At 64.7% G+C, this 111,153-nt stretch carries 112 protein-coding genes, 1 other RNA gene and 2 pseudogenes (1 of these 115 only partly in view); 71 read left to right on the forward strand and 44 right to left on the reverse strand.

Features of this window, described 5'->3' with window-relative positions; genetic code table 11:
* Positions 1–110: 110 nt before the first annotated feature.
* Positions 111–998 (reverse strand): sulfurtransferase, encoded by an 888-nt coding sequence (locus RTQ83_RS03440; RefSeq protein ID WP_312511568.1) that lies wholly within the window; start codon positions 996–998, stop codon positions 111–113.
* A 474-nt stretch (positions 999–1,472) separates the two neighbouring features.
* Here RTQ83_RS03440 and RTQ83_RS24270 point away from each other — a divergent pair.
* Positions 1,473–1,595: pseudogene (locus tag RTQ83_RS24270) on the forward strand (hypothetical protein); the annotation flags it as partial.
* Here the strand turns inward: RTQ83_RS24270 and RTQ83_RS24275 are convergent.
* Together RTQ83_RS24275 and RTQ83_RS03450 are read right to left on the reverse strand one after the other, a co-directional pair.
* Positions 1,547–2,131, reverse strand: a pseudogene (locus RTQ83_RS24275) (EamA family transporter); the annotation flags it as partial. The pseudogenes RTQ83_RS24270 and RTQ83_RS24275 sit on opposite strands and share 49 nt — an antisense overlap.
* Complete coding sequence (locus RTQ83_RS03450; RefSeq protein ID WP_312511255.1) at positions 2,013–3,113, reverse strand: aromatic ring-hydroxylating dioxygenase subunit alpha; 1,101 nt, start codon at positions 3,111–3,113, stop codon at positions 2,013–2,015. The gene RTQ83_RS03450 and the pseudogene RTQ83_RS24275, both read right to left, overlap by 119 nt.
* Positions 3,114–3,447: 334 nt before the next feature.
* On the opposite strand from RTQ83_RS03450, the gene RTQ83_RS03455 reads away from it, so the two are divergent.
* From RTQ83_RS03455 to RTQ83_RS03475, 5 genes are all read left to right on the forward strand, one after another.
* Positions 3,448–3,711, forward strand: a complete 264-nt coding sequence (locus RTQ83_RS03455) for an exodeoxyribonuclease VII small subunit (RefSeq protein WP_312511256.1) — start codon at positions 3,448–3,450, stop codon at positions 3,709–3,711.
* Positions 3,712–3,719: 8 nt separating this feature from the next.
* Positions 3,720–4,610 (forward strand): farnesyl diphosphate synthase, encoded by an 891-nt coding sequence (locus RTQ83_RS03460; RefSeq protein WP_312511569.1) that lies wholly within the window; start codon positions 3,720–3,722, stop codon positions 4,608–4,610.
* Entirely contained in the window at positions 4,611–6,485 is a 1,875-nt protein-coding gene (gene dxs, locus RTQ83_RS03465; RefSeq protein WP_312511257.1) for a 1-deoxy-D-xylulose-5-phosphate synthase, read from the forward strand.
* 162 nt (positions 6,486–6,647) lie between these two features.
* Complete coding sequence (locus tag RTQ83_RS03470; RefSeq protein ID WP_312511258.1) at positions 6,648–7,004, forward strand: type II toxin-antitoxin system RelE/ParE family toxin; 357 nt, start codon at positions 6,648–6,650, stop codon at positions 7,002–7,004.
* Between the two features lie 2 nt (positions 7,005–7,006).
* Positions 7,007–7,366, forward strand: a complete 360-nt coding sequence (locus RTQ83_RS03475) for an addiction module antidote protein (protein WP_312511259.1) — start codon at positions 7,007–7,009, stop codon at positions 7,364–7,366.
* A 4-nt stretch (positions 7,367–7,370) separates the two neighbouring features.
* On the opposite strand, the gene RTQ83_RS03480 is transcribed toward RTQ83_RS03475, so the two are convergent.
* Positions 7,371–8,282: an EamA family transporter gene (locus RTQ83_RS03480; protein WP_312511261.1), complete on the reverse strand. Its 912-nt coding sequence runs from the start codon at positions 8,280–8,282 to the stop codon at positions 7,371–7,373.
* 95 nt (positions 8,283–8,377) lie between these two features.
* Between RTQ83_RS03480 and RTQ83_RS03485 the strand changes: the two genes are divergently transcribed.
* On the forward strand, positions 8,378–9,361 hold the full coding sequence (locus tag RTQ83_RS03485; protein WP_312511262.1) for a LysR family transcriptional regulator: 984 nt from the start codon (positions 8,378–8,380) through the stop codon (positions 9,359–9,361).
* A gap of 16 nt (positions 9,362–9,377) precedes the next feature.
* On the opposite strand, the gene RTQ83_RS03490 is transcribed toward RTQ83_RS03485, so the two are convergent.
* Positions 9,378–10,277 carry a LysR family transcriptional regulator gene (locus RTQ83_RS03490; RefSeq protein ID WP_312511264.1) on the reverse strand — a complete coding sequence of 300 codons (900 nt, stop codon included), beginning with the start codon at positions 10,275–10,277 and terminating at the stop codon, positions 9,378–9,380.
* A 174-nt stretch (positions 10,278–10,451) separates the two neighbouring features.
* On the opposite strand from RTQ83_RS03490, the gene RTQ83_RS03495 reads away from it, so the two are divergent.
* The gene (locus RTQ83_RS03495) at positions 10,452–10,877 is read left to right on the forward strand and encodes a PACE efflux transporter (RefSeq protein ID WP_312511265.1); all 426 of its coding nucleotides are present in this window, start codon (positions 10,452–10,454) and stop codon (positions 10,875–10,877) included.
* Positions 10,878–10,896: 19 nt separating this feature from the next.
* On the opposite strand, the gene RTQ83_RS03500 is transcribed toward RTQ83_RS03495, so the two are convergent.
* Together RTQ83_RS03500 and RTQ83_RS03505 are read right to left on the reverse strand one after the other, a co-directional pair.
* On the reverse strand, positions 10,897–11,604 hold the full coding sequence (locus RTQ83_RS03500; protein ID WP_312511266.1) for a 2OG-Fe(II) oxygenase: 708 nt from the start codon (positions 11,602–11,604) through the stop codon (positions 10,897–10,899).
* Positions 11,605–11,606: 2 nt separating this feature from the next.
* Entirely contained in the window at positions 11,607–12,164 is a 558-nt protein-coding gene (locus RTQ83_RS03505) for a cob(I)yrinic acid a,c-diamide adenosyltransferase (RefSeq protein WP_312511267.1), read from the reverse strand.
* 248 nt (positions 12,165–12,412) lie between these two features.
* On the opposite strand from RTQ83_RS03505, the gene RTQ83_RS03510 reads away from it, so the two are divergent.
* The 6 genes from RTQ83_RS03510 to RTQ83_RS03535 all read left to right on the forward strand — a co-directional run bounded on the left by RTQ83_RS03510 (position 12,413) and on the right by RTQ83_RS03535 (position 18,116).
* The gene (locus RTQ83_RS03510; RefSeq protein WP_312511269.1) at positions 12,413–13,897 is read left to right on the forward strand and encodes an FAD-linked oxidase C-terminal domain-containing protein; all 1,485 of its coding nucleotides are present in this window, start codon (positions 12,413–12,415) and stop codon (positions 13,895–13,897) included.
* A 5-nt stretch (positions 13,898–13,902) separates the two neighbouring features.
* The gene (glcE, locus tag RTQ83_RS03515; RefSeq protein ID WP_312511270.1) at positions 13,903–14,967 is read left to right on the forward strand and encodes a glycolate oxidase subunit GlcE; all 1,065 of its coding nucleotides are present in this window, start codon (positions 13,903–13,905) and stop codon (positions 14,965–14,967) included.
* A gap of 3 nt (positions 14,968–14,970) precedes the next feature.
* Complete coding sequence (gene glcF / locus RTQ83_RS03520; protein ID WP_312511271.1) at positions 14,971–16,206, forward strand: glycolate oxidase subunit GlcF; 1,236 nt, start codon at positions 14,971–14,973, stop codon at positions 16,204–16,206.
* Between the two features lie 93 nt (positions 16,207–16,299).
* Entirely contained in the window at positions 16,300–16,614 is a 315-nt protein-coding gene (locus RTQ83_RS03525; protein WP_312511272.1) for a hypothetical protein, read from the forward strand.
* Positions 16,615–16,708: 94 nt separating this feature from the next.
* Positions 16,709–17,182: a hypothetical protein gene (locus RTQ83_RS03530; protein ID WP_312511273.1), complete on the forward strand. Its 474-nt coding sequence runs from the start codon at positions 16,709–16,711 to the stop codon at positions 17,180–17,182.
* Between the two features lie 67 nt (positions 17,183–17,249).
* The gene (locus tag RTQ83_RS03535) at positions 17,250–18,116 is read left to right on the forward strand and encodes a DUF2145 domain-containing protein (protein ID WP_312511274.1); all 867 of its coding nucleotides are present in this window, start codon (positions 17,250–17,252) and stop codon (positions 18,114–18,116) included.
* Positions 18,117–18,118: 2 nt separating this feature from the next.
* Here the strand turns inward: RTQ83_RS03535 and RTQ83_RS03540 are convergent, their stop codons facing one another.
* Positions 18,119–19,147: an endo alpha-1,4 polygalactosaminidase gene (locus tag RTQ83_RS03540; RefSeq protein ID WP_312511275.1), complete on the reverse strand. Its 1,029-nt coding sequence runs from the start codon at positions 19,145–19,147 to the stop codon at positions 18,119–18,121.
* A 102-nt stretch (positions 19,148–19,249) separates the two neighbouring features.
* Positions 19,250–19,756, reverse strand: a complete 507-nt coding sequence (locus tag RTQ83_RS03545) for a pilin (protein WP_312511276.1) — start codon at positions 19,754–19,756, stop codon at positions 19,250–19,252.
* Positions 19,757–19,981: 225 nt separating this feature from the next.
* Here RTQ83_RS03545 and RTQ83_RS03550 point away from each other — a divergent pair, with 225 nt between their 5' ends.
* Positions 19,982–20,446 (forward strand): hypothetical protein, encoded by a 465-nt coding sequence (locus RTQ83_RS03550; protein ID WP_312511277.1) that lies wholly within the window; start codon positions 19,982–19,984, stop codon positions 20,444–20,446.
* Positions 20,447–20,497: 51 nt separating this feature from the next.
* Here RTQ83_RS03550 and RTQ83_RS03555 read toward each other — a convergent pair whose 3' ends face one another.
* Positions 20,498–20,980, reverse strand: coding sequence for a glutathione peroxidase (locus RTQ83_RS03555; RefSeq protein WP_312511278.1), 483 nt, complete (start codon positions 20,978–20,980; stop codon positions 20,498–20,500).
* A gap of 216 nt (positions 20,981–21,196) precedes the next feature.
* On the opposite strand from RTQ83_RS03555, the gene RTQ83_RS03560 reads away from it, so the two are divergent.
* The 3 genes from RTQ83_RS03560 to RTQ83_RS03570 all read left to right on the forward strand — a co-directional run bounded on the left by RTQ83_RS03560 (position 21,197) and on the right by RTQ83_RS03570 (position 26,639).
* Positions 21,197–23,473 carry a TonB-dependent receptor domain-containing protein gene (locus tag RTQ83_RS03560; RefSeq protein ID WP_312511279.1) on the forward strand — a complete coding sequence of 759 codons (2,277 nt, stop codon included), beginning with the start codon at positions 21,197–21,199 and terminating at the stop codon, positions 23,471–23,473.
* A gap of 136 nt (positions 23,474–23,609) precedes the next feature.
* Entirely contained in the window at positions 23,610–25,817 is a 2,208-nt protein-coding gene (locus tag RTQ83_RS03565; protein WP_312511280.1) for a TonB-dependent receptor domain-containing protein, read from the forward strand.
* Between the two features lie 24 nt (positions 25,818–25,841).
* Positions 25,842–26,639, forward strand: coding sequence for a DUF4262 domain-containing protein (locus RTQ83_RS03570; RefSeq protein WP_312511281.1), 798 nt, complete (start codon positions 25,842–25,844; stop codon positions 26,637–26,639).
* Positions 26,640–26,857: 218 nt separating this feature from the next.
* Here RTQ83_RS03570 and RTQ83_RS03575 read toward each other — a convergent pair whose 3' ends face one another.
* The 3 genes from RTQ83_RS03575 to RTQ83_RS03585 all read right to left on the reverse strand — a co-directional run bounded on the left by RTQ83_RS03575 (position 26,858) and on the right by RTQ83_RS03585 (position 31,164).
* A complete protein-coding gene (locus RTQ83_RS03575) occupies positions 26,858–28,759 on the reverse strand; it encodes an ABC transporter ATP-binding protein/permease (RefSeq protein ID WP_409456077.1) in 1,902 nt (633 codons plus the stop codon).
* Positions 28,760–28,963: 204 nt separating this feature from the next.
* Positions 28,964–30,100, reverse strand: a complete 1,137-nt coding sequence (locus tag RTQ83_RS03580; RefSeq protein ID WP_312511283.1) for a PilT/PilU family type 4a pilus ATPase — start codon at positions 30,098–30,100, stop codon at positions 28,964–28,966.
* Between the two features lie 20 nt (positions 30,101–30,120).
* Positions 30,121–31,164, reverse strand: coding sequence for a type IV pilus twitching motility protein PilT (locus RTQ83_RS03585; RefSeq protein ID WP_290418295.1), 1,044 nt, complete (start codon positions 31,162–31,164; stop codon positions 30,121–30,123).
* Between the two features lie 77 nt (positions 31,165–31,241).
* On the opposite strand from RTQ83_RS03585, the gene RTQ83_RS03590 reads away from it, so the two are divergent.
* Complete coding sequence (locus RTQ83_RS03590; RefSeq protein ID WP_312511284.1) at positions 31,242–31,943, forward strand: YggS family pyridoxal phosphate-dependent enzyme; 702 nt, start codon at positions 31,242–31,244, stop codon at positions 31,941–31,943.
* 18 nt (positions 31,944–31,961) lie between these two features.
* Positions 31,962–32,768: a pyrroline-5-carboxylate reductase gene (gene proC / locus RTQ83_RS03595; protein WP_312511285.1), complete on the forward strand. Its 807-nt coding sequence runs from the start codon at positions 31,962–31,964 to the stop codon at positions 32,766–32,768.
* A 45-nt stretch (positions 32,769–32,813) separates the two neighbouring features.
* Here the strand turns inward: proC and RTQ83_RS03600 are convergent, their stop codons facing one another.
* From RTQ83_RS03600 to ubiA, 4 genes are all read right to left on the reverse strand, one after another.
* Positions 32,814–33,116 (reverse strand): hypothetical protein, encoded by a 303-nt coding sequence (locus RTQ83_RS03600; RefSeq protein WP_312511286.1) that lies wholly within the window; start codon positions 33,114–33,116, stop codon positions 32,814–32,816.
* On the reverse strand, positions 33,113–33,484 hold the full coding sequence (locus RTQ83_RS03605; protein WP_312511287.1) for a phage holin family protein: 372 nt from the start codon (positions 33,482–33,484) through the stop codon (positions 33,113–33,115). The genes RTQ83_RS03600 and RTQ83_RS03605 overlap by 4 nt, the downstream gene beginning before the upstream one ends.
* Positions 33,485–33,497: 13 nt before the next feature.
* Positions 33,498–33,818: a YqjD family protein gene (locus tag RTQ83_RS03610; protein WP_312511288.1), complete on the reverse strand. Its 321-nt coding sequence runs from the start codon at positions 33,816–33,818 to the stop codon at positions 33,498–33,500.
* Positions 33,819–33,896: 78 nt separating this feature from the next.
* A complete protein-coding gene (ubiA, locus tag RTQ83_RS03615; RefSeq protein WP_312511289.1) occupies positions 33,897–34,751 on the reverse strand; it encodes a 4-hydroxybenzoate octaprenyltransferase in 855 nt (284 codons plus the stop codon).
* Between the two features lie 305 nt (positions 34,752–35,056).
* Between ubiA and RTQ83_RS03620 the strand changes: the two genes are divergently transcribed.
* On the forward strand, positions 35,057–36,559 hold the full coding sequence (locus RTQ83_RS03620) for an alkaline phosphatase PhoX (RefSeq protein WP_312511290.1): 1,503 nt from the start codon (positions 35,057–35,059) through the stop codon (positions 36,557–36,559).
* Between the two features lie 29 nt (positions 36,560–36,588).
* Complete coding sequence (locus RTQ83_RS03625; RefSeq protein WP_312511292.1) at positions 36,589–37,161, forward strand: PEP-CTERM sorting domain-containing protein; 573 nt, start codon at positions 36,589–36,591, stop codon at positions 37,159–37,161.
* Positions 37,162–37,177: 16 nt separating this feature from the next.
* Here the strand turns inward: RTQ83_RS03625 and RTQ83_RS03630 are convergent, their stop codons facing one another.
* A complete protein-coding gene (locus RTQ83_RS03630; protein ID WP_312511294.1) occupies positions 37,178–38,011 on the reverse strand; it encodes a rhomboid family intramembrane serine protease in 834 nt (277 codons plus the stop codon).
* Between the two features lie 273 nt (positions 38,012–38,284).
* On the opposite strand from RTQ83_RS03630, the gene RTQ83_RS03635 reads away from it, so the two are divergent.
* Positions 38,285–39,961: a mechanosensitive ion channel family protein gene (locus RTQ83_RS03635; protein WP_312511295.1), complete on the forward strand. Its 1,677-nt coding sequence runs from the start codon at positions 38,285–38,287 to the stop codon at positions 39,959–39,961.
* Between the two features lie 53 nt (positions 39,962–40,014).
* On the opposite strand, the gene RTQ83_RS03640 is transcribed toward RTQ83_RS03635, so the two are convergent.
* Complete coding sequence (locus RTQ83_RS03640) at positions 40,015–40,962, reverse strand: LysR substrate-binding domain-containing protein (protein WP_312511297.1); 948 nt, start codon at positions 40,960–40,962, stop codon at positions 40,015–40,017.
* 149 nt (positions 40,963–41,111) lie between these two features.
* Between RTQ83_RS03640 and RTQ83_RS03645 the strand changes: the two genes are divergently transcribed.
* From RTQ83_RS03645 to RTQ83_RS03655, 3 genes are read left to right on the forward strand one after another with little or no spacing between them, the layout of a single operon-like run.
* Positions 41,112–42,299: a PilT/PilU family type 4a pilus ATPase gene (locus tag RTQ83_RS03645; RefSeq protein WP_312511298.1), complete on the forward strand. Its 1,188-nt coding sequence runs from the start codon at positions 41,112–41,114 to the stop codon at positions 42,297–42,299.
* Between the two features lie 21 nt (positions 42,300–42,320).
* Positions 42,321–42,794 (forward strand): D-glycero-beta-D-manno-heptose 1-phosphate adenylyltransferase, encoded by a 474-nt coding sequence (gene rfaE2 / locus RTQ83_RS03650; RefSeq protein ID WP_312511300.1) that lies wholly within the window; start codon positions 42,321–42,323, stop codon positions 42,792–42,794.
* 6 nt (positions 42,795–42,800) lie between these two features.
* A complete protein-coding gene (locus RTQ83_RS03655; protein WP_312511301.1) occupies positions 42,801–43,967 on the forward strand; it encodes an SGNH/GDSL hydrolase family protein in 1,167 nt (388 codons plus the stop codon).
* A gap of 24 nt (positions 43,968–43,991) precedes the next feature.
* Here the strand turns inward: RTQ83_RS03655 and RTQ83_RS03660 are convergent, their stop codons facing one another.
* Positions 43,992–44,780, reverse strand: a complete 789-nt coding sequence (locus RTQ83_RS03660) for a S8 family serine peptidase (RefSeq protein WP_312511302.1) — start codon at positions 44,778–44,780, stop codon at positions 43,992–43,994.
* Between the two features lie 223 nt (positions 44,781–45,003).
* Entirely contained in the window at positions 45,004–45,264 is a 261-nt protein-coding gene (locus tag RTQ83_RS03665; protein WP_312511303.1) for a hypothetical protein, read from the reverse strand.
* A gap of 99 nt (positions 45,265–45,363) precedes the next feature.
* Between RTQ83_RS03665 and RTQ83_RS03670 the strand changes: the two genes are divergently transcribed.
* Positions 45,364–46,602, forward strand: coding sequence for an aminotransferase class V-fold PLP-dependent enzyme (locus RTQ83_RS03670; RefSeq protein WP_312511304.1), 1,239 nt, complete (start codon positions 45,364–45,366; stop codon positions 46,600–46,602).
* Here RTQ83_RS03670 and trmL read toward each other — a convergent pair.
* Together trmL and RTQ83_RS03680 are read right to left on the reverse strand one after the other, a co-directional pair.
* A complete protein-coding gene (gene trmL, locus RTQ83_RS03675) occupies positions 46,584–47,054 on the reverse strand; it encodes a tRNA (uridine(34)/cytosine(34)/5-carboxymethylaminomethyluridine(34)-2'-O)-methyltransferase TrmL (RefSeq protein ID WP_312511305.1) in 471 nt (156 codons plus the stop codon). The genes RTQ83_RS03670 and trmL overlap by 19 nt on opposite strands.
* A gap of 22 nt (positions 47,055–47,076) precedes the next feature.
* A complete protein-coding gene (locus RTQ83_RS03680; protein ID WP_312511306.1) occupies positions 47,077–47,835 on the reverse strand; it encodes a ComF family protein in 759 nt (252 codons plus the stop codon).
* Positions 47,836–47,899: 64 nt separating this feature from the next.
* On the opposite strand from RTQ83_RS03680, the gene RTQ83_RS03685 reads away from it, so the two are divergent.
* Complete coding sequence (locus tag RTQ83_RS03685; protein ID WP_312511307.1) at positions 47,900–48,817, forward strand: methyltransferase domain-containing protein; 918 nt, start codon at positions 47,900–47,902, stop codon at positions 48,815–48,817.
* Positions 48,818–48,880: 63 nt separating this feature from the next.
* On the opposite strand, the gene RTQ83_RS03690 is transcribed toward RTQ83_RS03685, so the two are convergent.
* Entirely contained in the window at positions 48,881–49,159 is a 279-nt protein-coding gene (locus tag RTQ83_RS03690; RefSeq protein WP_312511308.1) for a hypothetical protein, read from the reverse strand.
* A gap of 2 nt (positions 49,160–49,161) precedes the next feature.
* Here RTQ83_RS03690 and coxB point away from each other — a divergent pair, with 2 nt between their 5' ends.
* The 5 genes from coxB (at position 49,162) to RTQ83_RS03715 (ending at position 53,843) form a co-directional block, all read left to right on the forward strand.
* On the forward strand, positions 49,162–50,349 hold the full coding sequence (coxB, locus tag RTQ83_RS03695; protein WP_312511309.1) for a cytochrome c oxidase subunit II: 1,188 nt from the start codon (positions 49,162–49,164) through the stop codon (positions 50,347–50,349).
* Positions 50,350–50,389: 40 nt separating this feature from the next.
* On the forward strand, positions 50,390–51,991 hold the full coding sequence (gene ctaD, locus RTQ83_RS03700) for a cytochrome c oxidase subunit I (RefSeq protein ID WP_312511310.1): 1,602 nt from the start codon (positions 50,390–50,392) through the stop codon (positions 51,989–51,991).
* 124 nt (positions 51,992–52,115) lie between these two features.
* Positions 52,116–52,703 carry a cytochrome c oxidase assembly protein gene (locus RTQ83_RS03705; protein ID WP_312511312.1) on the forward strand — a complete coding sequence of 196 codons (588 nt, stop codon included), beginning with the start codon at positions 52,116–52,118 and terminating at the stop codon, positions 52,701–52,703.
* Positions 52,700–52,906 (forward strand): DUF2970 domain-containing protein, encoded by a 207-nt coding sequence (locus RTQ83_RS03710; RefSeq protein WP_312511314.1) that lies wholly within the window; start codon positions 52,700–52,702, stop codon positions 52,904–52,906. The genes RTQ83_RS03705 and RTQ83_RS03710 overlap by 4 nt, the downstream gene beginning before the upstream one ends.
* 76 nt (positions 52,907–52,982) lie before the next feature.
* Complete coding sequence (locus tag RTQ83_RS03715) at positions 52,983–53,843, forward strand: cytochrome c oxidase subunit 3 (RefSeq protein WP_312511316.1); 861 nt, start codon at positions 52,983–52,985, stop codon at positions 53,841–53,843.
* A gap of 76 nt (positions 53,844–53,919) precedes the next feature.
* On the opposite strand, the gene RTQ83_RS03720 is transcribed toward RTQ83_RS03715, so the two are convergent.
* On the reverse strand, positions 53,920–54,120 hold the full coding sequence (locus tag RTQ83_RS03720) for a twin transmembrane helix small protein (RefSeq protein WP_290420349.1): 201 nt from the start codon (positions 54,118–54,120) through the stop codon (positions 53,920–53,922).
* A 33-nt stretch (positions 54,121–54,153) separates the two neighbouring features.
* Between RTQ83_RS03720 and RTQ83_RS03725 the strand changes: the two genes are divergently transcribed.
* The 7 genes from RTQ83_RS03725 to RTQ83_RS03755 all read left to right on the forward strand — a co-directional run bounded on the left by RTQ83_RS03725 (position 54,154) and on the right by RTQ83_RS03755 (position 59,833).
* Positions 54,154–54,879: an SURF1 family protein gene (locus RTQ83_RS03725; RefSeq protein WP_312511318.1), complete on the forward strand. Its 726-nt coding sequence runs from the start codon at positions 54,154–54,156 to the stop codon at positions 54,877–54,879.
* Entirely contained in the window at positions 54,857–55,465 is a 609-nt protein-coding gene (locus RTQ83_RS03730; protein WP_312511320.1) for an SCO family protein, read from the forward strand. The genes RTQ83_RS03725 and RTQ83_RS03730 overlap by 23 nt, the downstream gene beginning before the upstream one ends.
* Before the next feature lie 96 nt (positions 55,466–55,561).
* Complete coding sequence (locus tag RTQ83_RS03735; protein ID WP_312511321.1) at positions 55,562–56,719, forward strand: COX15/CtaA family protein; 1,158 nt, start codon at positions 55,562–55,564, stop codon at positions 56,717–56,719.
* Positions 56,716–57,609, forward strand: a complete 894-nt coding sequence (gene cyoE / locus RTQ83_RS03740; protein WP_312511322.1) for a heme o synthase — start codon at positions 56,716–56,718, stop codon at positions 57,607–57,609. The genes RTQ83_RS03735 and cyoE overlap by 4 nt, the downstream gene beginning before the upstream one ends.
* Before the next feature lies 1 nt (position 57,610).
* Positions 57,611–58,201, forward strand: a complete 591-nt coding sequence (locus RTQ83_RS03745) for an SCO family protein (RefSeq protein ID WP_312511323.1) — start codon at positions 57,611–57,613, stop codon at positions 58,199–58,201.
* Positions 58,202–58,233: 32 nt separating this feature from the next.
* Positions 58,234–59,316, forward strand: a complete 1,083-nt coding sequence (locus RTQ83_RS03750; RefSeq protein WP_312511324.1) for an AI-2E family transporter — start codon at positions 58,234–58,236, stop codon at positions 59,314–59,316.
* Between the two features lie 52 nt (positions 59,317–59,368).
* Positions 59,369–59,833 carry a YaiI/YqxD family protein gene (locus tag RTQ83_RS03755; protein ID WP_312511325.1) on the forward strand — a complete coding sequence of 155 codons (465 nt, stop codon included), beginning with the start codon at positions 59,369–59,371 and terminating at the stop codon, positions 59,831–59,833.
* Positions 59,834–59,858: 25 nt separating this feature from the next.
* On the opposite strand, the gene RTQ83_RS03760 is transcribed toward RTQ83_RS03755, so the two are convergent.
* Complete coding sequence (locus RTQ83_RS03760; protein WP_312511327.1) at positions 59,859–60,200, reverse strand: hypothetical protein; 342 nt, start codon at positions 60,198–60,200, stop codon at positions 59,859–59,861.
* Between the two features lie 79 nt (positions 60,201–60,279).
* On the opposite strand from RTQ83_RS03760, the gene RTQ83_RS03765 reads away from it, so the two are divergent.
* Both RTQ83_RS03765 and RTQ83_RS03770 read left to right on the forward strand, forming a co-directional pair.
* Positions 60,280–60,723, forward strand: a complete 444-nt coding sequence (locus tag RTQ83_RS03765) for an RDD family protein (RefSeq protein ID WP_312511329.1) — start codon at positions 60,280–60,282, stop codon at positions 60,721–60,723.
* The gene (locus tag RTQ83_RS03770; protein WP_312511331.1) at positions 60,720–61,478 is read left to right on the forward strand and encodes an AAA family ATPase; all 759 of its coding nucleotides are present in this window, start codon (positions 60,720–60,722) and stop codon (positions 61,476–61,478) included. The genes RTQ83_RS03765 and RTQ83_RS03770 overlap by 4 nt, the downstream gene beginning before the upstream one ends.
* A gap of 83 nt (positions 61,479–61,561) precedes the next feature.
* Here the strand turns inward: RTQ83_RS03770 and RTQ83_RS03775 are convergent, their stop codons facing one another.
* Positions 61,562–61,918 carry a helix-turn-helix domain-containing protein gene (locus RTQ83_RS03775; protein WP_312511333.1) on the reverse strand — a complete coding sequence of 119 codons (357 nt, stop codon included), beginning with the start codon at positions 61,916–61,918 and terminating at the stop codon, positions 61,562–61,564.
* A gap of 109 nt (positions 61,919–62,027) precedes the next feature.
* Here RTQ83_RS03775 and RTQ83_RS03780 point away from each other — a divergent pair, with 109 nt between their 5' ends.
* Positions 62,028–63,128 carry an alkene reductase gene (locus RTQ83_RS03780; RefSeq protein WP_312511335.1) on the forward strand — a complete coding sequence of 367 codons (1,101 nt, stop codon included), beginning with the start codon at positions 62,028–62,030 and terminating at the stop codon, positions 63,126–63,128.
* Between the two features lie 15 nt (positions 63,129–63,143).
* Here RTQ83_RS03780 and RTQ83_RS03785 read toward each other — a convergent pair whose 3' ends face one another.
* The 4 genes from RTQ83_RS03785 to nhaR form a co-directional block, all read right to left on the reverse strand.
* Complete coding sequence (locus tag RTQ83_RS03785) at positions 63,144–64,724, reverse strand: ATP-binding protein (protein WP_312511337.1); 1,581 nt, start codon at positions 64,722–64,724, stop codon at positions 63,144–63,146.
* A 6-nt stretch (positions 64,725–64,730) separates the two neighbouring features.
* Entirely contained in the window at positions 64,731–65,567 is an 837-nt protein-coding gene (locus RTQ83_RS03790; protein ID WP_312511338.1) for an alpha/beta hydrolase, read from the reverse strand.
* A 153-nt stretch (positions 65,568–65,720) separates the two neighbouring features.
* Positions 65,721–67,061, reverse strand: coding sequence for a hemolysin family protein (locus RTQ83_RS03795; RefSeq protein WP_312511340.1), 1,341 nt, complete (start codon positions 67,059–67,061; stop codon positions 65,721–65,723).
* Positions 67,062–67,119: 58 nt separating this feature from the next.
* Complete coding sequence (gene nhaR / locus RTQ83_RS03800) at positions 67,120–68,028, reverse strand: transcriptional activator NhaR (RefSeq protein WP_312511341.1); 909 nt, start codon at positions 68,026–68,028, stop codon at positions 67,120–67,122.
* Between the two features lie 111 nt (positions 68,029–68,139).
* Between nhaR and RTQ83_RS03805 the strand changes: the two genes are divergently transcribed.
* From RTQ83_RS03805 to RTQ83_RS03865, 13 genes are all read left to right on the forward strand, one after another.
* A complete protein-coding gene (locus RTQ83_RS03805) occupies positions 68,140–69,183 on the forward strand; it encodes a DUF475 domain-containing protein (RefSeq protein WP_312511342.1) in 1,044 nt (347 codons plus the stop codon).
* A gap of 163 nt (positions 69,184–69,346) precedes the next feature.
* Positions 69,347–69,922, forward strand: a complete 576-nt coding sequence (locus tag RTQ83_RS03810) for a TerD family protein (RefSeq protein WP_312511343.1) — start codon at positions 69,347–69,349, stop codon at positions 69,920–69,922.
* Positions 69,923–69,998: 76 nt separating this feature from the next.
* Positions 69,999–70,694 (forward strand): TIGR00266 family protein, encoded by a 696-nt coding sequence (locus RTQ83_RS03815; protein ID WP_312511345.1) that lies wholly within the window; start codon positions 69,999–70,001, stop codon positions 70,692–70,694.
* A gap of 12 nt (positions 70,695–70,706) precedes the next feature.
* Positions 70,707–71,291 carry a TerD family protein gene (locus RTQ83_RS03820; protein ID WP_312511347.1) on the forward strand — a complete coding sequence of 195 codons (585 nt, stop codon included), beginning with the start codon at positions 70,707–70,709 and terminating at the stop codon, positions 71,289–71,291.
* Positions 71,292–71,461: 170 nt separating this feature from the next.
* Entirely contained in the window at positions 71,462–71,860 is a 399-nt protein-coding gene (locus RTQ83_RS03825) for a GntR family transcriptional regulator (protein WP_312511349.1), read from the forward strand.
* Positions 71,857–72,606, forward strand: coding sequence for an ABC transporter ATP-binding protein (locus RTQ83_RS03830; protein WP_312511350.1), 750 nt, complete (start codon positions 71,857–71,859; stop codon positions 72,604–72,606). Before RTQ83_RS03825 ends, RTQ83_RS03830 begins: the two co-directional genes overlap by 4 nt.
* A complete protein-coding gene (locus RTQ83_RS03835; RefSeq protein ID WP_312511351.1) occupies positions 72,603–74,009 on the forward strand; it encodes a hypothetical protein in 1,407 nt (468 codons plus the stop codon). The genes RTQ83_RS03830 and RTQ83_RS03835 overlap by 4 nt, the downstream gene beginning before the upstream one ends.
* A 200-nt stretch (positions 74,010–74,209) precedes the next feature.
* Complete coding sequence (locus RTQ83_RS03840) at positions 74,210–75,832, forward strand: methyl-accepting chemotaxis protein (protein ID WP_312511352.1); 1,623 nt, start codon at positions 74,210–74,212, stop codon at positions 75,830–75,832.
* A gap of 105 nt (positions 75,833–75,937) precedes the next feature.
* A complete protein-coding gene (locus tag RTQ83_RS03845) occupies positions 75,938–77,149 on the forward strand; it encodes a fumarylacetoacetate hydrolase family protein (RefSeq protein ID WP_312511353.1) in 1,212 nt (403 codons plus the stop codon).
* 83 nt (positions 77,150–77,232) lie between these two features.
* On the forward strand, positions 77,233–78,036 hold the full coding sequence (locus tag RTQ83_RS03850) for a MipA/OmpV family protein (protein ID WP_312511354.1): 804 nt from the start codon (positions 77,233–77,235) through the stop codon (positions 78,034–78,036).
* Positions 78,037–78,125: 89 nt separating this feature from the next.
* The gene (locus RTQ83_RS03855; protein ID WP_312511356.1) at positions 78,126–78,596 is read left to right on the forward strand and encodes a response regulator; all 471 of its coding nucleotides are present in this window, start codon (positions 78,126–78,128) and stop codon (positions 78,594–78,596) included.
* The gene (locus RTQ83_RS03860) at positions 78,593–78,820 is read left to right on the forward strand and encodes a helix-turn-helix domain-containing protein (RefSeq protein WP_312511570.1); all 228 of its coding nucleotides are present in this window, start codon (positions 78,593–78,595) and stop codon (positions 78,818–78,820) included. The genes RTQ83_RS03855 and RTQ83_RS03860 overlap by 4 nt, the downstream gene beginning before the upstream one ends.
* On the forward strand, positions 78,813–80,132 hold the full coding sequence (locus tag RTQ83_RS03865; RefSeq protein WP_312511358.1) for a HAMP domain-containing sensor histidine kinase: 1,320 nt from the start codon (positions 78,813–78,815) through the stop codon (positions 80,130–80,132). The genes RTQ83_RS03860 and RTQ83_RS03865 overlap by 8 nt, the downstream gene beginning before the upstream one ends.
* A gap of 9 nt (positions 80,133–80,141) precedes the next feature.
* Here the strand turns inward: RTQ83_RS03865 and RTQ83_RS03870 are convergent, their stop codons facing one another.
* Positions 80,142–81,152: a DUF3667 domain-containing protein gene (locus tag RTQ83_RS03870; protein ID WP_312511360.1), complete on the reverse strand. Its 1,011-nt coding sequence runs from the start codon at positions 81,150–81,152 to the stop codon at positions 80,142–80,144.
* 234 nt (positions 81,153–81,386) lie between these two features.
* Here RTQ83_RS03870 and RTQ83_RS03875 point away from each other — a divergent pair, with 234 nt between their 5' ends.
* Positions 81,387–83,921: a PAS domain-containing protein gene (locus tag RTQ83_RS03875; RefSeq protein ID WP_312511361.1), complete on the forward strand. Its 2,535-nt coding sequence runs from the start codon at positions 81,387–81,389 to the stop codon at positions 83,919–83,921.
* A gap of 71 nt (positions 83,922–83,992) precedes the next feature.
* Entirely contained in the window at positions 83,993–85,069 is a 1,077-nt protein-coding gene (locus RTQ83_RS03880) for a glycoside hydrolase family 43 protein (protein ID WP_312511362.1), read from the forward strand.
* Between the two features lie 86 nt (positions 85,070–85,155).
* Here RTQ83_RS03880 and RTQ83_RS03885 read toward each other — a convergent pair whose 3' ends face one another.
* Entirely contained in the window at positions 85,156–85,515 is a 360-nt protein-coding gene (locus RTQ83_RS03885; RefSeq protein ID WP_312511364.1) for a hypothetical protein, read from the reverse strand.
* The gene (locus RTQ83_RS03890; protein ID WP_312511365.1) at positions 85,512–85,679 is read right to left on the reverse strand and encodes a hypothetical protein; all 168 of its coding nucleotides are present in this window, start codon (positions 85,677–85,679) and stop codon (positions 85,512–85,514) included. The genes RTQ83_RS03885 and RTQ83_RS03890 overlap by 4 nt, the downstream gene beginning before the upstream one ends.
* Positions 85,680–85,897: 218 nt before the next feature.
* Here RTQ83_RS03890 and RTQ83_RS03895 point away from each other — a divergent pair, with 218 nt between their 5' ends.
* Together RTQ83_RS03895 and RTQ83_RS03900 are read left to right on the forward strand one after the other, a co-directional pair.
* Positions 85,898–86,215, forward strand: a complete 318-nt coding sequence (locus RTQ83_RS03895; protein WP_312511366.1) for a hypothetical protein — start codon at positions 85,898–85,900, stop codon at positions 86,213–86,215.
* A gap of 53 nt (positions 86,216–86,268) precedes the next feature.
* Positions 86,269–86,616 (forward strand): hypothetical protein, encoded by a 348-nt coding sequence (locus RTQ83_RS03900; RefSeq protein ID WP_312511367.1) that lies wholly within the window; start codon positions 86,269–86,271, stop codon positions 86,614–86,616.
* 11 nt (positions 86,617–86,627) lie between these two features.
* On the opposite strand, the gene RTQ83_RS03905 is transcribed toward RTQ83_RS03900, so the two are convergent.
* On the reverse strand, positions 86,628–88,217 hold the full coding sequence (locus RTQ83_RS03905) for a methyl-accepting chemotaxis protein (RefSeq protein WP_312511368.1): 1,590 nt from the start codon (positions 88,215–88,217) through the stop codon (positions 86,628–86,630).
* 465 nt (positions 88,218–88,682) lie between these two features.
* Here RTQ83_RS03905 and RTQ83_RS03910 point away from each other — a divergent pair, with 465 nt between their 5' ends.
* The 3 genes from RTQ83_RS03910 (at position 88,683) to RTQ83_RS03920 (ending at position 91,037) form a co-directional block, all read left to right on the forward strand.
* Positions 88,683–89,666, forward strand: a complete 984-nt coding sequence (locus RTQ83_RS03910; RefSeq protein WP_312511369.1) for a cation diffusion facilitator family transporter — start codon at positions 88,683–88,685, stop codon at positions 89,664–89,666.
* A 94-nt stretch (positions 89,667–89,760) separates the two neighbouring features.
* Positions 89,761–90,369 carry a PH domain-containing protein gene (locus tag RTQ83_RS03915; protein WP_312511370.1) on the forward strand — a complete coding sequence of 203 codons (609 nt, stop codon included), beginning with the start codon at positions 89,761–89,763 and terminating at the stop codon, positions 90,367–90,369.
* 191 nt (positions 90,370–90,560) lie between these two features.
* On the forward strand, positions 90,561–91,037 hold the full coding sequence (locus tag RTQ83_RS03920) for a hypothetical protein (protein WP_312511371.1): 477 nt from the start codon (positions 90,561–90,563) through the stop codon (positions 91,035–91,037).
* Positions 91,038–91,104: 67 nt separating this feature from the next.
* Here the strand turns inward: RTQ83_RS03920 and ggt are convergent, their stop codons facing one another.
* Both ggt and RTQ83_RS03930 read right to left on the reverse strand, forming a co-directional pair.
* Positions 91,105–92,868 (reverse strand): gamma-glutamyltransferase, encoded by a 1,764-nt coding sequence (gene ggt, locus RTQ83_RS03925; RefSeq protein ID WP_312511372.1) that lies wholly within the window; start codon positions 92,866–92,868, stop codon positions 91,105–91,107.
* Positions 92,869–92,881: 13 nt separating this feature from the next.
* Entirely contained in the window at positions 92,882–93,289 is a 408-nt protein-coding gene (locus RTQ83_RS03930; RefSeq protein WP_312511373.1) for a hypothetical protein, read from the reverse strand.
* 188 nt (positions 93,290–93,477) lie between these two features.
* Between RTQ83_RS03930 and pstS the strand changes: the two genes are divergently transcribed.
* The 3 genes from pstS (at position 93,478) to RTQ83_RS03945 (ending at position 98,240) form a co-directional block, all read left to right on the forward strand.
* Entirely contained in the window at positions 93,478–94,506 is a 1,029-nt protein-coding gene (pstS, locus tag RTQ83_RS03935; RefSeq protein WP_312511375.1) for a phosphate ABC transporter substrate-binding protein PstS, read from the forward strand.
* A 181-nt stretch (positions 94,507–94,687) separates the two neighbouring features.
* The gene (locus RTQ83_RS03940) at positions 94,688–95,389 is read left to right on the forward strand and encodes a response regulator transcription factor (protein ID WP_312511376.1); all 702 of its coding nucleotides are present in this window, start codon (positions 94,688–94,690) and stop codon (positions 95,387–95,389) included.
* A gap of 151 nt (positions 95,390–95,540) precedes the next feature.
* Positions 95,541–98,240: an EAL domain-containing protein gene (locus tag RTQ83_RS03945; RefSeq protein WP_312511377.1), complete on the forward strand. Its 2,700-nt coding sequence runs from the start codon at positions 95,541–95,543 to the stop codon at positions 98,238–98,240.
* Positions 98,241–98,298: 58 nt separating this feature from the next.
* On the opposite strand, the gene yghU is transcribed toward RTQ83_RS03945, so the two are convergent.
* Positions 98,299–99,141 (reverse strand): glutathione-dependent disulfide-bond oxidoreductase, encoded by an 843-nt coding sequence (gene yghU, locus RTQ83_RS03950; protein WP_312511378.1) that lies wholly within the window; start codon positions 99,139–99,141, stop codon positions 98,299–98,301.
* Between the two features lie 166 nt (positions 99,142–99,307).
* Here yghU and RTQ83_RS03955 point away from each other — a divergent pair, with 166 nt between their 5' ends.
* Together RTQ83_RS03955 and RTQ83_RS03960 are read left to right on the forward strand one after the other, a co-directional pair.
* Positions 99,308–100,321 carry an alpha/beta hydrolase gene (locus RTQ83_RS03955; protein ID WP_312511379.1) on the forward strand — a complete coding sequence of 338 codons (1,014 nt, stop codon included), beginning with the start codon at positions 99,308–99,310 and terminating at the stop codon, positions 100,319–100,321.
* 126 nt (positions 100,322–100,447) lie between these two features.
* A complete protein-coding gene (locus RTQ83_RS03960; protein WP_312511380.1) occupies positions 100,448–102,139 on the forward strand; it encodes a family 43 glycosylhydrolase in 1,692 nt (563 codons plus the stop codon).
* A gap of 39 nt (positions 102,140–102,178) precedes the next feature.
* Here RTQ83_RS03960 and rpoH read toward each other — a convergent pair whose 3' ends face one another.
* The 4 genes from rpoH to ftsY form a co-directional block, all read right to left on the reverse strand.
* The gene (rpoH, locus tag RTQ83_RS03965) at positions 102,179–103,069 is read right to left on the reverse strand and encodes an RNA polymerase sigma factor RpoH (protein ID WP_312511381.1); all 891 of its coding nucleotides are present in this window, start codon (positions 103,067–103,069) and stop codon (positions 102,179–102,181) included.
* 622 nt (positions 103,070–103,691) lie between these two features.
* Entirely contained in the window at positions 103,692–104,612 is a 921-nt protein-coding gene (gene ftsX, locus RTQ83_RS03970; RefSeq protein ID WP_312511382.1) for a permease-like cell division protein FtsX, read from the reverse strand.
* Positions 104,609–105,280, reverse strand: coding sequence for an ATP-binding cassette domain-containing protein (locus tag RTQ83_RS03975; protein ID WP_312511383.1), 672 nt, complete (start codon positions 105,278–105,280; stop codon positions 104,609–104,611). Before RTQ83_RS03975 ends, ftsX begins: the two co-directional genes overlap by 4 nt.
* 5 nt (positions 105,281–105,285) lie before the next feature.
* Positions 105,286–106,419, reverse strand: a complete 1,134-nt coding sequence (gene ftsY / locus RTQ83_RS03980) for a signal recognition particle-docking protein FtsY (RefSeq protein ID WP_312511384.1) — start codon at positions 106,417–106,419, stop codon at positions 105,286–105,288.
* Positions 106,420–106,647: 228 nt separating this feature from the next.
* On the opposite strand from ftsY, the gene RTQ83_RS03985 reads away from it, so the two are divergent.
* Entirely contained in the window at positions 106,648–106,857 is a 210-nt protein-coding gene (locus RTQ83_RS03985) for a hypothetical protein (RefSeq protein WP_312511385.1), read from the forward strand.
* A 5-nt stretch (positions 106,858–106,862) separates the two neighbouring features.
* On the opposite strand, the gene RTQ83_RS03990 is transcribed toward RTQ83_RS03985, so the two are convergent.
* A complete protein-coding gene (locus RTQ83_RS03990) occupies positions 106,863–108,566 on the reverse strand; it encodes a thiamine pyrophosphate-binding protein (protein WP_312511386.1) in 1,704 nt (567 codons plus the stop codon).
* Between the two features lie 295 nt (positions 108,567–108,861).
* Positions 108,862–109,452, reverse strand: a complete 591-nt coding sequence (locus tag RTQ83_RS03995) for a PEP-CTERM sorting domain-containing protein (RefSeq protein ID WP_312511387.1) — start codon at positions 109,450–109,452, stop codon at positions 108,862–108,864.
* 322 nt (positions 109,453–109,774) lie between these two features.
* On the opposite strand from RTQ83_RS03995, the gene rnpB reads away from it, so the two are divergent.
* Both rnpB and glpK read left to right on the forward strand, forming a co-directional pair.
* An RNA gene (gene rnpB, locus RTQ83_RS04000) (RNase P RNA component class A) lies at positions 109,775–110,123 on the forward strand.
* Between the two features lie 62 nt (positions 110,124–110,185).
* Positions 110,186–111,153, forward strand: partial view of a glycerol kinase GlpK gene (glpK, locus tag RTQ83_RS04005; RefSeq protein WP_312511389.1) — the 5' portion only. 532 nt of this gene lie beyond the right edge of the window; 968 of the gene's 1,500 nt are visible here — the first part of the coding sequence; the start codon lies at positions 110,186–110,188; its stop codon lies beyond the right edge, outside the window.

Genomic DNA, 111,153 nt, shown 5'->3' on the forward strand with positions numbered 1-111,153 from the left:
GCCGCTCGATGGGCGCGCCGTGCACTTCGAACTAGGGATTTGAACACCTGGAAAGCGCCGGTGTGAAGGCCAGCGGAAGGCAGTATTATCGCCCGGATAGCGTTATATTTCTATGTGAAAACCATGCAATTCGGCTTGAATTGCAGGCCGTCAGTCTTGGCGACCGGCCGTGAAGGATCGCCGACCCACTCGCTCCACGAGCCGGGATACAGCGCCGCACCCGGCATGCCGGCCACTTCCAGCGCCAGCAGGTTGTGGCAGGCCGTCACACCGGAACCGCACTGCATGATGGCCTGCGACGGATCGTCGACCAGCGCGCCGAATTCCTCGCGCAGCTGGTCCGGCGACTTGAAGCGCCCGTCGGCCTGCAGGTTGTCCTTGAAGAAGCGGTTCTTCGCGCCCGGGATATGGCCGCCGACCGGATCGATGGTTTCGTTCTCGCCGCGGAAACGGTCGGCCGCGCGGGCGTCGATGACGATGCGCTGGCCATGTTCCAGATTGTCCATGACCTCGGAAACGGTCACCGTCGGCACGAACGGCGCACGCACGCTGAACGCGCCGCGCGGCTTGGCCGGAACGTCGGTGCTCAAGGGCTGGCCCGCCGCCTGCCACGCCGCCATGCCACCGTCGAGCACCGCTACCGCCTCATGACCCAGCCAGCGCAGCAGCCACCACAGGCGCGCCGCGAACATGCCGCCGTGCGCGTCGTACGCCACCACCTGCGAATCGTCGTCGATGCCGAACCCGCGCAGGGCTTCCGCCAACGCTTCCTTCTCTGGCAGTGGATGACGCCCGCGGAACACGCCATCCGGCCCCTGTTTGGCGCCCGACAGCACGTGCTCGATATCGGCGAACACCGCATGCGGCAGGTGGCCGATGGCAAAGCCTTCGCGGCCGGCCGCGAGGTTCATCAGGTCATGGCGGCAATCCACCACGACCCACTTCGGGTCGTCGATGTGGTTCGACAGTGCTTCGGCGGAGATCAGGGTCTTGTGGATTTGACGCATGGCGCGCTCCTTCAGGTTTCGCTGGCGATCGGATCGGTATCCTTGACGACGGCGCCGCGCGCCGTCTTGCGCGTATTGTAGAACGTCGCGGCCAGGCCCGAGACCAGGATCACGGCGATGCCGAGCCACACGTGCCAGTCGAAGCGGTCGCCCCACAGCGCCAGGCCCCACATGCTGGAGAACACGATGCCGGTGTACTGCAGGTTGGCCACCACCAGCACCTTGCCGACGCGGTAGGCGCGCGTCATCGCCATCTGCGCCATCAGCGCGGCCAGGCCCAGGCCGAGCAGCAGGGCCAAGCTATATGGCGTGTGCGAATGGAACACGGCGCCCTGCGGGCCGTCGCCGGCCAGCGTCATGGTCAGGCCGACCAGGGTGGTGGTGAGCGAGAAGTAGAACACCACGCGGTATTCCGGCTCGCCCAGCTGGCCCAGGTTACGCACCTGCATGTAGGCCATCGCCGAGATCACCGACGAGCACACGCCGGCCAGGCCGCCCAGCCACTGCTGGCTCTCGACCGCCGGCTGCAGCACCAGCGTCACGCCGAAGAAGCTCATTGCGATCGCCACCACCAGCGGCCATTCCGCATGCTTCGTTCTAGTCCACCAGCCGAGCGCGAACATCCAGGCCGCGATCCAGATCGGCGCCATGTAGTTCAGGGTCATGGCGGTGGCCAGCGGCAGGCGGCCGATGGCGAAGAACCACAGCCACAGCGACAGCACGCCGACCAGGCTGCGCGTCAGGTGGGCCTTGGGGAAGGGCGTCTTGAACGTACCGCCCTGATGACGCACCAGGAACAGCAGGACGGTGGTGCCGACCAGGCCGCGGTACATCAGCAGTTCGGAAGTAGTGTAGAACTCGGACGCGAGCTTGACGCCGGCGCCCATGGCGGCGAAGGCGAAGCTGGCGAACAGCATCCAGAGTGAAGCCATGTGAATCCAGATAAAAGTTCGCGCGCCTGGGGCGCGCGAACGGGTTACTGATCGGGTAACTGCAGGGTTACGATTACAGCATGTTCCTGCTTCGGTACCACTCGTGGAAGTGCTGCATCCCGTCTTCCATCGGCGACTGGTACGGCCCGACTTCGTTGACGCCGCGCGCCAGCAGGATCTTGCGGCCGGCATCCATGCGCAGGCCGATCTCGTCGTCCTCGACCGCGGTTTCCATATACGCCGCGCGCTCGGCCTCGACGAACTCGCGCTCGAACAGCACGATCTCTTCGGGGTAGTAGAACTCGACCACGTTGCGCGTCTTCTGCGGGCCCATCGGCCACAGGGTCGACACCACCAGCACGTGCGGATACCACTCGACCATGATGTTCGGGTACAGCGTCAACCAGATCGCGCCGTGCTTGGGCGGCTGGCCGTTGTTGAACTTCAGGACCTGTTCCTGCCAGCGTTTGTAGGCCGGCGAACCGGACTTCTGCAGCGCGCGGTTGACGCCCACGGTCTGCACGCTGTAGTCCTGGCCGAATTCCCATTTCAGGTCGTCGCACGAGACGAAGTTGCCCAGTCCCGGGTGGAACGGCTCGACGTGGTAATCCTCCAGGTAGACCTCGATGAAGGTTTTCCAGTTGTAGTCGCACTCGTGGATCTCGACGTGGTCGAACATATAGCCCGAAAAGTCGAGGTCCTTGGTCACCGACAGGGTGCGCAGCTTGTCCATGACGTTGTAGCCGTTCTGTTCGAACAGCAGGCCGTTCCAGTTCTGGAGCTCAGTCTTGGACAGGTTCAGGCACGGCGTGTCGGCGAAATGCGGCGCGCCGATCAGCTCACCCTTGAGGTCATAGGTCCAGCGGTGCAGCGGACACACGATATTGTTCGCGTTGCCGCGGCCGTTGAACATCAGCGCCTGGCGATGACGGCAGACGTTGGACAGCACCTCGATGCCGCCGGCATTACGCACCAGCATGCGGCCTTCGTCTTCGGCGGCAAGCGTGGCGAAGTCGCCGATTTCCGGCACCATCAATTCATGCCCGATATAGCGCGGGCCCGCCTGAAACAGCTGCTGCATCTCGCGCTTGAGCAGCGCTTCATCAAAGTACACATTTACCGGAAGCTGCGCGTTCGAGCGCGCCAGCTTGGCGTGGGTAGCCAGATCGGACATCCCAACCCCCCTTACGTGAATCAAGCCAAAGAAGAGAAAGAATCCAAAGACCAGTATCTTTATCGGAGGAATACGGTATTTCGGACAGAACCGGAGATTATACCGTGGAACGGGCTCTACCGTCTCGGGCCGGCGCGCGATTGTGGCGGCAGGGTGTTTGAGATTTGCCGAAAAAACATCGGTTTCATGGCGAAGGGAAGGTTTCGGTCAACATCCGGACCAATCCGCGAGTTGTGATTGGTGCAATGTGCGCCCCCTGCTGGGATGGATTGATCTAAAATACGCGATTGGATTGACCCATGGCGCACAACTGGCGCCCTCACACTACCGACTTATGGCAAAGAATACGACAGCGGATGCGGCAGTGGCCACGGCCACGCCACCGCAATCCTTCGAGCAGGCGATGGCCGAACTGGCCCAGCTGGTGACACAGATGGAATCCGGCGCGCTGCCGCTGGAAGCCTCGGTCGCGGCGTATGCGCGCGGCTCGGAGCTGGTCAAGTACTGCGCGGCCCAGCTGGAAAAGGTCGAGTCCCAGGTCAAGGTGCTGGAAGGCGACATGCTCAAGCCGTTCTCGGACGACGAGGGGGCTCAATGACCACATCAATGACGGCGCCGGCATTCTCGGCCTGGACGCAAGAGGTCCAGCTGGAAGTCGAGCGCGCGCTCGACGCTTTCCTGCCGCCCGCCACGGCGGTGCCGCACAAGCTGCACGAAGCGATGCGCTACACCACCCTCGGCGGCGGCAAGCGCGTGCGCCCGCTGCTGGCGTATGCCGCCGGTGCGCTGTTCGGCGCCGACGCCGCTGCGCTGGCGCGCGTGGCCGGTGCCGTCGAGATGATCCACGTGTATTCGCTGGTGCACGACGACATGCCGTGCATGGACGACGACGCCCTGCGCCGCGGTAAACCAACGGTGCACGTGGCCTACGACGAAGCGACCGCGCTGCTGGTCGGCGACACGCTGCAGGCGCAGGCCTTCGAGGTGCTGGCCGGTGCCGACCTGCCTCCTGCGCGTCTGGTGCAGATGATGCGCCTGCTGGCGCAAGCCGCAGGTTCGGCCGGCATGTGCGGCGGCCAGGCGATCGACCTCGATAGCGTCGGTCTGGCCCTCAAGCGCGAAGAACTTGAGCGCATGCACCAGCTGAAGACCGGCGCCATGCTGCGCGTCTCCGTGGTGCTGGGCGCGCTGGCCGGACGCGACCTGGCGGCCGACGAACTGCAGGCGCTGGACAAGTATTCGGCCGCCGTCGGCCTGGCGTTTCAGGTGGTCGACGACGTGCTCGACGCGACCGCCGATTCGGCCACGCTGGGCAAGACCGCCGGCAAGGATGCGGCAGACAACAAACCGACCTATGTGTCGATCCTCGGACTGGAGCCATCGCGCGCGCTGGCCGAGCAACTGCGGCGTGAGGCGCATGATGCGCTGGCGCCATTCGGAGACAACGCTCAGCGGCTGCGCGAACTCGCGGACCTGATCGTGCAGCGGAAGGCCTAAATGAACCTGCTAGATAACATCAACGACCCCGCCGACCTGCGCCAGCTGCCGCGCACCCAGCTCACGCCCCTGGCGCACGAGCTGCGCCAGTTTTTGCTGGAGTCGGTCTCGAAGACCGGCGGCCACCTGTCGTCGAACCTGGGCACGGTGGAACTGACCATCGCGCTGCACTACGTGTTCGACACCCCGCGCGACCGCATCGTGTGGGACGTCGGCCACCAGACCTATTCGCACAAGATCCTCACCGGCCGCCGCGGACGCATGCCGACGCTGCGCCAGCTGAACGGCCTGTCGGGCTTCCCGAAGCGCGACGAAAGCGAATACGACACCTTTGGCACCGCCCACTCGTCGACCTCGATCTCGGCCGCGCTGGGCATGGCCGCAGCGGCCAAGCTGAAAGGCGAAGACCGCCACGCGATCGCCGTCATCGGCGACGGCTCGATGACCGCCGGCATGGCGTTCGAGGCGCTGAACAACGCGGGCGTCGAAGAAGACTGCAACCTGCTGGTGATCCTGAACGACAACGACATGTCGATCTCGCCGCCGGTGGGCGCGCTGAACCGCTACCTGGCGCGCCTGCTGTCGGGCCAGTTCTACGCCGCCGCCAAGAACGTGGGCAAGAGCGTGCTGCCGGCGCCGGTGCTGGACCTGGCGCGTAAACTCGAAGAACACGCGAAGGGCATGGTGGTTCCCGCCACCATGTTCGAGGAATTCGGCTTCAACTACATCGGCCCGATCGACGGCCACGATCTCGATTCCCTGATCCCGACGCTGGAAAACATCAAGAAGCTGAAAGGCCCGCAGTTCCTGCACGTGGTGACCAAGAAGGGACAAGGCTACAAGCTGGCCGAGGCCGAGCCGATCCTGTACCACGGCACCGGCAAGTTCAACCACCTGGAAGGCATCAAGCCGGCCACCGCGCCGGGCAAGATCACCTACACCGAAGTGTTCGGCAACTGGCTGTGCGACATGGCGGCCGCCGACAAGCGCCTGGTCGGCATCACGCCGGCGATGCGCGAAGGTTCGGGCATGGTGCGCTTCCACCAGGAATACCCGCAGCGCTACTACGACGTCGGCATCGCCGAGCAGCACTCGGTGACCTTCGCGGCCGGCATGGCCACCGAAGGCGTCAAGCCGGTGGTGGCGATCTACTCGACCTTCCTGCAGCGCGCCTACGACCAGCTGATCCACGACGTGGCGCTGCAGAACCTGGACGTGACCTTCGCGCTCGACCGTGCGGGCCTGGTCGGCGCCGACGGCGCCACCCACGCCGGCAACTACGACCTGGCCTACCTGCGCTGCATCCCGAACATGGTCGTCATGGCAGCATCCGACGAAAACGAATGCCGCCAGATGCTGACTACCGCATACCACTATCCCGGCCCGGCCGCGGTGCGCTATCCACGCGGCGCCGGCGTCGGTGCGCCGATCGTCGAGGCGTTGACGTCGATCGAGATCGGCAAGGGCGAAGTGCGCCGCACCGGCAAGGAAGTCGCGATCCTGGCCTTCGGCTCGATGGTGGCGCCGAGCCTGAAAGCGGGCGAAGAGCTGGATGCGACGGTCGCCAACATGCGCTTCGTGAAGCCACTCGACGTCGAGCTGGTCAAGCGCCTGGCCGCCGAGCATGAGTACCTGGTGACGGTGGAAGAGGGCTGCATCATGGGCGGCGCCGGCGCCGCCGTGATGGAAGCGCTGGCCGCCGCCGGCATCGCCAAGCCGGTGCTGAACCTGGGCCTGCCCGACAACTTCATCGACCAGGGCGACCCGGCCGCGCTGCTGGCGTCGGTGGGGCTGGACGCCAAGGGCATCGCGGCTTCGATCCGTGCGCGCGTGAAGGCGGCGGGCGAACCGCGGCTGGTGGTGAACAACGGCTGAAGCGGTTTCGCTTCGTGACCGAGAGCGGCGCCATGTGCGCCGCTTTTTTTTGGGATTGATGTACGCCTGGCGCAAGCGGCCTCGCAGGATGGATAGTTATCGGTAGACTTTGGTTGACTTGTGTGAACAAGTGATTACAATGTTTCGATGCAGAGGAAATCCGTGAAGCGTACGCTGGCATTTCGTCGCTGGTATGACGATCTCGCCGATACGATCGCAAAGACCATGGTCAGTGCACGAATCGAGCGTGTACAGGCGGGTCTGTATGGCGATGTCAAGCCATGTGGCAAAGGCGTATCCGAGCTCAGGATCAATCATGGACCTGGCTACCGCGTCTATTTCACTGAGACGCTGGACAACAGCATCCTTCTGCTGCTTGTAGGCGGCGACAAGTCGAGTCAGCAAGCGGATATCGGGCGCGCCCAGGAGTTGCTGGCCGAGCTGAAAGACCAACGCGACATCAGCTTGAGGGAGAAGGCGGCAGCCACTCGAACGACCTCAAAAGCAAGGAGGAGGTAACCATGCAACACCATGACGACGAATACAGGTTGGACACGCTGGACGGCATTGAAGGCCTGGATGACTTCGATGTCGCCGACAGCTTGACGAGTGACGCGGCGATTGCTGCATACATCAATGACGTTATCTCCAGCGGAAATCAGGCCCTTATCAACGAAGCGGTGAGGAATGTGATTCGAGCCCGAGGCGTTGCAGCCGTAGCGGAAGAAGCCGGCCTGACGCGCGAGGGCGCATACAAGGCCCTGCGCCCGTCGAGCAAGCCACGGTTTGAAACCATCGCAGCCTTGCTCGATGCGCTCGGCATGGCAATCAAGGTCGTTCCAAAATCATCGGACGATAACAGCTACGCACAGGTTGCATGAGGCATTACCGGCCATCCCGGTTCGTCGCGCGTGTGCACACGTACACCGCACCGGCAGTAACAACAAATCCAGCCAGCGCCATCACGCTCAAGGTCTCGCCCAGCACCGCAAACCCGAGCAGCGCCGTCACCCCCGGAATCAGGTAGAACAGGCTGGCCACCTTGCTCGCCTCACCCTTGCGCATCATGAAGAACAGCAGGCTGATGGCCCCGATCGAGTTCACAACCGACAGCCAGCCTGAGGCCAGCAGCAGCGCCGGCGTCCACTGCACCTGAAACCCTTCGACCTGCAGCGACAGCACCAGCGCCACGACGCTGGCCACGCCCAGCTGCACGCAGCCGCCGGTGCGCAAGTCCATGCCGGCGCAGTACTTCTTCTGGTACAGCGTGCCGAGCGTGATGCCGGCCAGCGCCAGCAGCACCGCGCCGTAACCCGCCAGCCCCGCGCTGCCGGCGCCGACCTTGTCGCCCACCACCAGCAGCACCCCGCACAAGCCGCCTGCAAGGCCGAGCCACTGGCGCGTGTTGACCCGCTCGTCCAGGAACACGCTGGCGCCGAGCGCCGTGAACAGCGGCATGGTGCCGACGATCAGCGCCGACACGCCGGCGCTTACACCCAGTTTCAGTCCCGTGTACAGGCCGGAAAACTGCAGTGCCTGGATCAGCAGGCCGACCACCACCAGGTGCGCAACCTGTCTCCGGTTCGCCGGCCACGGCGCCCTCGTCAACAGCGCCACGATCAACAGCACCAGCGCCGCGACGCCAAAGCGCAGGAACAGCAAGGTGAACGGCCCGGCATAGGGCAGGGCGATCTTGCCCACCACGTAGCCCGAGCTCCACATCAGGATGAACAAGAAGGGCAGCGCGAACGGCGCCGCAATCGCGCCCGTGACTTTCGAAGCAGTCAGTGTCGTCATGTTTCTCTCCGGTTGGTGTGAAGGAGAGACTATGGGTTATCGTTTGTCATTACAATACGACGGAAAGACAACTCACTGTTTCCTGCGGAGACACCATGCCCGAGCTCAAACCCCGCGACTTTGCCGACATCTGGGCCTTCGTGCGCGTCGTCGACACCGGCAGTTTTTCGCAAGCAGCGCGCCAGGTGGGATCGACCAAAGCCGCCGTCAGCAAGGCGGTGGCGCGGCTCGAAGGCGCGCTGCAGGTCAAGCTGCTGAACCGCTCGACGCGCTGCATCGGCCTGAGCGAAGCGGGGCGCGCGATCCACGCGCATGCCCAGCGCATGGTCGACGAAGCGCGCGCGATCGAAGCCACGCTGGCCGGCATGCAGGCGGGGCCCAGCGGCACGCTGCGGGTGAGTACCTCGATGGCGTTCGGGAACAGCCAACTGGCGTCGCTGCTGCCCGAATTCATGGCACGCTATCCCGCCGTGCGCGTGGTGCTGAACCTGAGCGACCGCCACATCGACCTGGTGGAAGAGGGCATCGACGTGGCGCTGCGCCTGACCCCGAAGATCGACCTGATGAGCGCAGTGGCGCGGCCGGTCGCTCCACTGCGCTACGTGCTGGCAGCGTCACCTGGCTACATCGAGCGCAGCGGCATGCCGCCAGACCTCGACGCGCTTGACGCGCACCGCTGCCTGACCTTCGCCGACAGCGGCCCGGGCGCCACCTGGAACTTCGAGCGAGATGGCATCGCGCTGGCCTTCCGCCCGGCCGCCGCGCTGGCGATCAACAGCAGCCAGATGCTGCGCGAAGCGGTGCTCGGCGGCGCCGGCATCGCGATGTTGCCGACCTTCGTGGTGGGCGAGGACATCCGCAGCGGCCGCGCGGCGCAGGTGCTGCCGGCGCTACGGCCGGTCGGCATGTTCGGCAGCCAGGTGTCGGCGGTTTACCTGCACGACCGCTTCCTGCCGCAGAAGGTACGGGTCTTCATCGACTACCTGCTGGAGAAGATGGGCGAGCATCCGCCGTGGGACGCTTTCATGCAGCAGGCAAACCGGGAGCTGCCGATTGACGTGCTTCGCAGCGGCCCTTGAACGATCCTGGCGGTGTTCAGGCCGACAGCCGCGGTTCCTGATATTCGCTGAACAGCTGCTCCACAAAATCCACCACTGCCCTGACACGCGCGCTCGTACGCAGACCCTTGTGCATCGACAGCCAGATATCCTGATCCAGTTCGCGGATATGGGGAATCGCGGCCACCAGATTTTGAGCGTCACCGGCAAGAAAGGTCGCCAGCACGCCGAGGCCGGCGCCATGCGCGACGCCATCCAGGATCCCAAGGCCGTAGCTGCACCTCATCCACGGCGCCGGCGCGCTAGGTAATGCGCGCAACCAGCGGTCGGACTGGAACTCCGCGCGCGGTTCGTCGAAGCCCACGAACGGCACGCCTGACCAGTCGCGCTTCGCCAAGGCGCCCGCATGGCGCTTGGCCACCTCACGGCTGCAATACAGTCCGAAAGACAACGTACCGATCCGGCGCGTGACCAGGTCGAGCTGTTCGGGACGGTAAGGCCGGATCGCGATGTCCGCTTCCCGGCGCGTCAGGCTGTAGGGGCGGTGCGAGGTGATGATTTCCACCTCGACGTTGGGATAAGCCTCATGAAACGGGGCGAATCGGGTCGTCAGGAAATAGGACAGCCACTCGTCCGTATTGATTCGCACCAGGCCCGACGCGGTATGCGCATCCTGGCGATCGCGCGAGCGCTCGACGTCCAGCGCAATCTCGCCCATCTGCTCGGCCAGTGCGATGACATCGGCACCGAACGCTGTTGGAACGCAGCCGGCCTGGAAACGCTCGACCAGTTTGTGCCCGACCGCGTCCTCCAACTCGTCGAGCCGGCGCGACAGCGTGGCCGCGCTTACTCCCGCCTTCCTGGCCGCACGGCGTAACGTGCCCTCGCGCGCGATGAGCAGCAGCAGCCGCAAGTCATCCCAATTAAGCTGTTTCATATTTGAAGCACGCTGTCTCGATTTTGTCTGTATGCAACCATTTATCGAGTATGCGATCATGTTTCCAGAACGTCAAATATCTATCCGGACAAAGGCCTTCAACTGGTCCGCGATTGCCATTTATCGACTGTTACCCGGCGCCGCCGGGAGCGGCTACAAGAAAGAAAAATCACCATGCGTACATTCCGCGATCGCGTCCGGCACGCGCTCCTGTTCGAAGCCGTTGCCCTGGCCATTTTCATTCCCGGATCGGCGGCGCTGTTCGACGAGCCGATGCAGCACATGGGCGTGATCGGCGTTGCGTCGGCGACCATCGCCACGGTCTGGAACTTCGTCTTCAACATGGGATTCGACCGCGCCATGCTGCGTCTGCGCGGCACGCTCCATAAAACGATGGCGATCCGGGTGGCCCACACATTCCTGTTCGAAGCAGGACTGGTCGCGATGCTGATCCCGATGATTGCCTGGTACCTGGGTATCGGCCTATGGGCGGCGCTGCTGATGGACCTCGCGATCGTGACCTTTTACCTGGTCTACGGATTCCTGTTCAACATCGCCTACGACCGCGTCTTTCCAATCCCTGCTGCAGCAGCGGCATAGCTGAGACGCGGCAGGTGTTCTAGGTCTTGCCCGGCTGACCGAACAGCGCTTCGGCACGCTGGTACAGGATCCACGAGGTAGCGATGTACTTGTCGCCGCTTTTCGCCACATTGCCCTTGTGGGTGTGCGTGAACCCGGCCGGCGCAATCACCAGCCGCCCCTTCTTGGGCGCGATGCTGCGGCCCTGGTACATGAACTCGGTCTCGCCGCCTTCCTCGACGTCGTTCAGGTAGAACATCCACAGCAGCACCCGGTGCAGCGACTCGCAGCTGGCGTTCTGCGGATAGATCTCGGAATGCCAGTGGTGGTAGCCGCCGCTGCTCTGCAGGTACTTCTGCAGGTTGACGGTGCCGGGGCGGTACAGCACGCGCACCAGGTCTTCGATGTAGTGGCGCCCGATTTCGTCGAAATTGGCCATCGACAGCACGGTCGGCGCGCCGGTCTTGGGATGCGCCAGCGTCGGCGACAGGGACCCCATCAGCATCATGCGGTAGCGGTCGACGTACTGCACCAGGTGGCGCATCATCGACGCCAGCAGCAGCTGATTGGCGTCTTCCCATTCGGGATGGCCGTTGATGGTGATGTCGTAGCTGTCCTTCTTGGACACGTCGACGCCGTTGCCGGTGCGCCCGCGCACCACCTTGTCGCTGGCGTCGAAGCGCGCCACCAGGGCGTCGCATTGCTGCGCCGTGAGCGCGTCGTCATACACGCCGATGAAGTCTTCCATGCTCAGCCCCGCTTGCGCTCGTGCTGCCACAGCACGTCGCTGCCGCCGGCGAAGCGGTTCAGCACGCGCGCCAGCACGAACATCAGGTCGGACAGGCGATTGACGTACTGGCGCGGATAGGCGCGGATGTCTTCCAGCTTCGACAGCGCCACGATGGCGCGCTCGGCGCGGCGGCACACGGTGCGGCACACGTGGGCGATGGAGGCCGCGCGCGAGCCGGCCGGCAGGATGAATTCCTTCAGCACCGGCAGATCGGCATTGTATTTCTCGAGCAGGCCGTCGAGGCGCACCACGTGCTCTTCCTTGATCATCTGGTAGTCGCCCGGGATGCACAGCTCGCCGCCCAGATCGAACAGGTCGTGCTGGATCGAGACCAGCTCTTCGCGCAGCTCGGCCGGCATGTCTTCGCACAGCAGCAGGCCGACGAAGGAATTGAGCTCGTCGACCTCGCCCAGTGCGTGGATGCGCGCGCTGTCCTTGCCGGTGCGGCTGCCGTCGCCCAGGCCGGTGCTGCCGTCGTCGCCGGTGCGGGTCGCGATTTTCGAAAGTCGGTTGCCCATGATCTTGCCTTATGAAGAAGTCAATAAAAACGATGGGTCGAGGATACGCCAAATCGCCGTAAATGTGGTAGAACCTATCCCAGTAGGTGGGGGGAAGCTCATGGCGATGCATGGCAAGCGCAGGCAAGGCGCGAGGAGGCCGTGTGGCGAGCCACACAACGACGAGCAACGCCGCCTGCGCTTGCCAGGCGCGCCAGGAGCGACCCCCGCCTACTGGGAAAGGTTCTTATAATCGAGCCATGCAAGAGATGGTTACAGAGCCTGCTTTTGACATCGCGGCGCGGCGTGCGCAAGTCGCGGCGGCACTGCGCGCGCGTCTTCCGGACGGATGCGTCCTGTCCGATCCCGAAGATACCCGTCCCTACGAATGCGATGGATTGGCCGCCTACCGCCAGCTGCCGCTGATCGTCACCCTGCCTGGCGACGAACGGCAGGTGCTGGCGATCCTGGCCGTCTGCCGCGAACTGCAGGTGCCGGTGGTGCCGCGCGGCGCCGGCACCGGTCTCTCGGGCGGCGCGCTGCCGATCGCCGACGGCGTGGTGCTGTCCACCGCGCGCCTGAACCGCATCGTGCAGGTCGACCCCTACGCGCGCACGGCGCTCGTGCAGCCGGGCGTGCGCAACCTGGCGATCTCGGAAGCGGCCGCGCCGTACGGCCTGTACTACGCGCCCGATCCCTCGTCGCAGATCGCCTGCACCATCGGCGGCAACGTGGCCGAGAACGCAGGCGGCGTGCATTGCCTCAAGTACGGACTCACCGTGCACAACGTGCTGCGCGTGCGCATCGCCACGGTCGATGGCGACGTCGTCGAGCTGGGCGGGGCCGCGCTCGACGCCCCGGGGCTGGATCTGCTGGCCGTGTTCATCGGCTCCGAAGGCATGCTCGGCGTGGTGCTGGAAGTGACGGTCAAGCTGGTGCCGCGACCGGCGCTGGCGCAGGTGATCATGGCCTCGTTCGCCGACGTGGCCGCGGCCGGCAACGCGGTGGCCGACGTGATCGCGGCCGGCATCATCCCGGCCGGGCTGGAGATGATGGACCGCACCTCGGTGCGCATGGTGGAGCCGTTCGTGCAGGCCGGCTACGATCTCGACGCGGCCGCGATTTTGCTGTGCGAGGCCGACGGCACCGCCGAAGAGGTGGCGGAAGAAATCGCGCGCATGCGCGCGGTGCTGGGCGCGGCCGGTGCCACGGCGCTCACGGTGTCGCAGAACGAAGCGGAGCGGGTGCGCTTCTGGTCCGGGCGCAAGAACGCTTTTCCGGCGGCGGGACGCATCTCGCCCGATTACTACTGCATGGACGGCACCATCCCGCGCAGGCAGCTGGCGCGGGTGCTGGCGGGGATCGCGCAGATGGAGCATACCTATGGCCTGCGCTGCTGCAACGTGTTCCACGCGGGCGACGGCAATATGCATCCGCTGATCCTGTTCGACGCCGGCCGGCCCGGCGAATTCGAACGCGCCGAGGCCTTCGGCGCGGCGATCCTGGCGCTGTGCGTGGAGGTGGGCGGCACCATCACCGGCGAGCATGGCGTGGGCGCGGAGAAGATCGGCTCGATGTGCGTGCAGTTCCGGCGCGCAGAGCTGGACGCCTTCTTCGCGGTCAAGCGCGCCTTCGATCCCCCGATGCTGCTCAATCCCGACAAGGCGATCCCCACGCCGCGCCGCTGCGCCGAATTCGGCAAGCTGCACGTGCACCACGGCGCGCTGCCGTTCCCCGACCTGCCGCGTTTTTGAACGGGATGCCTTTGGACCAGATCGCCGACTTCCAGGACCGTGTGCGCGCCGGCCGGCCGTTGCGTATTCGCGGCGGCGGCAGCAAGGACTGGTACGGCCAGCGCCTGGAAGGCGATATCCTCGACACGCGCGGCTACGCCGGCATCGTCGACTACGAGCCGACCGAACTGGTGATCACCGCGCGCTGCGGCACGCCGCTATCCGAGGTCGAAGCCGCGCTGGCCGAACAGCGGCAGATGCTCGCTTTTGAGCCGCCGCATTTCGGGCCAGGGGCCACGATCGGCGGCACGGTCGCCTGCGGACTGTGCGGCCCGCGCCGCGCCACCAGCGGTGCCACGCGCGACTTCGTGCTGGGGGCGAAGCTGCTGGACGGGAAGGGCGATGTGCTGTCGTTCGGCGGCCGCGTGATGAAGAACGTCGCCGGGTATGACGTGTCGCGCATGCTGGCCGGTTCGCTCGGCACTCTCGGCCTGATCCTGGAAGTCTCGCTCAAGGTGCTGCCGCGTCCCTTCGCCGAGAGCACGCTGCGTTTCGAGCTCGGCGAGGCCGATGCCATCCGGCGCCTGAACGAATGGGGAGGCAGGCCTCTGCCGATCTCGGGAAGCTGGTGGCATGACGGCGTGCTGGCGCTGCGCCTGTCGGGCGCCGAGGCGGCTGTCACAGCGGCGCGGCGTGCGCTCGGCGGCGACGAGATACCGGAGGCTGCCGCGTTCTGGACCGGCGTGCGCGAGCAGCGGCTGCCGTTCTTTGGCGGCAGCGAGGCATTGTGGCGCCTGTCGCTGCCGTCGACCGCCGGCGCTATCGCGCTCAGTAGCGCGCAGGCGATCGAGTGGGGCGGGGCGCATCGCTGGCTGCGTGCGGACAGCGATGCGGCATTTGCGCAAGCAATCCGGCGCATCGCAGAGGACTGCGGCGGGCATGCGACGCTGTTCCGCGGTGGGGACAAATCGGTTGGCGTGTTCCATCCGCCGGCGCCGGCGCTGGGGGCGATCGGGGCGCGCATGCGCGCCGCCTTCGATCCGCACCACATCTTCAATCGCGGGCGCATGTTCCTGCAGCGGGAGGACTGAACGATGCAGACCACGCTCGCCGATTTCATCAGGGGCACGCGCGACGGCATTGAAGCCGAGAGCATCCTGCGCGCCTGCGTCCACTGCGGCTTCTGCACCGCGACCTGTCCTACCTATCAGTTGCTGGGTGACGAACTCGATGGTCCGCGCGGGCGCATCTACCTGATCAAGCAGGTGCTGGAAGGCGCCGAGCCGACCCGCAAGACCCAGCTGCACCTGGACCGCTGCCTTACCTGCCGCAACTGCGAGACCAGCTGTCCGTCGGGCGTCCGTTATGGACGGCTGCTCGATATCGGGCGCAAGGTGGTCGAGCAGCGGGTGCCGCGTCCGCTGGGGGAACGCATCCGGCGCACCACGCTCAAGGAGGTCTTGCCGCGCGCCGCGTTGTTCAAGCCGGCCCTCAGGGCGGGGCGTGTGCTGCGTCCGCTGCTGTCGCGCGAGCTGCAGGACAAGCTGCAGCCAGCGCCCGATCCCGGCCGCTGGCCGGCGCGGACGCATGCGCGCAAGATGCTGGTGCTCGATGGCTGCGTGCAGCCGGCGCTGGCGCCCAACATCAATGCCGCCGCGGCGCGCGTGCTCGATGCGCTCGGCGTGCAGCTGATCGTGGCGCGGCAGGCCGGCTGCTGCGGCGCGCTGCGTTATCACATGAACGACCAGGAGGCGGGGCTGGACGACATGCGGCGCAATGTCGATGCGTGGTGGCCGTATGTGGAACAGGTGGAGGCGATCGTGATGACCGCGTCGGGCTGCGGCGTGACGGTCAAGGAATACGGCCATCTGCTGGCGCACGATCCGGAGTATGCCGAACGGGCACGGCGTATCAGTGAGATGACGCGCGATGTATCCGAGGTCCTGCCGCAGTTCCAGGCGCAACTTGCCGCGCTGGCGCAGGGCAGGGGCGGGCGGCGCGTGGTGTATCACCCGCCGTGCACGCTGCAGCATGGCCAGCAGATCCGGGGCAAGGTAGAAAGCGTGCTGCGTGCGGCTGGCGTGGACGTGGTGCTGTGCGCCGACAGTCACCTGTGCTGCGGCTCGGCCGGGGCGTACTCGATGCTGCATCCGGACATCGCGCATGCGCTGCGCGAGCGCAAGCTGGCCGATCTGGCGGCGACCGGGGCCGATGCGATCGTGTCGGCGAATATCGGGTGCATTACGCATCTGCGGGCGGGAACGAACGCGCCAGTGACGCATTGGATCGAGTTGCTCGATCGCGTGCTGGAGGAGCGGGAGCGTGGCTGACGTGCCGGCAAGTTGCCAAGCGGCGTCCCGCCTGCAACTGATCCGCGTCCGTGATAGCATCGGCCCGATTTCACCAACTACCCGCATACCGACGTGAGTTTCACCTTTCAACTCATCCGCGACGACGAGGGCTTCCCTGCCGCCGTGGTCTTCGAAGACAGCAGCAGCCCGGGCCTGGTCCCGGTATGGGAAGCGGCCGGCGTCTACGATGCCCTCTACAACAGCGACGGCCAGCTGGCGCGCGACGTTTCGCGCACCATCGCCTACGGCCTGGACCGCGTGATCGAGGACGCCACGCTGCAGCAATTGCTGCCGCCCGGCGTGTCGATGAACGAGGCAATCCGCTTCCTGGACAACGTCAGCCGCGGCTGCACCACCCACGCTGCGGCGTGGATTCGCACCCGCTGACGCGGCAAACCGTGTCGCTGGCGCGACGGATGGCTGGTCGCCGGCTGCAAGTGCTTGTACCATAAGGACATTCAGCTCGACGGGAACACCATTCATGACCACTTCCATCTACACCCGCGCCCTGTGCGCCGTTGCCATCGCCGCCGCTTCTGTCGTGGCGACCGTGCCGGTCCACGCCGACAGCTTCGCTTCCTCGGCGTCCAGCGCGGGTTCGGCCTCGTCGGCCAGCATCTCGGATTCGATCAGCAGCTCGAGCAACAGCTCCAGCGGCGACGACCGCATGGCAGCCGGCCAATACCGCGTGATCGACATCGCCCAGGCGCCGGCCAAGCCGAACACCACCCGCATGACGCTGCGCGCGGTGGCCGGCGGCCCGGCACACGACTACCACCTCGACCTGCCGAACCGCGCGCTGGCGCAGCGCGGCGTCGGCGTGGGTGAACTGGTGCAGGTGAGCGAGCGCGTCTACGGCTACGAGTTCGCCTACGCTGACACCCGCCGTCCGTTCTTCCTGGCGCTGCAAAACGACTGGCAGCGCGACCTGGGTTCGCGCCAGGTCACCATCTGACTCTCCATTTGATAAGCATTTGAAGCTTTCACGTCTTGCCGCCGTTGCGCTGACTTCGGCGCTCGCCATGGGCGCGAGCGCCGGCGCGCGGGCAGGCATGCCCACCTTCTGCGAACGCCCCAACAAATTCACCGCCGCCGACCAGGACCGCGTGCTGCGCTTTGCCGGCGTAGTGAAGCAGGAGTTGGAACGCTCCGGCGCGCGCGTCGCGTTGATCTCGCGCGCGGGCCTGGACCTGAGCCGCTTCGGCCTGCTGTATTCGCATGCCGGCATCGCGCTCAAGGACGATACAGACGGCCCGTGGACCGTGCGCCAGCTGTATTACGCCTGCGACGAATCGCGTCCGCGCCTGTTCGACCAGGGCGTGGCCGGCTTCACGCTCGGCGCCGAAACGCCGGCCAACGGTCATGTGTCGCTGGTGTTCCTGCCGGATGAGGAGGGCGCCTTGCTGGAACGCGCCGCCGCCGACAAGCGCCTGGGACTGGCACTGCTGGCGGGAAGCTACAGCGCGAATGCGTATGCCTTCGGCACGCGCTACCAGAACTGCAACCAGTGGGTGGCGGAGCTGATGGCCAGCGCCTGGGGCAGCCTCGATGGCGGCGTGGACGCGCGCGATCAAGCGCAGTCGTGGCTGCGCGAGCAGGGCTATACGGCGGGTCCGGTGAGGATACCGTCGCACCTGATGATGTTCGCCGGGCAGTTCGTGCCGCTGGTGCACATGGCCGATCATCCGGTGGACGACCTGCATGCGCTGGCGCTGCAGGTGAGCGTGCCGGCGTCGATCGAGGCCTTCGTGCGCCGCCATGCGCCGCAGGCGCAACGCGTCGAGGTGTGCCACGACCAGGGCCGCGTGGTAGTGCATCGCGGCTGGGAGCAGCTGGGACCGGAGTGCCGGCCGCTCCCGGGCGACGAGGTGATCGCGATCGAGCCCTAGCGTTACTGACTGCAGGAGTAGCGGAACGATCCGTCCAGCTTCAGCGGCAGCACCAGCGTGCGGATGTTCAGCGTGGCCGAATCGCGGCACAACGCATCGCGCGCGCCGCCGGTGTTGTTGCGGTAGCGCGCCGCGTATTCGGCGTTGAACACCGGCTTACCCTGGCTGGTGAAGGCGGTGTAGCCGCCGCATTCGTCGTACTCGTGGCACTGTTCGTTGACCGCGAAGTCGAAATGCGCAGCGAGCTGCGACAGCTGGTCGATGTCGTTCTTCAGGCCGATCGCCAGGTTGCGCGCGTGCGCCTCCGCGGCCAGGAACAGGTTGTAGTCGAGCTGCGTGGCTACCGTCAGCGCGAAGCCGGGATTGTTGGTGTAGCCGTCGACGTTGTCCGGCTCGACGCCGTCGCAGCCTTTTTCCTTGGCCAGGTCCAGGCGTGCCTTCATGATGGTGCGCACGTTGCTCGAACGCGTGTCGAGCCAGCGCTCGCCGGCCCATCCATCCAGGTTGTTGCCCATGTCTGTGGCCGCGAACTTCTTGAAGTCGGCGCGCCAGTTTTCCGAGCTGCCGCCGGAGAAGTAGCAGACCACGCGGATGCCGCGTGCCTTCAGTGCGTCGATGGTGGTTTGCGGGGTGTCGAACAGATCGATGTCGTAGACGTTGAGGGCGAGGCTGGTGTCGAGGGTACCGGTGAGCTGCCATTGCCACGTGTCGGTGACGCTTGGGACCCAGCGTGCGGGTTCGACGACCGGTGGTGTGACTGGCGGTTCGGCGGGCGTGGTCTCGTCGGCGGGAGGCGTTGGCGTTGTCGGTTCGGTGCCCGGCGTGGACGGTTCGGTTGCAGGTGGCGTTGTCTCTGCACCGGGCGTCGTGGGATTGGTCGCGGGCGTGCCCGTATTGGCTGGCGTCGTGGTGGCGGGGGCAGGGATGGTGACGATTGGTGTAGTGCCGGTCGCTGGCGCATTCGAGGATGATCCGCCGCCGCAGGCGGTCAAAGCCAGTAGCGCAGGCAAGACCCGCAGTATCGCTTTCATGTTCTTTTCCTTGTTGAGCGAAATGACAAACGGCCCGGTCGCATTTGCGAACGGGCCGTCGGGGAATCAGCTTACGCTAATTCGATGTACGAACCTAGAGGATTAGGTGGTGCCGTTTGCCGGGGTGGTCGTGGTAGCAGGGGCAGCCAGTTTCGGCAGGTACTTGGCTTCCACGATCGTAGCACCGGTTTCGGTGGCGTAGGCAGTGGTGCACGAAGCGCCTTCAGCACAGGTGATCACGTAGGTCACGGTTTTGTTGTCGAGCGCGGTCGGGCCTTGCATGGTGACGATCACGTTGGCAACGGTGCCCGAAGTGCCGTCGACTTCAACCGACTTTACATATTGGCTCTTGATATCAGTTTTAGCTTGCAGACCGAGGGAAGCGTTATCCGTGTCAGCAGCCAGGGTGCCTTCATTGAAAGCTTGAGCAACTGCCAGACGCGCTGGTGCCGACACGGTTGCGGCTTCGCTTGCTTTTGCCTTGTTGGTGTAGTCGCTGTAAGCTGGAATCGCCACTGCAGCCAGAATACCGATGATCGCAACAACGATCATCAGTTCGATCAGGGTGAAACCTTTTTGAGCTTGCTGCTTCATCGGTGCGAATTTCATGTGATTCTCCAAGTGGTGTTAAGTGGTGAGCCGGTTGGCCGTACTTTACTTAGAGCAATAGCTGTGCCAGCCTGAAATCGCCCCAAAACGTTATCAGTCGTGTATTTTTATGACTGTGCCAGCGATTTGGCACCGCAAAACCCCTGCCACCTGACAGTGCTGTTGAGCCTGCCAGAAATCTGGCAGTTGATTTAGATTGCCATGTGGCAAAAGAATGAGAGTGCCATGCAGTTCATCAACATCGCTACCGCAATGACACTGACCGGATGGAGCGAACGCACCTTCTGGCGCCGCTTCGCCGACGGCTCCGTCAAACGCGATACCAGCGCCGCCGCCGGCAAGTCGATGGTGGAATTCGACTCGATCAAGCCGCACATGGTCATCCCGCTCGGCCCCGAAGACTATTCATTGGTAGAAGCCGCCGACGGCGGCAACGCCGAAGCGCAGACCGACCTGGCGCTGCTGTTCATCTCGCACCACAAGCTCAAGCAGGGCATCGCCTGGCTCGAGGCCGCCGTCAAGCAGGAGCATGCGGCAGCGATGCGTCTGATCGGCCGCTGCCATATGGAAGGCCAGGGCGTGGACCAGGACGACAACCTGGGCATGATGTGGATCGCGCGCGCCGCCGCCAACGGCGACCCGATTGCGCAGGCGCAGATGAAGGCAGTATTAAGTAGGGTGGAAGGCTGAAGCGGGCCTCGTTCCCGGAAGGCGATCCCGCTTCAAAGAGAAAATGACGAATCAACGGGCCAGCAAGATTTCGATATCGCGGCTCAAGTCTTCCGGCTCGGTCTGCGGCGCATAACGCTTGAACACGGCGCCATCCTTATTGATCAGGAACTTGGTGAAGTTCCACTTGATCGATTCCGTCCCCAGCACGCCCGGCGCTTCGCCCTTCAGGTAGCGGAACAGCGGATGCGCATTCTCGCCATTGACGTCGATCTTGGCGAACATCGGGAAGCTGACCCCATAGTTCTTTTCGCAAAAGGCCCCGATCTCGGCTTCGGTTCCCTGTTCCTGGTGCCCGAACTGATTGCAGGGAAAGCCCAGCACCACAAGGCCGCGATCGCCGTAATGACGCTGCAATTCTTCCAGCCCTTTATATTGCGGCGTGTAGCCGCAGGCGCTGGCGGTATTGACCACCAACAGCACCTTGCCGCGAAACTGCTCCATCTCGACCGGCCTGCCATCCAGGCTGATCGCATTGAAATCGAATACGTCCACAGTCTCTCTCCACTCTTATAAAGTGTGGATTTTAAGACAACGCACGGCGCCATGGATGAATACCCGCATATGCATGTCAACGAAAGCGGGACAGCTGTGGCATTTGGCGGCTCTTAGCATTTCTTAACAATTTTTGAAGCGAGCGCGTGCGACAATCACGCTCGTTCAAACCGACCGCTCTCATTCGTTTCCATGCCAGTTCTCCGCCAGTCCGTATTGCTGCTTGTTCCGATCATCGCCGGCACGCTGCTCGCTCCCGGCTCCGCCCACGCCCAGCAGGCCGGCCCAGTTTCGCCCACCGTCGCCACCACCGCCACTACCGCCGCCGAACCGCAGACCGCTGCACCGGCCGCCGAGATGCCGGTCCAGTCCACCGTCGCCGTCACCGCCGCACGCTCGTCGAACCGCATCGACCGCCAGGCCTACGACGTCAAGAGCGACACCGCCTCGACCAACGACACCGTGGCCGACACCCTGAACAAGGTGCCGTCGGTGGCAGTCGACGCCGACGGCAACGTCACCCTGCGCGGGCGCAGCAACGTGCAGATCCTGGTCGACGGCAAGCCGTCGGCGATGATGCAGGGCGAGAACCGCGCCGCGGCACTGAGCGCGCTGCCGGCGGCCGACCTGGAATCGGTGGAAGTCATCAACAACCCCGGCGCCCAGTTCGGCAACGAAGGCGGCGGCGGCCCGATCATCAACCTGGTGATGCGGCGCGAACGCACGCCAGGCGGCTTCGCGGCGGTGAATGTCAACAAGGGCACCGAGGGGCGCTTCAACGCGTCGAGCTTCGGCAGTTACACCACCGGCCGCATGAGCGTGCAGGGTAGCCTGTACGGCCGCCGCGACAGCCGCGGCTCGGAAGGCGAAACCACGCGCGACCGCATCGACCCGCGCACCGGCGCGGTGGCCCACAGCACCCAGTCGTCGGACAGCGAGACCGACACCGACTCGGCCGGCTTCAACGGCTCGTTCAACTACAACCTGGGCGAGAAGGACGTGCTGGGCGCCACTGCCAGCTTCTCGGCCACGTCCAACGACGGCAATTCGAACGAGCGCTATCGCAGCACCGGCCTGGATGGCCTGGTGGACAGCGAATACCTGCGCAGCAGCGTGCGCGATGCGAACAGCCGCAACTACGCCTTCAGCGGACGGCTGGACCACAAGGGCGAGCGTCCGGGCGAACTACTCAAGCTCGACCTGCGCGTGTCCGGCTCCACCTCGGACAGCGACGTCCGCTATGCCAACGACTACACGGTGCGTCCGATCAACGCGCAGGCCGCGCGCACGCGCCAGGACAACCTGAACGAGACGCGCGTGATCGACTTCACCGGCGACTACGAGCGTCCGGGCGAAGCAGGCGTGCTCAAACTCGGCTACAAGGTCGCGCGCAACAGCAATACCATCGACACGCGCTTCTTGAACGTCGATCCGAACACGCTGGGCGAGAGCGTCAACCCGCAGCGCACCAACCGCTTCGAACTCGATGAGACCACGTTCGCCCTGTACGGTACTTGGCAGATGCGCCTGGGCGAGAAGTGGGGCGTGCTGGGCGGCCTGCGCGGCGAGTACACCGACCTCGATCTGGACCAGGTGACCACCAACATCCAGGCCGGCAACCATTACTTCGACGCGATCCCGAGCGCCTTCCTGACCTACGACCTGTCGGACACCACCGCGCTGCGCCTGAGCTACGCGAAGCGCATCCGCCGTCCCGGCGCGGGCGACCTGAATCCGTTCGTGATCTACCGCGATGAACTGAACGTCTCGTCGGGCAACCCGGACCTGCAGCCGACATCGACCGACTCGATCGAACTCGGTCTGGAGACCAAGCTTGGCACGGTGGAGACCAATGTGCGCCTGTACGCGCGCAAGGACAGCGACCTGATTTCGGAGCGCCGCTACTTCATCTCCGACACCGTGCTGCTCACCACGCGCGAGAACCAGGGCAGCAGCCGTTCGGGCGGCCTCGAATTCACCTTCAGCGGCCGCGCCACGCCGAAGCTGACCATCAACGCCAGCGGCAACCTGGGCTACTCCGAACAATCGGTGCTGGGCACCGCCAACAGCAGCGAGAAGCGCAATGCCACGTCGCTGAGCGGCCGCGCGCGCATCGCTTACCAGATCAACCCGACCAACAACCTGCAGCTGGTGCTCAACGCCCAGGGCAAGACGCTGTTCGGCGAGGGTTATCGCAAGCCGACCCGCAGCGCCGACATCAGCTATCGCCGCAACCTGAGCCAGGCACTGAGCCTGGTGGTGAACATCAACGACGTCTTCGACTCGCAGAAGTCCGAATCGATCACCGAGACCGACCTGCTGCGCGAGTACAGCATCCGCCGGCCGCAGGGACGCCTGGCATACGTCGGCCTGTCGTACCGCTTCGGCAGTTTCGGCAATGCCGGCCAGCGCGGGCCGCGTGGGCCGGGCGGTCCCGGTGGCCCGGGAATGGGGCCGCCGCCGGGTGGCGGCATGGGACCGGGCTTCCGGTAAATACAGGCGGTATCGACAAAACGGCAGCCGATCGGCTGCCGTTTTTCATGCGGTATGAATATTTGAACGACCATGAGTTTGGTGCGATGGAGCTATGCCAGAATACGGCACCTTCGTTCCTCCTGCCTGGTTTTCGATGCTCCGCCCAACACTTCTCGCGCTATCCCTCGCCGCTGCATTCCCTGCGTTCGCCCAGACCGATACCCCGTCCGCTCCCGCTCCCGTCACGCCTCCCGCGCCCGCATCGGCGCAGCCCAAGACCACCACCGACACCATCCAGACCGTGGAGGTCAAGGGCGGCGGCAACTCGTACGACCCGCGGCGCGACGACACCGCCAGCAAGATCGTGGTCTCGAACGAAGAGATCAAGCGATACGGCGACACCTCGGTGCTGGACGTGTTCAAGCGACTGCCGGGCATCACCGTCGCCGGCGGCGGTGGACGCGGCGGCGGCGAGATCCGCATGCGCGGCCTGGGCAGCGGCTACACGCAGATCCTGATCAACGGCGAGCGCGCGCCGGCCGGCTTCTCGATCGACGAGCTGTCGCCCGACGTGATCGAGCGCATCGAGATCCTGCGCGCGGCCAGCGCCGAATTTTCGACCCAGTCGATCGCCGGCACCATCAACATCGTCCTGAAGCGCACCGTGCGCACGGCGCAGCGCGAAGTGCGGGTTGGCTACGGCAAGAGCGAAGAGGCGAGCAACCCGAGCGCCAGCCTGCAGCTGTCGGACCGCGCCGGCAAGCTGTCGTACACGCTCGGCGCCAGCTTCTGGCGCTACAACTTCGACCGTCCGTCGCCGTTCGAGGACGCGCGCACCGACCCGCAGGGCAACCTGACGCAGTCGAGCCGCACCGAACAGCAAGACCGCGGCAGCCCGAAAGGCATCAACCTGACACCGCGCCTGAACTGGACGCTGGAGAACGGCGACACGATCAGCTGGCAGACCCTGTTCAGCTACAACCGCAACAACTACCAGGGCGACGCCGTGACCGACACGCTGCTCGGCGCCGCGCCGCTGTACGACGTGCGCGACATGAACAGCCGCGGCACCAGCGCCCTGGCGCGCTCGGACCTGAACTGGGTGCACAACCTGGAAGACGGCGCCAAGCTCGATCTCAAATTGGGCATCAACGGTTCGCGTAACCGCGGCACCTGGCGCGAGTTCGACTACAACCTCGATCGCCTGGCGCGCGACTCCACGGTGCTGAGCGACACCGATGAAAATGGCGTGACCAGCGTCGGCAAGTACTCGACGCCGTGGAAGAAGGACCATGCGCTGTCGATGGGCTGGGACGCCGGCTACACGCAGCGCGACGACGGCCGCGCCGAAATCGAACTGTTTCCGCTGCGCGGCACGCGCAACGATTCTGACGAACGCGCCGACGCCACCATCCAGCGCCTGGCGCTGTTTGTCCAGGACGAGTGGAACGTGACCAAGCAGTGGTCGATGTACGCCGGCCTGCGCTGGGAAGGCATCGAGACCACCACCGAGGGCAACACCTTCGACACCGCCACCAACCGCGCCAGCGTCTTCAGCCCACTGGCGCAGACGCTGTACAAGCTGCCAGACAGCCGCGACCAGGTGCGCCTGGCGCTGACCCGCACCTTCAAGGCGCCGGCGGCCAATAACCTGATCCCGCGCCGCTTCACCACGCCGAACAACAGCCAGACCGAACCCGATTACCGCGGCAATCCGGATCTGAAGCCGGAACTGGCGACCGGTATCGACGCGTCGTACGAGCATTACTGGGCGGAGAAGGCGCTGCTGTCGGCCAGCGTGTCGGTGCGGCGCATCGAGGACTACACGCGGCAGGGGCTGGTGTTCGAGGAGGGGCGGTGGATTCAGACGCCGCTCAACGATGGGGATGCGGTGTCGCGCAGCCTGGAGCTGGAGGCCAAGTTTCCGCTGTCGGCGGTGCTGAAGGATGTGCCGGATCTGGATCTGCGGGCGAGCGTGTCGCGCAACTGGTCGAGCGTGGATGCGGTGCCGGGGCCGGATAACCGGCTGGATCGGCAGACGCCGTTGTCGGCCAATCTGGGTGTCGACTACCGTACGAAAGACGGCAAGCTGACCACGGGGGCGAGCTTTGCGTTCAATAGCAGCGTGCCGGCGCGGGTGAATGTGGAGCAGTTCCGTTATCAGAGCGTGCGGCGGGATTTGGATGTGTATGCGTTGTGGAAGGTGGCGCCGAAGTATCAGGTGCGGTTTGCGGTGAGCAATCTGCTCAGGACGGATGGGGTGTCGGAGTCGACGTATGTGGATGAGGGCGGGGCGTTGCGCAGGACGAGTTATAGCGAGGGGTATGCAATGGGGCGGGTTACGTTGGAGTCGCGGTTCTAGAGACGAATATCACCTCACTAGCTTATGACAACTCATACCCACGATTTTCCCGAGTGGCCATTTCCGGATCCTATTTCCACAGCCGCCTTTTGCACGGTCAAAGTTGCGCGCGAAGACTTTGACGTGCTACGGGTAGTTCACGATTCCGACGGAGATTGGCAGTTCTTGGACGGCACTACAGACGATCCAGGCGAACCGGTCATGCTTTGCCTGGGCTGTATTTTCGAAAAGCACGCCGACCTGGCAGCGATCGCCGATCTTCCGCGCGGCTGGGGCGCTTCCCGCGACGTTGCTGGCGCCGAATGGGAACGCTGGGAACGTGAACCGGAAGAAGCTGATGATAATGATGGTGCGGAAGACAGGCCACATGCATGTCAGGGACCCGAGGCGCAAGTCAAGGTGCTCGCCGACATCGAAAAGTACGGCCTGCATGTCATCAGTGTGATGGAAGATGGCGAGCATCCGCCGTTTACTTATTCGGTCGGTATCGAACAGTCGCTCGGCATGCCTGAACTGATCGTCATCGGACTCAAGTCTAGTCTTGCTCACAGCGTCGTTAATGAATGCTATCGGCAGATGAAAGAGGGTGGGGCAATTGCACCTGGCGCGCGCGTTGCTGATTTGCTGGGTGGTGGGTTCGAATGCCTGATTGGTGAGGCTTCTCCCGAACGGGTTGCCGATTACATGTACTGGACGAGCTGGTTCTACGAGAACCAGCCGTTTCGCGCGTATCAGATCATCTGGCCGAGCACTGCCGGGGTGTTTCCATGGGAGCCCGACGCAAGCGACTGGCTCATTGGGCGGCAGCCTTTGCTGGCCTGACGAGGTGGTTGACGCTGAGATCTGAGGCATAAGCTGCAGGAACTGCCCATAGCTGCGATCGAAGTTCGTTTGGTAGAACAGGACTTGCTATCGAGATTCGTCGACATTTAGAGGGCAACAGGCCTCTTTCGAAAACGGTAACGTAGTGACGAAAGATCTGCCGTTGCGCTGGACGACGTATCCACAATACACGCCAACGCGCCGATCGTTCACACGCCTCAATGTTCGGTCAGTGTCCGATGGCTATTTGCTGCCAGCAATCCGGGTACTGCTACGCCTGATGCCAGGTGCACAGACTGCTTAAGGGTCTGGCCATTCCCTGTATCGCCAAGCCCGCCATCGAACCTATAGTCGACGGCATCGAGCAGTTCCCATTTTCCCTCGCCTTCCAAGTGCAGTACATGGGTATGATGTCGCAGCACTGCCGGTCGATGCGCAATGCTTATCAGCGTCGTTCCGCGCTCGCGCAGGCAGGTGTACAACGCTGCTTCATTGGCACTGTCGAGCGCACTGGTGGCTTCGTCCAGGATGACGATCTCCGGCGCATGCACCAGCACGCGGCCGAAGGCCAAGCGTTGCTGTTCACCGACCGATAGCTGTTTGTCCCAGTCACGCACAGCATCCAGACCACCCACGCGCTCGGCCAGACGCGGCAGGTGTACCTGCTCCAGAATGGCCAACAACTGCGCGTCGCTGAGCGGCGACTGCGCGCTCGGATAGATCAGCTGACTGCGCAGCGTGCCCGACTGTAGATAGGGTTGCTGCGGCAGGAAGAAAAACTGCTCCATCGGCGGATGATGGATCGTGCCACTGCCCGTCTGCCACAAACCTGCAATCGCACGCAGCAGCGAGCTCTTGCCGCAACCGCTGTCGCCGGTAATGAGCAGCGCATCGCCCGGCTTGAGCGTCAGGCTCAATTCCTTGATGAGCACCCGCTCGGATTGCGGCGGATGCAGCGTCAGCGATTGCAGCATCAGGTGCTTGCCCAGCTGTCGCTGGATGCGCGGGTGCTTTTCTTCGCCAGGGGCAGCAGGCGCGGCGTCGCCCAGCACCAGCCGGGATAAGGCTTGCAGGCGGTCGATGCCCGCGATGAAGCGGCTGAGGCTTTCGAAGTTGTCGACGATGACGCCAACGGCGCCCAGCACCGCGGTGAACGCGCCGGCCGCCTGAATCGCGCGTCCGACTTCCAGTTCGCCCGACAGCACGCCGCCGGCCAGGATCACGCCCGGCAGCACCAGCGTGAGCTGGCTGAAGGTGCGCTGGAACAGGTTCAGGTTGCGCTGCTTCTTGATCAGCTTGGCAAAGTTGTGGATGGCCTTGTCGAGCTTGTTATGGATGCGCGCCCGTTCCTGTTCTTCGCCGCGGTAGAAGGCGATCGATTCGGCGTTTTCGCGCATGCGAATCAGGCTGAAGCGAAAATCGGCTTCACGCCGCAGCTGCCAGAAATTCAGATGGATCAGCGGATTGCCGAAGACGTAGAGCGCAATCGCGGTGCCGATCGTCGCATACAGCGCGAGCACACCAACCAGCACATGCGAGATCGACCACAGCACCGCGCTGAACGCCACCAGCTGCATGATCGATCCGATGAAGATCAACAGGAAGTGGATCGACCTGCCGGTGAAGGTGTTGATGTCTTCGCTGATGCGCTGGTCGGGATTGTCGATGTCCTTGTCGGCATCGAGTTCGTAGTATTTGCGGCCGGTCAGGTAGCCGTTGAGGAAGCGCCTGGTGAGCCAGCGCCGCCATCCGTTGGCAAAGACATCGCGCATGTAGTAGTAGAACGCGTAGACCGGCACTGCGAAGGCCAGCGTCAGCAGGCAGAATTTCACGGCGCTCCAGAAGCGGTCGGCGTTCTTGGCGGCCAGCGCGGAGGTCATTTCGCCGGCCTGTTCGTTCAGCATGACTGCCAGCTTGGTCTCGACCAGCATCAGGATGATCAGGAGTATCAGCAGACTCCACGCTTTTTTCTTTTCTTCGCCTTGCCAGTAGGGCTTGGCCAGGCCGGCGAATTGCTTCCAGGCGGTGACCGACAGCAGGGGACTGCGGCGTTTCTTTTTTGGCGCGACCGGGTCCAGGGGAGGTGCGGGGTCTGGCGTGGTGGCGGTGGGCGCGGTCATAATCTGCAAGCTGCGGTGAATCACAGTTGCAGAGTGCGCCTTATCGTAAAGACGTTCGGTGCGGAAACATACATAGCCGTCGGGTGGGCCGAGGCATTTGTGGGTCAACGCAGATAAGAGGGTGGATACGTTAGCGGCGTGCAAAAAACTTGGGTTCCCGCCTGCGCGGGAATGACGGTCTCCGAGCTAGCAAATGAATGGCGCTTACACTAATCCGAGTTTGTCCATGCCACTCGAGAAGTCGCGGTCCTTCGCGTGTTTGCTATTGAGCTTGATGTTCAGTCGCAGGTCATTCACCGAATCCGCATTGCGCAGCGCGTCCTCGTAGGTGATGCGATCCGCCTCGTACAAATCGAACAGCGCCTGGTCGAACGTCTGCATCCCCAGCTCGCGCGACTTCTTCATGATCTCCTTGATCTCATGGACTTCGCCCTTGAAGATCAGGTCCGAGATCAGCGGAGAATTCAGCATGATCTCGATCGCCACCACGCGCCCCTTGGCTTCCTTCTTCGGAATCAGGCGCTGCGAGATCAGGCCTTTCAGATTCAGCGACAAGTCCATCAACAGCTGCTGGCGCCGCTCTTCAGGGAAGAAGTTGATGATCCGGTCCAGCGCCTGATTCGCGCTGTTGGCATGCAGCGTGGCCAGACACAAGTGCCCGGTCTCGGCAAACGCAATCGCATGCTCCATCGTCTCGCGATCACGAATCTCGCCGATCTGAATCACGTCCGGCGCCTGGCGCAGCGAATTCTTCAATGCCGCTTCGAAGCTGTCGGTATCGACGCCCACTTCGCGCTGCGTGATCACGCAATTGCGATGCGGATGCACGAATTCGACCGGGTCTTCCACCGTGATGATGTGCCCATAGCTGTTCTCGTTACGATACCCGACCATCGCCGCCAGCGTGGTGGATTTACCGGAACCGGTCGCACCCACCATGATCACCAGACCGCGCTTGGTCATCACCACATCCTTCAACACATCCGGCAGCGCCAGATCGTCGAACTTCGGAATCGTGGTGGTGATCACGCGCAGCACCATGCCCACACAGCCCATCTGCATGAAGGCCGACACGCGGAAGCGTCCCAGATCGCCCGGCGTGATCGCGAAGTTCGCTTCGCGCGTCAATTCAAAACCGGCCGACTGCTTGTCGTTCATGATGGCGCGCGCCAGGTCGGCAGTGTGGCCGGACGTTAGCGCCTGGTTCGACACCGGCGTCATGCGCCCGTCGATCTTGATCGCCGGCGGAAAGCCCGCCGTGATGAACAGGTCGGAGCCGCCCTTGCTCACCATCAGGCGCAGCAGGTCGAACATGAACTTGGATGCCTGGTCGCGTTCCATCTGAGGCCCTTTCGTTAACCTTAGCCGAGGAAGTTTTCCGGGATCTTGGCCGCGGCGCGTGCGGCGCCGGTCGAGATCACGTTGCGGCGCACCAGGTCGGTCAGGTTCTGGTCCAGCGTCTGCATGCCGACGTTGCTGCCGGTCTGGATCGCCGAGTACATCTGCGCGATCTTGGCTTCGCGGATCAGGTTGCGGATCGCCGGGGTGCCGATCATGATCTCGTGCGCCGCCACGCGGCCCGAGCCGTCCTTGGTCTTGAGCAGGGTCTGCGAGATCACAGCCTGCAGCGATTCGGACAACATCGCGCGCACCATCTCTTTTTCTTCGGCCGGGAACACGTCGACGATACGGTCGATGGTCTTGGCGGCCGACGAGGTGTGCAGGGTGCCGAACACCAGGTGGCCGGTCTCGGCCGCCGACAGCGCCAGGCGGATGGTTTCCAGGTCGCGCAGCTCGCCGACCAGGATCGCGTCCGGGTCTTCGCGCAGCGCCGAGCGCAGCGCATTGTTGAACGACAGCGTGTGCGGGCCGACCTCGCGCTGGTTGATCAGGCACTTCTTGGAGTCGTGCACGAACTCGATCGGGTCCTCGATGGTGAGGATGTGGCCGTACTCGTTTTCGTTCAGGTGGTTGACCATCGCCGCCAGCGTGGTCGATTTGCCGGAGCCCGTCGGGCCGGTCACCAGCACCAGGCCGCGCGGTTTCAAAGCCAGGTCGGCGAAGATCTTCGGTGCGTTGAGTTCTTCCAGCGACAGGATCTTGGACGGAATCGTGCGCAGCACGGCCGAGGCGCCGCGCTCCTGGTTGAAGGCGTTCACGCGGAAGCGCGCCAGGCCGGGGATCGCGAACGAGAAGTCGCACTCGAGCACTTCTTCGTACTGCTTGCGCTGGCCGTCGTTCATGATGTCATAGATCATGCCGTGCACGTCCTTGTGCTCGAGCGGCGGCAGGTTAATGCGGCGCACGTCGCCATGCACGCGGATCATCGGCGGCAGGCCGGCCGACAGGTGCAGGTCCGAGGCCTTGTTCTTGACCGAGAAGGCGAGTAATTCCGAAATGTCCATTTATAATCCCTGTGCCGCAAAACAGGCGTTTCCGCCATGCCGGCTCGTCTAGAAAATATTTCCCACAGAAAATCATTATGTCCATAATCGCCGCCAACTTGCAAGCTGTCGAAGCGACAATCGAGGCCGCTGTCCAGGCCGCCGGCAGGGCGCGTTCAGAGGTGCAATTGCTGGCTGTTTCCAAGACCTTCCCAGCGGAAGCGGTGCTCGAAGCGATGGCAGCCGGACAAGCCGCGTTCGGCGAAAACTATCTGCAGGAAGCGCTGGAAAAAATCGCGCACGTCGCGCGCGCGCAACCGCAGGTGCCCATTGAATGGCACTTCATCGGCCCGATCCAGAGCAACAAGACGCGCCCGATCGCGGCCAGTTTCGCCTGGGTGCACACGGTCGAGCGGCTCAAGATCGCCCAGCGCCTGTCCGAACAGCGTCCGCCCGAACTCGGTCCATTGAACATCTGCCTGCAGGTGAACATCAGCGGCGAAGCGAGCAAAAGCGGCGCCACCGAAGCCGAGCTGCCGGAGCTGGCGCGCGCCGTGGCCCAGCTGCCGAACCTGCGCCTGCGCGGGCTGATGGCGATCCCCGAGCAGGCCAGCGATCCCGACAAGCAGCGCGCCGCTTTTGCTCGCCTGCGCAAGCTGTCCGACGCGCTGCGCGCCGACGGGCTGGCGCTCGATACCCTGTCGATGGGCATGTCGGGCGACATGGATGCGGCCATCGCCGAAGGCGCGACCATCGTGCGCATCGGGAGCGCCATCTTCGGCGCCCGCCACTACGAATAACCACTCCACAGGAACCCAATGAAGATTGCCTTTATCGGCGGCGGCAACATGGCCAGCGCCCTGATCGCGGGACTGGTCAAGCAGCCCGGCACCGCCATCCACGTGATCGACCCGAATGCCGACGCGCTGGCGCGCCTGGCGCAGCAGTACGGCGCCAGCACCTCGACCGCCATCGATGCCGGCCTGCTGGACAGCGACGTGATCGTGCTGGCCGTCAAGCCGCAGCAGATGCGCGAGGTCGCGGCCGCGCTGGCGCCGCGGCTCAAGAGCCAGCTGGTGCTGTCGATCGCGGCCGGTATCCGCAGCAGCGATCTGTCGCGCTGGCTGGGCGGCTACCAGGCCATCGTGCGCACCATGCCGAACACGCCGGCGCTGATCGGCATGGGCGTGACCGGCATGGCGGCCCAGCTTGGTGTGAGCGCGCAGCAGCGCGAGGCGGCCGACGCCGTGATGCGCGCGGTCGGCAAGACAGTGTGGCTCGACGACGAGGGCCAGATCGATGCGGTGACGGGAGTGTCGGGCAGCGGCCCGGCCTATGTGTTCTTCTTCCTGGAAGCGATGCAGGAGGCGGCGCGCGCGATGGGGTTGAATGCGGAGCAGGGCAGGGAACTGGCGCTGGCGACGTTCACCGGCGCAGCGCAGCTGGCGGCGCAGTCGGAGGAGTCGGTCGAGGTGCTGCGTCAGCGCGTGACGTCGAAAGGCGGCACAACGCATGCGGCGATTACCAGCATGGAAGCGGCGGGGGTCAAGCAGGCGATTGTCGCGGCGATGCAGGCGGCTGCGGCGCGTGGGCGTGAGCTCGGGGAAGAGCTCGGTAAGGATTGATGCTGCGGCGCTGATGGCCGGCAGGCAGCCGGCCATCATGCTGGATCAATGAACCTCGAATTTCCTCCACCCCAGCACCGGCAACACCTGCTGCGCCAGCTTGTACGCCGACACACCAGCCGTCACCGCGCCCACCACCCACTTCGGCTTGGTCACCAAAAAGCCCAGCCCCAGTCCGGCAGCCGCCATGATCCAGCCCTTGTGCTGGACCACGTAGCCGGTGGTGCCGCCCATCGCCGACGGCGTCTTGAGCAGCGTGACTTCCTGTCCCATTTCCGCGCGTTGCGCGGCGCATTCGGCAATCAGCGCCTTCATGCGCAGACTGCGTTGTTCAGGCGTGGTATTCATGGTTGCGGTTCTCCCTTGACGGCTTGCACGTCCTTGCGCAGTTCGGCTAGCGTGTTGGCCAGCATCGGCGGACGGTTTTTGAGGCTCGATTTCACGTGCAGCGCGGCGAACAGGCTGCCCAGCGCGAACAGCACGGTCATGCCGCCCACCGCCGCCAGGCGGTGCGTGTCCCAGAACAGCACCAGCACGAACAGGATGGCCAGCAATACCGCGACCACGGCGAAGAAAGCCGCCGCGATGCCCCAGGCCACGTAGCCGAACAAGCGGTGGGTTTCTTCCTGCAGCTCGAGCGCTGCCAGTTCGAGCCGCGTGCGCAGCATGGCGAGCAGGTTGGAGCCGATGCGGCCGAGGGTCGCGGTGATGGTCATGGCGCCCCCGGCTTTATTTGCGTGCGATCAGCAGGCCGATCACGACGCCGATGGCGGCGCCCAGGCCGACCGACTTCCATGGGTTTTCGGCCACGTATTCGTCGGTCGCCTTGGCGGTTGCCTTGGCGCGCTCGACCACGGTTTCTTCGATATCGACCAGGCTGGTCTTGGCGCTCGACAGGGTCTGCTCGAACTTGGCCTTGGCCGCCTTCAGCTCGTCGCCGGTCAGCTGGCCGCCGTTGCGCAGCCAGGCTTCGGCGTCGCTGATGACGGTTTTCAGGTCGTTGACCAGTTGGTCGCGGGTGCCGGTCTGGGTCGGGATCTTTTGAATCATGCTTGGGCCTCTTCGGTGTCTATCGTTAAAAACAGCGCACGCGCGGTGCGCCTTGGAATGAATGCATTTCAGGCAATATTAACTCAATGCATAATCTAATGCGACACCAATGAAAATCGCGGCCCCCAGCCAGTTGTTGTGGCGGAACGCCTTGAAGCAGGCCATGCGGTCGCGATTGCGGATCAGGAAGTAGTGGTACAGCGCCATCGCCGCCGCCACCGCGATGCCCGCCACGAACCACCAGCGCAGTCCCAGGTACCAGCCGCACACCAGGTCGATCGCCAGCGCCACGCCGTAGCACAGCATCACGGCGGCGACGTCGAAGCGCCCGAAAGTGATGGCCGAAGTGCGGATGCCGATCTTCAGGTCGTCGTCGCGGTCGACCATCGCGTATTCGGTGTCGTAGGCCACTGCCCAGAACACATTCGCCACCAGCAGCCACCAGGCCACTGCCGGCACCTCGTTCTGCACGGCGGCGAAGGCCATCGGGATACCGAAACCGAAGGCGATGCCGAGGTAGGCCTGTGGGATCGCGAAGAAGCGTTTGAAGTAGGGATAGGTACCTGCGACGACGACCGCCACCACGCTCAGCTGCTTGGTCAGCGTGTTCAGCGGCAGGATCAGCAGGAACGACACCAGCGCCAGCACCGCCGCCACCATCACCGCTTCCCAGCCGCGGATCTTGCCGCTGGTGAGCGGACGGTCGACGGTGCGCTTGACGTGGCGGTCGAACTCGCGGTCGGCGTAGTCGTTGATGGCGCATCCGGCTGAACGCATCAGCGCCGTGCCGAGCACGAAGATGGCCAGCACGTGCCAGTCGGGCACGCCTTCGGAAGCGATCCACAAGGCCCACAGGGTCGGCCACAGCAACAGGAGAATCCCGATCGGCTTGTCGGCCCGGATCAGGCGGAAATACAGCGCCAGCTTGTTCATGAGAGATCGCGTCTTGTGTTGCAAGAACTGTTGAGCAGAAGACAGCGATTCTAGCCTTTTTGCCCGTGACACGCCGTGCCGCCTTGCCAACACAGGGGCGATGCACGGCGCATGACATTGCCATGTATTCACGGCAAACCAGATGCATCAATGTTGCCATTTTGTTGTCATGAGATCGACATGTTTGTTTGTTTTAATGCATCGGTCCGTGCCGGGGGTGGTATGGGCCAGGCGGGCCGAAGCGTGGCGCCGACCAATCACATTACATGCCGGTCCACCGGCGATCCATCGATTGGAGAATCACAATGAACAACGACAACGTGTCGTCCTCGCGACGCAATCTGCTCAAGGGCATCGCCAGCGCCGGTGCGCTGCCCTTCGTCGGCGCCTTTGCCGCGATGCAGGCCCAGCAAGCCATGGCCGCCAATGGCGCCACCACCCGCATCGCCAGCCCGTACGGCCCGATCGCCCCGGTCAATGACCTGACCACCGGCCTGCCGCTGCTGCAACTGCCGCCGGGCTTCAGCTACAAGAGCTTCGGCTGGCGCGGCGACCTGATGGCCAACGGCCAGCCTTGCCCGGGCGGCCACGACGGCATGGGCGTGATCCAGACGCGCAAGGTCGGCCGCAGCACCGAGATGGTGTTGGTACGCAATCATGAGATCAGCGGCAGTTCGGCTGGCAATTTCATCAACGCGTTCGGCGTGTATGACAGCGGCAACGTCAGCGCGACGTCGAGCAACCGCTCGTGCGGCGGCACCACCAACCTGGTGTTCCGCGACAGCGACTGGGTCAGCATGACCCCGAGCCTGGGCGGCACCCAGCAGAACTGCGCCGGCGGCATCACCCCGTGGGGCACCTGGCTCACCTGCGAAGAGATCGGTTCGGACACCGTCAGCGCCGGCGGCAAGAAGCACGGCTATGTATTCGAAGTCATGGCCGATCCGCAGCAGACCACCGGCCAGGCCATCGTCGGCATGGGCCGCTTCGCGCACGAAGCCGCCGCCGTCGACCCGACCGACAGCACCGTCTACATGACCGAAGACCAGTCGGGCAAGTCGGGCTTCTACCGCTACGTGCCGGACATCAAGCGCGGCGCCGCCGGTTCCCTGATCATGGGCGGCGTGCTGGAAATGGCCAAGGTCAAGGGCGTGCCCAACGTCAACCTGGCGGTCGCCTCGGTCAACGATACCTATGAACTGGAATGGGTGCGCATCGCCGACCCGGACGCCAACCGCGGCAACGCTACCGGCCCGACCGGCCAGCAGATCACCAGCGCCGCCGGTCCGTTCGTGCAGGGCTGGACCCAGGGCGCGCTGCGCATGAACCGCGGCGAAGGCATCTGGTATGCCCAGGGCAAGATGTATGTAATGGACACCTCGGGCGGCCTGGTCAACCGTGGTTCGATCTGGGAACTGGATCTGGCGCGCCAGACCCTGAAGTGCATCTACTCGAGCCCGAGCCCGACCGTGGGCAATATGGGCGACAACCTGACGGTCAGCCCGCGCAACGCGATCCTGATCTGCGAAGACGCATCCAGCGCCATCACCGACGAGTTCGGCTACGGCCAGCGCCTGATGGGCATCACCGCGCAAGGTGACAGCTACATCTTCGCCAAGAACAATGTCAACCTGACCCAGGCCCAGCTGCAGGGCGCGGGCAAGCTGACCTCGCTCGCCGGCGACGGCCGCGGCAACGAATTCGCCGGCGCCTGCTTCGATCCGACCGGCCGTCAGCTGTTCGTCAACATCCAGACCCCGGGCATCACCTTTGCCATCTCGGGTCCGTGGGCCAAGGGCCCGCTGTAAGCCACTCAATCAAAACACAGGGGATCACCATGAACTTCCTTAAACTCGTCGCTGCGGCCGCCACCGTCTTCGCAATGTCGGGCTCGGCCAATGCAGCGCTGCTGGTCAGCAGCACCGCCCACGGCAATACCGTTGCCAACTATACCGAAGCCGGCCTGGTGTCGTTCGACCTCGACCTGATGAATTTCAACGGCGCGCGCCTGAACTTCGTGCTGGAAGAGACCGATCTGAACGGCCCGCTGAGCATGAATGCGCTGGTGCGCAACCTGACCGGGATGCTGCTGCCGAAATTTAATGTCGGCCTGACCGGCATCAGCTTCGCCAGCGCCGGCAGCGTCGCCGCCGGCTTCGGCACCATCGGTTCGGTGAGCAATAGTGCCACCAACGCCAAGATCACCTTCGCGCAAGGCGAGCCGAGCGAGTTCTACTTCGGCAATCCGCTCGGCAATGCCGGCCAGTTCGACTGGGTGCTGGACACCACCGGCATGCAGGCCGGCGACCGCTTCTCGATCACGGCGCAAGTGCCGGAACCGGCCAGTCTGGCGCTGGTGCTGCCGCTGCTGGCAGGCCTGGTTGCGGCGCGCCGCCGTCAGCGCGGCTGATCGCTGCCTGCGATGGTCAAGGCCGGCGCAAGCCGGCTTTTTCGTCTGCGCGCTGTTTCGACAGCGCTTCGCGCCGCTCGTGGGCGGCCGAGGCCTTGTGAAATGCGGCGGCCACCTGGTCCAGCCGGGGCGGCACGGCTTTCGTCATCAGTCCGGCCAGTACCAGCAGCATCACCGAGAACACCGCCGCCGCCTGCAGCCGCAGGCCGATGCGCGACAGGCCTGCGCGCGGCTGGCGCAGGCAGGCGCCGATCAGGATGCCGGACAGCGCGCCGCCGACGTGCGCCGCATTGTCGGTGCCGTTGATCAGGAATCCCATACCGATATTGAGCAGCACCACTTGCGCGATGATGCCGAGATCGACCTTGGCGTCGGCGCCGGCGCGGAAGGTGTGCACGAGTAACGCCCCGGCCGCGCCCAGCAGGGCGCCGGACGCGCCGATGCTGACCACCATGTTCGGCGCCAGCAGCACGAAGGCCAGCTGCGGCGGCATGCCGTTCAGGGCCTCGACTGCCTGGCTGGCGTTCCACCAGGCGCTGGCGAAGCCGCCGAACAGCCCGGTGACCAGGTAGATCATCAGGAAGCGCAGCCGGCCCCAGGCCATTTCAGATACGCGCCCGATCTGGAACAGCAGGAACATGTTCAGCCCCAGGTGCAGCACGCCGCCATGCAGGAACATCGAATACAGCAGACGCGGCCATTCGCCGGTGAGCGTGTAGGCGCCCAGATTGCCGCCCCAGGCGATCAGTTCGCGTGGCGTCGGGCTGACCGGGTCCACCCCCTGCAGCGCCATCAGCACGGCGACGCCAACGTTGATGAAGATGAGCCACAGGGTAGGGGATGTGATCATGGGGAAACCGAAGAAAAATGTGCCGGCGATGATGGGATTGCCGTCATTGTAGGCCGAGCAGCTTTCATTGCGCCGGACGCAACAGTGCGGGCGCTTGCGCCGCCCGATGCTAGACTCGGGTCTCGGACATGAACTTGTCTAACGGTGCGAACGACAGCGTCGCGCCATCCGTTTGCATTATCCGTTTCACGCCGCGCCACCTTGCGCCGGCGTCCGCGACCTGCACCCAATCAGCGTAAGCCTTCGCGCTTCCTGCAAGTCAAAGGAGTCATTTTGAATAAAAACATTTCGATTAGACTGTTGATCCTGTTCCTGATAGCCCTGGCGATGCCAGTCGCCATGCCGGTCTTCGCCCAGGATGCGGCGGAGCCGGCCGCACCGGCAGTCCAGCCCGATCCGCTCGGCCGCGAAACGCCGCGCTCGATGGTCTCGAACCTGATCGAAGCGCTGGGGCGCCAGGACTTCGAGCGTGCCGCCGAATATTTCGATCTGCCGCCGGGACGCCAGCGGGTGACGCCGGCCGACCAGGCCCGCGCCTTCCAGAGCCTGCTCGACAACGGCGGTTCGCTCGCTCCCTTCGCCGGCCTGTCGAACGACGCCAGCGGCAAGATCGACGACGAATTGCCGGTCGAGAGCGAAAACGTCGGCTATTTCCGCGTGGCCGATCAGAAAGTACCGATTTTGCTCAACCGCAGCGAGGATGGCGACCACCAGGTGTGGCGCGTCTCGCGCGAGACGCTGGCCCAGATGGCGGCCGCGACCAAGCGCAACCCGGCCGCGCCGGAACCGGCGCAGGAGAACGAAGTGGTGGTGGCCGGCGCGCCGATCAAGGATTGGGGCCTGCTGCTGGGCCTGGCCGTGATGACCTTCGGCGGCCTGTGGATGCTGTCGGCGCTGGCGGTGGCCGGCATGCGCAAGCTGGTGCCCGATCCGGCCGCCAGCGGCGCCTACCGCTTCTGCGAAGCGGCCCTGCCGCCGCTGAGCCTGTTGATTGCGGTGTTCGTGTTCTACAACTGGGCCGAAACGCTGCCGGTCTCGATCGTGGCGCGCCAGACCCTGCTGCGCTACACCGGCATCGTGAGCGTGATCGCGGTGGTGTGGTTCGGCCTGCGCCTGGTCGATGCGGTGGCCGAGCTGGCGATCGCGCGCATGCAGCGCAGCGGGCGGCGCCAGATCGTGTCCGTCATCACGCTGCTGCGGCGCGGGGTCAAGATCCTGCTGCTGGTGTTTTCCGGCATCGGCATCCTGGATACCTTCGGCATCGACGTCACCACCGGGATCGCGGCACTGGGTATCGGCGGTATCGCGCTGGCCCTGGGCGCCCAGAAGACGGTGGAAAACCTGGTCGGCAGCGTCACCGTGATCGCCGACCGGCCGCTGCAGGTGGGCGACTTCATCAAGGTCGGCGACGTGGTCGGCACGGTGGAAGACGTCGGCATCCGCTCGACCCGTATCCGTACCGGCGAGCGCACCGTGGTGACGATTCCCAACGGCGACCTGTCGGCGCGCCAGATCGAGAACTTCGCGCCGCGCGACCGCTTCCTGTTCAATCCAGTCATCGCGATCGCGCCCGACACGCCGTCGGACAAGCTGAAGGAAGCGATCAGCATCGTGCAGGGCGTGATCGCCGGCGAAAAGAACATGGCCGAAGGCGGCCGCGCGCGCCTGGGCAGCATCAATGACCGCGCCTTCAATATCGAGGTGTTCTCGTATATCGACGTCAAGGAATTCGACACCCAGGTGATCATCCGCGAGAACCTGTACCTGACCATCTACGAGCGGCTGGAAGTGGCGGGCGTGCGCCTGGCGTTCCAGACCAGGACGGTACTGTTCTCGGACGACCAACTGGAGGTGATCGGCAAGCGTGCGGGCAGCGACGCCAGCAACGAAGCCGAAGAGAAGGAAGAAGAAGCGCCGCCGCAGGAAACCAGCCTGATCAAGCGCGCATGAAGGGGTAAAGCCCCGCCGCGTGACTGGTGCGGCGGGCTATTCGGGACGGCGGCTCAGGCCGCCGCTTCCAGCGCCACCATCTCGACGCCGGCCAGGTTGCATTCGCCCACCGCGCGAATGACGGCGTCGATCGCCGCGCGTCGCGTAAAACTCTTGCGCCAGGCGATCACCACGCGGCGCGACGGTGCCGGCGGCAGGAACGGGACGTAGGTCAGCAGACCGTTGGGGTCTTTCAGATCGGCCACCGAGGCGCGCGGCAGCACGGTCAGGCCGATGCCGCTGGCCACCATGTGGCGGATGGTTTCCAGCGACGAGCCCTCGAAGGTGCGCTGCATGCCGTTGCCGGCGGACGGCGCCGAGAAGCGCGCCATTTCCGGGCACACTTCCAGCACCTGGTCGCGGAAGCAGTGGCCGGCGCCGAGCAGCAGCATGGTTTCGCTTTTCAGGTCCTCGGCCGAGATTTCCTTGCGGCTGGCCCACGGGTGGTTCTTCGGCATCGCCACGATGAACGGCTCGTCGTACAGCGGCTGCACCGACATGCCGTGGTCCGGCAGCGGCAGCGCCATGATGGCGGCGTCCAGCTCGCCCTGGCGCAGCAGTTCCAGCAGCTTATGGGTGTAATTTTCTTGCAGCACCAGCGGCATCTGCGGCACGGTGTCGATCAGGTTCTTCACCAGCGGTGGCAGCAGGTACGGCCCGATGGTGTAGATCACGCCCAGGCGCAGCGGGCCGGCCAGCGGGTCCTTGTTCTGCTTGGCCAGTTCCTTGATCGCGGCGGTCTGTTCCAGCACCCGTTCGGCCTGGGCCACGATCTGGGCGCCCAGCGGCGTTACCGAGACCTCGGAGCCGCCGCGCTCGAACAGCGTCACGCCCAGCTCGTCCTCGAGCTTCTTGATCGCAACCGACAGGGTGGGTTGGGCCACGAAGCAGGCTTCGGCGGCGTGGCCGAAGTGTTTGGCGCGCGCAACGGCGACGATGTATTTCAGCTCGGTCAATGTCATATTTGCAGGTCTCCCTATTGGCTCGCGTGGGACGCCGCGCCCGTGTCGCAGGCGCCGGCTCCGGCCATGAAATAATATTTTAACGGGAATCTACACTATATAATTGCCCGGCAGGCAGAACGCCCCGCATCTTTTCAGAAAGGCCCCGCATGTCCACGACGTTCGGCCCGGCGGAAGCACAGGCCTATATCCACAAGCTGCTCACCGTCATGCACCACCAGGGCGGCTCGGATCTGTTCATCTCCGCCGACTTCCCACCCAGCATGAAACACCAGGGCAGCATGAAGCCGCTCAGCCAGCAGCGCCTGAGCGGCGAGGTGACGCGCGCGCTGGCGCTGTCGGTCATGAACGAGCGCCAGCGCGCCGAGTTCGAGGCCGAGATGGAATCGAACTTCGCGATATCCCTGCCGGGTGTGTGCCGCTTCCGCGTCAATGTGTTCGTGCAGCAGCAGAGCGTGGGCATGGTGGTGCGCACCATTGCGTCTGAAATCCCGAATTTCGAAAAGCTCGACCTGCCTGAAGTGCTGAAGGACGTGGTGATGACCAAGCGCGGCCTGGTGCTGGTGGTCGGCGGCACCGGTTCCGGCAAGTCGACCACGCTGGCGGCGATGATCGACTACCGCAACAGCAACTCGGCCGGCCACATCATCACGGTGGAAGACCCGGTCGAGTACGTGCACAAGAACAAGAACTGCCTGATCACGCACCGCGAGGTCGGCGTCGATACGCTGTCGTGGCACAACGCGCTGAAGAACACGCTGCGCCAGGCACCGGACGTGATCCTGATCGGCGAGATCCGCGACACCGAAACCATGGAGCACGCGATCGCGTTCGCCGAGACCGGCCACCTGTGCCTGTGCACACTGCACGCGAACAACGCCAACCAGACCATGGACCGGATCATCAACTTCTTCCCGGAAGAGCGGCGCAATCAGTTATTGATGGATCTGTCGTCGAACCTGCGCGCGATCGTCTCGCAGCGCCTGGTGCGCACCGAAGACGGGAAAGGCCGCAAGGCGGCGATCGAGATCCTGCTCAACACGCCGACCATCGGCGAGATGATTCTGAAAGGGAACTTCCAGAACATCAAGGAGATCATGCACAAGTCGCGCGAACTGGGCATGTGCACCTTCGACCAGGCCTTGTTCGAGTTGTACAACAAGGGCCTGATCGGGTACGACGAAGCGATCCGCAACGCCGACTCGGCCAACGGCCTGCGCCTGCAGATCAAGCTGTCGGGCGAGCGCAGGGAGCCGGGCCAGGGCGGCGCTGCACGGCCGGCCGAGCTGTCGATGGCGATCGAAGAAGAACCCGGCGACGAACCGCCGAAACATTGACCATTGCTTTAGCTATACCTTATGCCTCAATTCGAAAACAAGATCTGCACGCGCGCCGAGCTGGCTGCACGCATCGCCCAACTGCCCAAGCCGACCGTGCTGACCAACGGCGTGTTCGACATCCTGCATCGCGGCCACGTGACCTATCTGGCGCAGGCGCGCGAGCTGGGCGCTTCGCTGGTGGTGGCGGTGAATACCGACGCCTCGGTCAAGCGCCTGGGCAAGGGCGACGACCGCCCGCACAACACGCAGGCCGACCGCATGGCGGTGCTGGCTGCGCTGGAAGCGGTGAGCCTGGTGGTGGAATTCGACGAAGACACCGCGCTCGAGGTGGTGCAGGAAGGCCGTCCCGACATCTACGCCAAGGGCGGCGATTATGTGATGGACCAGATCCCGGAAGGCAAGGCGGTGCTGGCTTATGGCGGACGGGCGGTGGCGATCGACTTCGAGCATGATCGCTCGACGACGAAGCTGGTGGCCAAGATTCGCGGCTGAGCGACCGTGCTTACTTATTCCGTGTCACCCATCACGCCGGACCTGATCCACGGCGCCGTCGAACTCGAGCAGCTCGAGACTGGCATCCTGCCGCATCGCTTGCCGGCCTGGGCCCGCACGCAGTGCCGCGACGCCCAGCTGGCGATGGCGCAGTCGCAGCCATCCGGCGTGCGGGTAGTATTCACCACCGCCGCCAGCGTGGTCGAGCTGGTGACCATGCCGACCAAGCGCATCTACCGCGACATGCCGCCGCGGCCGGATGGCGTGTATGACCTGCTGGTCGATGGCCGCCTGCTGCAGCAGGCCAGTGCGCCCGGCGGCAAGGTGCTGGACATCGACATGGTCAGCGGCGCCGCCAGCATGCAGGCCGGCGTGGCGCAGACGCTGCGCTTTGCCGACCTGCCGCCGGGCGAGAAGACGGTCGAGATCTGGCTGCCGCACGACGAGACCACCGAGCTGGTGGCGCTGCATGCCGATGCTCCACTGGCTGCCTTGCCGGCTTCGGGCAAGCGCCGCTGGCTGCATCACGGCAGTTCGATCAGCCAGGGTTCGAATGCGATCCATCCGACCGGGATCTGGCCGGCGGTGGCGGCAGGCCGCGCGAACGTCGATCTGCTCAATCTGGGCTTCGGCGGCAATGCCCTGTTGGACCCGTTCACGGCGCGCACGATCCGCGACCTGCCGGCCGACCTGATCAGTCTCAAGATCGGCATCAACCTGGTCAATCTGGACCTGATGCGCCTGCGTGCGTTCGGTCCGGCGGTGCATGGCTTTCTCGACACGGTTCGGGAAGGGCATCCGGACACGCCGCTGCTGGTGGTCTCGCCGATTTATTGCTCGATCCACGAAACCGCGCCGGGGCCGACCATGTTCGACGGCAAGGCGTTGGCCCGTGGGCTGGTGCGCTTCCGGACCACCGGCACCGAAGCCGAAGTACGGCAGGGCAAGTTGACGCTGACGGTCATCCGGGAGCAGTTGAAGGCAATCGTGCAGGAACGGGCGCACAGCGATGGCAACATCCACCATCTCGACGGCACTGAACTGTACGGCGCCGAAGACAATGCGCGCCTGCCGCTGCCGGATGAATTGCATCCTGACGCCGAAGCGCACCGCCTGATCGGCGAGCGTTTCGGCGAGCTGGTGTTTGCCAAAGGCGTATTCGGCGCACGTTAAGGGGGATATCGCGCCGCGCTCCCGTCACGGCGCTCTGACCTGCCCATAGCCGACATGGATGCGTCCGTCTTCGAGCGGCAGCGCCGAGTTCACCAATTTGAACAACAGATCGCGGAAGTGCAACTCGCTTTCAGTTTCCTTGAGATGCTTCGCCCACAGCGCCGCCACGCCCGCGACGTGCGGTACTGCCATGCTGGTGCCGCTCATAGTCGTCAATCCTGCACCGCGTCGGGCCGAAACGATGTCAACGCCGGGAGCCACCAGGTCCGGGCCGGTGTTCGAAAACCGGGCGATCCGGTAGCCGCTGCCGCCTTGCGCCACGGCACCGACTTTCAGGATATGTTCCGAGGCAGCCGGCGGCGTCACATCGATCGTGTAAGCAGGACGCGCCGATTCATTGCCGGTGGCGGCAATCAGCAGCACATTACGCATATTCATGGACCTGGCCAGGGTGTCGAACAAGCCGACTGTTTCCTGATGTTGCTTGAGGGCTTGCGAGGTCCCGGCCACCAAGGGCATGTGCTGCTCCTGATGTAGCCTGGCTACCATTCCCGGAAAATCGATCCCGAGCGACATCGAGATGATGTGGGCGCCTTCGAACACGGCCCAGTCGATTGCTTCAGCCAGCGTCTGATTGGTATTGCCTCCGGCACCCATGACCTTGCCGATGATCAGACGCTCGATATCGGGTGCAACACCGACGCGCTCCAGCCCGCCGGCAGCGCCGCCGGCGATGATGGCGGCGCAGTGAGTGCCGTGTCCATGCGAATCATTGACGTCGTCCGGCGCGCCCGACGTGAAGTTGCGAACCACGATTCGCCCCGCATCAGCAAATGCATGAACGCCTCATGGCGCAGGTCGATACCGGTGTCGAGGACAGCGACGCGGATGCCGCGGCCTGTCGCCAGTGAGTTCAGCGCTCCGGCAGCCTGCAAACCCCAGGGCGGCGCACCGATGTTGCCGGCGATGTCGGCCGGCTCGGCGTTGGACAAGGGCTCGATCAGCCTGAGTGGCCCGTCGCCCGGCGCCACGTTGATCACCTGGGGTCATCGTAGGCATCCTGCAGTTCGTCCTGGTCGAGGTCTTCGATATTGGCTCGTAAATCGGCAACGTCACCTGCCGGCACGCTGCGGATATCTGGGCCGCGGCCATGGGTTTTCAGCGGGTTCCAGGCATCCCGGTCGCTGCCGGTTGCTGCTGTGCCCCTCAGAACGATATACCCCTTTTTCATCTCTGCCTCCGTTGTGAACGCAGCGGCCACGATCCATGCGGCGCTATGACGGGCCGACTTCAGCAAGACCGCATGGTTCCGATGAGTAAAGGCAGCGTTCGCCGGCGATGGTTATCCGGTAGTTACATTCGCCGATGCTAGAATCGGTTTCCTTCCGGAGAGCTCATGTCCTCACTTCCAGAACCTTTCGACGCGACGCCCGCTGCGGCCGACCTCACTCCCGAGTCCGAACGCTGGCGCGAGATCGCCACCCTGTATCCGCGTTCGCCGGACGAGGTGGTCAATCTCGAACACGGCTACTTCAGCCCGATGGCATTGCCGGTACAGGCGGCGTACGAAGACGCGGTCCGCTACACCAATGCCCACCTGAGTCCGTTCCTGCGCGGCGAGCGCGCCTACCGCGCGGCCGCGACGCTGGTCACGCGCCTGGCAGCGCTGATCAATGCCGAACCGCACGAAATCCTGCTCACGCGCAGCGCCAGCGAATCGATGCAGGTGCTGATCGGCCAGTACCGCGCCCTGCAGCCGGGCGATGCGGTGTTGTGGAGCAACCTGGACTATCCGGCGATGCGCTACGCGATGGCCTGGCTCGAAGGGCGGCGCGGCGTGCGGCCGGTGGAGCTGGACTTGAGCTTGCCGCTCGGGCGCGACGAACTCCTGGCGCGCTATGCGGCGGCGCTGCGCGACACGCCGGGACTGAAGCTGATGCTGCTGTCGCAGGTCTATCCGGCCAATGGCCAGATCGTGCCGGTGCGCGAGATCGTGGCGATGGCGCGCGAGCATGGCGTCGACGTGCTGGTCGACAGCGCGCATGCGCTCGGGCAGATCGAGGTGGACGTGCAGGCGCTGGGCGTCGATTTCGCCGGCTTCAACCTGCACAAGTGGATCGGCGCGCCGCCGGGACTGGGCTTTGCCTATATCCGCGCGTCGAAGCTGGAGCGCATCGAGCCGCATTTCGGCGACCGCGATTATCCGGAGCACGATATCCGCAGCCGCCTGCATGCGGGCATGCCGCCGATTTCCGCGATCATGGCCACGCCAACAGCGCTCGATTTTCATGAGCGCCTGGGCGGGGCGGCGGTGAAAGGCGCGCGCCTGGCCTGGCTGCGGCGCTACTGGACCGAGCGGGTGGCAGGGTTGCCTGGCTTACGGCTGCTGACGCCGCAGATTGACGCGGGCGCGCTGGCCGCCTTCACCATCGACGGCATGAGCGCGCGTGAGCTGCAGGCGGCGTTGCTGCAGCGCTTCGGCGTGTTCACGGTGGAGCGCTCGGTGGTGAGCGCGAGCGTGGTGCGCGCCACGGTGGCGATCACCACCGAGACGAGTGAACTCGACCGGCTGGTCGAAGGCCTGACCGTGCTGGCGCGCGAAGCCGCCAGAGGGCGTCAGGCACCGCCGGCGTAGCCGTTCTGGCGCCAGGCTTCGTAGACGACGACCGCCACCGTGTTCGACAGGTTCAGGCTGCGGTTGTCGGGTCGCATCGGCAGGCGGATGCGCTGGGCGGCGGGGAAGGTTTCGCGGAAAGCCGGCGCCAGGCCGCGCGACTCGGGGCCGAACACGAACACGTCGCCCGGCTTGAAGCTGCAGTCGGCGAACGGCGACGAGCCGTGGGTGGTCATGGCGAACATGCGCGTTGGATCGGGCTGGGTGTCGGCCAGGAAGGCGTCCCAGTCCTTGTGCACCTTCATGGTGGCGTAGTCGTGATAGTCCAGGCCGGCGCGCCGCATCTTGGCGTCGTCCAGCGGAAAGCCGAGCGGCTCGATCAGGTGCAGCTGGACGCCGGTGTTGGCGCACAGGCGGATCACGTTGCCGGTGTTCGGCGGGATTTCTGGTTCGACCAGGACGACGTGGAACAAATGCTTCTCCTTGCTTGATGTTTCATGCTGCATGCGGCGGGGTGCGCGCGAACACGATATTCGTCACGCGCACGGCGCCGGCGTCTTTCAATACGGTGGCGATTTCGTCGAGCGTGTGACCGCTCGACATGACGTCATCGACCACGCCCACATGGCGTCCGCGCACCGCGTCGTCATTGCCGACGCCGAACGCGCCGCGGATATTGTTGCGCCGCTCGCCCGGCGCCGCGCCGGACTGGGCCGCCGTCTCGCGCGTGCGCAGCAGCAGCCGCGGCGCCAGCGCCACGCCCATCGCGGCGGCCAGCGGGCGCGCCACCTCGAGTGCCTGATTGTAGCCGCGTTCGACCAGGCGGCGCGGCCCCAGCGGCACCGGGCACAGGACGTCGGGCAGGGCCGGCATGGCCGCCGCGAGGATGGCATCGCGCAGCACGCGCCCCATCCACGGCGCCAGCGCCAGCCCGGCACCGAATTTCAGCTGCAGCACCAGGCCGTCGAGCGGCGCCGCATAGTCGCAGCCGGCGACGGTGGCGTCGAACGCTGGCGCCTGCGCCAGGCAGCCGCCGCAGCGCCGCCCGGCATCCATGATTCCGAGCGGATTGGCGCAGCACGGGCAGCGCGTGCGCGCCTGCACATAGGCCGCTTCGCAGGCGGGGCACACGGCCTCGATGCTCGTGCCGCCGCAGCCTCCGCACAGCGCGCAGGTCGACGGCAGCAGGGCGTTCAGCAGCCTGGCCAGCTGCAGGTGCGGCCAGCGCTGCCAGGACGGTCGAGGGGGCTGCATCGGCTGGGTTTCCCACAAACGAGTACACTTGCCGGCATTATCTCATTTGACCGCTGAAGATTTCATGGCTTCTCCTCAATCCTCGTCCAAGCTGAGCGCGCCGATCGACCTGGCGCGCGTGCGCGAGCTGTTCGCGCGTCCCGAGCGCATCGCGCCGTCCGACTTCCTGCGCCGCGAAATCGCCGAACGCATGCACGAGCGATTGAGCCTGGTGAAGATCGTGCCCAAGCAGGTGCTCGATGCCGGCTGCGGTACCGGCGCCGACCTGGCGCTGCTGCAGAAGACCTATCCGGCGGCCCAGATCGTGGGCCTGGACGGCGCCGAGGCGATGACGCGTGCGGCTAAAGCGCCGGCGCCGTCGACCCGGTCGCTGAACCAGATGCTGAGCCGCTTCCTGCCGGCCAAGGCCGGCGTCGACATCGCCTGCGGCGACTTTGGCAACCTGCCGTTCAAGGCGAACTCGCTCGACCTGCTGTGGTCGAACCTGGCGCTGCACTGGCACCCGCAGCCGGACCGCGTGTTCGCCGAGTGGCGCCGCGTGCTGCGCACCGATGGCCTGCTGATGTTTTCCAGCTTCGGGCCGGACACCTTCACCGAGGTGCGCGCCGCCTTCGCCGAACTCGACCTGCACACGCACACGCTGCCCTTCGTCGACATGCACGACTTCGGCGACCAGCTGGTGGAGGCGGGCTTCTCGACGCCGGTAATGGACATGGAGCGCATCACCGTCACCTACGATACCGTAGCGGCACTGCTGGCAGACGTGCGCGCGCTCGGCGGCGATCCGCTCGACACCCGCCGCCGCGGGCTGATCGGACGCGCCGCGTGGCAGCGCATGCTCGATGCGCTGGAAGCCAAGCGCCGTCCCGACGGCAAGCTGGGTTTGACGTTCGAAGTCATTTACGGCCATGCCTTCCTGCCGGCGCCGCGCACCACGGCGGCGGGCGAATCGATCGTGCGTTTCCAGCCGCGCAAGCCGTGAACACCCAGCGTGCATGACCCATGTGTCGGCACGCCCGATTTTCCTTGAATAAAAATTAGTGCTTTAGATATAATCAATTGCCATTTTTATCGTCCGGCTCAAAACAACGCTGAAAAAAGCGGCAGGCCGGCACGAGGCAGTGTCATGAAGTGCAGCATCCGCAGAGTCGCCTGAATCCGGCAGCATCGTATTGCCGGGTGGGGCGAGATGGTTTTTGCCATGTCCGCCATGCAGTCGCTGACCTGGCAATCCCCCTGCGACAGGTTTCGGAGCGGCCACTGTGCGTTCTTGGAATTTCTGGCCGTTTAAAAATAGTTCTATTTTTAGGGTGGTTGGGGACATACATGACATATGCAACGCGACTTCAGGCCGTGCTGTCCGGCTGCGCCATCTTCGCCTCCACGGCCGCCTGGGCCGACCCGCAAATCACGGGCCGCCCGGTGCAGCACCAGCTCAATATGCAGACCCCGGTGACCGCCGTCGGCGCCGACATCTATTCGCTGCATAACTGGATGATGATCGTGTGCCTGGTGATCTTCGTCGGCGTGTTCGGCGTGATGTTCTACTCGGTCTTCAAGCACCGCAAGTCGCTCGGGCACAAGCCCGCCACCTTCCACGAATCCACCGCCGTCGAGATCGCCTGGACCATCGTCCCGTTCCTGATCGTGATCGGCATGGCGCTGCCGGCCACCAAGACCGTGGTGGCGCTGAAGGACACTTCCAACGCCGACCTCACCATCAAGGCCACCGGCATGCAGTGGAAGTGGGGCTACGATTACCTGAAAGGCGAGGGCGAAGGCATCTCCTTCCTGTCCAACCTGTCGACCCCGCGCAGCCAGATCGGCGAGCCGGGCGTGGCGCCGACCGAAGCGCGCGGTGAAAACTACCTGCTGGAAGTGGACAACGAGATGGTGGTCCCGGTCGGCAAGAAGATCCGCATGGTGTTCACTGCCAATGACGTGATCCACGCCTGGACCATCCCCGCCTTCGCCATCAAGCAGGATGCGATTCCGGGTTTCGTGCGCGACGGCTGGTTCAAGGCCGAGAAGGTCGGCGTGTACCGCGGCAACTGTGTCGAGCTGTGCGGCAAGGACCACGCCTTCATGCCGATCGTGGTGCGCGTGCTCTCTGCCGAAGACTATACCGCCTGGGTCGAGGGCAAGAAGAAGGAGATGGCGGCGCTGGCCGACGATCCGACCAAGACCTGGACCATCGACGAGCTCAAGACCCGTGGCGAAGCGGTGTATGCCGCCAACTGCGTGGCCTGCCACCAGGCCAACGGCAAGGGCGTGCCGGCCGCGTTCGCGGCACTGGACGGCTCGCAGGTGGTCAATGGCGAAAAGGGACACCAGATCGAGGTGCTGCTGAATGGCCAGAAAACCGGCAAGTTCCCGACCGAAATGCCGGCCTGGAAGCAGTTGTCGGATACCGAGATCGCCGCCGTGATCACGTACACCCGCAACACCTGGTCGAACAAGGCTGCGGAAAATATCGTCCAACCGGCCGAGGTTCTGGCTGCACGCAAACAATAACGCTGTAACGAAGCTGTAGGTTCGCACCGGGGATACTGACATGACTACCAGCACGCTCGACCACGCTCACGAACACGACCACGCGCATGACCACGCGCACGACCACCCGCACGGCTGGCGGCGCTGGTTGTTCGCCACCAACCACAAGGACATCGGCACGCTGTACCTGTGGTTCTCGTTCATCATGCTGCTCTCGGGCGGGGTGCTGGCGCTGATGATCCGCACCGAGCTGTTCCAGCCCGGCCTGCAGTTCTTCCGTCCCGAATTTTTCAACCAGCTCACCACCATGCATGGCCTGGTGATGGTGTTCGGCGCGATCATGCCGGCCTTCGTCGGTTTCGCCAACTGGATGCTGCCGCTGCAGGTGGGCGCCTCCGACATGGCGTTCGCGCGCATGAACAACTTCTCGTTCTGGCTGCTGCCACCGGCCGCGATCCTGCTGGCCGGCTCGTTCCTGGTGCCGGGCGGCGCCACCGCCGCTGGCTGGACGCTGTACGCGCCGCTGTCGACGCAGATGGGCATCGGCATGGACATGGCGATCTTCGCAATGCACATCATGGGCGCCTCGTCGATCATGGGCTCGATCAACATCATCGTCACCATCCTCAATATGCGCGCGCCCGGTATGACGCTGATGAAGATGCCGATGTTCTGCTGGACCTGGCTGATCACGGCCTACCTCCTGATCGCGGTGATGCCGGTGCTGGCCGGGGCCATCACCATGACCCTGACCGACCGCCACTTCGGCACCTCGTTCTTCAACGCTGCCGGCGGCGGCGATCCGGTCATGTACCAGCACATCTTCTGGTTCTTCGGGCACCCCGAGGTCTACATCATGATCCTGCCGGCGTTCGGCATCGTCTCGCAGATCATTCCGGCCTTTGCGCGCAAACCACTGTTCGGCTATGCCTCGATGGTGTATGCCACCGCCTCGATCGCGATCCTGTCGTTCATCGTCTGGGCCCACCACATGTTCACCACCGGCATGCCGGTGACGTCACAACTGTTCTTCATGTACGCCACCATGCTGATCGCGGTGCCGACCGGCGTGAAGGTGTTCAACTGGGTCGCCACCATGTGGAAGGGTTCGATGACCTTCGAGACGCCGATGCTGTTCGCGGTCGGCTTCATCTTCGTGTTCACCATGGGCGGCTTCACCGGCCTGATCCTGGCGGTGACGCCGATCGACATCCAGGTGCACGACACCTATTACGTGGTGGCGCACTTCCACTACGTGCTGGTGGCCGGTTCGCTGTTCGCGCTGTTCGCGGGCTTCTATTACTGGGCGCCGAAGTGGACCGGGCACATGTATCCCGAAGGGCGCGGCAAGATGCACTTCTGGCTGTCGCTGATTTCCTTCAACATCACTTTCTTCCCGATGCACTTCCTGGGCCTGGCCGGCATGCCGCGCCGCTATGCCGACTACGCCACCCAGTTCACCGACTTCAACATGATCGTGTCGATCGGTGCCTTCGGTTTCGGTCTGTCGCAGGTGTACTTCCTGTTCGCGGTGGTGCTGCCGACCATCCGCGGCGGCGCGCCGGCGCTGCCGAAGCCGTGGGAGGGCGCGGAAGGCCTGGAGTGGACCGTGCCGAGCCCGGCGCCGTTCCACACCTTCGAGCATCCGCCGCTGGTGAAATGACGGGGGTATGATGAATTCGTCGCGCAAACCGAACAACCTGAAGACCGCGCTGCTGCTGGGCGGGCTGGCGCTGTTCTTTTTCATCAGCGTGTTCGTCAAGTTCCTCTGGCTTAGCTGATCCACGATGACCACCAACGCGCCCAACGGCAAGCTGCTGCGCCTGAACCGCCGCACCCTCGGCAAGCTGGTGGTGGTAGCGGTGGCCATGTTCGGCTTCGGTTACGCGCTGGTGCCGGTGTACCGCCAGATCTGCGAGGTGCTGGGCATCAATGTGCTGACCCAGAAGGGCGAATTCGTGGCGGCGCCGGTCAATTCGCAGGTGGATACCTCGCGCACCATCACGGTCGAGCTGGACGGCAATGCGCAGGGCCCGTGGCGCTTCCGCCCGACCACGCGCAGCATCGACGTGCATCCGGGCGAGCTGGCGACCGTGATGTATGAGGTGGTCAATACGCAGGGCAGGGCGGTCAAGGCGCAGGCGATTCCGAGTTATGCGCCGCAGTCGGCCACGCCGCATTTCATGAAGGTGGAGTGCTTCTGCTTCCGCGAGCAAACGCTGCAGGCCAATGAAGCGCGCCAGATGCCGGTGGTGTTCTTCATCGATCCGAAGCTGCCGCGCGAGGTGAAGAACATCACCTTGTCGTACACCTTCTTCGAGATCGGCGGGGCGTTCAAGGCGTCGGCGACGCCGGCGGATGGCAAGAACGGATGATCGACAAGCCGCATCAGCGCAAGGGCAGTTTCCTGGCCACGATGAAGGCGGTGTTGTGGTCGTTCTTCGGGGTGCGCAAGCGCAAGGATTACGAGAGCGATGCGGCCAATCTGAATCCGGTGCACGTGATCGTCGCGGCGCTGATCGGGGTAGTGATCTTCATCGGACTGCTGATGGTGGCAGTGCGATTCGCGGTTTCATAGTTTCATCAGAACGTCGTAATCGAGCAGGATTTTTCTTCGACAGCAGCATGCCTAAGAACCCAGCAAGGAGACAAGGATGAGTTCGCCACAAACCGCCGCCCCGTACTACTTCGTGCCCGGCCCGTCGCGCTGGCCGCTGTGCGCCGGCATCTCGATGCTGGTCACCATGACCGGCGCCTCCGGCTGGGTCAACGGCATGTCGTGGGCGCCCGCCGTCTGCCTGGCCGGCATCGCCGCCATGCTGATCGTGCTGTACTTCTGGTTCGGCGAGGCGATCCGTGAATCCGAATCGGGCCTGTACAGCAAGCGCATCGACGTCGCCTACCGCTGGTCGATGAGCTGGTTCATCTTCTCCGAAGTGATGTTCTTCGGCGCCTTCTTCGGCGCGCTGTTCTATGCGCGCGCGGTGTCGATGCCGTGGCTGGCCGATCTCGATCACAAGATCCTGTGGCCCGACTTCGCCGCGCACTGGGGTAATACCGGCCCGGCGGGCGTGGTCGATCACTTCAACATCATGGGGCCGTTCCCGATCCCGACCATCAACACCGCCCTGCTGCTGACCTCGGGCGTGACGCTGACCATCGCCCACCACGCGCTGCGCGCCGGGCACCGCCACAAGACCGCGGTGTGGCTGGCTGCGACCATCCTGCTCGGCGCGGTGTTCATGGGCTTCCAGGTCTATGAGTACATGCACGCCTACCAGGACCTGAACCTGAAGCTGACTTCGGGCATCTACGGTTCGACGTTCTTCATGCTGACCGGGTTCCACGGCTTCCACGTGACCATGGGCGCGATCATGCTGGCCGTGATCCTGTATCGCGTGATGAAGGGGCACTTTACGCCGGATAATCACTTCGGTTTCGAAGGGGCGGCGTGGTATTGGCACTTCGTGGACGTGGTGTGGCTGGGCTTGTACGTGGTGGTGTACTGGTTGTGAATGTGTAGGGTTGGCCTAGGCGGCCCCGCGCTCCGCCGCCGACGCGTTCAACCACCGGATGAATGAACCCCGACCTTCAACGCAACCCGGTCGGCGCAATCCACCCCATCTGATACGCCGCCAGCAAACACAAAAACAACGCGATCGACAACCCGACCCGCATCGCCAGCGCATGCACGGTGCGATTGGTTCGCCCCTTGTCACGCATCAGGAAAAACAACGCCGAACCCAGGCTGGCCAGGATCAGAATGAACGCAATGGCAACGAAGATTTTCATGGACGGCCCGCGAAAGGTTGAGGCTTCATTGTAATGCGGTTCGCCCCCCGTTTTCGCCCCATTCCCTTCATCGCGGCGCTGATCGTCGCCATCATCGGCATCCTGCTCGGCAACTGGCAGCAGGACCGGGCCGCCTACAAGACCGAACTGCAGGCGCAGCAATTGCAGCGCGGCGCCGAGCCGCCGCTCGATCTCGGCCCGGCCATCGCCTCGGCCGACGAACTGGCGTTTCGCCGCGTACGCCTGCGTGGCCGATTCGTCAGTGAGTGGCCGATCTTCCTGGCCAACCGCCCGATGGGTACCCAGTCCGGGTTTTATCTCGCAATGCCGTTTAAAATAGCGGGTTCGGACATGCATGTGCTGGTGCTGCGCGGCTGGTTGCCGCGCCAGGCCGAATTCGGCAAGCTGCCGCCGTTCGCCACGCCCGCCGGCGAGCTCCTGGTCGAAGGCCAGGTGGTGGCCTCGAGCGGACGCGTAATGGAGCTGGGCGAGGGCCCGCCGCTGGCGCCCGGCGCCCAGGTCCAGAACCTGACGCCGCAGGACCTGGCACGCGCCAGCGGATTACGGCTGCAGCCGTTCCTGGTGCAGCAGACGGCGCCGGCGACGCAGGACGACCGCCTGGCGCGCGACTGGCCGGCGCCTGACGCCGGCATCGACAAGCATCGCGGCTACGCCTTCCAGTGGTATGCGCTGGCGGCGCTGGCCGTCCTCTTTTATGTGATAACGGGATTTCGACGTGGATCAGGAAAAACAGATTGACCCCAAGACCGCGCAACGCCGCGGCCGCCGCAAGCTGCTGCTGATACTGGCCGTGTGCGCCACGCCATTGCTTGCTTCCTATTTCACCTACTACGTCGCCAAGCCGGTCGAGCGCAACAACTACGGCACCATCCTCGATCCGCGCCAGTATCCGATCCCCGAGATGGCCACCACCACCCTCGACGGCAAGCCGCGCACGCTGCACGACCTGAAAGGCAAGTGGATCATGCTGCGCACCGGCAGCGGCCAGTGCGACGAGGAGTGCCAGCGCCAGCTGTACGCGATGCGCCAGTGGCGCACCATGCAGGGCAAGAACATGGAGCGCATGGAGCGCGTCTGGCTGATCACCGACGACAAGCCGATCGACACCGTCGTCATGCGCGAATACGACGGCACCGAGATGCTGCGCGCGCCGGCTGCAACGGTGGCAAAATGGCTGCCGGCAGAGCCCGACACCAAGCCGGGCGACCATGTCTACATGATCGACCCGCTTGGCAACCTCATGATGCGCTTCCCGAAACAGCCGTTCCCTGGCAAGGTCTACAAGGACATTGTCAAACTGCTCAAGGCGTCGTCGATCGGCTAAGCCGCGCCGACTACCGCGCCGGCCGCACATCGCCTCCAATCGGCGCGCGGGTGGAATCGTCCACCGGCGCACCAGTCAACCTGAGTCGCAAACCGCATGGATCTGTCTTCACTGCTTCACCTCGGCCTGATGGGCCTGCTGGTGGCCAGCTTGCCGCTGGCCATGGTCTGGATGTCCACCAGCGTCAACAAATACCGCAAGCTGGTCTGGATCATGGTGTTCCTGACCTTCGACCTGATCGTGTTCGGCGGCTTCACGCGCCTGACGGATTCCGGCCTGGGCTGCCCGGACTGGCCGGGCTGCTACGGCGAAGCCAACCCGTTCCTGGCGCACACCGAGATCGCCGCCGCCGAGGCCGCCATGCCGACCGGCCCGGTGACCGTCGTAAAAGCCTGGATCGAGATGATCCACCGCTACCTGGCGATGGGCATCGGCGCCCTGATCATGGCGCTGCTGTTCACCTCGATCATCCAGTACCGCCGCACCCGCAACATCGCCTATAAACCGGCGATGCCGCTGGCGCTGTTCGTGTTCGTGCTGATCCAGGGCGCGTTCGGCGCCTGGACCGTCACTCTCAAACTGCAGCCGGCGATCGTCACCGGCCACCTGCTGCTGGGCATGACGCTGCTGGCGATGCTGGCCTGGATGGGCGGGCGCGAAGACTTCCTGATGCATCCGCCGACGCCGCCACGCGGCGAAGCATTGCTGCGCCGCCTGCGCGGCCTGCGCCTGCTGGCATTGCTGGGCGCGGTCGCGCTCACCGTCCAGATCGCACTGGGCGGGTGGGTGAGCACCAACTACGCGACCATGGCCTGCGACACCTTCCCGCTGTGCCAGGGCCAGATCGTGCCGGAACTCGACTTCGAGCACGGCTTCCACCTGTGGCGCGAACTGGGCAAGACCGCCGCCGGCCACTACCTGCCGTTCTCGGCGCTGGTGGCGATCCACTGGGTACACCGCGCCTTTGCCCTGGTGCTGGTGATCGTGCTCGGTCTGGCGGTGTGGCGCGCATGGAATATTCCGGGACTGGGCCCGACCGCACGCAAGCTCGCCTTGGTGCTGGGCGTGCAGCTGTTCACCGGCATCGCCACCGTGTACTTCGACTTCCCGCTGGCGATCGCCGTGATGCATAACGCCGGGGCTGCCCTGCTTGTCCTGTTGGTGACCATGTTAAACTACCGGGTGAAGTTCCAACTCGACGTGGCCGGCGCCGCCCCAGCGCAACAATTCGCCACGCCAGCAAGCACCCAATGACGACCCAGACAGCCATCCACAAGCCTCCGAGCCGGTTCTCGCAATACTGGACCCTGACCAAGCCGCGCGTGACGCAGCTGGCGGTGTTCTGCGCCGTGATCGGGATGTTCCTCGCCACCGACGGTTTCCCCGGCTGGCAGACCCTGATCGCCGGTACGGTCGGCATCTGGCTGCTCGCCGGCGCCGCCTTTGCGGTCAATTGCCTGGTCGAGGCGGAGGTCGATGCGCGCATGGCGCGTACCGCCCGCCGCGCCACCGCATCCGGTGAACTCAGCTTTACGCAGACGGCACTGTTCTCGCTCGTGATCGGCGGCCTCGGCATGTACGTCTTGTACACGTTGGTCAATCCGCTCACCATGTGGCTGACCTTCATCACCTTCGTCGGCTATGCCTTCATCTATACGATGTTGCTAAAGCCCAACACGTCGCAGAACATCGTGATCGGCGGCCTGTCGGGCGCGATGCCGCCGGCGCTGGGCTGGGCCGCGGTGGCGGGCGAGGTGCCGATGGAAGCCTGGCTGCTGGTGCTGATCATTTTCATGTGGACCCCGCCGCACTTCTGGGTGCTGGCGATGTACCGCCGCGAAGACTACGCGGCATCGGGCCTGCCGATGCTGCCGATCACGCACGGCATGAAGTACACCGGCCTGCAGGTCTGGCTGTACACCATCGGCCTGGCCGCCACCACGCTGCTGCCGTTCGCGGTCGGCATGAGCGGCCTGATCTACCTGGCGGCGGCGATTCCGCTCAACGCGATCTTCCTGCGCCACTCGTGGCGGGTGCACCGCAACTACAGCGACCTGGCGGCGCGCAAGACCTTCACCTGGTCGATCGTGTACCTGTCGCTGCTGTTCGCGGCCCTGCTGGTCGACCACTACTTCAAGTTCTGACATGAAAAAACTGATGACCGTGGCGCTGGTCGCCGCACTGGCCGTATTCGGCGCCGGCTGCGACAAGCTGAAGGACAAGCCGCCTGCCTTCCACAACACCGACGTCACCGGCGTCGACTATGCCAAGGGTTTTACCCTGACCGATCACACCGGCAAGCAGCGCACGCTGCAGGACTTCCGCGGCAAGCTGGTGGTGATGTTCTTCGGCTATACCCAATGCCCCGACGTGTGCCCGACCACGATGTCCGAAATGGCCGCCGTGATGAAGGAACTGGGCCCGTCGGCCGACGACGTGCAGGTGCTGTTCGTCACCGTCGACCCCGAGCGCGATACCCAGGAACTGCTGTCGCACTATGTGCCGGCCTTCGACAAGCGCTTTATCGGCCTGTATGGCAATGCCGAGCAGACCGCCAAGGTGGCCAAGGAATTCAAGGTGTTCTACGCCAAGCAGCCGGGCGCCGACCCGGGCAGCTACACGGTGGACCACACCGCGGGCAGCTTCGTGTTCGACCGCCAGGGCCAATTGCGCCTGTTCATTCGCCATAACCAGGGCCCGGCCATCATCGCCCACGACCTGCGCCAACTGCTATGATGATGCTGTAAACATCATCTTTGCAGGACGGCATGGAACAACGACCCGGCAGGAACTACACCCGTATCGCCATTGTCGTCCTGCTCACGCTGGGCTGTCTCTACGTCCTGCGTCCCTTCCTGCCGGCGATCCTGTTCGCCGCCGCCGTCGCGATCTCCACCTGGCCGCTGTACCTGCGCCTGCTGAACAGCATGCGCGGCCAGCGCACGATCGCGGCGCTGACCATGACCCTCACGCTGACGCTGCTGTTCATCATTCCGCTGTCGATGGTGGCCTGGAACCTGGCCGACGACGTCGCGCGCGGTTTCAGCGAACTGCGCGTGATGATCGAGCACCGCGAGCTGGCGACCCCGACCTGGATCCGCGAGATCCCGCTGGTCGGTCCCACGATCGAAACCTATCTGCAAGACCTGATCGCCAGCCGCGAGCAGATGCTGGCCCTGGCCCAGCGCATGCTGGAACCGGCGCGCCACTGGCTGGTGGCGGGTGGCATCATGCTCGGCACCGGCGTCGTCCAGATGAGCCTGGCCGCTTTCGTCAGTTTCTTCCTGTACCGCGACGGCAATGCGCTGCTGGCGGTGATCGCGGTGACCATGCGCAAGGTGATGGGCGAGGGCGCCGAATCGATTCAATTGACCGTCAGCCAGACCGTGCGCGGCGTGATGTACGGCCTGCTCGGCACCGCGCTGGCGCAGGCGCTGGTGGCGGCAATCGGCTTCTTCATTGCCGGCGTGCCGGCGGTGCCGCTGCTGTCGGTGCTGGTGTTCCTGACTTCGCTGATCCCGCTCGGGCCGCCCCTGGTGTGGGGCGGCGCGGCGCTGTGGCTGTTCGCGCATGGCGAGACCGGCTGGTCGATCTTCATGGTGATCTGGGGCACGGTATTGATCAGTGGCGTCGACAACGTGGTGCGCCCGATGCTGATCAGCCGCGGCAGCAGCCTGCCGTTTTTACTGACGCTGCTCGGTGTGCTGGGCGGCGTGATCGCCTTCGGTTTTGTCGGCATGTTCATCGGGCCGACGCTGCTGGCGGTGGGCTATTCCCTGATGAGCGAATGGACCGGCACGCGCGACCCGATCGTGCGCCATGACGAAGAGGCGGAACAGGCCGTCAGGTAAGTGCCGCTGCACGTACAATTGCCGTTCCTGCACCACTCAACGAACTTAAACCATGCACATCTGGGTCGACGCCGACGCCTGTCCCGCCGTCATCAAGGACATCCTGTTCCGGGTGGCCGATCGCCTGCAACTGAACGTCACGCTGGTGGCCAATCAATTGATCCGCGTGCCCGGCTCGCGCTTCATCCGCGCGCTGCAGGTACCGGCCGGGGCCGATGCGGCCGATGCCGAGATCGTCGAACGGGTCAGTCCGGGCGACATCGTCGTCACCGGTGACATTCCACTGGCATCACTGGTGCTGGAGAAGGGCGGCCTGCCGCTCAATCCACGCGGCGACTGGTACACCAAGGACACCATCGCCCAGCAGTTGACGATGCGCGCCTTCATGGAAGAACTGCGCGGCAGCGGCGTCGATACCGGCGGCCCGCCCGCCTTCAGCCAGGCCGACCGCCAGAACTTCGCCAACGCGCTCGACCGCCAGCTGGCGCGTGCCAGGAGCCAGCCGGGCACGCCCTAGCCGAACATGCGCTAGCGGCGCAAGCTCAGCAGGCGCCGAGCTTCCACACCAGCGGCTTGCGCTCCTTTTCCAGCATCTCCACCTGCACCGCGCCGGAGGCCGCGCGCACGATCGTGACGGTACGATGGAAGTACACGTACTTCGCGCCGGCGCTGCTGCTGCCCGTGCTGCGCGTGACCTCGGCCCGATCGGGCTGCAGGCGCAGGGCGCGCAGGATCGCGGCGTCGTCCATCGCGCTCGACAGGCGCACGTGGCGGGTGCGGTCGTCGCCATTGGCTTCGGGATCGCGCCGCTCGCAGGCGTGCGCGAGCGTGGCGCAGCACAGTGTGGCAAGGCACAGCAGCAGGGGAGCGAGTGTTTTGTTCATGGTGCGATGATCTGGAATCCGGACTGCCATGCTATCGTGTGTTTTGCTGACCCGCAATTTGAACCCGAGGAGAACGTGCATGAGCCTGGATGCTGACACCGAATACGTGGGCTTCTGGGCACGCGTCAGCGCCGCACTGCTCGACACCATCCTGCTGCTGGTGGTTTCCGCGTTGCTGCTGTGGGTGATCTATGCGCTCAGCGACTGGGAGCAGCGCGCCCATGCCGCCTACTGGGTCGAATTCGCCATCGGCTATGTACTGCCGGTGGTGGCGGTCATGGCGCTGTGGATGCTGTTTGCCAGCACGCCCGGCAAGATGGGCATCGACGCCGTCATTGTCGACGCCCGTACCGGCGGCAAGCCGAGCACCTTGCAGTTCGTGATCCGCTACCTCGGCTATTTCGTCTCCACCATCCCGCTCGGCCTGGGCCTGATCTGGGTCGGCATCGATCCGCGCAAGCAGGGCTGGCACGACAAGCTGGCGCGCACCGTAGTGATCCGCAGGAAAAGGACGCGTCCATGATCTCGACCCAGTTCGTCTCGCAACTGCAGCTGCGCGTGAGCGAGGTACCGTCGTTCGACGACTATCCCTTTTCGCTGCCCGCGATCCGCGGCCTGGACACGCTCAAGCTGCACCCGAAGGTGACCTTCCTGGTGGGCGAGAACGGCACCGGCAAGTCAACGCTGCTGGAGGCGATCGCGGTGGCCTTCGGCTTCAATCCCGAAGGCGGCAGCATGAACTTCGGCTTTTCCACGCGCCGCTCGCATTCGGAGCTGCACCGCTACATCCGGCTCGGCAAGAGCTACCGCCGCCCGAAGGACGGTTTCTTCCTGCGCGCCGAAAGCTTTTTCAACCTCGCCACCGAGATCGAGCAGCTGGACAGCGAGCCGTTAGGCGGCCCACGCATCATCGCTTCCTACGGCGGCCGCTCGCTGCACGAGCAGTCGCACGGCGAATCGTTCCTGGCGCTGCTGATGGAGCGCTTCGGCGGCAACGGTTTTTATGTTCTCGACGAACCGGAAGCGGCCCTGTCGCCGCAACGCCAGCTGGCGGCGCTGCGCCGCATCCATGAGCTGGCGCAGGCCGGCTCGCAATTCGTGATCGCGACCCATTCGCCGATCCTGATGGCGTATCCGGATGCCTGGCTGTACAACTGCAGCGCGCACGGCGTGCAATTGAGCACGGCACAAGAGACCGAACACTTTCAGGTGATGCGCGACTTCGTGGTCAATCCCAAACGCATGCTGGATGTGATCCTGTCCGACGACGACGCTTAGTCGTCAGCGGAGATTTCGGATCATACATACCTTTTGGTAAGTATAGACTCCGATGCGGCCCTTGTCCCGGTCGCGTGCTGCGGCTAGGCGGTCCGAATGGCACGCGCGGAAGCGATCGCGCCGATCTCTGCCATGTTCTCGGAACCCCATGCACACACCGGCTGCAGCGTCCCGGCGAGGCCTTTGCCGAATGCTGTCAGGGCATACTCGACATGCGGCGGCACGGTGCGAAAATCGATGCGCCGCACCAGGCCGTCAGCGACCATCTCCTTGAGCTGCTGGCTCAGCATCTTTTCGCTGACATTGCCGACCAGTCTTCTCAGCTCGCTGAAACGCAGCTGCTCGCCATGGATCAGGTGATAGACGATCAGCAGTTTCCACTTGGCGCCGACCAGGTCCAGCACGGCTTCCATGCCGCAGTTGAAGGGAGCTTCTTTCATCCGGCCATCTCCAATTTTTACACTTACAAAAAAGTACGTACTGGTGTAAATCCTATCACAGCGGCTACCATCTGGAACAGCATCCCGTCCACACTTACCGGAGTCCTCCATGCCGTCCAACGATATCCTGTTCCAGCCCATCAAGATCGGCGACGTCGAGCTGCCCAACCGCATCGTCATGGCGTCGATGTCGCGCGCCCGCACCGACAACCCGGACCTGGTCCCGGTCGCGCTGCAGGCCGAGTATTACCGCCAGCGCGCCTCGGCCGGCCTGATCATGAGCGAGGGCACCTGGCCGAGCGAGGAGGCGATCGGCGCGCTGCAGGTGCCGGGCCTGTTCAACGAACGCCAGGCCGAAGGCTGGAAGCGGGTGACCGATGCGGTACATGCCGACGGGGGCCGCATCTTCGTGCAGCTCGGCCACTGCGGCGCGGCCTCGCACCCCGACCTGCATTGCGGCCGGCTGCCGCTGGCACCGTCCGCCGTCGGCCTCGAGCAGCCGGTGTTCACCCCCGGAGGCTTCAAGACCTCGCCCACGCCGCAGGCGATGACGCTGGAGGATATCGAGCGCACGATCGGCGACTATGCGCACGCCACGCGCCTGGCGCGCCAGGCCGGGTTCGATGGGGTCGAACTGCACGGCATCGTCGGCTACCTGATTCCCGAATTTTTGAACGAGACCTTCAACCTGCGCCGGGACCACTACGGCGGCAGCATCGAGAACCGTGCCCGCTTCGTGCTCGAGGTACTGGAAGCGATGATCGGAGAATGGAGCGCGGGTCGCGTCGGCCTCAAGCTCAGTCCCGGCGTCGGCCTCGGCAGGCTGCAGCCGACGGCGCAGACGCTGCCGACCTATGAGTACCTGGTAGCGGAAGTCTCGAAACTGAAGCTGGCTTATCTGCAGCTGTACCATCCGGCCGGTGACCTGGGCGGCACGCCGGTGGCGGCGCTGGCGGCCGGCACGGCCGCGTATTTCCGCCCGTTCTACGACGGTACGATCATGGCCAATGGCGGGCTGACACAGGAGTCCGCACGCGCCATGCTTGAAGCGGCCCACGCCGATCTGGTGTCGTTCGGTGCGCCGTATATCGCCAACCCCGATCTCGTCGAACGCTTCCGCCATGGTCTGCCGCTGGCGGTGGCCGACCCGGAGACGTATTACCAGGGAGGCGAACGCGGCTATACCGACTATGCGCCGGCGCCGCGCTGAACAGGCCGGGACGGCCTAGCGCACCAGCAGCAGGCGCAGCCGTTCGACATCGATCGGCTTGGTCAGGTGATGGTCGAAGCCGGCGTCGAAGGCCAGCTGACGATCCTTTTCCTGGCCCCAGCCGGTGGCCGCGATCAGGATCAGGGCGCGCCCGTCGGCCTGGGCGCGCAGGCGCCGCGCCAGTTCGTAGCCGTTGATGTCGGGCAGGCCGATGTCGAGCAGGGCGACGTCCGGCGCATAGGCCGGCGCCATCACCAGCGCGTCGCTGGCGGTGTGCGCCATGCGCGCTTCGCAGCCGAACAGTTCCAGCGCCATGGCCATTGTTTCGGCGGCGTCGACATTGTCGTCCACCACCAGCACCCGCAGCGCCGCCGGTATCGGCGCCGGCGGCTCTTCCTGCACCACCTCGGCACAGCCGGCCACCAGCGGCAGGCGCAGCGTGAATTCGCTGCCGCGTCCGGGGCCGTCGCTGGCCACGCCGATCGACCCCCCGTGCAGGTCGACGATGCCGCGCGCCAGCGCCAGGCCGATGCCCAGGCCGCCGCGCGCGCGCTGCAGCGCCGGCTCCAGTTGCGAGAACATCTCGAACACGGTGCCCAGCGCCTCGGGCGGAATGCCAATGCCGTTGTCGCGCACGCGCAGCTCGGCATGGCCGTCGGCGCAGTCCAGCTCGAGGTCGATCAGGCCGCCGTCCGGCGTGTACTTGGCGGCATTGGCCAGCAGGTTGATGGTCACCTGGGCCAGGCGCGTGGCGTCGCCGTCGACCACCAGCGGCGTGTCGGGAATCGCCAGGCGCAGCGTGTGGCGGGCGGCCGCCACCGCCGGCGCCATGTCGTGGGCGGCGCCGCGCGCCAGCGCGCACAGGTCGACCGGGGCGCGGCGCAGCTGCATGCGGTTCTGGGTGATGCGCGAGATTTCCATCAGGTCGTCCACCAGCCGCGTCAGGTGGCGCAGCTGGCGGTCGAAGGCCAGCATCAGGCGCGTGTCGGCGCTATCGTCGTCTTTGGCGTGGCGCAGCCGGAACACGTCCAGCGCGCTGCGCATCGGCGCCAGCGGGTTGCGCAGCTCGTGCGACAGGGTGGCCAGGAATTCGTCCTTGCGCCGGTCGGCCTTCGACAGTTGTTCGTTCAGCGCCTGCAATTGCAGTTCGGCTTCGCGCCGCGCTTCCAGCGCCGCCTCGGCGGTGCGGCGCGCGCCCAGCAGCGCATGTTCGTAGGCATGCCGGTCGACCGACTTGAACAGCGCCCAATGGTCGACCGCCTGCATGGCGCCCGGTTCGCGCCGGCGCACGATGTTGATCAATACCGGCATGCGCCCGCCGCCGCGCGTGGCCAGGTCGACCTGGATCTCGGCCACCGCGCCCTGGGTTTCCAGCAGCGGCAGGCAGCGGGTGTGGTGGAACAGGCGCGCACCCACCGACAGCAGGTCGCACATGCGTACCTTGCCGGCCAGTGCATCGGCTTCGTCCTCCGCGTAGCCGAGCCAGGCCAGCGCGGTGGCGTTGATGCACAGGATGATGCCGCTGGCATCAGTCGCCAGTAACCCGCAAGCGGCCTGCTGGAACAGGAGATCGCTGGCGGACTGGACGGTATCCATGGCGGGTCAGCGTGTGGGGGCCAGCGTTTGCGGATAGGTTTGCAACAATGTCTGCGACAGGAACAGATCGATCGCGCGCGAACTGGCACTCGGTGCGCTCATGTGCGGGCAGTGCCCGACGTTTTCGATCAGCGCCAGCGTGCTGCGCGGCATATGGCGGTGCAGGTAGTCGCCCACCTGGCGCGGTGCGATCAGGTCGTCGCTGCACTGCAGGATCAGGGTCGGCACGATCGACTTGGGCACGTCGGCGCGGTGGTCGGACAAAAAGGTGACGCGGCCGAAGTGGCGCGCGATGTCCGGGTCGATGCTGCAGAAGCTGTTGGTCAGCTCGGCGCGCAGGTCGGGCCGGTTGGGCGCGCCCATGATCGCGGGCGCCAGGTTCTGGGCCCAGCCCAGGTAGTTGGCGTCCATGGTGTCGAGCAGTTCATAAATGTCTTCGCGGCTGAAGCCGCCGACGTAGTCGCCGTCGTTGATGTAGCAGGGCGAGGGCGCGACCATGGCCTGGGCCACGAAGCGGCGCGGGGCGGCGACCGTGGCCAGCATGCCGATCGTGGCGCCGACCGAATGGCCGATCACCACGGTCGGGCCTTCGGCGAAGGCGTCGATAATTTCCAGCAGGTCGGCGGCGTGGCCGTGCAGCGACGCGTATTTGTCACGGTCATAAGCGGCCTTGTCGGAGCCGCCGCTGCCAGTCAGGTCATAGGTAACGACGCGGTAGCGGTCCTGGAAACCGGCTGCCAGGAAACGCCACATGGTCTGGTCGCACCCGAAACCATGTACGAAAACCATCGTGACCGCTCCCGCGCCGGTCACCTGGACGTTGTTTCGAATCTGAACGGACATTCGCTGCCTTCTGGTGAGATTCAGTACACGTTGTGCAAAATATCACTTTTTCGCAGCGAAGTCAGCCTTTGTGTGACTTTGTGTGATGCGCAGTACGTGTACCCGATAAGGATGGCATGCAGCCGGCGTGCGGCCCTGCCAGTGGCCGGCTCTTCAGTCGCGGTCGTCGTTCTCCGCGGCACGTTCCAGCTGTGGAATCACTTTGACCAGCAGGATGCGCGGACCGTTCATCTTTTTCACGACCACGTCGAATTGCGGGAACTCGATGCGCTGGCCCTGCTTGGGGATGTCGCCCAGCTTTTCCATCAGCAGGCCGCCGACCGATTCCACGTCGTCCAGGCCCATCTGCTCGTTGTCGATGTCGATCCCCAGCAGGCGCTCGAGCGAGAAGATCGGCAGGCTGGCCTTGCCGATGTAGGTGCCGTCGGTCTGCTTCAGCCAGTCGTTCTCGTTCATGCGGAATTCGTCGCGGATCTCGCCCACCATCGCGCCCAGCAGATTGTCCAGCGTGACGAAGCCGACCGGACGCTTGCCCTTTTCGCCGATCAGGGCGAAGTGCGGCGCGCCGCCGCGGAAGCGCCGGAAGATGTCCTGCGCCGGCGTGCGCGCCGAGATCGTCTCGACCGGGCGCAAAAACTGCGTCAGGTCGGCGATCTGGCGTCCCGACTGCAGTGCGAAGTACAGGTCCTTCAGGTGGATCACGCCCAGCACCTCTTCGCCGTCCTCGTCGAAATACGGATAGCGCGAGAAGCGGTTGCGGCGCACCGTCTCCAGGTTCTGCTCGAGCGAACGGCTGGCGTACAGGGCGCTGACCTCGTTGATCGGACGCATCAGGTCGGACACGGCCAGCTGGCTGAAGTCGAGCGACTGGGCCAGGATGTTGCGCTCGTCGTGGGTGATCTTTTCGCCCGGAGTGCCGGTGCGCAGGATCATTTTCAGTTCGTCGAGCGAGTAATGGGTGTCGTGGCCGCCGGCGCCGGCCAGGCCGGCCATGCGCAGCACGGTGTTGGCGCTGGCGTTGAGCAGCCAGATCGCCGGGTACATGGCCCAGTAGAAGCAGTAGAGCGGCAGGGCGCACCACAGCGCCACCGTTTCCGGCAGCCGGATCGCCAGCGACTTGGGCGCCAGTTCGCCGACCACGATGTGCAGGAACGAGATCACCGAGAACGCCACCACGAACGAGACGCCGTGGATCAGTTCTTCGGAAGTCACGCCGGCGAAGGCGAACACCGGTTCGAGCAGGCTGGCGAAGGCCGGTTCGCCGACCCAGCCCAGGCCGAGCGAGGCCAGGGTGATGCCGAGCTGGCAGGCAGACAGGTAGGCGTCGAGCTGGCCGTGGACTTTTTCCAGGATGCGCCCGCGCATGCCGGTGGTCTTGGCGATGGCGCGCACGCGCGTCTTGCGCAGCGTGACGATGCTGAATTCCGCCGCCACGAAGTAGCCGTTCAGCGCCACCAGGAACAGGGCGAGAACGAGGAACAATACGTTTTGCATGGTTGGTATTATTAACAAAAGGCAAAGCCAGCGGCCATTGTACCGCCCATTGGGGTGCTCATCCGTCCGCCAGCACACCGCCGTGCACCGCCGACAGGATCGCTTCCACCGCCGGATGCTTGATCTTGCGTTCGTTCGAGATCGCATAGAAGTGCTCGCGCACCTCCGGCACCCGTCCCACCAGCTCGGCCCCGAGCTGGTATTTGATGTCGGCCGCCGGCGCCGCCGGGGTGAAGAACAGGCCCAGCCCGCGCCGGCCGAAGGTGTTCAGCAGCGCGTTGTCCTCGAATTCGCCCACCACGTCGGGACGGATGCCGTGGCGCTCGAACCAGTCGTCGATCTTGGCGCGCAGGGCATTGTTGCGGGTCGGGAGCAGGAACGGCGCACCTTTCAGGCCGGCCGGGAAATCCTTGCGCCAGGCCTTGGCCAGGTTGGGGGCGCCGACCACGAACATTTCGCTTTCACTGAGCAGGTGGCTGAACACGCGCAGCGTGGTGCCGGTGGGCACGGCGCGGTCGGTCAGCACCACGTCCAGCTTGTGCAGGGCCAGGTCGCCCAGCAGCGACTCGTACTGGTCCTCATGGCACACCAGGCGCACCGGGATGTCGAGCTGGGTGGTCACTTCCAGCAGGCGGTAGGCGACGAACTTGGGCAGCGAATCCGAGATGCCGACCGCCAGGCGGATGCGCGCGCTGTCGGAGGCGTCCAGCGCTTCCTGCATCTGTTCGCCCAATAAAAAGATCTGGTCGGCGTAGGACATGGCCAGGCGCCCGGCCTCGGTCAACGCCAGGCGCCGGCCTTGTTGGGTGAACAATGCTTTACCGAAAGATTGTTCAAGCAAGGTAAGCTGTGTACTGACTGTCTGGATCGCCAGGCCAAGGCGCTCGGCGGCGCGCGTGATGCTGCCTTCCTTGGCCACGACCCAGAAGTAGTAGAGGTGACGGAAATTGGTGGGTGTATGGCTCATTAGTTCTGTTTTTACGAAGGAATCTTTCGATTATCTTCGCTTTTTCAAGATGCTGCCAGCAGCTACACTGCGCGCTGCAGCACATACTTTTAATAAGAGGGAGAAACACCAATGAAGTACTTTACCTGGTCATTCATCGTGACCGCAGTCTGCCTGGCGCTGGCTGCCTGGTGGGGCTACGACCACGCAGGTCCGGCCGGCGCGATCACTGCGCTCGGCGTGGCCGCGATCCTGGCGGTGATGGAAGTCTCGCTGTCGTTCGATAACGCCGTGGTCAACGCCTCGGTGCTGAAGAACTGGGACGAGTTCTGGATCAAGCTGTTCCTGGGCGTCGGCATCATCATCGCCGTGTTCGGCATGCGCCTGGTGTTCCCGCTGGTCATCGTGGCCGTGGCCGCGGACCTGGGCATTACCGAGGTGTGGAACCTGGCGCTGTCGGATCCGAAAGCGTTCTCCATGCACCTGACCAACCACCATGCTGAAGTGGCGGCCTTCGGCGGCATGTTCCTGCTGCTGGTGTTCCTGAACTTCATGCTGGACGACGAGAAGGAAACCCACTGGCTGGGCAACTTCGAGGCCAAGATCGGCGCACTGGGCAAGGTGTCGTCGATCGCTGTGATGATCGCGATTGCTGCTTTGCTCTTCAGCATGACTTACGTTGATGAAGCGCAAAAGATGGTCGTGTTGATCGCCGGCCTGTGGGGCATCCTGGTCTATGTTGGCGTCGATATGCTCAGCAGCATGCTGGAAAAGAGCGAAGAAGGCGGCGGCGAAGTTGGCGACATGGTCAAGAAGGGCGGTATCGGCGGTTTCCTGTACCTGGAAGTGCTGGATGCATCGTTCTCGTTCGACGGCGTGATCGGCGCGTTCGCGATCACCAACGACGTCGTGATCATCATGCTGGGCTTGGCGATCGGCGCGATGTTCGTGCGTTCGATGACCGTGTTCCTGGTGCGCAAGGGCACGCTGGACGAATACGTCTACCTGGAGCATGGCGCGCACTACGCGATCGGCATCCTGGCCGTGATCATGCTGGCCAGCATGAAGTGGCATGTACCCGAGCTGATCACCGGCGGTGTGGGCGTGGCCTTCATCCTGGCTTCGCTGTGGAGCTCGCTGCAGTACAAGAAGAAGCACGCGGCACTCGGCGCGTAAGAGGCAAGTAGCAACGTAGGGTCGGCGGCATAGCCGCCAACCCTGCGAGTAACACGAACACCCGCAACACAGAATTCAGAATCCGCGGCGAGCGGCAGAACACCAGCTCGCTGCGTTTATCAACCGGTGTTCAACGCAGTTTCATTTCAGGAGAGTCTCAATCATGGCAATCAGTCTGCAAAAAGGCGGTAACGTCAACCTGTCGAAAGAAGCCCCAGGCCTGACCCAGCTGAAGGTCGGTCTCGGCTGGGACACCCGCGCCACCGATGGCGCAGCCTTCGACCTGGACGGCGCCGTGTTCCTGCTCAATTCGTCGGGCAAGGTCCGTTCGGACAGCGACTTCATCTTCTACAACAACCTGAAGTCGGCCGACGGCTCGGTGGTCCACGCCGGTGACAACACCACCGGCGCCGGCGACGGCGACGACGAAGTCGTCACCATCGACCTGAGCAAGGTACCGGCCGACATCGACAAGGTGGTGCTGGGCGTGACCATCCACGACGCCGAAGCGCGCCGCCAGAACTTCGGCATGGTGGGCAAGGCCTTCATCCGCTGCGTCAACGGCGCCACCAACCAGGAAGTCGCGCGCTACGATCTGTCGGAAGACAGCTCGACCGAAGCGGCGATGATCTTCGGCGAGGTGTACCGTAACGGCGCGGACTGGAAATTCCGCGCGATCGGCCAGGGTTTCGCCGGCGGCCTGGGCCCACTGGCCCGCAACTACGGCGTCAACGTTTAATTTTACTTAGTCAGATACGAGCGGCATGGCCTATGAACCAGGCCATGCCGCCAACGCCCTTTTCAAAGGAAGCCAAATGCCAGTTTTTACCGTGACCGGGGATGTCGATCCTTTCCTGCATGTGTCGATGAGGCAGGGCGAGACCATCTATTGCGAATCCGACGCGATGGTGATGATGGAATCGACCCTCGACCTCAAAGGCAAGATGAAGGGCGGGCTCGGTAGCGCCCTGATGCGCACCTTCGCCAACGGCGAATCGTTCTTCCAGCAGCACATCGAAGCCACCCGCGGCGACGGCGACTGCCTGCTGTCGCCGACCCTCCCGGGCGCGATGCAGATCGCCGACGTCGGCCAGAACCAATACATCATCAGCGATGGCGCGTTTGTCGCGGCATCGTCGGGTGTGGACCTGAAGGTGCGCACGCAAAGCATCGGCAACGCCCTGTTCGCGCAGAGCGGCGGCTTCTTCGTCACTGAAACCAGCGGCAAGGGCCAGGTGGTGGTGTCGGGTTTCGGCTCGATGTCGGTGCTGGATGTGGAGCCGGGCAAGGACGCCATCATCGACAACTCGCACGTGGTGTGCTGGGACAGCACGCTGCGCTACGAGATCTCGATCACCACCGGCACCAGCGGCGGCTTCCTGGGCAATCTGATCAACAGCCAGACCAGCGGCGAAGGCATGGTCCTGCGCTTCTCCGGTCGCGGCAAGGTGTATGTGTGTTCGCGTAACCGTACTGCATTCAAAGCCTGGATGCAGCAACCTGCGAAATAAGGAGGAACAAGAATGTCAGTCAATCTGCAAAAGGGACAGAAGATTTCCCTGGACAAGGAAGGCGGCGGTGGTCTGAGCCGTGTGACCATGGGCCTGGGCTGGGACGCGATCAAGTCGAAAGGCTTCTTCGGCTTCGGCGGCGGCAAGTCCGAAGCGGTCGACCTGGACGCCTCGGTGGTGCTGTTCGACGAATCGAACCGCGCGATCGACACCGTCTGGTTCCGCCAGCTCAAGAGCCGTGACGGCAGCATCGTTCACAGCGGCGACAACCGCACCGGCGCCGGCGACGGCGACGACGAACAGATCTCGGTCGACCTGAACGGCGTGCCGGCCAACATCAAGGCGCTGGTGTTCACCGTGAACAGCTTCACCGGCCAGAACTTCTCGACGGTCGAAAATGCCTACTGCCGCCTGATCAACGCCGCCAACAACCAGGAAGTGGCGCGCTTCAACCTGTCGGTGACCGGCTCGCACTCGGCGCAGATCATGGCCAAGCTGTATCGCCATAACGGCGAATGGAAGATGCATGCGATCGGCGAGAATGGCGTCGGTCGTACGTTTGATGATTTGATGCCGCAGATTACGCCGCATTTGTAATCGGTTAGCCGTTGAATTACCCCGTCATCCCCGCCCTGTGCAGGGATGACGCTTTTTAGGGCCAACAATCACGGCAGCGTAGCTACCCGCCACGCATGAAATGAGCACCAGTCGTTGACAGTTCCTCCCTGCGTAGTTAGTGTATTAACCAACTAATACACCAATACGCAATGACCATCCCGCTCACCCACCTGTTCTCGATCGTCCCCGGCTCATCCGACCCGATCTACCGCCAGCTGGTCGACCAGGTCCGGCGCCTGGTCGCCGGCGGCCAACTGGCGCCGGGCGAGACCTTGCCCTCGGTGCGCGAAGTCGCCCAGCAGCTCACCGTCAACCCGATGACCGTGTCCAAGGCCTACGGCCTGCTCGAAACCGAAGGCGTACTGGTACGCCGGCGCGGCATCGGCATGGCGGTCGCCGGCCAGCCCAGCGACAAGCACGACGCCCACGAACGCGCCGGCCTGCTGCGCCCGACCCTGGAGCGCGCCGCGCGCGAAGCACGCGAACTCGAACTCGACCCCGACACCGTGCTCGCTCTTTTCACCCACATCCTGAAGGAACAACCGTGACCGCTTCTCCCATCCAGATGCGTGGCGTCGCCATGCGCTTCGGCAGCAAGACCGTGCTCGACGGACTCGACTGGGAGGTGCGCCAGGGCCAGGTGATCGGCCTGTTGGGGCGCAACGGCGCCGGCAAGTCGACCCTGATGGAATGCATGCTCGGCTTGCGCGAATGCGACACCGGCAGCATCGAACTGTTCGGCGAACCGCTGTCCGCGCTGTCGGACGCGAACCGCGCCCGCATCGGCTACGTGCCACAGAAGTCCGACCTGTTCGAGTGGATGACGCCGCTGCAGATGCTGGCCTACTTCAAGGCGCTGTACCCGCGCTGGAACGAGAGGCGGGTCGAGATGCTGCTGGCGCGCTGGGGTTTCGATGAACTCATGCTGAACAAGCCGATCCGCAAGCTGTCGGGCGGCGAGCGCCAGCGCCTGTCGATCATCCGCGCGCTGGCCCACGATCCCGACCTGCTGGTGCTGGACGAACCGGTATCCGCGCTCGACCCGGCCGGCCGGCGCGCCTTCTTGAGCGAGCTGATCGATGACGTGATCGAACGCGGCACCACTGTGCTGTTCTCGACCCACATCCTGACCGACCTGGAACGGGTGGCACTGGATGTCGCCTTCCTCAAGGACGGCAAGATCGTGCTGCAAGGCCCGCTCGACGACCTGCTGGAAGGCGCGCGCCGCACCGGGGCCGTGGTGCATGCAGAACCCTTGAGCCTGGAAGAACTGTTCCTCGAGGTGACGCGATGAGCACGCGCCTGGCCCAATACTGGCTGCTGTGGCAGGCGGCGCTGAGTTTTACGCGCTCCTTCTCCCGGCACCTGCTGTTGCTGGCGGCCATCTTCGTGACCCTGGTATCGGCCCTGATCGTCGGCGCCACCGGCAGCACGCAGGCCTGGCTCGGCTGGGCGCTGTGCATCCCCGCCGGCTTCCTGCTGTTCACCTGGACCCTGGCCTATCTGCCTGGGGCGCTCAAGCTCAATTCGCCGGCCAACGCGCAACTGGTGCCGGGCATGCGCCGGCGCCTGATCGAACTGAGCCTGCTGGTCTGGCTGCTGGGCATTGGCGTGCTCGGCATGGGCAGCTATCTGATCACGCGTACGCCCGGTCCGGTCTTGTGGCTGGCGGCATTCTTCACGTTGGGCCTGGCTGCCATGACGGCCGGCATTCCGGTAGCGCGGCTGATCTATTTCCCGTTACTGGGCGCATTCATTCTCAGGGAGCATTTGCCCGCCTGGCTGGCGACCGTGGCGCACGGCATGATCGCGTCGCAGCCGGGACTGGCGGTATTGGCGGCGCTCGGCGCGCTGGCGATGCTGGCCATGTTCCCGCAGGCGGGCCGGCGCCACTGGCACATGTTCACGCACCAGATCAGCGGCTCGGCGTTTGGCATGCCGGTCGCCGAGCGTCAGCCGGGCCGCTTTGCGTGGGATGGCGTGCTGTTGCGGCGCGCCGTGGCGCAGGGGAAGCAGGGCGCGCTGCTGATGCGCGCGCTGGGCCGCAGCCTGCCGGCCACACTGGCGAACGCGCTGGCGCTGGCAGCCGTCGTGACCGGCGCCTTGATCGTCATGGGACAGCGCGGCATATTGCCCCTGATGACGGGATATTTCGCGCAGATCAGCTGGGTGACGATTTCGGGTGTCCTGCTGGTGTTCCTGTTCCAGGCCGGCATGGCCCCGGCCTGGCTGGCGCGCACCACCGGCGAGCAGGCTTTGGTACGCCTGGCGCCGGCATTTCCCGCCGATGCCAGCCGCTTCAACATGCTGCTGGCGCGCGCTCAGTTGCGCCAGTTGCTGACGATCTGGCTGATGGCGACGGGTGCCTCCCTTCTGCTGGGCCTGGTGAGCGGCATGTCCGGCAGCGCTCTGTTGCAGCAGGTCGGCGTGTGCTGCATGACCTTGCCTGCGCTTGCCCTGGCCTTGCGCGACCATGCACGCAGCAATGCCTGGCCCGTGTTCGCGATGTGGGCGCTTGCGTACGGAGTGAGCTCTATCGGGCCGCTGGCCGGCATCGCCGGCATGGCGCTGCTTGGCCTGCCGTTCTGGCCGGTCGCGCTGGTCACGGCGTTCGGGCTAAGCGCACTGCTGGTACGTCAGCGTCTGGGGCTGATGCGTACGGCGCCGATCGCGTTTCCGGCTGGCAGGATCGACTGATTATATTGCTTAATAAACAATTAAAATGTTACTTATTTTCCAGCGAAATCCGCAAAAAATCACATATTGTTGCCTAAAGCCAACTGAAAGTCGGTATAGATACAATTTTGCGGCACTTTTCTGCTGAATTTTCGCGGTACTCGGGGTAAGGTGTGAACGCTTTTATTGCACCATGCTAACCTTGATAACCCCGAGGCACTATGTTTCTTAATCTTTCGTTACGCGCCCGCCTGGTCGCGACCATGACCCTGCTGGGTTTGCTGATTGCCATCGTTGGTGCCGCGGGCATGATCGGCCAGCGCCAGGAGCACGCCGCACTCGAGCACGTTTACTCGAACCAGCTGGCATCGAGCATCACGATCAACAGCGCCAAGAATTTCCTGAACCGCGCGCGCTTCAACTACGACAAAGCCGTGTTCCACCCGGACGCACCCGACGTCGCCAATACCCTCAAGCGCGGCAAGAGCTTCATCGACGATTCCGACCGCGAATGGCAGCGTTATCTGGCCATGCCGCGCAGCAGCGAGGAAGATGCGCTGGCCAAGACGCTGGAATCCGAACGTACCCGCTACATCAATGACGGCCTGCTGGCGCTCGCGACCGCGGTCGAGCAGGGCGACGCTGCGCGCATCGACCAGCTGGCAATGAAGGATCTGACCAAGCTGTACGGCACCTTCAACAAGGCTTCGGAAGCGCTCGACGAGTACCAGATGAAGGCCGCCAAGCAGGCCTTCGACGAGCGTACCGAACAGTTCAATACGATGATGTGGCTGACCGGCGGCGCAGTGCTGCTGGGCGTGCTTCTGGCGGCCGCTTCGTCGGTGCTGCTGCTGCGCGCCATCATGAAGCCGCTGAACCACGCGCTCGGCCACTTCGAAGCGATGGCGCAGGGCGACCTGTCGACCCATGTGCAGGTCGAGACGAAGGACGAGATGGGCGCGCTGCTGCAGGGCCTGGCCAATATGCAGCGCCAGCTGGCCACCACCGTGCGCAGCGTGCGTGACAGCAGCATGTCGATCGCCACCGCCAGCAGCGAGATCGCGGCCGGCAACCTGAACCTGTCGCAGCGTACCGAGCAGCAGGCCAGCGGCCTGGAAGAAACCGCGTCCTCGCTGGAAGAACTGACCAGCACCGTGCAGCACAATGCCGACAACGTACGCCAGGCCAACAACGTGGCGCGCAGCGCCTCCGAAGTGGCCAACCGCGGCGGCAAGCTGGTGGCCGAAGTCGTAGAAACCATGGGCGCGATCGACGCCTCCTCGAAGCGCATCGTCGACATCATCTCGACCATCGACGGCATCGCCTTCCAGACCAATATCCTGGCGCTGAACGCCGCCGTGGAAGCGGCGCGTGCCGGCGAGCAGGGCTGCGGCTTTGCGGTGGTGGCGGCCGAAGTGCGTAACCTGGCGCAGCGCTCGGCGACGGCGGCCAAGGAGATCAAGGACCTGATCGCCACTTCGGTCAGCAATGTCGAAGCCGGTTCGGCCCTGGTGAACAGCACCGGCGCCACGATGGAAGAGATCGTCTCCAGCGTGACCCGCGTCAGCGACATCATGGCCGAGATCCTGGCCGCCGGCGAAGAGCAGAGCGCCGGCATCAACCAGATCAACGAGGCGGTCAGCCACATGGACCAGGCGACCCAGCAGAACGCCGCCCTGGTCGAGGAAGCGGCGGCCGCCACCGGCGCGCTGCAGGACCAGGCCAGCGCGCTGCAGCAGATGGTGAGCGTGTTCAAGGTGGACGCCGCCACCATCAGCGCCACCGCCCAGTCGACCCGGGCGCAGGCGCGCGCCGCCGGCACCCACCTGGCGCTGGCCGCCTGACCAGGCCTTGACCACGTCGGCCGCGCCGCCCGGGCGCGCGCCGACGACAGGCGAACGACAGTCGCCTGACTACGATGCCGACTCCTTCATCACGGAGTCGACATCATGTTCCCCCACCGTACCGCCATCTCCATCGCCTGCCTCGCGCTGGCATCCTGCCTGGTCCTGGCCAGTCCTGACGGACGTTCGGCGCTGGCGAATACGCCGGCCGCTGCGCCGGCGACTTCTTCAGCTGCTTCCGACCTGCGCGGCGTTGCATTGGCCCCGCTCGACAAGGCGCATACCTTCGCCCAGCTGCGCGCCGGCGCCGATGAGCCCGGCCCCAGCACCTTGCTGGTGCTGTCGCTGGCCCGCGACGGCATCCAGGCCATCGACCTCAGCGCACTGAGCGGCCTGCACGGCGCCGACGCCTTCGACGTCATCAACCGCTTCGACAGCGCCGCACTCGACGCCCTGGCGCGCCAGCCGCAGCGCGCGCGCCGCTATCCGCTGGAGAGATTGCTCGGCGTCGGTCCGCGCGGCCTGGCGCACGTCGCGGCCGGCACCAACTATCCGGCCCACGGCGAGGAAACCGGCGTCGAAGGCGCCTTCCTGTTTCCCAAGCTGTCGCCTGCAACGGGTCCGCGCATGACGGTCGCCACCGCGCCCGGCGTGCTGCTCGACTACGAGGTCGAGGTGTGCGCACGCTTCGACCGCGAGCTGCGCTCGATGGCCGACTTCGAGGCCGCGCGCAAGGGCCTGTTCCTGTGCGGCGACTTCTCCGACCGCGCCACGCTGGTGCGCAATATCGACCTGCGCAACATCACTTCGGGCGATGGTTTCGCCGATGCCAAGAGCGGCGCCGACCGCTTCCCGACCGGCCCGTTCCTGGTAGTGCCGCGCGACTGGAGAGCCTTCCTGGCCGAGGTCACCATCGCCACCCACGTCGACGGCCAGCCGCGCCAGCAGGCGAGGGCGGCGGACATGATCAAGGACCTGCCCACCATCGTGCGCGAGACGCTGAACGAGGCCGGCACGCGCAGCTGGTCGTATGCGGGTGGACGCATCCCGATGGTCGCGCGCGGGGCGATCGGCACCGACAGTGCCGTGCTCACCGGCACCGGCGACGGCGTGGTGTTCCGCGAACCAGGCCCCGAAGTGATGAAGGAGGTGATGACGGCCAGGGACCGCGCCGCGCAGGTGGCGGCGATCGAACGCTACCTGGCGGGCGAAGCGGCCAGGCGCATCTATCTGCAGCCGGGCAACCGGGTGCGCCATTCGAGCAATGTGCTCGGCTGGATCGAGGCCACCGTGGTGACGGCTCCGGGCCGCAACTGAACCCGCGAACGACATTCCAACGACACGCCTGACGCATCCTGGGCACAAGCAATCCATTTACCGTCCACACTACAGGGTACCCAATGAAGCATTCTTTCCTCGTCCTCGCCATCCTCTGCACCGCCCCGGGCTTCGCCAGCGCCCAGCAGGCCTCGTCCACCCTGACCCAGTCGCCGGCCCAGGCGCCGCGCTGGGGTCTCGGCATCGGCACCGCGGTGTCCGACACCGTGTATGCCGGCGAAGGCACCCGCGTCACGCCGTTTCCGCTGGTCACCTACGAAGGCGAGCGCTTCTTCTGGCGCGGCATCAGCGGCGGCGCCCACCTGGTGCAAGGCCCGGCCTTTACGCTCGATGCCACGCTGTCGGCTCGCATCGACGGCATCGACCGCGACGACTTCGGCATTGAAGAACTGGCACGCAACGGGATCGACCGCGCCTTGCTGGAAGACCGCGACAACGCGCTCGACCTGGGCCTGGCCTCCACCTGGCGCGGCGCGGCGGGGCAACTGACGATCGGCGTCAAGGGCGACGTCACCGGCACCAGCAAGGGCTTCGAAGCCAGCGTCACCTACGGCTATCCGTTCCAGTGGGGCGGCGCACGGATCACGCCGAATATCGGCGTGTCGCACCTGTCGAAGAAGCTGGCCAATTACTACTACGGCACCTTGCCCGAGGAAGTCGCGCGCGGCGTGCGCAGCTACCAGCCGGGCAGCGCCGCCATCGCCCGCGTCGGCATCGACGTGGTGCGCCCGTTCGCGCGGCGCTGGGCTTTCATCGGCAATGTCTCGTACCGCAAGCTGCCGGGCAAGCTCTCCGATAGCCCGCTGCTGGAAAAAGACACCGACGGCGTGGTGTCGGGCTTCATCGGCCTGTCGCGCGGCTTCTGATGGCATCGAAGGGCCGGCGCAATTGATGCCGCAGTTGATGAGATACTGGCCCGAATTTCTACCGAGAATCACTTCACGCGACGACCGACATGATCAAGCAGGCTTTGAGCGTTCTCATCATCGAAGACAACGCCGCCCTGGCGGCCAATATCTACGACTACCTGGAAGCCTGCGGGCACCATCCCGACGCCGCGCCGGACGGCGAATCCGGCCTGGCGCTGCTGGCGGGGAACCACTACGACGCCGTGGTTCTGGACTGGATGATGCCGCGCATGGACGGCATGACCATGCTGGCCAGGCTGCGCGGCACCGGTTCGCGCATCCCGGTGCTGGTGCTCACGGCGCGCGACCAGCTGGAACACAAGCTCGAAGGCTTCACCACCGGCGCCGACGACTACGTGGTCAAGCCGGTGGCGCTGCCCGAGCTCGAAATCCGGCTGCGCGTGCTGGTGGGGCGTGCGGGCGGCGCGCCGGCCAGCGGCCAGCTACTGGAAGTGGCCGACCTGCGCTTCGACCTCGGACCCTGCAGGTCACGCGCGGCGCGCGCAGCGTGCCGATGACGCCGGTGCGGCGCCAGCTGCTGGAAGTGCTGATGCGGCGTTCGCCCGGCCTGGTGCGGCGCGAAGAACTGGAAACCCTGATCTGGAACGACCGCGTGCCCGACAACGACGTGCTGCGCTCGCACATGCACATGTTGCGCAAGGCGGTCGATGCCGGTTGCGAGCGCAAGCTGGTGGTCACCGTGGCCGGCAGCGGCTACCGGCTGAGCGCGTCCGATGAATAAGGCGGCGGTGGAGAGCGCGTGGATGCCGTGGCGCGGCGGCAGCCTGCAGCGCAAGATCGGCATGCTGTTCGTGCTGTTCGGCCTGCTGCTGGCGCTGGGGCTGAGCATCCAGGGCAACCTGAGCCAGCAACTGGTGGTGCATCCGATCTGGGAAGAGCTGCTCAGATCCAGCACGGCGCAATACCTGGCCGACCAGCGCCTGGTGGACGATAAAGCGCTGCCGGCCCAGGGCCTGCTGCGCGGCTGGCGCGTCAGGGACGGCGCCGCGCCGCCCGGCATGCCGGCCTACTTCGCGCAGCTGGCGCCCGGCTACCACGACGAACAGGCGATGGATGCGTACGACAACGATCGCAGCCATTCCGTGCTGGTCACGCCGCTCGCCGATGGCGAACGGATCGTGATGGCGGTCGACATCACCGACCTCGAGAACGACCAGAACATGATGGGATTCATCAGCGTCCTGGTTGCGCTCGTGAGCGGCCTGACCATCATCGCTTCGCTGCTGTGGCTGTACCGCGGCATGCGCCGTCCGGTCCGGCTGCTGGCCCTGCGCATGGACCGGCTCGACCCGGAGCAGCCGTCGCAGCGCCTGGCCACCGACTTCGATTTGAGCGAGCTGCACGACATCGCGGTGCTGGTCAACCGCCACCTGGAGCGGGTCGAGCGCTTCATCGAGCGCGAACGCAGCCTGCTGGACCAGGCCAGCCACGAATTCCGCACCCCGATCGCGGTCATCGCCGGCGCCGTCGACGTGCTCAAGCTGTACGACCTGCCGCCGGCGGCGGCCGCGCCGCTGCAGCGCATCCAGTCCACCACCGACGGCCTGCTCGAGACGATGGCGGCGCTGCTGTTCCTGTCGCGCGAAGGCGATGCCGGCACGCCGCTGGAAAGCACCCGGCTCGACGCGCTGCTCACCCAGCTGGTTGACGACCACTGCCATCTGCTGGACGGTAAGGACGCGCGCTTCGAGATCGGGGAACTGCAGCCGCTGTGGGTGGCGTGTCCCGAAGCGATCCTGCGCATCGTGGTCGGCAACCTGCTGCGCAACGCCGCCGAGAACACCTGGCAGGGCGCGATCCGGATCCGGCTGGCGGACGGGCGGCTGGCGATCGAGGACAGCGGCGCCGGCTTCGACACGGTGGCGGCGGCGCGCCGCTACACCCGGGCGCTGCGCGATTCGGCCAAGCAGGGCGGCGGACAGGGACTGGGCTTGTTCCTTACGCGCCGCGTGTGCGAACGCTTCGGCTGGACCTTGAGCATGTCGTCGCATCCTGGGCAGGGGACGCTGGCGGAGCTGCGCTTTCCAGACTAGTGCGCTGCATCAGCCGTGCCTGAGCACCGCCATGAATTCGGCGCCGGCAATGAGGGACAGGATCACCGTCGCGTGCACGGCCAGCAGCGCCAGCCCTTTGACCCAGGCGGCCGGCCGGCTGTCGCCATACACGCGGCGCAGTGCGCCCGGCAGGTAGGCGACGATCCACAGCGCCGGCAGCAGTTGCAGCCAGTCCCATGGCTCGGCCAGCGAGGGCACGCGCGCATAGGCGGCGGCGATCAGCCAGCCGGCATTGCCCGGAATGAGCATCATCAGGCTGGCCAGCAGGAACACGAAGGCGCTGTAGTGCAGCGCGAACACCAGGTGTTCGCCATAGCGGCGCTTGGTGCGCCAGTAAATCAGCTTCAGGTAGAGCGCGAACAGCGGCAGCGCGCCGATCAGCATATAGGGCAGGTTGCTCAGGAGCCCCTGGTTCAGGGTCGCGGCCTGCTCTGCGGGCGGCGCGGCGACGAAGCCTTGCAGGTTGTGCGCCCACGTCTTGTTCACATCGCTCAACTGCGTCACCGCTTCCTTGAGCGGTTCGAATTTTTCCGAGTCCGCGGCGGACACCGTGACATCGATGGCGACGCTGCGCGGCTTGCCGCTGGGGGTGTCGTTGGTCGTATGCTTGTAGACGACGCCGTAGCTCTCTTCGGTGAAAAACACCTGCGGCAGATCCACGCCGACGATCTTGATCAGCGCGAACACGATCAGGCTCAGCGTCAGGTACAGGCGCAGCGGATTGACGAACGGCACCCGCCGTCCGCGCAGGTGATCAAGCGTCAGCCGTCCCGGCGCCAACACCAGCGCCCGCAGCGTCTGCCAAAGCTTGCCTTCCAGTGCCACGTAATGGCCCACGAACTCGTGCAGGAATTCTCCGGCCGACGGCGGATGGGCGACCGCCGCCTCGCCGCAATGCGAACAGAAATTGCCTTCTACCTGGGCGCCGCAGCTGGCGCAGGGCCGCGCCACCGCATGGATGGCAGCGCCGGGGTGCACGATGTCGATCGCGTGGTTCACGGTCCTGTTGATCCTCACAAAAGGGGGAGTGGCGCTGCACGACGCGTCGCGCCATCCAGGGCGAATAGATTAGCTTATGGATGGGTTCCAGAAATACGCACATTCTCACCGCCCGCTTGCATGTCCGGGCCCGATATGATCGTACGCTTTGGCACTCATGCCATAATGCGGTATGACCACACGCCACCCTTTCTCGATATCCATTTCGGCAAGCCGTCCAGGGCTGCCGTGCGCATGAACGAGGCAGGGATGTTCCCGGTCGGCGGCGGCGCCATGGGCGCCGCCATTCGCGCCCTCGACTGGCGCGCCTCGCCGCTCGGGTCCGTCTCCAGCTGGCCGGCCACGCTGCGCACCGCCGTCGGCATCATGCTCGATTCGGCCTTCCCGAGCTTCCTGGTCTGGGGCCAGGAACAGATCCTGATCTACAACGACGCCTACGCCGAGATCCTGCACGACAAGCACCCGGCCGCGCTCGGGCGCTCGTTCCGCACCGTCTGGCCCGAGATCTGGGACGTGCTGGCGCCGCTGGTCGAGCGCACCCTGGTGCGCGGCGAATCGCACCGCATGAACGACATCCCGCTGGTCATGCAGCGCAAGGGCTACGCCGAACAGACCTGGTTTACCTATTCCTACGGCCCGGTGCGCGCGGACGATGGCGCCGTGCTCGGCATCTTGTGCAACTGCATCGAGACCACCGAAGCGGTGCTGACCCAGCGCCGCCGCGCCACCAGCGAAGCGGTGCTGCGCGAAAGCGAAGCCAGCACGCGCCAGGATGCCGAACGGGTGCAGCTGGCGCTGACCGCCGGCGCCATCATCGGCACCTGGGTCTGGGACCTGACGACCGATCGCTTCACGGTGGATGAAGCGTTCTCGCGCTCGTTCGGCCACGATCCGGCGCTGGGCCGCGTCGGCCTGAGCCTGGCGCAGGTGGTCTCCACCGTGCACCCGGACGACCAGGCCGGGCTGGCCCAGGCCATCAACGAAGTCATCGCGCGCGGCGGCCACTATGCCCACCAGTACCGGGTGAAACGCGCCGACGGCCACTATTACTGGATCGAAGCCAACGGCCGGGTCGACCTGGCGCCGGACGGCAGCGGCTTGCGCTTCCCGGGCGTGCTGATCGATGTCCAGGCGCGCCGCGCCGTGGAAGCCGAGCGCGACCATGCGATCCTGAAACTGCGCGCCCTGAATGAAGAGCTGGAGCAGAAAGTGATCGCCCAGGCGCTGGCGCGTGGCCGTACCTGGCAGGTCAGTCCGGACCTGATCGGGGTGCTCGGCGACGATGGCTATTTCGAAGCCTCGAACCCGGCCTGGGAAGCGATGCTCGGCTGGAGCGAGGACGAGGTCGCCGGCACGTATTTCCTTGACCGGGTGCACCCGGACGACCAGGACGGCACGCTGGCGTCCTGGAACGACATGCTGCAGCGCGACCTGCCGGCGCTGCGCCTCGAGAACCGCTACTGCCACAAGGCGGGCGGCTGGCGCTGGCTGTCCTGGGTGGCGGTGCCGGAGGACGGCAAGGTTTACTGCTCGGCACGCGACATCACGGTCGAGCGCGAGCGCCAGGCCGAGCTGGAACGCGCCCAGGACCTGCTGCGCCAGTCGCAGAAGATGGAAGCGGTGGGCCAGCTCACCGGCGGCCTGGCGCACGACTTCAACAACCTGCTGGCAGGCATCTCGGGCAGCCTGGAGCTGATGAACATGCGCATCAAGCAGGGCCGCATGGACGAGACCGACAAGTACATCGGCGTGGCCCTGGGCGCGACCCGGCGCGCGGCGGCGCTGACGCACCGCCTGCTGGCGTTCTCGCGCCGCCAGACGCTGGCGCCGAAATCGACCGACGTCAACGCCATGGTGGGCAGCATCCTGGACATGATCCGGCGCACCGTCGGCCCGAGCGTGCAGGTCGAGACCGACTGCACCCTGCGCCTGTGGCCGGCGCTGGTGGACCAGTCGCAGCTCGAGAACGCGCTGCTGAACCTGTGCATCAATGCGCGCGACGCCATGCCCGAAGGCGGGCGGATCGCGATCGGCACCGCCAACCGCCGCATCGACGCCGCCCAGGCGCGCGAATACGACATGGCCGAAGGCGAGTACCTGGCGCTGTGCGTGTCCGACAGCGGTACCGGCATGCCGCCGGACGTGATCGCCAAGGCGTTCGACCCGTTCTTCACCACCAAGCCGCTCGGCCAGGGCACCGGCCTCGGGCTGTCGATGATCTACGGCTTCGCCAAGCAGTCGGGCGGCCAGGTGCGGATCGAATCGACGGTGGGCGAGGGCACCACGGTCTCGATCCTGCTGCCGCGCCACCTGGGCGAAGCCGACCGCGACGACGGCCTGAGGCATGGCGCGGGTGCCGGTGCCGCCGCCCCGCTGGCCGGCGCCGGCGAGACCGTGCTGGTGGTGGACGACGAGCCGAGCGTGCGCATCCTGGTGACCGACCTGTTGGGCGAACTCGGCTACACCGCGCTGGAAGCGCCCGATGGTGCCGGCGGGCTCAAGGTGTTGCAGTCGAACGCGCGCGTCGACCTGCTCATCTCGGACGTCGGCCTGCCGGGCATGATGAACGGACGCCAGATGGCCGACGCCGCGCGCGTCGGCCGGCCCGACCTGAAGGTGCTGTTCATCACCGGCTTCGCCGAGACCGCGCTGCTGAACGGCGGCCAGCTGGAGCCGGGCATGTCGGTGCTGACCAAGCCGTTCACGGTGGACACGCTGGCGGCGCGCATTCGAGAATTGATTGGAGGCAGGGCAGGAATATCGGGCTGAGACGAGGAGACCGTCGCCAGCCAATGCGGTGCCTGACCCTGGATTGAAACCACGTTGGGAGAATCACAGCAATGAAAATAAAAACCGTCGCCGCCGCCTGTGCACAGGCCCTGGCCATGGCCCTGATCGGCGCTGCAAGCGCGCCGTCCGGCGCCGCCAATCCGATCGTTCCCGGCTGGTATGCCGATCCGGAAATCCGCCTGTACGGCAAGACCTACTGGATCTACCCGACCTATTCCGACCACTACGGCACGCCCGATGCATCGCGCTCGTTCACCCCGCAGCAGCAGCGCATGCGCGCCCAGTCCGACCTGATCTGGGAACCCTACCTCAAGCAGACCTTCATGAATGCGTTCTCGTCGACCGACCTGGTCAACTGGACCAAGCACTCGCACGTGCTCGACGTCGAGAACGTGGCGTGGGCGGCATATGCGCTGTGGGCGCCGTCGGCGATCGAGCACAACGGCAAGTACTACCTGTTCTTCGGCGCCAACGACATCAAGACCAACGGCCAGCTGGGCGGCATCGGCGTGGCCATCAGCGACCGTCCCGAGGGACCGTTCAAGGACGCGCTGGGACGGCCGCTGATCGACAAGATCCACAACGGCGCCCAGCCGATCGACCAGATGGTGTTCAAGGATGACGACGGCCAGGTGTACATGTACTACGGCGGCTGGAAGCATGCGAACGTGGTCAAGCTCGCGCCGGATCTGCTGAGCGTGGTGCCATTCCCCGACGGCACCACCTACAAGGAAATTACGCCCGACCCCGCCTACGTGGAAGGCTCGTTCATGGTCAAGCGCAAGGGCGTGTACTACTTCATGTGGTCGGAAGGCGGCTGGACCGGGCCCGATTACCGCGTGGCATATGCGATGAGCTCGTCGCCGTTCGGGCCGTTCAAGCGCATCGGCACCATCCTGCAGCAGGACACCACGATCGCGAAAGGGGCGGGGCACCATTCGGTGGTCAACGTGCCGGGCACTGACGAGTGGTATATCGCTTACCACCGCCGGCCGTTGAACGATACCAACGGCCACCATCGCGAGATGGCGATCGAGCACATGTACTTCAATGCGGATGGGACGATCAAGCCGGTGGTGATGACGACCGAAGGTGTAAAACCGCGGGTGATTCCTGCGAAGAGTTGAATGTTCGGGATTTGTTCGGCAGGTTTTCGAACCGGGAAGAGGCCTTGTCTCGACTGGCGGAAGACTTGCTGGAAGGTGCACCAAGGTCAGGGCAAGGGGTGGACAATATTGACCAGCCCGGATAATCCGATGAATGAGACTGCTGCCCAGCATTCCTGGCGTCGCGTGGTCAGGCGAAACCCTGTCAATGCCCAGGCAATCAATGCCAGCGCAACCAGGGGCGTGAGGACATTTACTTCCATTGCCCTAGCTAGTTCACCATGAACGAGCCGGTGCATACCTTCCGTCATGCCGCTGAAAACGTTCTTGATACCCAGGTAGCGTTCCAATGGCGCCGGCGATAGGCCGATTATTGCCTCGATTCTTACTAGCGGGTTAGCCGGTAGCGATGCCAGCGCAGCGGCGATCATCAATACGCCGACGCGCTGGCCGAGCGTATCGATCATGCGATGCGTGGCTTACGAACAACCAAGTAAATTGGAACAGCGACGATACAGATCAGGAATGAAAAAAGTCCCCAACCGATACCGCTCATACCTCGCGACGTAGCATCTTTGCCGATGAGTACGCCGACAATCGCCGCAATAACCAGTCCGAAAAGCATTTCCATCTTTTATTATCCCGATATGAATGACTTCTGGAATTTTATTCCAGATTTATCAGGAGGAAACTCACTGATCGTCACGACAATGATACGCTGGCGATACAACCGAAGAAAACAATTCGATTCGCGATGAATACCACCATCGAAGTAAGCGGCGAAACCTGCAGCATAGGTGGCAGCGTTGGCAGTCTTTTGAATAGTACGGATTTCAGGACGGCGAGCCCATGATCAAATCGCTTTTCCTTCTGCTTGCCAGTCTTGCCATAGCTGGTTGTACGACGGCGAACACCGATCGGGCAGGCAAACCGCCTGCCGTGCTGACAAAGCAAAACGTAATGGGGAATATGCCAGCCCGTCCGTTATCGCTTTACGATGTCGCCTGGGATAATTTCAATCACCGGGGCACCGTGATGTGGAATTGCCGCGAGATTCTGTCGGGTGACATCGTGTCCAATAGCCTGTGCCATGGGAAACCCAGGAACGACCTGCAGTGGCCGGGAATGGGCGTACCGCCGAGTTATCGTGGCGCGCAGATAGAGTGATGCGCCAGCGTCATTCTGCGCCGGTGAGGATGTGCAATCGAGGAGAATGAAGGATGCCGTCGCGTCTTCGAAGCGTCGTCAGGATCTGCGCGCTCGCTGGCGCGCTGACTTACCTGTCGCTGCTGGTACCGGGCCGCCTCACGCGGGTGTGCGGATATATCGACGAGCCGACTTACTGTTCAGCGCTGGCATATGGTTTTCCGGCACTGTTCCTCGTGGATGGATCGCACACCTCGCCCACAGGCTCTGTCGCTCGCGATCCGCTGTCCTTGCTGATCGGCCTCGATGATCTGCTCTGGGGGCGCCTGGGATGGTCGGCGCTGTTCTGGCTCGCCGTTGTGCTTGCCGCCAGGACGGCCTGGCACCGCTGGCGGCGCCGGCGGCAAGCGCAACAGGATTGAGCGGGCAGCCGTCAGCGCAGCAATGCGGTCGGCGCGCCCGATATGGCGGCGCGGCTTGCCGCCAGCTTGAACACCCCCACCGCACCGGCCAGATTGTGTGCCTGGGCGTGCAGGGACGCCGATGCCGACGCGGCTTCTTCGACCAGCGCGGCGTTTTGCTGCATCGTGCTGTCCATGTCGACGATGGTGTCGCTGATCTGCTTGAGCTCCTGTTGCTGCGACTGGCCGGCGTCGGCGATCTCGCCGATGATGCTGGTGACGCGCTTGACGCTGGACACGATCTCTTCCATGGTGCTGCCGGCTTCGCCGACCAGCTTGCCGCCGGCCTCGACCTGCGCCACCGAGTCGTCGATCAGCGCCTTGACGTCCTTGGCGGCAGCGGCGGAGCGGTGTGCCAGGTTGCGCACTTCGGCCGCCACGACGGCGAAGCCGCGGCCCTGCTCGCCGGCGCGCGCCGCTTCCACCGCGGCGTTCAGCGCCAGGATATTGGTCTGGAACGCGATGCCGTCGATGACGCCGATGATGTCGACGATCCGGTTAGAGGAGGCATTGATCGAGTCCATGGTCGAGATCACCTGCGACACCACGGCGCCGCCGTGGGTCGCCACATTGGATGCCGACAGCGCCAGGGTATTGGCCTGGCGCGCATGCTCGCCGTTCGTGCGCACCGTGCTGACCAGGGTTTCCATCGAGGTCGCGGTCTTTTCCAGCGACGCCACCTGTTGTTCGGTGCGCGCCGACAGGTCCATATTGCCCTGGGCGATTTGCGACGACGCCGCGGCGATGGCGTCGGTTCCCTGGCGCACTTCGCTCACGACCTTGGCCAGGTTGTGCTGCATGCTGGCCAGCGACGACAGCAGGCGTCCGATCTCGTCGTCGCCCTCGACATGGAATGTGTGCGTCAGGTCGCCACGCGCCACCGCATGGGCGCCCTCGACCGCCTGGCCGAGCGAGCGGGTCACGCTGCGCAGCACCAGCAGCACGATGGCGCTGAGCGCGATGCCGCAGCCGGCCAGCAGGAATACGGCGCGCCACAGGTCGGCCATGAAGGCCTGGTCCAGGTCGTCGAGATACACGCCGGTCATGAAACTCCAGTCCCACGGGGCATAGGTGAGCACGTAGGCGCCTTTGGGGAACACCTGCTGCTGGTCCGGATGGCCGGGCTTGGGCCAGACGTATTCGACCCAGCCTTCGCCACTCTTTTTGGCGATGGCGGCGACCTCGCTGAATAAATGCACGCCATTCTTGTCCGCGAAATCGGCCAGCGGTTTGCCGATCAATTCTGGCTTCATCGGATGCATCAGCATCGTCGGCTCGGAATTGAGGATGGTGTAATAGCCGTCTTTTCCGTAGCGCATCGATTTCAAACGCTTCAATGCCTGTTCCTGCGCTTCGCCGACCGACATCGCGCCGCTTGCGGCGAGTTCGGCATATTCCTTCACGGTGGACATGCCGACTTCGGTCGTGAATTTGAGGGCGAGCTTGCGTTCTTCGAGCCGCTGCTCGCGGCTTTCATGAATGTGCCAGACGGTCATCGCCGACAGGCATAGCCAGCTGAGAATCAGGGGGAGATACAGTTTGCTGCGGAAGCTGAGTTTCATGGTCGATTCAATAAAGGTGCCGACGGCGCGCTGGCCGTCAAAATCATGCCGGTATCAAGTGTTTGGAAAACCCGATCGCAAGCGGACCCGCTGCGACGTTGCAGCGGGCCGAATGGCGTATCGAGTGGTAATCGTTACCGCGTTTTGGCGACGGTAAATGAAGCGCGCCGCGCCCAGTGGTGTGGCATGGGTGGAACATCATCGACAGTTAATTTTTTGTCGATGATTTGTTTTTACGGGCGGAATTCTATCCAACAGGCAACTTGCTGCACAATCGCGATTCGATTGCCAGATCGTTTTCCAAAGGAAATCTGAAGATGTGTTGTATTTTTCAGACAATAATCCTTGTCAGATTTTCGTGGGCGCGTTGAAACGGCGGTGACACCGTCGCGCGCACTGGTGCGTAGCCGTACAGAGCCGGCGTCCGGCCTTCCTTATGCTTGACCGATGAATGAGGAAAAACGCATGGAAAAGTTCACGTCCAACGCCGACGATGTCGTTGCGCCGTCCCCCGCGCAAGGCAACGCTTTGCGCAGCAACTCGCAAAAAGTCATCTACGCCGCGATCGTCGCCAACCTCGGCATCGCCACCGCCAAATTCATCGTGGCCGGCATTACCGGCAGCGCGTCGATGGTGGCGGAGGGGATTCACTCGGCGGTCGACACCGGCAACGAATTCCTGCTGCTGCTGGGCGAGCGCCGCAGCACGCGCGCGCCCGACCGCAAGCATCCGTTCGGCTACGGCAAATCGATGTACTTCTGGGCGCTGATCGTCGCGCTGTCGGTGTTTTCGCTGGGCGGCGGCCTGTCGATCTACCACGGCGTCGCGGCGCTGCAAGACCCGCCGCCACTGGAAGACCCGTTCTGGAACTACGTGGTGCTGGGCGTGGCGGCGCTGTTCGAAGGCTATAGCTGGAACCTGTCGCGCAAGGCGCTGAACGCAACGCGTGCGCCCGGCATGACGCTGTGGCAGGCGGTCCGCGCCAGCAAGGACGCCTCGGTGTTCACGGTCTTCATCGAGGATTCGGCCGCGCTGCTGGGCATCGCGGTCGCCGCCGCCGGCATCGCGCTCGGTCACTACTTCAACAACCCGTACTTCGACCCGGCCGCCTCGATCCTGATCGGCCTGCTGCTGATCGGCGCCGCCTTCACGCTGGCACGCGAGACCGGCGGCCTGCTGGTAGGCGAGAGCATCGACCGCGAACAGCTGGCCGCGCTGCGCGAACTGTTCGGGCGCGAGCCGGCGCTGGACTCGGTGGCCAGCCTGCGCACGATGCAGATGGGCCCGGAGGACGTGCTGCTGGCGGCCTCGGTGCAGTTCCGGCGCGGCATGCGCATCGACGAAGTCGAGCAGGCGATTGCCCGGCTGGAAGCGGCGATCGCCGCCGAGTATCCGGTGATCCGGCACGTGTATTTCGAGGCGTCGGCATTGCGCGCCGCTTTGCATTGATCTGTCGCGTGTCCTGCCCCGCCTCACCCATGGCGTATTGATCGGCGGGGTGAAGCGGTGCTACTGTGATCTTTTCCAACAGGCGAGGACGGACATGTTCAAGAAATTTGCGGCGGAAGCACTGGGCATCAGCGATATCGGCGTGATCGTCGGCCCCGAGGATTACAGCAAGGTCGATGCTGACGATTACCTGTTCAACGAAGACGGCGAACAGATCTTTTTCCTCATCAAGAGCAAGAAGGACGAATACTGCTTCACCAACCTGGCACTGGTGCACGTGGACGGTGATTCGGCAGTGTCGTCGAAGCGCTCGATCAAGCGCTACGATTACGCATCGCACCGGATCACGGACGTCAGCATCGAGACGGCCGGCACGCTCGACATGGACATCGAGCTCAAATTCAACCTGGATGACACGCGCTTCTCGATCGACATCAAGAAGGCTTTCATCGAGCCGCTGAAGAACATCTACAAGGCATTGTTCACGATCGGCAAGCAGCAGCAGCGTGATGCGCTGTGCCGCGAAAACGCCTTGCGCGCGCTCGACGCCACGGCCTCGGTCCACAAGCTGAATATCGCGCCGGGCGAAGGCGGCCTGGTCAGCCAGTATGGGGCGCTGCTGGCGGCGCTGAACACGGCCATGCTCGACACGCATACCAAGCGCGATTTCAGCGACGTGTTCACCAAGTTCATTCACAACTGATTCATGAAAAAATGCCTGACCGAGCTGGCCGAGGAATATCCGGCGAATGCATCGCAGCTTGAATATTTGTAAGGAGGGGCATGGCAAGCCGGGGCTGAAGCCGTGCGCTGCCGGGGTCGGGCGTAAGTGGCGACACAATGGCAAACGGATGTTTACAGTTGAGTATTCGTTTTCAATGTGTAAAGGAGTCCATGATGAACCAACCCAGCCTGCTTTCCTCCGCCCTGATCGGCGCCGTCGCCAGCGCCCGTTCGATGACCCCGATGGCCACGCTGGCCACCGCGCGCCTGGCCGGGCGCGGCACCCCGGGCCGCCTGGCCCTGCTCGACCGTCCGCTGTTCAAGTACGGCGCGCTGGCGATGGGCGCCGGCGAACTGTACGGCGACAAGATGAAGAGCGCGCCCGACCGCACCGTGTTCCTGGGGCTGCTGGCACGCGTCATGAGCGCAGGCATCGCCGGTGCCGCGCTGGCGCCGAAGGGACGTGAAAAAGCAGGCGCGGCGGTTGCGATCGCGACCGCGGTGCCGCTGGCCTACCTGACGCTGGCCGGCCGCAAGAAAGCGATGGCGAGCATCGGCCAGACCCGCAGCGGCCTGATCGAAGATGCGCTGATCGTCGCCGCCGGCGCCGCGGTGGTGGCGATGGCGACGGATGCGCGTTACGATTGAGAACCTGATGCGCCAGGGCGCGACGAATACATAGCGCCCGTCCCGGCAGCCGGCGCGGGCGCTGCCTTCAATGCCCGCGCCGCTGCACCAGCGCGGTGCCGACGCCATGGCGCCGGCCTTCGCTGACCGCCGTCACGGTGCCGTCCGGATTGAACACCAGCGCGTTCGCCGCGCCGATCTCTTCCGGTGCCGCTTCCCAGCGCTGGCCGAACCCTTCCAGTGCGCGCGCCTGCGCGCTGCCGCCAAAGCCCGGCTCGATCGACGTCTGCGCCGCATTGCGCTGGCTGAGGCGCGGCGCATTCACCGCCGCGTCCATCGGCATGCCCAAGTCGACGTAATTGACGATGGTCTGCAGCACGGTGGTGATGATGGTCGAGCCGCCCGGGCTGCCGATGCTGAAGGCCGGCTTGCCGTTCCTGAGCGCGATGGTCGGCGCCATGCTCGAGCGCGGACGCTTGCCGGCTTCCGGCACGTTCGGGTGCGGCGCGCCGAAGTCGAAGTCGGTCATCTCGTTGTTCAGCAAAAAGCCGTAGCCCGGCACCACGATGCCGCTGCCGCCCCATGATTCGATGGTGAAGGTGTAGGCGACCACGTTGCCGTCCTTGTCCGACACCGTCAGGTGGGTGGTGTGCGCGCTTTCCGGCGCCAGCTTCACGGCGGCGCGCTGCGGGCGCAGCGGCACGCTGGGATCAATCTGGAACGCATACGGGTCGCCCGCTGCCACCGCGCCCGACGCCGCACGGTCTGGCCGGATCAGCGCGCGGCGCTGCGCCGCGAAGTCTTTCGACAGCACGCCGGCAATGGGCGCGTCGATGTATTCCGGATCGGCCAGGTAGGCATCGCGGTCGGCGAAGGCCAGCCGGCTCGCTTCCAGGTACAGGTGCTCGGCGCGTGCGCGCGGCAGCGCCTTCAAATCGAACCCTTCCAGGATGTTGAGGGCATGCGCCACGGTGGCGCCGCCGCTGCTCGGCAGCGGCATGCCGTACAGGTCGTAGCCGCGGTAGGTGCTATGCAGGGCGGGGCGGATGCGCGCCTCGTAGTTGGCCAGGTCGGCCAGGCTCATGGCGCCGGGACGCACGCTGGCGCCTGCCGCCACCGGCGGCTTGTTCACGGCATCGACGATGGCGTGCGCGATCGGTCCTTCGTAGAAGGCTTTGACACCGCCGGCGGCGATCTCGCGGTAGGCGCGTGCCATGCCGGGATTGCGCAGCAGCGTGCCGCTTGGCAGCGCCTTGCCCTTGTGCAGGTATAGCTCGCTCGTCGGCGCGAACTGGCGGAATTTGCCTTCGTTCTGCGCGAGCAGGTAGTTGAAATTCTGGTTCAGTGTAAAGCCCTGTTCGGCCACGGCAATCGCCGGCGCCAGTACCTGCTTGAAGCGCATGCTGCCGTAGCGTTCGAGCGCCTCGTGCCAGCCGCGCACCGTGCCCGGCACCCCGACCGCGGCGCCGCTGGCGACAGCGGTATCGAAGTCGATCGGCTTGCCGTCCTGCTGGAACCATTGCGCGCTGGTCTTCGCCGGCGCCGTCTCGCGGTGGTCGATCGTGATCACGCGGTTTTCCTTGGCCTGGTAGATCACAATGAAGCCGCCACCACCGATGCCGCAGCTGAACGGGTCGGTCACGCCCAGCGTGGCGGCCGCGGCCACGGCGGCGTCGATCGCGTTGCCGCCCTGGTTCAGGATGTCGAGCGCCGATTGCGAGGCCTGGGCGCTGATGGTGGCGACCGCGCCGCCGCTGCCGGTGGCAACCGGCGCTGCAGCGGCCTGACCTGCCACGACGATGGACAACACCAGGGACAGCGCCGGCCGCGCGGCGCGTGCGGGGACGTTCATCACGCCGCCGCCGTCAGTGGTTGTACATGTTGAACGCCACCGGATACGAGGCCGGCCGTTCTTCTTTCATGCCACGCGCCGGGACGGCGAGATGACGGTCGAGCTCGATGCGCGAGCCGCGCAGGGCGGGCGAGGTGTAACCCGGCTTGCCCGGCACCAGCCAGAAGGCCTGGGCGATGCCGCCCACGCGCAGCGTGAAGCGGTAGGCCACCTGGCCGGCGCTGATGCAGCGCGCATTGTCCGGGCAGCGGCTGTCGTCGGCGCCCTCGTAGGTGATGCTCAGGCGCTGCTCGGGCGCCAGGCTGATCGCCTGGTGCTCGACCAGGTTGTAGCGTGCCTCGGGCAGGCGTTCGGTGGCGGCGCAGGCGGTCAGCAGAACGGCTGCAAGGCCGGTACAGCAAATGCGGGGCAGGGAGCGCATCGTGTCGTCCAGGGGGTATTGACGGGAGAATCCATGATAGCAAAACCATAAGGAAGCGGTCGCGCCACTGTAAAAAGCCGCGTCATATTGCGGCCGATGTCACGTCATAAACAGGTCATATTCGGCAGCTATTCTTTGCTCCGTAGTCCAAAACACTCCCCTTAACCAGGAATAGGAATAACAAGCCAATGTTCAAGAAGATCCTCGCCGGCGCAGCCGCCGCACTCGTCATGACGACCTCGTTTGCCGCTGACATGACCGGCGCAGGCGCTACCTTCCCGTACCCGATCTACGCCAAGTGGGCCGAGGGCTACAAGGCAGCGACCGGCAACGGCCTGAACTATCAATCGGTTGGCTCGGGCGCCGGCATCAAGCAGATCAAGGCCAAGACCGTCGACTTCGGCGCGTCGGACATGCCGCTGAAAGCGGACGAACTGGAAAAAGAAGGCCTGATGCAGTTCCCGGCGATCATGGGCGGCGTGGTTGCCGTGGTCAACGTCGACGGCGTGACCCCGGGCCAGCTGAAGATGACCGGTCCGGTGCTGGCCGACATCTACATGGGCAAGATCACCAAGTGGAACGCGCAGCCGATCGCTGCCCTGAACCCGGGCGTGAAACTGCCTGACACCGACATCACCGTCGTGCACCGCGCCGACAGCTCGGGCACCTCGTTCCTGTGGACCGACTACCTGTCGAAGACCAGCCCGGCCTGGAAAGACACCATCGGCGCCGGCACCACCGTGAAGTGGGCCGTGGGCGTGGGCGGCAAGGGCAACGAAGGCGTCGCCGCCAACGTGCAGCGTATCAAGGGCGCGATCGGCTACGTCGAGTGGGCCTACGCCAAGAAGAACAAGCTGTCGCACACCCAACTGCGCAACAAGGATGGCGTCGACCTGCAGCCTAGCGACGACGCCTTCAAGGCCGCCGCCGCCAACGTCGAGTGGACCAAGGCCCCGGGCTTCGGCGTGGTGCTGACCGACGGCGCCGGCAAGCAAAGCTGGCCGATCACCGGCGTGTCGTACATCCTGATGCACAAGACCCAGCAAGACGCCAACAAGGGCCGCGAAGTCGTGAAGTTCTTCGACTGGTCGTTCAAGAACGGCGCCCCGGCTGCAGCCGAGCTGGACTACGTGCCGATGCCGGCGACCGTCGTCAAGCAAGTGCAGGACGCATGGAAGAGCAACCTGAAGGATGCTTCGGGCAAGGCGATTCTGTAATAGCTGCACGCGATATCCGGTGGCCTGGCCACCGGTCCGTAGGGTTGGCGGCTCCGCCGCCGACGCGGTGGTCGTTTGCAGCAAGATCATCCGGCACGAGAGCGGAGCCGCCAACAATCCACGCGTCGGCGGCGCAGCCGCCAACCCCACGCCCACCCGCATCATCCACACCGAGCATCCCATGACAACGGCCAACACGATCGTCCTGGTGATCGACGACAAGCCCGCGATTGCCGAACTGCTCAAGTTCTCGCTGCACGAGGACGAGTGGGTCTGGCACAACGTACCGAGCCTGGCGCAAGCCTGGGACTTCATCGGCCGCGAGCGCCCCGAACTGTTGCTGCAGGAATCGATGCTGCGCCACGAAGGCGGCATGCGTCTGCTGGCACGCCTGCGCGGCGACCGCCGCCTGCGCGAGCAGCCGGTGATCCTGCTGGCGGCCGACTGCGCCGAAGGCGAGCGCGCATTGGCCCCGGGCGTGCCGGTCTCCCATCCCGAATTCATTCCCCAGCCGGCGCCGGCCGACGATGTACTCAACGGTGGGCACAACGGCGGCCGCGACGGCATCCGCGAAAACTCGCCCGAATCGCGCCTGCTGCGCTCGGGCCGCCTGGTGCTCGATCCGCTCAGCTGCAGCGTACGTGTCGGCAACCACAAGGTCGAAGTGCGCCATGCCGAATACCGGCTGCTGCGCTTCCTGCTGTGCCATCCGGGCCAGGTGTTTTCGCGCACCCAGTTGCTGGAGCAGTTGTGGGAAGCCCACGAATCGCTCGACCAGCGCACCGTCGACGTCCACGTGCTGCGCCTGCGCAAGGCACTGGGCCGCGCCAAGTCGCTGATCAAGACCGTACGCGGCGCCGGCTACATGCTTTCGCCGGGCTGATCCCTTCCTGATTGTTCCGATTGTTCCGACTCCCGGCGCGGCGCGCCGGCGATGCCTCACTTCGTTCCCTGCAGTAGTTATTTACATGTCACAACGCTGACATGTTTGCTCTCTAGACTTGCGGCAACTTGTCTTTCTTCCCGGACGCAGCATGAGCAAACATCCCGGCCTCGCCCCTTACCGCAGCAAGCGCCTCTTGGTGCTGATCTGGCCGCTGCTGGCAGTGCTGGCCTGCGTGACGGTGTGGAGCGCGACGGTCATCCGCGCCAACACCGAGCAGCATCGCCTCGACACCCAGGCACGCAAGGACGCCACCGCCTATGCGGAGGCCTACGAGCAGTACATCACGCGCTCGGTGGCGCAGATGGACCAGATCACCATGCAGCTGAAATTCAGCTGGGAGAATTCGCGCCAGCCGGGTTTGCTCGATGAGATGCGGCGCGACGGCATGTTCACCGACAGCGCCTTCCACGTGGTCGCCGTGCTCGACCGTACCGGCATGGTGCGCTCCAGCACCCGCGCCGGCCTGGTCGGCACCGACCTGGCGGCCGGCAATTACTTCAGCCAGCACCGCGACAACAATTCCACCGCGCTGCGGGTCGGCGCCGCGCCAAGCCAGTTCGGCGCCGCCAGCGAGGTGGTGCTGTTCACGCGCCGCCTCGACACCCGGGACGACGAGTTCGACGGCATCGTGCTGATGGCGGTCGATGCCCGCTATTTCACGTCCTTCGTCAGTCCGGCCACGCTGGGTGCCGGCGGGGTGGTGGCGCTGGCCGGCAGCGAAGGGCGCCTGCGCGTGGAGCAGTACAGCGACGGCAATACCTTCACCGACGCCGGCACGCTGCCGCGCGCGAGCGGCCTGTGGGTCAGCGACAGCGGCGTGCGCGTGATCGATGGTGCAAATTCGGGCGCAGGGTCAGGCGCCGACGGCTTCCTCGACGGCCAGCCGCGCGTGCTGGGCTGGCGCAAGTCGACCGTGTATCCGCTGGTGGCGCTGGTCGGCCTGCCGCAAAGCGAGGCCATGGCGTCAAGCAACAGCTACTGGGTCGACAGCCGCGACCGCGCCATCATCGCCTCGGTATGCCTGCTGCTGCTGGGCGCGGTGGGAGCGGCCCTGACCCGGCGCGCCACCCAGCGCGAGCGCGAGCAGGACGAAGTGCGGCGCGCCTACCGCACCGCTACCGAGAGCGGCAACGACGGCTTCTACATGGCGGCCGCGGTGCGCGGGCGCGATGGCGACATCCTGGACTTCCGCATCGTCGACTGCAACGAACGTGGCGCCTTCTTCTACGGCATGACGCGCGGAGAGCTGGTCGGGTCGAGCCTGTCGCAGATCGACAGCGGCCTGTTCGGTGAAGCGCTGCTCTCCACCTACTGCAAGGCGATGGAAGCGGGCTTCTACGAAGACGACCGCAGAATGCCAAGCGATAACCGGCTGAATATCAGCTGGGGCCGCCGGCGCCTGGTACGGGTCGGCAATGGCCTGGCCGTGACGCTGCAGGACATCAGCGAGAAAAAGGCGCATGAGTCCGAGCTGGAGCGCCTGGCGAACGAGGATTCGCTGACCGGTCTCGCCACCCGTCACGCTTTCCTGAACCGCATGCCGGCCATGCTGGCGCAAGCCCAGGCGGCGAGCACCGGCGCCGCGCTGCTGTTCATCGACCTCGACGAATTCAAGCACGTCAACGATTCGCACGGCCACGCCACCGGTGATCAGTTACTGAAGGCCGCGGCTGGCCGCCTGCTGTCGCTGCTGCGTCCGAGCGACGGCGTGGCGCGCTTCGGCGGCGACGAATTCGTGGTGCTGCTCAATCCCTGCGACGGCGAGCGCCAGGCTGCGTCGGTCGCGGCGCGCATCGTCGACGCGTTCGGGGTGCCGTTCCTGATCGGCGACGAGCTGCACGCGGTGGGCGCCTCGATCGGCATCAGCCTGTACCCGCGCGACGGGGCCGATGCCGAGACCCTGGTGCGCCACAGCGATATCGCCATGTACGCCGGCAAGAACGATGGCAAGAGCCAGTACCGCTTCTTCGATCCGTCGCTGTCGTCGAACCTGAATTCGCGCGCGCGTTTGAAACAGAACATGCTGGAAGCGATCGAAGGCGACCAGTTCGTGCTGCACTACCAGCCGCGCGTCGATGCGCGTACCGGCGAGTTGCTGAGCATGGAGGCGCTGGTGCGCTGGCAGCATCCGACGCTGGGCATGGTGGCGCCGGGCGAATTCATCCCGCTGGCCGAAGCCACCGGCCTGATCGTGCGCATCGGCGAGATCGTGATCGACAAGGCCTGCGCCCAGCTGGCCGCCTGGCGCGAGGCCGGGGTGGGGCTGGTGCCGGTGTCGATCAACGTCTCGCCCAAGCAGTTCCTGCGCGGCGGCGTGCAGCGTCAGCTGAGCGGCGCGCTGGCACGCTATCGCGTGCCGGCCAGCCTGATCGAAGTCGAGATCACCGAGTCGGCGATGATGGGCGACCAGGACGATATCCTGGCCGAACTGGCGGCGCTGCGTTCGCTGGGCGTCAAGTTGCACGTGGACGATTTCGGCACCGGCTACTCGTCGCTGTCGCAGCTGCAGCGGCTCAAGATGGACGTGCTGAAGGTGGACCGCGCGTTCACGACCGAGCTGGCCAATTCGAAGGAGGGCAAGGTGTTCTTCCAGGCCATCGTGTCGATGGCGCACGCGCTCGGGATGTCGGTGGTGGCCGAGGGCGTGGAGACCGAGGAGCAGCTGGCAATTCTGCGCAATCTCGATTGCAACGAGGTGCAGGGGTACTTCATCGCGCGTCCGGTGCCGGCGCAGGAGATGGCCGAGATGATGACGCGCAGGTTCTTGCTCGACACCGCCGCAGCATGATGTGATCGCAACGTAGGGTGGCGGCTCTGCCGCCGACCCTACCGTTCGTCCACGGCTATTAATCGAGATCGGCTGCCGAATGTCGTTCGTGCACCTGATCTTCTTCCGGCCCGAACGAGCGATTCACCTTGCGCCCGCGGATCACCGCCGGACGCGCCGCGATCTCGTCGGCCCAGCGCTTGACGTGCTTGTACTCATGCACCGACAGGAACTCGGCCGCCTCGTACAGCTGCCCCAGCACCAGTCCGCCATACCACGGCCAGATCGCCATGTCGGCAATCGTATACTCGTCGCCGGCTACGTAGCGGTGCTCGGCCAGCTGGCGATCGAGCACGTCGAGCTGGCGCTTGGTTTCCATCGCGTAGCGGTCGATCGGATATTGGTATTTCTCCGGCGCATACGCATAGAAGTGGCCGAAGCCGCCGCCCACGAAGGGCGCCGAACCCATCTGCCAGAACAGCCAGTTGAAGGTCTCGGCGCGCGCCGCGCCATCCTTGGGCAGGAAGGCGCCGAACTTGTCGGCCAGGTGGACCAGGATCGAACCGGATTCGAACACGCGCACCGGCTTGTCGCCGCTTTGGTCGAGCAGGGCCGGGATCTTCGAATTCGGATTGACATTGACGAAGCCGCTCGAGAACTGATTGCCTTCGTTGATGCGGATCAGCCAGGCGTCGTACTCGGCGCCGGTGTGGCCCGCCGCCAGCAGTTCTTCCAGCATGATCGTCACCTTCACGCCGTTCGGCGTGGCCAGCGAATACAGCTGGAACGGGTGCTTGCCGACTGGCAGTTCCTTGTCGTGGGTCGGCCCTGCGACCGGGCGGTTGATGCTGGCGAAGGTACCGCCCGATGATGCGGGTGGGGTCCAGACTTTCGGTGGGACGTACGTCGATTGCTCAGCCATGGGTTCTCCTCGAGATTGCCTGTTCAGTAAGGATGGTAGAAATGCATTCTAGCCAAACGCCCGAAGATGCGCTGGCGGCCTTCGGTTTCTCCGGCCCGGCCAGCTGCGCGGCGCGGCGCGCAGCTCGTGCTTACAATGAGATCGTCAACACTGAACAGGAGCCAGGATGCCCATGCCGATCGACGACGCCATGCTCGATGAAGCCCGGCGCTTCAACGACAAGCTGGCGCACATGCCGCGCTTCGGCATCCGCAACCGCTGGGCGCCGCGATTGATGCAGGCGCTGCTGCGGCTGTCGCAGTTCGGTGCCGACCGCAAGCTGCGCCGCCGCGGCCTGCTTGTCGAGCGGCGCACCGTGAAGGAGGGCAGGATCAAGGTGCCAGTCCGCATCCTGCGTCCGCGCGGACCGGCAACCGGCGTCATCCTCGACATCCACGGCGGCGGCTGGGTGATCGGCAACGCGGCGATGAACGACGCGCTCAATGCCGGCTATGCCGAGGCGTGCAACGCGATCGTGGTGTCGGTCGATTACCGGCTGGCGACCCATGCACCACTAGAGCGCTTGATGGACGATTGCCTGGTGGCCGCGCGCTGGCTGCTGGGTGGTGGATTGCCGGAGTGCGCCGGGTTGCCGGTGGTGATGATCGGCGAGTCGGCCGGCGGCCACCTGGCCGCCGTGACGCTGCAGCGTTTGCAGGCAGCGCCCGAGCTGCTGCGGCAAGTCGCCGGCGCCGTCCTGTACTACGGCGTGTACGACCTGGCCGGCACGCCCAGCGTGCACGCGGCCGGTCCCGACACCCTGGTGCTGGATGGAACCTGCATGGTATCGGGCCTGCGCATGCTCACGCCCGACCTCGATGACGTTGCGCGCCGGGCGCCGGCCTTGTCGCCGCTGTTCGGCGATCTGGCCGGAATGCCGCCGGCGCTGATGGTGGTCGGCGAGGCCGATCCATTGCTCGACGATACCCTGGAACTGGCGCAGCGCTGGCGCGCGGTGGCCGATGTCGAACTGAATCGCCTGCCGGATGCGCCGCATGGTTTCATCCATTTTCCGACCGCCATGGCGCAGGCGACCTGCGTTCACGCCCAGGAATGGATGCGTGCCCGCTTCGCCGAGGCGGGCGCGAACACGTCGCCGGGACTAACAAAAACGTCGAGAAATCTAGAACTATCTGCATAGCGCTAGCATTTTCTGCCGCGTTGCTGGCCGCGCGCGTCCGTTTTGCCTATCCTGTCTTGCTGAGCCGCTCTGCCCGCACATGACGGCCACCCTACAAAACCAACAGCCCGACAGGGCAATCGAGACATGACCAAGCAATCGCGCCGAGACGCTTTCAAGACCCTGCTGGCCGGAGCCAGCCTGCCGCTGGCGCCCGTCGCCGCGGCCCACGCCGCCGCCCTATCCGCCACCTGTTCCACCCCGGCGCCGACGCGCTGGAAACGCGGCATCGAAGGCCAGCGCCAGGCCGACCAGGGCGACGGCACCTTCATCAACCCGATCATCGCCGGCGACCATCCCGATCCGACCATCCTCAAGGACGGCAAGGATTATTACCTGACCTATTCCTCGTTCTATTCCTATCCGGGACTGGTGATCTGGCATTCGACCGACCTGGTCAACTGGCGTCCGGTGGGACCGGCGCTGCACAGGCCACTGGGGACGATCTGGGCGGTCGACCTGTGCAAGCACAACGGCCGTTACTTCATCTACATCCCGGCCGCGCCGGACGGCAAGCCGTGGTCGATCTACGTGATCTGGGCCGACAAGATCGAGGGGCCGTGGAGCGATCCGATCGACCTCAACATCGCCGACTGCATCGATCCCGGCCACATCGTCGGCGAGGACGGCAAGCGCTACCTGTTCGTGAACGGCATCCGCAAGATCCGGCTCAAGGACGACGGCCTGGCCACCGACGGTCAGCTGGAGAAGGCCTATCAGCCATGGCGTTATCCGGAGGACTGGGTGACCGAAAACTTCGCGCCGGAAGGCCCCAAGCTGCTGCGCCGCGGTAAATATTTTTACCTGGTGACGGCGGTCGGCGGCACTGCGGGACCGGTGACGGGCCACATGGTGATCGCGGCGCGCTCGACCTCGGTGCATGGGCCGTGGGAGCATCACCCGGGCAATCCGCTGGTGCGCTCGATGTCCACTAGCGAACCCTGGTGGTCGCGTGGTCACGCGACGGCGGTCGAAGGGCCGGCCGGGGACTGGTGGCTGGTGTATCACGGCTACGAGAACGGCTATCGCACGCTGGGACGCCAGACCTTGCTGGAGCCGATGGAGTGGACCGCCGACGGCTGGTTCCGCGCGCTGGGCGGCGATCTGTCGAAACCGCTGCCGAAACCGAAAGGCGGCAAGGCTGGGCCGGCCGGCGTTGCCCTGTCGGATGACTTCAGCCGCAACCGCTTCGGCGTGCAGTGGGCGTTCCACGATCCGGCGCCGGACGAGGCGGCGCGTGCGCAGTACACCGGCAAGGCGTTGCGCATCGCCGGGCGTGGGGCGTCACCAGTCGACAGCCGGCCGCTGACCTGTTCGGTGGGCGACCGTTCGTATGAGGTGGAGGTGACGCTCGAGCTGAGCGGGCAGGGCGAGGGCGGGGTGCTGCTGTTCTACAGCCAGAAGGCGTTCGTGGGACTGGGCTTCGCGGCCGAGCACGTCAAGACCTTCCAGTATGCCGAGGAGCAGGGCTGGGCGCGGGTGCCGCGCAAGACGTTACGCGTACGGGTGCGGATGACCAATGACGAGCATGTGGTGACGTTCAGGTATTCGCACGACGAGGGCAAGACCTGGACGCTGCACGGGACGCGGATGGAGGTGTCCGGGATCCACCACAATGTGTTCGGTGGCTTCCTGAGCCTGAAGGTGGGTTTGTACAGCGCGGGCAGTGGGGCGGTGACGTTCAGCGATTTCCGTTACCGCGCGCTGGCGTGGGGTTGGCGGCATAGCCATCGCTACATTAAAAAGCCATTCCCGATAAAAAAAGCCATCCCCACATAACGCGGGGATGGCTTTTTGCGATTGGCTGGAAAGCCGACGTTACATGTACGCCGCCAGCGCACCCTTCATCTTCTTCAGCGCCGCCGATTCGATCTGACGAATCCGCTCGGCCGACACGCCGAACTCTTCCGCCAGCGTATGCAGCGTCGCACCCGAGCCATCGTCGTTGGCCAGCCAGCGCGCTTCGACGATACGGCGCGAACGTGGATCCAGCTTCGACAGCGCGGTTTCCAGACCTTCCGACTGCAGACGGGTCACCTGTTCCGCTTCCAGCACGCGGGTCGGCTCTTCGCGGTCCGACGACAGGTAGGCGATCGGCGAGAACTTGTCGTCTTCGTCGTCGGTCGGCGCTTCCAGCGCGATATCGCGGCCCGACAGGCGGGTTTCCATCTCGATCACTTCTTCGCGCTTGACGCCCAGTAACTTGGCCAGATCGTCCACCTGGCCCGGCGACATCGCGTCCAGGCCCTGCTTGTTGCTGCGCAGATTGAAGAACAGCTTGCGCTGGGCCTTGGTCGTAGCGACCTTCACCAGACGCCAGTTCTTCAAGATGTATTCGTGCATCTCGGCCTTGATCCAGTGCATGGCGTACGACACCAGGCGCACGCCCTGGTTCGGGTCGAAACGCTTGACTGCTTTCATCAGGCCGATATTGCCTTCCTGGATCAGGTCGGCGTGCGGCAGGCCGTAGCCCAGGTAGCCGCGGGCAATCGACACCACCAGGCGCAGGTGCGACAGCACCAGCTTTTGCGCGGCGTCCAGATCGTTATTGTCCTGCAGCCGCTTCGCCAGCGAGACTTCTTCCTCGTGCGTCAGCATCGGCAGGCGGTTGACCGCAGAAATATACGCGTCGATATTGCCGAGATTGCCGGTGAAACCAAGTCCCAGAGCACGACTGCCGGCCGGAACCAATGCGGATTGTGCGGACATATTCATTTCCCTTTTAGTAATCTTGCTGCATCCTCAATGTGCCACCCAAGCTTTCTTGAAGGCACTGTTGTTACGCCTTGTTACGACATATCACAGTGCGTGACATGGATGCTTCACTTGAATTTTCATTTGGATCAATCCATATATTAGCACTCTCCCGAGGTGAGTGCCAGGATTGGCCCAGTCGCTTAAGGTTGTCCAAAGTATTGCTTTTTGGAATCAAATTGCGGTCGATTCCACTGTAGAGCAGAGCGTGCAGGTCCAGTTGATTTGACTCAAAAGTAAGGTTGAAAACACTGGAATCGCGTTGAGATACAGGTTACGGCGAGAGAATCCGTGACTCTGTTGAATGGCGCACGTAGGCAGGGTGCGCTCTGTAGGAGTTTTTCGCACGCGTGCGTAGGGAGGAGCGGCAGTACCGTAGGATTCGCGACGCAGGGCAGGGTGCTGTCGGCGGCGAATAAAAGGGAGGCAGCCACACTCGATGGCCGCCTCGCCCTGCCAAGGAAGTAAGGTCGCTTATCGCGATTTCAACACTTGGTGATGCAATTTTTTTACATCCATAATGTAGGAGCGGCGATGCCGGCCGAGGCCGCATCGCCGCTCGCCCACAAAAGCGTGCTCAGCGTACCCGCGCCAGATGGCGCCGTACCGACAGCAGCGCGCCGATCAGCCCCAGCCCGGCGCTGATCGCCAGCAGGCCGGCGCTCTCGAGGCCGCCCAGCGGCAGCAGCTGGAAGTTAGAACCGTACAACTGCGCGAACTGGGCGATGGCCTTGTTCAGCGGATTCAGCGCCAGTGCCACCACCCCCAGCGCCACCGCGCCCGCGGCCAGGCCGAGCAGGGCGCCGGTGTAGTAGAACGGACGGTGGATGAAATCGTTGGTGGCGCCCAAGAGCTTGGCGACCGAAATCTCTTCCTTCTGCGTCAGTACCTGCAAACGGATGGTATTGAACACCACCGCGATCACCACGATGCCCAGCGTCACCGCCAGCAACAGCAGGGCCAGGCGCAGGATGCCGAGCAGGGCGGCCAGGCGCTTGACCCAGCTCGAATCGACCTGCACCGTATCCACGCCTGGCAAGGCGCGCAATTGCTCGGTGATGATGTCCACCTCGGCGGCGGCGCCGGCACTGGCGAAGCCGTCCAGCTTCATCACATAGCTGTCGGGCAGGGGATTGTCGCCCAGCGTGTCGAGCACGTCGCCCAGACCGCTGCGCTCCTTGAGCGAAGCGAGCGCCTGCTCACGTGGCACGAAAGCGACTTCGGCGCGGCTGCCGGAGAGGATGTTGCGCACCTGCGGCGCCAGTGCTTCGGCGTCGGCGCGGCTGGCGTCCTCGCGCATGAACAGGCTGATTTCGGGATCGACCGATAACTGTTCCGACAGCGGCTTGACGTTGTCGAGCAGGGTGATGCCGGCGAACGGCAGGGTCAGCGCGAGCGCCACCACCAGCACGTTGAACAGGAAACTGCCGGGTGACTTGCGTACCGTCCCGAGGGCGGCCTTGAAGGCGAAATGATGCTGGCGCAGCCACGGGCTCATGCTGCACCTCCGACCAGTTGGCCTTGTTCAAGGCGGATCACGCGCGCGGCGCCGTCCAGCACCTGTTCGTCGTGGGTCGAGATCACGCAAGTCACGCCGGCGGCGTTGAAAGCGCGCAGCGCATCGAGCACGCGCTCGGCCGCGGCGCGGTCGAGGTTGGCGGTCGGTTCGTCGGCCAGGATGATCTGCGGCCGGTTCACGATGGCGCGCGCCACCGCCACCCGCTGCTGTTCGCCGCCGGACAGTTCCAGTGGCATCGCCTTGGCGCGGTCCAGCAGGCCGACGCGGTCGAGTGCGGCGCGGGCGCGCTCGGCGGCTTCGGCCGAGCGGGCGCCGGTGACCAAGAGCGGCAGCATGGTGTTGGCCAGGATATTGCGGTCGTTCAGCAGGCGCTGCTGCTGGAAGATGATGCCCATGTTCCGGCGCAGGAAGGGAATGCCGGCCTTGGCGATGCGGCCGACGTCCTGGCCGTTGACGATCACCTTGCCGGCCGTGGGACGTTCCACCGCCGCCACCATCTTCATCAGGGTCGACTTGCCGGCGCCCGACGGCCCGGCCAGGTACACCAGCTCGCCCTTGGCGATATCGAGCGAGACGTCATGCAGCGCATACGCGCCCCGGGTGTCGCCGTGCGTATATTGTTTGGATACCGACTGGAAGGCGATCATGGGCATTATCCGAGCAGCGCTTCGACGAATTCTTCGGCGCTAAACGGCTGCAGGTCTTCCAGCTTTTCGCCGACGCCGATGAAGTACACCGGAATCGGGCGGGTGCGCGCGATCGCGGCCAGCACGCCGCCCTTGGCGGTGCCGTCCAGCTTGGTAACCACGAGGCCGGTCAGGCCCAGCGCATCGTCGAAGGCCTTGACCTGCGCCAGCGCGTTCTGACCGGTGTTGCCGTCGATGACCAGGAGGGTTTCGTGCGGCGCATCCGTCATGCCCTTGCCGATCACGCGCTTGATCTTCTTCAGTTCTTCCATCAGGTGCAGCTGGGTCGGCAGGCGGCCGGCGGTGTCGATCATGACGACATCGGTGCCGCGCGCTTTGCCGGACTGCACCGCGTCGAACGCGACCGCGGCCGGGTCGCCCGAAGCCTGCGAGATCACGGTGACGTTGTTGCGCTGGCCCCAGACCATCAATTGCTCGCGCGCGGCGGCGCGGAAGGTGTCGCCGGCGGCCAGCAGCACCGACTGGTCGAAGCGCTGCATGTGCTTGGCCAGCTTGCCGATGGTGGTGGTCTTGCCGGCGCCGTTGACGCCCGAGATCATCATCACCAGCGGTTCGTGGCGGCCCAGTTCGAGGGGCTTCTGCAGCGGCTGCAGCAGTTCGATCATCAGGCCCTTGAGCGCGCCCTTGACGGCGGCGGCGTCGAGCAGCTTGTCTTCCTTGACCTGGCGCCGCAGTTCGTCCAGCAGGTGCTGGGTGGCGTCCATGCCGGCGTCCGACATCAGGAGCGCCGCTTCGAGTTCCTCGTACAGGTCTTCGTCGATGCGCGCACCGACGAACAGCAGCGACAGATTGCTCGAGGTCTTCGACAGGCCGGCCTTCAGGCGCGCCATCCACGAGGTCTTCTTTTCAGCTTCCGTGGTCGGACGTTCGGCGGTTTCGGGGAACAGGTCGCCGCCTTCGTGCAGGATGCTGGGCGGGGTGGATGGGGCGGCGGCCGGGACCGGAGTCGGCGCGGGGGCGGGTACAACAGCGGGAGCAGGCGCGGGGGCGGGCGCAGGTGCGGGCGCAGGAGCGACCGGCACGACTGGTTCCGGCGCAGGCGTTTCCTGCGCTTTTTTTCTCTTGAAGAAGCTAAACATAGTCTGGTGGCGGGACTGCGAGGGAACGCCGGCGCGGGCCGGCGATGAAAAAAGTAGCGAATATTTTACCAGAGCAGCAATACATTCTTGCATCGCACGGGAACGCGACCGTTGCAGGTGGCGCTGTCACATCCATGCTGCAGCTCAGCGTGCGGCGCTGGCGAGGTAACGCCGGCCGCGCTAGATTACTGCAGAGAGACGCAGTGCCGACCGCGGACGGATGCCACCATGAAAATCTCGGACTTCTTCAAGCGCCTGGTGCAGGGTGACCATGCCACGCGCAGCCGCGGCGGCATCCTGCGCGCCGTCGTGGTCTGGCTGTTCATCGCGCTGGTGGCGCTGTTCCTGACCCATCCTTCGACGGAGCCGCCGAGCCGCTTCGAACGGCCGATCCCGCTGCCGGCCGAGCTCGGGCTGGAGGCGCCGCCGCCCACCTAATGACATCAGCCCTTGGCTTTGGTCGCCTCGGCCTGCTTGCGGATCGTCTCCAGCGTCGCGTTCGGCGTGATCAGGTTGCCGTCGTAGCGCAGTTCGATCACGGCCGGCAGTTGCTGCTGCTGCGCGTGTTCCAGCGCGCGGCGCAGGGCCGGGGCGAAGTCCGCGGTCTTGTCGACGATCTCGCCATGGCCGCCATAGGCGCGCGCCAGCGCCGCGAAGTCCGGATTGTGCAGGCCGGTGCCGGACACGCGCCCCGGATACTCGCGTTCCTGGTGCATGCGGATGGTGCCAAACATACTGTTGTTGAACACCAGGATCACCACGCCCGCGCGGTACTGGACGGCGGTGGCCAGTTCCTGGCCGGTCATCATGAATTCGCCATCGCCGGCGAAGGTGACCACGGCGCGTTCCGGCTGCACGATCTTGGCGGCGACGCCGGCCGGCACCGCGTAACCCATGGCGCCGCTGGTCGGCGCCAGCTGGGTGCGCATGCCGCCGTACCGATAAAAGCGGTGCGCCCACGAGGCGTAATTGCCGGCGCCGTTGGTAATGATGGCGTCGTGCGGCAGCACGTCCATCAGATCCTGCACCAGTTGCCACAGGTCGAGCGGGGCGCTGCCATCCTTGAACACCGGCGGACGCTCCTGCCAGGCCGCCAGTTCGGCGCGCGCTTGCTCGACGCTGCCTTGCCAGGCGCTGGCGTCGACCGGCTCCATCGCCGCCAGCATGGCGCAGGCTTGCGGCATGCCGCTGGCAACCATCAGCTCGGCCTGGTAGACGCTGCCCAGTTCCTCGGGATCGGGATGGATGTGCACCAGGCGCTGGCGCGGCACGGGCGAGGCCAGCAGCGAGTAGCCGCCGGTGGTCATCTCGCCCAGGCGCGGGCCGATCGCGATGATCAGGTCGGCTTCCTTGACGCGCGCCGCCAGCTTCGGATTGATGCCGATGCCGACGTCGCCGATGTAGTTCGGATGATCGTTGTCGAGCAGGTCCTGGAAGCGGAAGGTGCAGCCGACCGGCAGCTGATTGGCTTCGGCAAAGCGCTGCAGGTCGGCGCAGGCTTGCGCATTCCAGGTGCCGCCGCCGAGCAGCACCAGCGGACGCCGGCTGTCGGCCAGCATGCCGCGCAGCGTGGCGATCTGGTCTGGCGTCGGCGCGCCATGGTTCGGTTGATAGGCGCGGGTATCGGCCACCTCGGCGGTGTCGACCAGCATGTCTTCCGGCAGCGCCAGCACCACCGGGCCGGGACGGCCGCTGGTGGCGACCTGAAACGCGCGCGCCAGGTATTCCGGAATACGGTCGGCGCGGTCGATCTGCGCCACCCACTTGGCCATCTGGCCATACATGCGGCGGTAGTCGATTTCCTGGAAGGCTTCGCGGTCGACGAAGTCGTTGCCGACCTGGCCGATGAACAGGATCATCGGCGTCGAATCCTGGTAGGCGGTGTGCACGCCGATCGAAGCATTGGTGGCGCCGGGGCCGCGCGTGACGAAGCAGATGCCGGGCTTGCCGGTGAGCTTGCCGTAAGCCTCGGCCATGAACGCCGCGCCTCCCTCCTGGCGGTTGATCACGAAGCGGATGTTCGAATCATGCAGCGCGTCGAGCACGTCCAGGTAGCTTTCGCCGGGCACGCCGAAGGCGGTATCGACACCGTGGACATGGAGCGCGTCGACCAGGATCTGGCCGCCGGTGCGGGAAGGGTGGGTCATGGAAAGTCGTCCTTGTCAGAGAGGCATTCCCGCATTCTAGGCGAGCGGCATGAGGACGGCTTTTGAAATGGCGACATCAAATTTCACAAAATGCGACGCCGGGGCGACGCGGTAATGCCGGCACTTCATGGCGCCGGATATTGGCCAATCAATATTTTATTTGAATGGGTGCGACTTTTGTTCATCGCGGCAGGAGTTATTTTATATGCGAAAAACGTGGATCAATCTTTATTATTCAATGCAGCCGAATGCCGGGAACGGAAGGTATTCCGATTCCCGGTAGCCGCTTATGTGATTAATGCATTGATTTATTGCGGCGGCGGCTGGAATAACGCATCGTCGCAAGGCCGGCGGCCAACAGCAGCAGGCTGGCTGGTTCCGGCACCGGTTCCGGATCGACGACATCAACCGTGTCGAAACCGAAGGTGATGAAACCGGAATCGAAGAAGCCGTCCCATTCGCCGAAATAATCGTCGAAATATTCGAAGAATTCCAAGCGCAGGATGCCGTCGGCGCCGACCTGGAAGGCCAGGCCCAGTTCGATCAGGTCAGCGAAGCCCGAGTACGTTGCCACACCGGGGAAATCGTCGCCCAATCCTGGCGTGAAGAACACGCCGTTGCTCTGGTCGCTGGTTTCGAACGCCAACATGATCTCGGACAGGTAGCTTGGATCGTCGGCGTATACGGTGAACGCGAAGTCGACGCTGGTAATGGTCGAATTGGCGCCGACTTGCAGACCCAGAACGGTATTGCCTGGATCGCCATATTCACCCATGCTGTCGATACCGCTGACATCGACGGTAATCGAACTCGGCGCCGCAAATACCGACGAGCATGCGAGGAATGAGAGACCCACGAGCAATTTATTAAAAGATTTGAGCAACATGATAAACCTCCCTAGTTATTGGAACTTTATCGGTATGCAATTACTGTGCCAGCAAAATAAAACGATTTATATCGTTGATTCCTATTGGAAAATTGCCTTTGCATAAAATTGCATAAATGCATCTGTAAAATTTCTCGACGAAATCAAATTAAAAAACGATATAGCGTCAGAATGACCTATTTCTAGAAAGAAAAAGGGATAGGTAGCAAGCATTGGACCTTGCAGCGGATGTGTTGTACGCGTAACTCCAGTGCAAGAGTTGGCTGCTGGAATCGCCCCTCGGCTGGCCGAGGGTGGGACGCATCGGTTACAATAGCGCTGTGAAGCAGGCCAGGCAGCCGCTGGCCCACGCCGCAAGGTCGTGGGCGGGAGGAAGGTCCGGACTCCACAGAGCGGGGTGACGGTTAACGGCCGTCCGCTGAAAGCCTCCTGGCGCAAGCCAGGGGTATAAGGCGAGGAATAGGGCCACAGAGACGAGCGTATTCAGTTACGGTGAAACGCGGTAACCTCCACTCGGAGCAATTCCAAATAGGCACGCGTTGATGTTGCTCGCGGAGCGTGCGGGTAGGAAGCTTGAGCGCTGGAGTAATCCAGCGCCTAGAGGAATGGCTGTCCAGGCGTCGCCGCAAGGTGGCGCTACACAGAATCCGGCCTATCGGCCTGCTTTACATTGAATTCACAGGGTCGCTCGGGGCGACGTTCGCGCTGGCGATCCTGCCAGACGGAGCCCCCGATGCGCAGTTCCCAAAAGTACATCCTCGCCCTCGACCAGGGCACGACCAGTTCGCGCGCCATCCTGTTCGACCATTCCGGTTCGCCGGTCGCCAGCTGCCAGCGCGAATTCCCCCAGCATTTTCCCCAACCGGGCTGGGTCGAGCACGACGCCGGCGACATCTGGCATAGCCAATTGGCTTGCGCGCGCGAGGCGATTGCCCAGAGCGGCATCGCACCGAACCGGATCGCCGCCATCGGCATCGCCAACCAGCGCGAAACGGCGATCCTGTGGGACCGTGCCAGCGGCGAGCCGGTCGCGGGCGCCATCGTCTGGCAAGACCGGCGCACCGCCGGCGCCTGCGACCGCCTGCGCGAAGCGGGCAGGGCGGCTTTCATCGCCGAACGTACCGGCCTCGAACTGGACGCTTACTTCTCCGCCACCAAGCTGCAATGGCTGCTCGACGGTGTTCCCGGCGCCCGCGCGCGTGCCGAAAAAGGCGAGCTGTGCTTCGGCACCGTGGACAGCTGGCTGGTCTATCGCCTGTGCGGGCGCCACGTCACCGATGTCAGCAACGCGGCGCGCACGATGCTGTTCAATATCCACACGCTGCGCTGGGACGATGAGCTGCTGGCGCTGTTCGATATCCCGCGTGCCTTGCTGCCCGAGGTCGTGGGTAGCGCCGAAGTCGTCGGCTTCGCAAATGAAGAATGGTTTGGCCACGCAATCCCGATCGCCGGTATCGCCGGCGACCAGCAGGCCGCCACCTTCGGCCAGGCCTGCCACCGCAAGGGACTGGCCAAGAATACCTACGGCACCGGCTGCTTCATGCTGATGCATGCCGGCGCCACGCCGCCGGTGTCGCATTCGCGCCTGCTGGGCACGGTCGGCTGGCGTATCGGCGGAGCAACCGATTATCTGCTCGAAGGCAGCGTGTTCATGGGCGGCGCCACCGTGCAATGGCTGCGCGACGGGCTCGGCATCATCCG

This window comes from Massilia sp. (assembly GCF_031995545.1).
GTDB lineage: Bacteria > Pseudomonadota > Gammaproteobacteria > Burkholderiales > Burkholderiaceae_D > Telluria.

Excerpts from the sequence above, each read along its gene's own strand:
- RTQ83_RS03495 (WP_312511265.1), top strand. The coding sequence starts at position 10,452 with ATGCGTACATTCCGCGATCGCGTCCGGCACGCGCTCCTGTTCGAAGCC.
- RTQ83_RS03720 (WP_290420349.1), bottom strand. The coding sequence starts at position 54,120 with ATGAAAATCTTCGTTGCCATTGCGTTCATTCTGATCCTGGCCAGCCTG.
- RTQ83_RS03715 (WP_312511316.1), top strand. The coding sequence starts at position 52,983 with ATGAGTTCGCCACAAACCGCCGCCCCGTACTACTTCGTGCCCGGCCCG.
- glcF (WP_312511271.1), top strand. The coding sequence starts at position 14,971 with ATGCAGACCACGCTCGCCGATTTCATCAGGGGCACGCGCGACGGCATT.
- RTQ83_RS03880 (WP_312511362.1), top strand. The coding sequence starts at position 83,993 with ATGAAAATAAAAACCGTCGCCGCCGCCTGTGCACAGGCCCTGGCCATG.
- RTQ83_RS03710 (WP_312511314.1), top strand. The coding sequence starts at position 52,700 with ATGATCGACAAGCCGCATCAGCGCAAGGGCAGTTTCCTGGCCACGATG.
- RTQ83_RS03565 (WP_312511280.1), top strand. The coding sequence starts at position 23,610 with ATGCTCCGCCCAACACTTCTCGCGCTATCCCTCGCCGCTGCATTCCCT.
- RTQ83_RS03815 (WP_312511345.1), top strand. The coding sequence starts at position 69,999 with ATGCCAGTTTTTACCGTGACCGGGGATGTCGATCCTTTCCTGCATGTG.
- RTQ83_RS03895 (WP_312511366.1), top strand. The coding sequence starts at position 85,898 with ATGATCAAATCGCTTTTCCTTCTGCTTGCCAGTCTTGCCATAGCTGGT.
- RTQ83_RS03990 (WP_312511386.1), bottom strand. The coding sequence starts at position 108,566 with ATGACCCACCCTTCCCGCACCGGCGGCCAGATCCTGGTCGACGCGCTC.
- ftsY (WP_312511384.1), bottom strand. The coding sequence starts at position 106,419 with ATGTTTAGCTTCTTCAAGAGAAAAAAAGCGCAGGAAACGCCTGCGCCG.
- cyoE (WP_312511322.1), top strand. The coding sequence starts at position 56,716 with ATGACGACCCAGACAGCCATCCACAAGCCTCCGAGCCGGTTCTCGCAA.
- RTQ83_RS03725 (WP_312511318.1), top strand. The coding sequence starts at position 54,154 with ATGCGGTTCGCCCCCCGTTTTCGCCCCATTCCCTTCATCGCGGCGCTG.
- RTQ83_RS03530 (WP_312511273.1), top strand. The coding sequence starts at position 16,709 with ATGACCACTTCCATCTACACCCGCGCCCTGTGCGCCGTTGCCATCGCC.
- RTQ83_RS03570 (WP_312511281.1), top strand. The coding sequence starts at position 25,842 with ATGACAACTCATACCCACGATTTTCCCGAGTGGCCATTTCCGGATCCT.
- RTQ83_RS03545 (WP_312511276.1), bottom strand. The coding sequence starts at position 19,756 with ATGAAATTCGCACCGATGAAGCAGCAAGCTCAAAAAGGTTTCACCCTG.
- RTQ83_RS03535 (WP_312511274.1), top strand. The coding sequence starts at position 17,250 with ATGGGCGCGAGCGCCGGCGCGCGGGCAGGCATGCCCACCTTCTGCGAA.
- RTQ83_RS03500 (WP_312511266.1), bottom strand. The coding sequence starts at position 11,604 with ATGGAAGACTTCATCGGCGTGTATGACGACGCGCTCACGGCGCAGCAA.
- RTQ83_RS03540 (WP_312511275.1), bottom strand. The coding sequence starts at position 19,147 with ATGAAAGCGATACTGCGGGTCTTGCCTGCGCTACTGGCTTTGACCGCC.
- RTQ83_RS03455 (WP_312511256.1), top strand. The coding sequence starts at position 3,448 with ATGGCAAAGAATACGACAGCGGATGCGGCAGTGGCCACGGCCACGCCA.
- RTQ83_RS03840 (WP_312511352.1), top strand. The coding sequence starts at position 74,210 with ATGTTTCTTAATCTTTCGTTACGCGCCCGCCTGGTCGCGACCATGACC.
- RTQ83_RS03685 (WP_312511307.1), top strand. The coding sequence starts at position 47,900 with ATGGCTTCTCCTCAATCCTCGTCCAAGCTGAGCGCGCCGATCGACCTG.
- RTQ83_RS03900 (WP_312511367.1), top strand. The coding sequence starts at position 86,269 with ATGCCGTCGCGTCTTCGAAGCGTCGTCAGGATCTGCGCGCTCGCTGGC.
- RTQ83_RS03490 (WP_312511264.1), bottom strand. The coding sequence starts at position 10,277 with ATGAAACAGCTTAATTGGGATGACTTGCGGCTGCTGCTGCTCATCGCG.
- RTQ83_RS03890 (WP_312511365.1), bottom strand. The coding sequence starts at position 85,679 with ATGGAAATGCTTTTCGGACTGGTTATTGCGGCGATTGTCGGCGTACTC.
- RTQ83_RS03505 (WP_312511267.1), bottom strand. The coding sequence starts at position 12,164 with ATGGGCAACCGACTTTCGAAAATCGCGACCCGCACCGGCGACGACGGC.
- RTQ83_RS03735 (WP_312511321.1), top strand. The coding sequence starts at position 55,562 with ATGGATCTGTCTTCACTGCTTCACCTCGGCCTGATGGGCCTGCTGGTG.
- RTQ83_RS03630 (WP_312511294.1), bottom strand. The coding sequence starts at position 38,011 with ATGATCACATCCCCTACCCTGTGGCTCATCTTCATCAACGTTGGCGTC.
- RTQ83_RS03755 (WP_312511325.1), top strand. The coding sequence starts at position 59,369 with ATGCACATCTGGGTCGACGCCGACGCCTGTCCCGCCGTCATCAAGGAC.
- RTQ83_RS03915 (WP_312511370.1), top strand. The coding sequence starts at position 89,761 with ATGTTCAAGAAATTTGCGGCGGAAGCACTGGGCATCAGCGATATCGGC.
- RTQ83_RS03875 (WP_312511361.1), top strand. The coding sequence starts at position 81,387 with ATGAACGAGGCAGGGATGTTCCCGGTCGGCGGCGGCGCCATGGGCGCC.
- RTQ83_RS03485 (WP_312511262.1), top strand. The coding sequence starts at position 8,378 with ATGCCCGAGCTCAAACCCCGCGACTTTGCCGACATCTGGGCCTTCGTG.
- RTQ83_RS03610 (WP_312511288.1), bottom strand. The coding sequence starts at position 33,818 with ATGATTCAAAAGATCCCGACCCAGACCGGCACCCGCGACCAACTGGTC.
- RTQ83_RS03680 (WP_312511306.1), bottom strand. The coding sequence starts at position 47,835 with ATGCAGCCCCCTCGACCGTCCTGGCAGCGCTGGCCGCACCTGCAGCTG.
- dxs (WP_312511257.1), top strand. The coding sequence starts at position 4,611 with ATGAACCTGCTAGATAACATCAACGACCCCGCCGACCTGCGCCAGCTG.
- RTQ83_RS03780 (WP_312511335.1), top strand. The coding sequence starts at position 62,028 with ATGCCGTCCAACGATATCCTGTTCCAGCCCATCAAGATCGGCGACGTC.
- RTQ83_RS03945 (WP_312511377.1), top strand. The coding sequence starts at position 95,541 with ATGAGCAAACATCCCGGCCTCGCCCCTTACCGCAGCAAGCGCCTCTTG.
- RTQ83_RS03765 (WP_312511329.1), top strand. The coding sequence starts at position 60,280 with ATGAGCCTGGATGCTGACACCGAATACGTGGGCTTCTGGGCACGCGTC.
- RTQ83_RS03905 (WP_312511368.1), bottom strand. The coding sequence starts at position 88,217 with ATGAAACTCAGCTTCCGCAGCAAACTGTATCTCCCCCTGATTCTCAGC.
- RTQ83_RS03885 (WP_312511364.1), bottom strand. The coding sequence starts at position 85,515 with ATGATCGATACGCTCGGCCAGCGCGTCGGCGTATTGATGATCGCCGCT.
- RTQ83_RS03995 (WP_312511387.1), bottom strand. The coding sequence starts at position 109,452 with ATGTTGCTCAAATCTTTTAATAAATTGCTCGTGGGTCTCTCATTCCTC.
- RTQ83_RS03795 (WP_312511340.1), bottom strand. The coding sequence starts at position 67,061 with ATGCAAAACGTATTGTTCCTCGTTCTCGCCCTGTTCCTGGTGGCGCTG.
- RTQ83_RS03940 (WP_312511376.1), top strand. The coding sequence starts at position 94,688 with ATGACAACGGCCAACACGATCGTCCTGGTGATCGACGACAAGCCCGCG.
- RTQ83_RS03480 (WP_312511261.1), bottom strand. The coding sequence starts at position 8,282 with ATGACGACACTGACTGCTTCGAAAGTCACGGGCGCGATTGCGGCGCCG.
- RTQ83_RS03580 (WP_312511283.1), bottom strand. The coding sequence starts at position 30,100 with ATGGAACGCGACCAGGCATCCAAGTTCATGTTCGACCTGCTGCGCCTG.
- RTQ83_RS03600 (WP_312511286.1), bottom strand. The coding sequence starts at position 33,116 with ATGAATACCACGCCTGAACAACGCAGTCTGCGCATGAAGGCGCTGATT.
- RTQ83_RS03750 (WP_312511324.1), top strand. The coding sequence starts at position 58,234 with ATGGAACAACGACCCGGCAGGAACTACACCCGTATCGCCATTGTCGTC.
- RTQ83_RS03760 (WP_312511327.1), bottom strand. The coding sequence starts at position 60,200 with ATGAACAAAACACTCGCTCCCCTGCTGCTGTGCCTTGCCACACTGTGC.
- RTQ83_RS03460 (WP_312511569.1), top strand. The coding sequence starts at position 3,720 with ATGACGGCGCCGGCATTCTCGGCCTGGACGCAAGAGGTCCAGCTGGAA.
- RTQ83_RS03670 (WP_312511304.1), top strand. The coding sequence starts at position 45,364 with ATGTCCTCACTTCCAGAACCTTTCGACGCGACGCCCGCTGCGGCCGAC.
- RTQ83_RS03475 (WP_312511259.1), top strand. The coding sequence starts at position 7,007 with ATGCAACACCATGACGACGAATACAGGTTGGACACGCTGGACGGCATT.
- RTQ83_RS03960 (WP_312511380.1), top strand. The coding sequence starts at position 100,448 with ATGACCAAGCAATCGCGCCGAGACGCTTTCAAGACCCTGCTGGCCGGA.
- RTQ83_RS03805 (WP_312511342.1), top strand. The coding sequence starts at position 68,140 with ATGAAGTACTTTACCTGGTCATTCATCGTGACCGCAGTCTGCCTGGCG.
- RTQ83_RS03785 (WP_312511337.1), bottom strand. The coding sequence starts at position 64,724 with ATGGATACCGTCCAGTCCGCCAGCGATCTCCTGTTCCAGCAGGCCGCT.
- RTQ83_RS03790 (WP_312511338.1), bottom strand. The coding sequence starts at position 65,567 with ATGTCCGTTCAGATTCGAAACAACGTCCAGGTGACCGGCGCGGGAGCG.
- ubiA (WP_312511289.1), bottom strand. The coding sequence starts at position 34,751 with ATGAACAAGCTGGCGCTGTATTTCCGCCTGATCCGGGCCGACAAGCCG.
- RTQ83_RS03590 (WP_312511284.1), top strand. The coding sequence starts at position 31,242 with ATGTCCATAATCGCCGCCAACTTGCAAGCTGTCGAAGCGACAATCGAG.
- ggt (WP_312511372.1), bottom strand. The coding sequence starts at position 92,868 with ATGAACGTCCCCGCACGCGCCGCGCGGCCGGCGCTGTCCCTGGTGTTG.
- nhaR (WP_312511341.1), bottom strand. The coding sequence starts at position 68,028 with ATGAGCCATACACCCACCAATTTCCGTCACCTCTACTACTTCTGGGTC.
- RTQ83_RS03550 (WP_312511277.1), top strand. The coding sequence starts at position 19,982 with ATGCAGTTCATCAACATCGCTACCGCAATGACACTGACCGGATGGAGC.
- RTQ83_RS03810 (WP_312511343.1), top strand. The coding sequence starts at position 69,347 with ATGGCAATCAGTCTGCAAAAAGGCGGTAACGTCAACCTGTCGAAAGAA.
- RTQ83_RS03705 (WP_312511312.1), top strand. The coding sequence starts at position 52,116 with ATGACCACCAACGCGCCCAACGGCAAGCTGCTGCGCCTGAACCGCCGC.
- pstS (WP_312511375.1), top strand. The coding sequence starts at position 93,478 with ATGTTCAAGAAGATCCTCGCCGGCGCAGCCGCCGCACTCGTCATGACG.
- RTQ83_RS03450 (WP_312511255.1), bottom strand. The coding sequence starts at position 3,113 with ATGTCCGATCTGGCTACCCACGCCAAGCTGGCGCGCTCGAACGCGCAG.
- RTQ83_RS03920 (WP_312511371.1), top strand. The coding sequence starts at position 90,561 with ATGATGAACCAACCCAGCCTGCTTTCCTCCGCCCTGATCGGCGCCGTC.
- proC (WP_312511285.1), top strand. The coding sequence starts at position 31,962 with ATGAAGATTGCCTTTATCGGCGGCGGCAACATGGCCAGCGCCCTGATC.
- RTQ83_RS03930 (WP_312511373.1), bottom strand. The coding sequence starts at position 93,289 with ATGCGCTCCCTGCCCCGCATTTGCTGTACCGGCCTTGCAGCCGTTCTG.
- RTQ83_RS03835 (WP_312511351.1), top strand. The coding sequence starts at position 72,603 with ATGAGCACGCGCCTGGCCCAATACTGGCTGCTGTGGCAGGCGGCGCTG.
- coxB (WP_312511309.1), top strand. The coding sequence starts at position 49,162 with ATGACATATGCAACGCGACTTCAGGCCGTGCTGTCCGGCTGCGCCATC.
- RTQ83_RS03855 (WP_312511356.1), top strand. The coding sequence starts at position 78,126 with ATGATCAAGCAGGCTTTGAGCGTTCTCATCATCGAAGACAACGCCGCC.
- RTQ83_RS03910 (WP_312511369.1), top strand. The coding sequence starts at position 88,683 with ATGGAAAAGTTCACGTCCAACGCCGACGATGTCGTTGCGCCGTCCCCC.
- RTQ83_RS03690 (WP_312511308.1), bottom strand. The coding sequence starts at position 49,159 with ATGTCCCCAACCACCCTAAAAATAGAACTATTTTTAAACGGCCAGAAA.
- RTQ83_RS03605 (WP_312511287.1), bottom strand. The coding sequence starts at position 33,484 with ATGACCATCACCGCGACCCTCGGCCGCATCGGCTCCAACCTGCTCGCC.
- RTQ83_RS03745 (WP_312511323.1), top strand. The coding sequence starts at position 57,611 with ATGAAAAAACTGATGACCGTGGCGCTGGTCGCCGCACTGGCCGTATTC.
- RTQ83_RS03620 (WP_312511290.1), top strand. The coding sequence starts at position 35,057 with ATGAACAACGACAACGTGTCGTCCTCGCGACGCAATCTGCTCAAGGGC.
- RTQ83_RS03860 (WP_312511570.1), top strand. The coding sequence starts at position 78,593 with ATGACGCCGGTGCGGCGCCAGCTGCTGGAAGTGCTGATGCGGCGTTCG.
- RTQ83_RS03510 (WP_312511269.1), top strand. The coding sequence starts at position 12,413 with ATGGTTACAGAGCCTGCTTTTGACATCGCGGCGCGGCGTGCGCAAGTC.
- ftsX (WP_312511382.1), bottom strand. The coding sequence starts at position 104,612 with ATGAGCCCGTGGCTGCGCCAGCATCATTTCGCCTTCAAGGCCGCCCTC.
- rpoH (WP_312511381.1), bottom strand. The coding sequence starts at position 103,069 with ATGTCCGCACAATCCGCATTGGTTCCGGCCGGCAGTCGTGCTCTGGGA.
- RTQ83_RS03955 (WP_312511379.1), top strand. The coding sequence starts at position 99,308 with ATGCCCATGCCGATCGACGACGCCATGCTCGATGAAGCCCGGCGCTTC.
- RTQ83_RS03845 (WP_312511353.1), top strand. The coding sequence starts at position 75,938 with ATGTTCCCCCACCGTACCGCCATCTCCATCGCCTGCCTCGCGCTGGCA.
- RTQ83_RS03820 (WP_312511347.1), top strand. The coding sequence starts at position 70,707 with ATGTCAGTCAATCTGCAAAAGGGACAGAAGATTTCCCTGGACAAGGAA.
- RTQ83_RS03975 (WP_312511383.1), bottom strand. The coding sequence starts at position 105,280 with ATGATCGCCTTCCAGTCGGTATCCAAACAATATACGCACGGCGACACC.
- RTQ83_RS03645 (WP_312511298.1), top strand. The coding sequence starts at position 41,112 with ATGTCCACGACGTTCGGCCCGGCGGAAGCACAGGCCTATATCCACAAG.
- RTQ83_RS03825 (WP_312511349.1), top strand. The coding sequence starts at position 71,462 with ATGACCATCCCGCTCACCCACCTGTTCTCGATCGTCCCCGGCTCATCC.
- RTQ83_RS03775 (WP_312511333.1), bottom strand. The coding sequence starts at position 61,918 with ATGAAAGAAGCTCCCTTCAACTGCGGCATGGAAGCCGTGCTGGACCTG.
- RTQ83_RS03770 (WP_312511331.1), top strand. The coding sequence starts at position 60,720 with ATGATCTCGACCCAGTTCGTCTCGCAACTGCAGCTGCGCGTGAGCGAG.
- yghU (WP_312511378.1), bottom strand. The coding sequence starts at position 99,141 with ATGGCTGAGCAATCGACGTACGTCCCACCGAAAGTCTGGACCCCACCC.
- RTQ83_RS03585 (WP_290418295.1), bottom strand. The coding sequence starts at position 31,164 with ATGGACATTTCGGAATTACTCGCCTTCTCGGTCAAGAACAAGGCCTCG.
- RTQ83_RS03625 (WP_312511292.1), top strand. The coding sequence starts at position 36,589 with ATGAACTTCCTTAAACTCGTCGCTGCGGCCGCCACCGTCTTCGCAATG.
- rfaE2 (WP_312511300.1), top strand. The coding sequence starts at position 42,321 with ATGCCTCAATTCGAAAACAAGATCTGCACGCGCGCCGAGCTGGCTGCA.
- glcE (WP_312511270.1), top strand. The coding sequence starts at position 13,903 with ATGCCTTTGGACCAGATCGCCGACTTCCAGGACCGTGTGCGCGCCGGC.
- RTQ83_RS03985 (WP_312511385.1), top strand. The coding sequence starts at position 106,648 with ATGAAAATCTCGGACTTCTTCAAGCGCCTGGTGCAGGGTGACCATGCC.
- RTQ83_RS03575 (WP_409456077.1), bottom strand. The coding sequence starts at position 28,759 with ATGACCGCGCCCACCGCCACCACGCCAGACCCCGCACCTCCCCTGGAC.
- ctaD (WP_312511310.1), top strand. The coding sequence starts at position 50,390 with ATGACTACCAGCACGCTCGACCACGCTCACGAACACGACCACGCGCAT.
- RTQ83_RS03640 (WP_312511297.1), bottom strand. The coding sequence starts at position 40,962 with ATGACATTGACCGAGCTGAAATACATCGTCGCCGTTGCGCGCGCCAAA.
- RTQ83_RS03865 (WP_312511358.1), top strand. The coding sequence starts at position 78,813 with ATGAATAAGGCGGCGGTGGAGAGCGCGTGGATGCCGTGGCGCGGCGGC.
- RTQ83_RS03850 (WP_312511354.1), top strand. The coding sequence starts at position 77,233 with ATGAAGCATTCTTTCCTCGTCCTCGCCATCCTCTGCACCGCCCCGGGC.